Origin of the sequence: Sorangium sp. So ce367, from assembly GCF_051520455.1 — a bacterium.
In the GTDB taxonomy this organism is placed as follows: Bacteria; Myxococcota_A; Polyangia; order Polyangiales; family Polyangiaceae; genus Sorangium; species Sorangium cellulosum_B.
Genome location: NZ_CP150334.1, coordinates 10,708,358 through 10,823,700 on the forward strand (window position 1 = coordinate 10,708,358; position 115,343 = coordinate 10,823,700).

The 115,343-nt window shown below is 71.0% G+C and carries 93 protein-coding genes and 1 other RNA gene (2 of these 94 running past the window's edge); 44 read left to right on the forward strand and 50 right to left on the reverse strand.

The genetic code is table 11. The features are described from left to right. The 3 genes from WME97_RS40555 to ppdK form a co-directional block, all read right to left on the reverse strand. On the reverse strand, positions 1-315 hold the 5' portion of the coding sequence (locus WME97_RS40555) for a PspA/IM30 family protein (protein ID WP_437545761.1). Its footprint begins 417 nt before the window's first position; 315 of the gene's 732 nt are visible here — the first part of the coding sequence; it begins with the start codon at positions 313-315; the stop codon falls past the left edge of the window. An 88-nt stretch (positions 316-403) separates the two neighbouring features. Continuing rightward, positions 404-1,945, reverse strand: a complete 1,542-nt coding sequence (locus WME97_RS40560; RefSeq protein ID WP_437545763.1) for a hypothetical protein — start codon at positions 1,943-1,945, stop codon at positions 404-406. A 202-nt stretch (positions 1,946-2,147) separates the two neighbouring features. After that, positions 2,148-4,934, reverse strand: coding sequence for a pyruvate, phosphate dikinase (gene ppdK / locus WME97_RS40565; protein ID WP_437545764.1), 2,787 nt, complete (start codon positions 4,932-4,934; stop codon positions 2,148-2,150). A gap of 190 nt (positions 4,935-5,124) precedes the next feature. Here ppdK and WME97_RS40570 point away from each other — a divergent pair, with 190 nt between their 5' ends. From WME97_RS40570 to WME97_RS40580, 3 genes are all read left to right on the forward strand, one after another. Further along, complete coding sequence (locus tag WME97_RS40570) at positions 5,125-6,063, forward strand: FKBP-type peptidyl-prolyl cis-trans isomerase (protein ID WP_437545766.1); 939 nt, start codon at positions 5,125-5,127, stop codon at positions 6,061-6,063. Positions 6,064-6,128: 65 nt separating this feature from the next. Then, complete coding sequence (locus WME97_RS40575) at positions 6,129-7,358, forward strand: AAA family ATPase (RefSeq protein ID WP_437545768.1); 1,230 nt, start codon at positions 6,129-6,131, stop codon at positions 7,356-7,358. A 181-nt stretch (positions 7,359-7,539) separates the two neighbouring features. Beyond that, entirely contained in the window at positions 7,540-8,208 is a 669-nt protein-coding gene (locus WME97_RS40580) for a c-type cytochrome domain-containing protein (protein ID WP_437545770.1), read from the forward strand. A gap of 43 nt (positions 8,209-8,251) precedes the next feature. Here the strand turns inward: WME97_RS40580 and WME97_RS40585 are convergent, their stop codons facing one another. The 5 genes from WME97_RS40585 to WME97_RS40605 form a co-directional block, all read right to left on the reverse strand. Next, on the reverse strand, positions 8,252-8,899 hold the full coding sequence (locus tag WME97_RS40585) for a hypothetical protein (protein ID WP_437545772.1): 648 nt from the start codon (positions 8,897-8,899) through the stop codon (positions 8,252-8,254). A 144-nt stretch (positions 8,900-9,043) separates the two neighbouring features. Then, on the reverse strand, positions 9,044-10,780 hold the full coding sequence (locus WME97_RS40590) for an ABC transporter substrate-binding protein (protein WP_437545774.1): 1,737 nt from the start codon (positions 10,778-10,780) through the stop codon (positions 9,044-9,046). Between the two features lie 324 nt (positions 10,781-11,104). Continuing rightward, a complete protein-coding gene (locus WME97_RS40595) occupies positions 11,105-12,895 on the reverse strand; it encodes an acyl-CoA mutase large subunit family protein (protein ID WP_437545775.1) in 1,791 nt (596 codons plus the stop codon). 81 nt (positions 12,896-12,976) lie between these two features. Then, positions 12,977-13,483, reverse strand: a complete 507-nt coding sequence (locus tag WME97_RS40600; protein ID WP_437545777.1) for a hypothetical protein — start codon at positions 13,481-13,483, stop codon at positions 12,977-12,979. Positions 13,484-13,565: 82 nt separating this feature from the next. Further along, the gene (locus WME97_RS40605) at positions 13,566-15,632 is read right to left on the reverse strand and encodes an OmpA family protein (protein ID WP_437545779.1); all 2,067 of its coding nucleotides are present in this window, start codon (positions 15,630-15,632) and stop codon (positions 13,566-13,568) included. A 444-nt stretch (positions 15,633-16,076) separates the two neighbouring features. On the opposite strand from WME97_RS40605, the gene WME97_RS40610 reads away from it, so the two are divergent. Then, positions 16,077-16,850: a DUF4215 domain-containing protein gene (locus WME97_RS40610; protein ID WP_437545781.1), complete on the forward strand. Its 774-nt coding sequence runs from the start codon at positions 16,077-16,079 to the stop codon at positions 16,848-16,850. Positions 16,851-16,878: 28 nt separating this feature from the next. Here WME97_RS40610 and WME97_RS40615 read toward each other — a convergent pair whose 3' ends face one another. The 10 genes from WME97_RS40615 to WME97_RS40660 form a co-directional block, all read right to left on the reverse strand. Next, on the reverse strand, positions 16,879-17,136 hold the full coding sequence (locus tag WME97_RS40615) for a BolA/IbaG family iron-sulfur metabolism protein (RefSeq protein ID WP_012240161.1): 258 nt from the start codon (positions 17,134-17,136) through the stop codon (positions 16,879-16,881). 119 nt (positions 17,137-17,255) lie between these two features. Continuing rightward, positions 17,256-18,437, reverse strand: coding sequence for a thiolase family protein (locus WME97_RS40620; RefSeq protein ID WP_437545782.1), 1,182 nt, complete (start codon positions 18,435-18,437; stop codon positions 17,256-17,258). A gap of 9 nt (positions 18,438-18,446) precedes the next feature. Then, positions 18,447-20,828, reverse strand: coding sequence for a 3-hydroxyacyl-CoA dehydrogenase/enoyl-CoA hydratase family protein (locus WME97_RS40625; RefSeq protein WP_437545784.1), 2,382 nt, complete (start codon positions 20,826-20,828; stop codon positions 18,447-18,449). Between the two features lie 555 nt (positions 20,829-21,383). Then, a complete protein-coding gene (locus tag WME97_RS40630) occupies positions 21,384-21,659 on the reverse strand; it encodes a hypothetical protein (RefSeq protein WP_012240164.1) in 276 nt (91 codons plus the stop codon). Positions 21,660-22,132: 473 nt separating this feature from the next. Then, positions 22,133-22,288, reverse strand: coding sequence for a hypothetical protein (locus WME97_RS40635; RefSeq protein ID WP_437545786.1), 156 nt, complete (start codon positions 22,286-22,288; stop codon positions 22,133-22,135). 481 nt (positions 22,289-22,769) lie between these two features. Further along, complete coding sequence (locus WME97_RS40640) at positions 22,770-23,021, reverse strand: hypothetical protein (RefSeq protein WP_437545788.1); 252 nt, start codon at positions 23,019-23,021, stop codon at positions 22,770-22,772. Positions 23,022-23,389: 368 nt separating this feature from the next. Further along, a complete protein-coding gene (locus tag WME97_RS40645) occupies positions 23,390-24,559 on the reverse strand; it encodes a trypsin-like peptidase domain-containing protein (RefSeq protein WP_437545790.1) in 1,170 nt (389 codons plus the stop codon). Further along, positions 24,556-26,364, reverse strand: coding sequence for a hypothetical protein (locus tag WME97_RS40650; RefSeq protein WP_437545792.1), 1,809 nt, complete (start codon positions 26,362-26,364; stop codon positions 24,556-24,558). Before WME97_RS40650 ends, WME97_RS40645 begins: the two co-directional genes overlap by 4 nt. Positions 26,365-26,413: 49 nt before the next feature. Further along, positions 26,414-28,351 carry an NADH-quinone oxidoreductase subunit NuoH gene (gene nuoH / locus WME97_RS40655; RefSeq protein WP_437545794.1) on the reverse strand — a complete coding sequence of 646 codons (1,938 nt, stop codon included), beginning with the start codon at positions 28,349-28,351 and terminating at the stop codon, positions 26,414-26,416. A 121-nt stretch (positions 28,352-28,472) separates the two neighbouring features. Further along, a complete protein-coding gene (locus WME97_RS40660) occupies positions 28,473-29,264 on the reverse strand; it encodes an ABC transporter ATP-binding protein (RefSeq protein ID WP_437545795.1) in 792 nt (263 codons plus the stop codon). A 96-nt stretch (positions 29,265-29,360) separates the two neighbouring features. Between WME97_RS40660 and WME97_RS40665 the strand changes: the two genes are divergently transcribed. From WME97_RS40665 to folK, 6 genes are all read left to right on the forward strand, one after another. After that, the gene (locus tag WME97_RS40665; RefSeq protein ID WP_012240173.1) at positions 29,361-30,113 is read left to right on the forward strand and encodes a polyhydroxyalkanoate synthesis regulator DNA-binding domain-containing protein; all 753 of its coding nucleotides are present in this window, start codon (positions 29,361-29,363) and stop codon (positions 30,111-30,113) included. Between the two features lie 85 nt (positions 30,114-30,198). Further along, positions 30,199-30,834, forward strand: coding sequence for a sigma-70 family RNA polymerase sigma factor (locus WME97_RS40670; RefSeq protein ID WP_437545797.1), 636 nt, complete (start codon positions 30,199-30,201; stop codon positions 30,832-30,834). Continuing rightward, positions 30,831-31,697, forward strand: a complete 867-nt coding sequence (locus WME97_RS40675) for an anti-sigma factor family protein (protein ID WP_437545799.1) — start codon at positions 30,831-30,833, stop codon at positions 31,695-31,697. The genes WME97_RS40670 and WME97_RS40675 overlap by 4 nt, the downstream gene beginning before the upstream one ends. 88 nt (positions 31,698-31,785) lie before the next feature. Beyond that, a complete protein-coding gene (gene gshB / locus WME97_RS40680; protein ID WP_437545801.1) occupies positions 31,786-32,742 on the forward strand; it encodes a glutathione synthase in 957 nt (318 codons plus the stop codon). Between the two features lie 55 nt (positions 32,743-32,797). Beyond that, positions 32,798-33,163, forward strand: a complete 366-nt coding sequence (locus tag WME97_RS40685) for a hypothetical protein (RefSeq protein ID WP_437545803.1) — start codon at positions 32,798-32,800, stop codon at positions 33,161-33,163. 133 nt (positions 33,164-33,296) lie between these two features. Further along, positions 33,297-33,794, forward strand: a complete 498-nt coding sequence (gene folK, locus WME97_RS40690) for a 2-amino-4-hydroxy-6-hydroxymethyldihydropteridine diphosphokinase (RefSeq protein WP_437545805.1) — start codon at positions 33,297-33,299, stop codon at positions 33,792-33,794. Positions 33,795-33,825: 31 nt separating this feature from the next. On the opposite strand, the gene WME97_RS40695 is transcribed toward folK, so the two are convergent. From WME97_RS40695 to WME97_RS40705, 3 genes are read right to left on the reverse strand one after another with little or no spacing between them, the layout of a single operon-like run. After that, entirely contained in the window at positions 33,826-34,395 is a 570-nt protein-coding gene (locus tag WME97_RS40695) for a hypothetical protein (RefSeq protein ID WP_437545807.1), read from the reverse strand. A gap of 4 nt (positions 34,396-34,399) precedes the next feature. Further along, on the reverse strand, positions 34,400-35,176 hold the full coding sequence (locus WME97_RS40700) for a 3'-5' exonuclease (RefSeq protein WP_437545809.1): 777 nt from the start codon (positions 35,174-35,176) through the stop codon (positions 34,400-34,402). Next, positions 35,173-36,258, reverse strand: coding sequence for a DsbA family protein (locus tag WME97_RS40705; protein ID WP_437545811.1), 1,086 nt, complete (start codon positions 36,256-36,258; stop codon positions 35,173-35,175). Before WME97_RS40705 ends, WME97_RS40700 begins: the two co-directional genes overlap by 4 nt. A 59-nt stretch (positions 36,259-36,317) precedes the next feature. Here WME97_RS40705 and WME97_RS40710 point away from each other — a divergent pair, with 59 nt between their 5' ends. Continuing rightward, positions 36,318-37,115, forward strand: a complete 798-nt coding sequence (locus WME97_RS40710; RefSeq protein ID WP_437545813.1) for a response regulator transcription factor — start codon at positions 36,318-36,320, stop codon at positions 37,113-37,115. A 73-nt stretch (positions 37,116-37,188) separates the two neighbouring features. Here WME97_RS40710 and WME97_RS40715 read toward each other — a convergent pair whose 3' ends face one another. After that, positions 37,189-38,559, reverse strand: a complete 1,371-nt coding sequence (locus WME97_RS40715) for an OmpP1/FadL family transporter (protein WP_437545814.1) — start codon at positions 38,557-38,559, stop codon at positions 37,189-37,191. A gap of 135 nt (positions 38,560-38,694) precedes the next feature. On the opposite strand from WME97_RS40715, the gene WME97_RS40720 reads away from it, so the two are divergent. Then, complete coding sequence (locus tag WME97_RS40720; protein ID WP_437545816.1) at positions 38,695-39,384, forward strand: hypothetical protein; 690 nt, start codon at positions 38,695-38,697, stop codon at positions 39,382-39,384. 13 nt (positions 39,385-39,397) lie between these two features. Here WME97_RS40720 and WME97_RS40725 read toward each other — a convergent pair whose 3' ends face one another. From WME97_RS40725 to WME97_RS40740, 4 genes are all read right to left on the reverse strand, one after another. Beyond that, positions 39,398-40,594 (reverse strand): metallophosphoesterase, encoded by a 1,197-nt coding sequence (locus WME97_RS40725; RefSeq protein ID WP_437545818.1) that lies wholly within the window; start codon positions 40,592-40,594, stop codon positions 39,398-39,400. Between the two features lie 99 nt (positions 40,595-40,693). Beyond that, positions 40,694-41,614: a hypothetical protein gene (locus WME97_RS40730; protein ID WP_437545820.1), complete on the reverse strand. Its 921-nt coding sequence runs from the start codon at positions 41,612-41,614 to the stop codon at positions 40,694-40,696. Between the two features lie 232 nt (positions 41,615-41,846). Further along, complete coding sequence (locus tag WME97_RS40735; RefSeq protein ID WP_437545822.1) at positions 41,847-43,952, reverse strand: hypothetical protein; 2,106 nt, start codon at positions 43,950-43,952, stop codon at positions 41,847-41,849. Between the two features lie 70 nt (positions 43,953-44,022). Beyond that, positions 44,023-46,026, reverse strand: a complete 2,004-nt coding sequence (locus WME97_RS40740; RefSeq protein ID WP_437545824.1) for a SpoIVB peptidase S55 domain-containing protein — start codon at positions 46,024-46,026, stop codon at positions 44,023-44,025. A gap of 144 nt (positions 46,027-46,170) precedes the next feature. Between WME97_RS40740 and WME97_RS40745 the strand changes: the two genes are divergently transcribed. From WME97_RS40745 to WME97_RS40825, 17 genes are all read left to right on the forward strand, one after another. Continuing rightward, entirely contained in the window at positions 46,171-46,413 is a 243-nt protein-coding gene (locus WME97_RS40745; RefSeq protein ID WP_012240189.1) for a hypothetical protein, read from the forward strand. Between the two features lie 10 nt (positions 46,414-46,423). After that, on the forward strand, positions 46,424-47,419 hold the full coding sequence (locus WME97_RS40750) for an aldo/keto reductase (protein ID WP_437545826.1): 996 nt from the start codon (positions 46,424-46,426) through the stop codon (positions 47,417-47,419). Continuing rightward, a complete protein-coding gene (locus WME97_RS40755; RefSeq protein WP_437545828.1) occupies positions 47,416-48,201 on the forward strand; it encodes a phytanoyl-CoA dioxygenase family protein in 786 nt (261 codons plus the stop codon). The genes WME97_RS40750 and WME97_RS40755 overlap by 4 nt, the downstream gene beginning before the upstream one ends. Before the next feature lie 335 nt (positions 48,202-48,536). After that, entirely contained in the window at positions 48,537-49,232 is a 696-nt protein-coding gene (locus WME97_RS40760; protein ID WP_437545829.1) for a cytochrome c3 family protein, read from the forward strand. After that, complete coding sequence (locus tag WME97_RS40765; RefSeq protein WP_437545831.1) at positions 49,229-52,228, forward strand: TAT-variant-translocated molybdopterin oxidoreductase; 3,000 nt, start codon at positions 49,229-49,231, stop codon at positions 52,226-52,228. The genes WME97_RS40760 and WME97_RS40765 overlap by 4 nt, the downstream gene beginning before the upstream one ends. Beyond that, entirely contained in the window at positions 52,225-53,658 is a 1,434-nt protein-coding gene (nrfD, locus tag WME97_RS40770; RefSeq protein WP_437545833.1) for an NrfD/PsrC family molybdoenzyme membrane anchor subunit, read from the forward strand. Before WME97_RS40765 ends, nrfD begins: the two co-directional genes overlap by 4 nt. Next, positions 53,648-54,415 carry a DUF3341 domain-containing protein gene (locus WME97_RS40775; RefSeq protein WP_437545835.1) on the forward strand — a complete coding sequence of 256 codons (768 nt, stop codon included), beginning with the start codon at positions 53,648-53,650 and terminating at the stop codon, positions 54,413-54,415. Before nrfD ends, WME97_RS40775 begins: the two co-directional genes overlap by 11 nt. Continuing rightward, positions 54,412-55,017, forward strand: coding sequence for a c-type cytochrome (locus WME97_RS40780; protein WP_437545837.1), 606 nt, complete (start codon positions 54,412-54,414; stop codon positions 55,015-55,017). Before WME97_RS40775 ends, WME97_RS40780 begins: the two co-directional genes overlap by 4 nt. Then, positions 55,014-56,219, forward strand: a complete 1,206-nt coding sequence (locus tag WME97_RS40785; RefSeq protein ID WP_437545839.1) for a hypothetical protein — start codon at positions 55,014-55,016, stop codon at positions 56,217-56,219. The genes WME97_RS40780 and WME97_RS40785 overlap by 4 nt, the downstream gene beginning before the upstream one ends. 10 nt (positions 56,220-56,229) lie before the next feature. After that, the gene (locus tag WME97_RS40790) at positions 56,230-56,847 is read left to right on the forward strand and encodes a hypothetical protein (RefSeq protein WP_437545841.1); all 618 of its coding nucleotides are present in this window, start codon (positions 56,230-56,232) and stop codon (positions 56,845-56,847) included. Continuing rightward, positions 56,847-57,689: an SCO family protein gene (locus WME97_RS40795; RefSeq protein WP_437545843.1), complete on the forward strand. Its 843-nt coding sequence runs from the start codon at positions 56,847-56,849 to the stop codon at positions 57,687-57,689. Before WME97_RS40790 ends, WME97_RS40795 begins: the two co-directional genes overlap by 1 nt. A 30-nt stretch (positions 57,690-57,719) precedes the next feature. Next, positions 57,720-58,664: a cytochrome c oxidase subunit II gene (gene coxB / locus WME97_RS40800; protein WP_437545845.1), complete on the forward strand. Its 945-nt coding sequence runs from the start codon at positions 57,720-57,722 to the stop codon at positions 58,662-58,664. 19 nt (positions 58,665-58,683) lie between these two features. Continuing rightward, on the forward strand, positions 58,684-60,321 hold the full coding sequence (ctaD, locus tag WME97_RS40805; RefSeq protein ID WP_437545847.1) for a cytochrome c oxidase subunit I: 1,638 nt from the start codon (positions 58,684-58,686) through the stop codon (positions 60,319-60,321). Then, positions 60,318-61,004, forward strand: coding sequence for a cytochrome c oxidase subunit 3 family protein (locus WME97_RS40810; protein ID WP_437545848.1), 687 nt, complete (start codon positions 60,318-60,320; stop codon positions 61,002-61,004). The genes ctaD and WME97_RS40810 overlap by 4 nt, the downstream gene beginning before the upstream one ends. Positions 61,005-61,019: 15 nt before the next feature. After that, positions 61,020-61,511: a cytochrome C oxidase subunit IV family protein gene (locus tag WME97_RS40815; protein ID WP_437545850.1), complete on the forward strand. Its 492-nt coding sequence runs from the start codon at positions 61,020-61,022 to the stop codon at positions 61,509-61,511. 247 nt (positions 61,512-61,758) lie between these two features. Then, a complete protein-coding gene (locus WME97_RS40820; protein WP_437545852.1) occupies positions 61,759-63,177 on the forward strand; it encodes a sensor histidine kinase in 1,419 nt (472 codons plus the stop codon). A gap of 7 nt (positions 63,178-63,184) precedes the next feature. After that, on the forward strand, positions 63,185-63,739 hold the full coding sequence (locus WME97_RS40825) for a response regulator transcription factor (protein WP_437545854.1): 555 nt from the start codon (positions 63,185-63,187) through the stop codon (positions 63,737-63,739). A gap of 31 nt (positions 63,740-63,770) precedes the next feature. Here WME97_RS40825 and WME97_RS40830 read toward each other — a convergent pair whose 3' ends face one another. After that, positions 63,771-64,967, reverse strand: coding sequence for a trans-sulfuration enzyme family protein (locus tag WME97_RS40830; protein ID WP_437545856.1), 1,197 nt, complete (start codon positions 64,965-64,967; stop codon positions 63,771-63,773). Positions 64,968-65,052: 85 nt separating this feature from the next. On the opposite strand from WME97_RS40830, the gene WME97_RS40835 reads away from it, so the two are divergent. Next, positions 65,053-66,717 (forward strand): nitrite/sulfite reductase, encoded by a 1,665-nt coding sequence (locus WME97_RS40835; RefSeq protein WP_437545858.1) that lies wholly within the window; start codon positions 65,053-65,055, stop codon positions 66,715-66,717. A 27-nt stretch (positions 66,718-66,744) separates the two neighbouring features. Here WME97_RS40835 and WME97_RS40840 read toward each other — a convergent pair whose 3' ends face one another. The 5 genes from WME97_RS40840 to WME97_RS40860 form a co-directional block, all read right to left on the reverse strand. After that, entirely contained in the window at positions 66,745-68,862 is a 2,118-nt protein-coding gene (locus tag WME97_RS40840) for an ATP-dependent helicase (RefSeq protein ID WP_437545860.1), read from the reverse strand. Between the two features lie 88 nt (positions 68,863-68,950). Beyond that, positions 68,951-69,943, reverse strand: coding sequence for a hypothetical protein (locus tag WME97_RS40845; protein WP_437545862.1), 993 nt, complete (start codon positions 69,941-69,943; stop codon positions 68,951-68,953). Between the two features lie 52 nt (positions 69,944-69,995). Next, positions 69,996-71,363: a serine/threonine-protein kinase gene (locus WME97_RS40850; protein ID WP_437545864.1), complete on the reverse strand. Its 1,368-nt coding sequence runs from the start codon at positions 71,361-71,363 to the stop codon at positions 69,996-69,998. Next, positions 71,360-72,352: a serine/threonine-protein kinase gene (locus WME97_RS40855; protein ID WP_437545866.1), complete on the reverse strand. Its 993-nt coding sequence runs from the start codon at positions 72,350-72,352 to the stop codon at positions 71,360-71,362. The genes WME97_RS40850 and WME97_RS40855 overlap by 4 nt, the downstream gene beginning before the upstream one ends. A gap of 191 nt (positions 72,353-72,543) precedes the next feature. Further along, a complete protein-coding gene (locus tag WME97_RS40860) occupies positions 72,544-73,890 on the reverse strand; it encodes an extensin family protein (RefSeq protein WP_437545867.1) in 1,347 nt (448 codons plus the stop codon). A 240-nt stretch (positions 73,891-74,130) separates the two neighbouring features. On the opposite strand from WME97_RS40860, the gene mrtC reads away from it, so the two are divergent. After that, on the forward strand, positions 74,131-74,955 hold the full coding sequence (mrtC, locus tag WME97_RS40865; RefSeq protein ID WP_437545869.1) for a myxosortase MrtC: 825 nt from the start codon (positions 74,131-74,133) through the stop codon (positions 74,953-74,955). A gap of 57 nt (positions 74,956-75,012) precedes the next feature. Here the strand turns inward: mrtC and WME97_RS40870 are convergent, their stop codons facing one another. Next, entirely contained in the window at positions 75,013-76,143 is a 1,131-nt protein-coding gene (locus WME97_RS40870) for an AI-2E family transporter (protein ID WP_437545871.1), read from the reverse strand. 193 nt (positions 76,144-76,336) lie between these two features. Here WME97_RS40870 and WME97_RS40875 point away from each other — a divergent pair, with 193 nt between their 5' ends. Continuing rightward, positions 76,337-77,080, forward strand: a complete 744-nt coding sequence (locus tag WME97_RS40875; protein ID WP_437545872.1) for a TM2 domain-containing protein — start codon at positions 76,337-76,339, stop codon at positions 77,078-77,080. Positions 77,081-77,169: 89 nt separating this feature from the next. Here the strand turns inward: WME97_RS40875 and WME97_RS40880 are convergent, their stop codons facing one another. The 10 genes from WME97_RS40880 to WME97_RS40925 all read right to left on the reverse strand — a co-directional run bounded on the left by WME97_RS40880 (position 77,170) and on the right by WME97_RS40925 (position 91,769). Beyond that, positions 77,170-79,323, reverse strand: a complete 2,154-nt coding sequence (locus WME97_RS40880) for a beta-galactosidase (RefSeq protein WP_437545873.1) — start codon at positions 79,321-79,323, stop codon at positions 77,170-77,172. Positions 79,324-79,427: 104 nt separating this feature from the next. Further along, positions 79,428-80,948, reverse strand: coding sequence for an NADH-quinone oxidoreductase subunit N (locus WME97_RS40885; RefSeq protein ID WP_437545875.1), 1,521 nt, complete (start codon positions 80,946-80,948; stop codon positions 79,428-79,430). Positions 80,949-80,951: 3 nt separating this feature from the next. After that, the gene (locus WME97_RS40890; protein ID WP_437545877.1) at positions 80,952-83,216 is read right to left on the reverse strand and encodes a complex I subunit 4 family protein; all 2,265 of its coding nucleotides are present in this window, start codon (positions 83,214-83,216) and stop codon (positions 80,952-80,954) included. Positions 83,217-83,223: 7 nt separating this feature from the next. Further along, the gene (locus WME97_RS40895; RefSeq protein WP_437545879.1) at positions 83,224-85,815 is read right to left on the reverse strand and encodes an NADH-quinone oxidoreductase subunit L; all 2,592 of its coding nucleotides are present in this window, start codon (positions 85,813-85,815) and stop codon (positions 83,224-83,226) included. Between the two features lie 208 nt (positions 85,816-86,023). Then, positions 86,024-86,791, reverse strand: coding sequence for a ribosome biogenesis GTP-binding protein YihA/YsxC (gene yihA / locus WME97_RS40900; protein ID WP_437545881.1), 768 nt, complete (start codon positions 86,789-86,791; stop codon positions 86,024-86,026). Further along, entirely contained in the window at positions 86,788-87,126 is a 339-nt protein-coding gene (locus WME97_RS40905; protein ID WP_437545883.1) for a gamma-butyrobetaine hydroxylase-like domain-containing protein, read from the reverse strand. The genes yihA and WME97_RS40905 overlap by 4 nt, the downstream gene beginning before the upstream one ends. Before the next feature lie 210 nt (positions 87,127-87,336). After that, entirely contained in the window at positions 87,337-88,356 is a 1,020-nt protein-coding gene (locus WME97_RS40910; protein ID WP_437545885.1) for a Gfo/Idh/MocA family protein, read from the reverse strand. Continuing rightward, entirely contained in the window at positions 88,353-88,754 is a 402-nt protein-coding gene (locus WME97_RS40915; RefSeq protein ID WP_437545886.1) for a hypothetical protein, read from the reverse strand. The genes WME97_RS40910 and WME97_RS40915 overlap by 4 nt, the downstream gene beginning before the upstream one ends. Before the next feature lie 55 nt (positions 88,755-88,809). Beyond that, on the reverse strand, positions 88,810-89,763 hold the full coding sequence (locus tag WME97_RS40920) for an acetyl-CoA carboxylase carboxyltransferase subunit alpha (RefSeq protein ID WP_437545888.1): 954 nt from the start codon (positions 89,761-89,763) through the stop codon (positions 88,810-88,812). Positions 89,764-89,885: 122 nt separating this feature from the next. Further along, positions 89,886-91,769, reverse strand: a complete 1,884-nt coding sequence (locus WME97_RS40925) for an adenylate/guanylate cyclase domain-containing protein (RefSeq protein ID WP_437545890.1) — start codon at positions 91,767-91,769, stop codon at positions 89,886-89,888. A gap of 236 nt (positions 91,770-92,005) precedes the next feature. Between WME97_RS40925 and glpK the strand changes: the two genes are divergently transcribed. After that, positions 92,006-93,550: a glycerol kinase GlpK gene (glpK, locus tag WME97_RS40930; protein WP_437545891.1), complete on the forward strand. Its 1,545-nt coding sequence runs from the start codon at positions 92,006-92,008 to the stop codon at positions 93,548-93,550. A gap of 276 nt (positions 93,551-93,826) precedes the next feature. After that, positions 93,827-94,612 (forward strand): UPF0158 family protein, encoded by a 786-nt coding sequence (locus tag WME97_RS40935; protein ID WP_437545893.1) that lies wholly within the window; start codon positions 93,827-93,829, stop codon positions 94,610-94,612. A 96-nt stretch (positions 94,613-94,708) separates the two neighbouring features. On the opposite strand, the gene WME97_RS40940 is transcribed toward WME97_RS40935, so the two are convergent. Beyond that, positions 94,709-95,980 carry a carbohydrate porin gene (locus WME97_RS40940; RefSeq protein ID WP_437545895.1) on the reverse strand — a complete coding sequence of 424 codons (1,272 nt, stop codon included), beginning with the start codon at positions 95,978-95,980 and terminating at the stop codon, positions 94,709-94,711. Positions 95,981-97,284: 1,304 nt separating this feature from the next. Continuing rightward, positions 97,285-97,986 (reverse strand): hypothetical protein, encoded by a 702-nt coding sequence (locus WME97_RS40945; RefSeq protein ID WP_437545897.1) that lies wholly within the window; start codon positions 97,984-97,986, stop codon positions 97,285-97,287. A gap of 100 nt (positions 97,987-98,086) precedes the next feature. Here WME97_RS40945 and WME97_RS40950 point away from each other — a divergent pair, with 100 nt between their 5' ends. Continuing rightward, positions 98,087-98,572 carry a nitrate reductase associated protein gene (locus WME97_RS40950; RefSeq protein ID WP_437545899.1) on the forward strand — a complete coding sequence of 162 codons (486 nt, stop codon included), beginning with the start codon at positions 98,087-98,089 and terminating at the stop codon, positions 98,570-98,572. Positions 98,573-98,682: 110 nt separating this feature from the next. Here WME97_RS40950 and WME97_RS40955 read toward each other — a convergent pair whose 3' ends face one another. The 3 genes from WME97_RS40955 to folP are packed head-to-tail and all read right to left on the reverse strand — an operon-like array spanning position 98,683 to position 101,856. Then, positions 98,683-99,621 carry a CdaR family protein gene (locus WME97_RS40955; RefSeq protein WP_437545901.1) on the reverse strand — a complete coding sequence of 313 codons (939 nt, stop codon included), beginning with the start codon at positions 99,619-99,621 and terminating at the stop codon, positions 98,683-98,685. Next, the gene (cdaA, locus tag WME97_RS40960) at positions 99,618-100,925 is read right to left on the reverse strand and encodes a diadenylate cyclase CdaA (RefSeq protein ID WP_437545903.1); all 1,308 of its coding nucleotides are present in this window, start codon (positions 100,923-100,925) and stop codon (positions 99,618-99,620) included. Before cdaA ends, WME97_RS40955 begins: the two co-directional genes overlap by 4 nt. Next, positions 100,918-101,856, reverse strand: a complete 939-nt coding sequence (folP, locus tag WME97_RS40965) for a dihydropteroate synthase (RefSeq protein WP_437545905.1) — start codon at positions 101,854-101,856, stop codon at positions 100,918-100,920. Before folP ends, cdaA begins: the two co-directional genes overlap by 8 nt. 553 nt (positions 101,857-102,409) lie before the next feature. On the opposite strand from folP, the gene WME97_RS40970 reads away from it, so the two are divergent. From WME97_RS40970 to WME97_RS40980, 3 genes are all read left to right on the forward strand, one after another. Beyond that, positions 102,410-104,359 (forward strand): HDIG domain-containing metalloprotein, encoded by a 1,950-nt coding sequence (locus WME97_RS40970; protein ID WP_437545907.1) that lies wholly within the window; start codon positions 102,410-102,412, stop codon positions 104,357-104,359. Between the two features lie 65 nt (positions 104,360-104,424). After that, positions 104,425-106,152 carry an acyl-CoA dehydrogenase family protein gene (locus WME97_RS40975; protein WP_437545909.1) on the forward strand — a complete coding sequence of 576 codons (1,728 nt, stop codon included), beginning with the start codon at positions 104,425-104,427 and terminating at the stop codon, positions 106,150-106,152. A gap of 290 nt (positions 106,153-106,442) precedes the next feature. Then, positions 106,443-107,654: a serine/threonine-protein kinase gene (locus tag WME97_RS40980; RefSeq protein WP_437545911.1), complete on the forward strand. Its 1,212-nt coding sequence runs from the start codon at positions 106,443-106,445 to the stop codon at positions 107,652-107,654. A 69-nt stretch (positions 107,655-107,723) separates the two neighbouring features. Here the strand turns inward: WME97_RS40980 and WME97_RS40985 are convergent, their stop codons facing one another. Together WME97_RS40985 and WME97_RS40990 are read right to left on the reverse strand one after the other, a co-directional pair. Next, a complete protein-coding gene (locus WME97_RS40985; RefSeq protein WP_437545913.1) occupies positions 107,724-108,422 on the reverse strand; it encodes a hypothetical protein in 699 nt (232 codons plus the stop codon). 120 nt (positions 108,423-108,542) lie between these two features. Next, a complete protein-coding gene (locus tag WME97_RS40990; protein ID WP_437545915.1) occupies positions 108,543-109,643 on the reverse strand; it encodes a DUF362 domain-containing protein in 1,101 nt (366 codons plus the stop codon). 343 nt (positions 109,644-109,986) lie between these two features. On the opposite strand from WME97_RS40990, the gene WME97_RS40995 reads away from it, so the two are divergent. The 6 genes from WME97_RS40995 to WME97_RS41020 all read left to right on the forward strand — a co-directional run. Further along, positions 109,987-110,625, forward strand: coding sequence for a ComEA family DNA-binding protein (locus WME97_RS40995; RefSeq protein WP_437545917.1), 639 nt, complete (start codon positions 109,987-109,989; stop codon positions 110,623-110,625). Positions 110,626-110,889: 264 nt separating this feature from the next. Beyond that, a complete protein-coding gene (locus tag WME97_RS41000) occupies positions 110,890-112,377 on the forward strand; it encodes a UDP-N-acetylmuramate--L-alanine ligase (RefSeq protein WP_437545918.1) in 1,488 nt (495 codons plus the stop codon). After that, a complete protein-coding gene (locus tag WME97_RS41005) occupies positions 112,374-113,246 on the forward strand; it encodes an inositol monophosphatase family protein (protein ID WP_437545920.1) in 873 nt (290 codons plus the stop codon). Before WME97_RS41000 ends, WME97_RS41005 begins: the two co-directional genes overlap by 4 nt. Before the next feature lie 217 nt (positions 113,247-113,463). Then, positions 113,464-113,656, forward strand: a non-coding RNA gene (gene ssrS / locus WME97_RS41010) — 6S RNA. A 271-nt stretch (positions 113,657-113,927) separates the two neighbouring features. Further along, positions 113,928-114,770, forward strand: coding sequence for a hypothetical protein (locus WME97_RS41015; RefSeq protein WP_437545922.1), 843 nt, complete (start codon positions 113,928-113,930; stop codon positions 114,768-114,770). Positions 114,771-114,773: 3 nt separating this feature from the next. Next, positions 114,774-115,343, forward strand: partial view of an MXAN_5187 family protein gene (locus tag WME97_RS41020; protein WP_437545924.1) — the beginning only. 1,206 nt of this gene lie beyond the right edge of the window; the window shows 570 of its 1,776 coding nt (coding positions 1-570); its start codon is at positions 114,774-114,776; its stop codon lies off the right edge, out of view.

Below are 115,343 nucleotides of genomic sequence, written 5' to 3' on the forward strand. Positions count from 1 at the left end.
CTCGGCGCGGTCGCGCTCGCCCACCACCCGCTTCTTCTGCACGAGCGCCTCGCGCGCGAGCTTCTCGTCGTTCGCCTTCAGCGCGAGCTCGGCGCGCTTCTCCCACTTCTCCGCCTCGGCGTCGAGCTCGTCGACCTTCTTGCGCAGCACCTTCTCGGCCGCCACCGCGTCGACCAGCTCCTTCCGCGCCGCGCGGACCTGGTCCTTCATCTCCTCGACGATGAGATCCAGCGACTTTTTCGGATCTTCCGCCTTGTCGAGGAGCGCGTTGACGTTGCTCGAGATGACCTTTCCCATCCGGTCGAAGATGCCCATGCCGCTAGCGTGCACCGCCCCGCCGCCCCTGTAAAGCGCCCGCGCGCGGGGCCGCGGGCGCCCCCCGCGGCCCCGGGGAGACCGGCGATCAGGGCGCCGGCGGGTACGCCGGACCGAAGCTCGACTCCACCGCCGACCGCGTCGTCAGCAGCGGCGTCTTCAGCGTCTCGTCCTCGTACAGCGGCCTCACCACGCAGGTGTCCTCCCCGCACTCCCCCCCCTCGACGAACGCGACGTCGGCGACCAGCCAGTACCGGGTGTTCCCGTCGGCCGGCGCGAACGTGACGGGCGCCTCCGGGTCGTAGAACCCGGTCGGGCCGAGATCCGCCCCGAGGGAGCCATTGCAGAAGATCTTGATCCGCGGGTGGACCGCGTAGTTCCGGCCATGCGCCGAGTAGTAATGGACGCCGATCCGCGTCCACTGCCCGAACGGCGGAAAATCCACGTTGATGTTCTCGGGCGCGCAAAAATCATCGCTGTCCGGGTCCGTGACGTCGGGGTCGCACGTGATGTTGTCGATATCGAGCCGCGGGTTGTAGCAACCCTGGCCGAGATCGCGCCACGCCCGCCCGGCGCCGCGAGGGGCGTAATAACACGTATTCTTGGCCTCATCCGGGTCCAGATACCAGCTCACCGGCTCCGGCGGCGACGCGCCGTCGCTGAACCACCGCAGCTCCGGATCCGACCCCAGCGTGTCCACGGTGCAGTTGTTGTAACCGCAGTCGTCCGGCGAGCCGGCGACCGCCCACGGCCGCGTGTCGCCCGGCTTGTGCAGGTGCAGATCGAGATCCACCCCCTCGCCGCCGAGGTCGTGCTCCCACTCGAGCTCGACCCGGAGGCCGGGCGCGCCGACGTAAAGGGCATACTCGCACGAGTCGGTCGCGCCGTCGGCGAGGCGCTTCGTGTAGATGACCTTGTACTCCCCCGACTGGAGCGGCTTGTAATCATCCGCCGGGCTCGCCCCGGAGACCGCCGGACACGGGTCGATGCCCGCGGGGCAAACGACGCTCCATGTCTCCGAGCCAGGCTCGGCGTCCACGCTGAACGTGCCTGTCCCCTCCTTCAGATCCACGTTCGCGAACGGAGGCACCCTCAGCGCGTGGCACCCCGCGGGGTTCTCGCGGAAGCACGCCTCGGTCGCGTGGCTGCCGCCGACGCAGGGCCCCCAGACGCCCACCTCGTTGCAAAGCTCGGTGCCCGGAAAACACCCCTCCGCCCCGCGGTACGACGGATCGCCCATGAAGCACGCGTGCGCCTGCCCCGCGACGCAGGAGCACGTCTCGTCGACCTGACCGTCGCAGTCGTCGTCGAGGCCGAGGTGGTTGAGATCGCAGAGCTCCTCGGGGCCGCACTGGGTCCCGCACGGGTTCACGGCGGCGTCGCCGCCGCCGCCGGCGTCGCCGGGGGCAGCCCCGCCAAGGCCGTTATCCGGAACGAAATCACCGCTGCCGCTGCTGCCCTCGGGCGCGCCGCCGCCGCCCGCGCCGCCTCCGCCGTCGCCGGGCGCACCGCCGCTCGCGCCGACATCGACGTGCGGGCCCGAGGCGTGGCAGCCGACCGCGACGAACACACCCGATGTCGCGGCCCCGAGAAATGCGAGGAGCGCAGAGGAGACGCCGAGATGACGCATGAAACCTCCATGTCTCGCCAGCGCGCGGTGCAGCAGCTCGGGCAGGCAGGCGCGCCCGGCGAGACACCGGCGATGAACAGCGAGGTTCCTGGTTTAGCAGACTTGGCGCGATACCAAAGCTCGCACGAGCGTAATCAAAGCACGCTCGTGAGAACGGATGTCCCGGCGCCCTGTCCGGGCATATGTCGCCGGAGGGTGGGTGTCAGTCCGTCGCGCGCGGACCCCTCGCGGCCTCGGCCGCGAGCGCCGCCTGCGCCGCGGCGAGGCGGGCGATGGGGACGCGGAACGGGGAGCACGACACGTAATCGAGCCCCGCCCGCTCGAAGAACGCGATCGAGCTCGGATCGCCGCCGTGCTCGCCGCAGACACCGAGCTTCAGCCCGGGCCGCGCCGCGCGCCCTCGATCCCGCCCGATCTCCACGAGCTCTCCGACGCCGGGCACGTCCAGCGACTGGAACGGATCCTTCGCGAAGATGCCGGCCTCGACGTACGCGCCGAGGAACCGGCCCGCGTCGTCGCGCGAGATGCCCAGGCTCGTCTGCGTGAGATCGTTCGTGCCGAAGCTGAAGAACTCGGCCTCCTCGGCCAGCTCGCCGGCCCTGAGCGCGGCGCGCGGGAGCTCGATCATCGTCCCGAACCGGACGTCGACCCGCCGCCCCTTCTCGGCGAAGACCTTCTCGGCGACCCCCTCGACGAGCGCGCGCGTGAGCGCGAGCTCGCGCCGGGTCATGCTGAGCGGGATCATGATCTCCGGCTCCACCTCGATGCCCGCCGCCGCGACCTCGCACGCCGCCTCGAGGATGGCGCGCGCCTGCATCTCGTAGATCTCCGGCGACGTGATCGCCAGCCGGCAGCCGCGGTGGCCGAGCATGGGGTTGTACTCGGCGAGCTCCTCGCTCTTGCGCTGGAGATCCTTTGCGGAGACGCCCGTCGCCCTCGAGAGCTGCTGGAGCTGCGCCTCGTCCTGCGGCAAGAACTCGTGCAGCGGCGGATCGAGCAGCCGGATCGTCACCGGCAGGCCGGCCATCTCCCGGAAGACGCCCACGAAGTCGCTGCGCTGGAACGGGAGCAGCTTCTCGAGCGCGCGCCGCCGCCCGAGCTCGCCGTCCGCGAGGATCATCTCGCGCACCGCCTGGATGCGCTCCTCGTCGAAGAACATGTGCTCGGTGCGGCAGAGCCCGATGCCCTCGGCGCCGAAGTTGCGCGCCGTCCTCGCGTCGTGCGGCGTGTCGGCGTTCGACCGCACCCGGAGGCGCCGGACCGCGTCGGCCCAGGCCATGAGCTCCTCGAACTCGCCGCTCAGCGCCGCCGGGATGGTCGGCACCGCCCCGAGGTAGACCGTGCCGGTGCCGCCGTCGAGCGTGATGAGATCGCCGTCCTTCACCGTGATCGTGCCGGTCGAGCGCCCGTGATCGTCGTAGATCGTCACCGCCATCCGGCCCTGGCTCACGCTGATGGCCGAGCAGCCGGCGACGCAGCTCTTGCCCATCCCCCGCGCCACGACGGCCGCGTGGCTCGTCATGCCGCCGCGGGCCGTCAGGATGCCGCGCGCCGCCTTCATGCCGTGGATGTCCTCCGGCGACGTCTCGGAGCGCACGAGGATCACCGCCCTGCCCTGGCCCGCGCGCCGCTCCGCCTCGTCCGCGCTGAACACCACCTGCCCCGTCGCCGCCCCCGGGCTCGCCGGCAGGCCGCGCGCGAGCAGCGACTTCGGTGCGCTCGGGTCGATGCTCGGGTGCAGCAGCTGATCGATCGAGCCCGGATCCACCCGCAGGATGGCCTCCCGCTGGCTGATCAGGCCCTCCTTGGCCATCTCGACCGCGATGCGCACGGCCGCGCGGCCCGTGCGCTTGGCGGTGCGGCACTGGAGCAGGAAGAGCTCCTTCTGCTGGATCGTGAACTCCAGATCCTGCACGTCGCGGAAGTGCTGCTCGAGCTTGCCCTGCACCTCGACGAGCGCCGCGTACGCCGCGGGCATCCGCGCCTCGAGCGAGCTCTCGTCGTCCACGCCGGCGCCGGTTCCGGTGCCAGTTCCGGTGCCAGTTCCGGAGACCGACAGCGGGTGCGGCGTGCGCACCCCCGCGACGACGTCCTCGCCCTGCGCGTTGGGGAGCCACTCGCCGTAGAAGCGCCGCTCTCCGGTCGACGGATCGCGCGTGAACGCGACCCCCGTGCCGGAGTCGTCGCCCAGGTTGCCGAACACCATCACCTGGACGGTGCAAGCTGTCCCCCAGGCCTCCGGGATGTCGTGCATCTTCCGGTACACCTGCGCCCGGTGGTTCTTCCAGCTATCGAATACGGCGCCGATCGCCCCCCAGAGCTGCGCGTACGGCTCGTCGGGGAACGGGCGGCCCGTCGCCCCGAGGACGATATCCTTCTGGCGCTGGATCAAGGCCGCGAGCGACTCCGGATCGAGCTGGGAGTCGGGCACCTTGCGCTCGAGCTCGGCGGAGTTCAGGCGCGTCGCGTCGACGCCGAGCTTCGCGGCGGCCTGCCTGCGCGCGCGGCCGAGCGCCTCCTCGAAGCGGTCGCGGGGCACGCCGAGCACGATATCGGCATACGCCAGGATGAACCGCCGATAGGCGTCGAGCGCGAATCGCTCGCTGCCCGTGCGCCGCGCGAGCCCCCGCGCGATCTCGTCGTTCAGGCCGAGGTTCAGGATGGTATCCATCATTCCCGGCATGGACGCGCGCGCGCCCGAGCGGACCGACACGAGCAGCGGCGCCTCGGGGCTGCCGAACCCGGCGCCGCGCAGCGCCTCCAGCCGGCCGATCGCCGCCTTGATCTCGTCCTCGACGCCGGCGGGGAGCGCCTTGCCCGAGGCGTAATAGGCGTTGCAGACCTCGGTGGTGACCGTGAAGCCCGGCGGCACCGGGATGCCGAGGCGGGTCATCTCGGCGAGCCCCGCGCCCTTTCCGCCGAGCAGATCCTTCTGCTGTGCGTCCCCGTCCGCCTGCCCTGCGCCGAAGAAATATATCGATCTCCCCATGGCGGGCGCACGCTAGACCGTCCTCGCAGTCAGGTCGAGATCCCTCGAACGGCGGAATGGAGGTACGACGGACGGCCGACCGCCGACGGCCCCAATCGGATCCAGAGCCGTCGGAACCGCGGCGTGCACCTCACGCGTGCACCTCACAAAAATACCGGCTCTCGACGGCGGACGAGCTATGAAGCCGCGCATGAAGCGCTTCTCTCTCGTCCTCGTTGCGATGTTCGCCGTCCCCCTCACCGCGTGCGACCAGAAGCCCGCCTCACAGGCGATCGCCGACGCGCCGGTGAGCGCCTCGGTCAAGCCGGCCCCGCCGCCGGCGCCCACCCCCGAGCCCGCCGCCTCGCCGCAGCCGCCGCCCGAGCCCGCCGGCCTGCCCGCGCCGCCGGACGTCGCGGCGCCGCCCGCCGACGCGCAGAAGACGGCATCGGGCCTCGCGTCCAAGGTGCTGGCGCCGGGCAAGGACACGGCGCATCCCGGCCCGGACGACAAGGTGACGGTCCACTACACGGGGTGGACCACGGACGGGAAGATGTTCGACAGCTCCATCGTCCGCAACGAGCCGGCCACCTTCCCGGTGGGCGGCGTGATCAAGGGGTGGACGGAGGCGCTCCAGCTCATGAGCAAGGGCGAGAAGCGCCGCCTCTGGATCCCCGGGGCCCTCGCCTATGGCGACACGCCGGCCCAGCCGGGCGCCCCGGCCGGAATGCTTGTGTTCGACGTCGAGCTGCTCGACTTCGCCCCCGCGCCGAAGCCTCCGCCCGCGCCGAAGGACGTGAAGGCGGCGCCGAAGACCGCGAAGAAGACCGCCTCCGGGCTCGCCTACCAGGTCCTGCAGAAGGGCACCGGCACCGAGCACCCGAAGCCCACGAGCCGCGTCGTCGTCCACTACACGGGGTGGACCACGGACGGGAAGATGTTCGACAGCTCCATCGTCCGCGACGAGCCGGCCACCTTCCCGGTGGGCGGCGTGATCAAGGGGTGGACGGAGGGCTTACAGCTGATGGTGAAAGGCGAGAAGGCGCGATTCTGGATACCGACCGACCTCGCTTACGGCGACAAGCCCACACGGCCCGGCGCGCCCGCCGGCATGCTGGTGTTCGACGTCGAGCTCATCGACTTTCGCTGAGCCGTCGGCCGGCGCTTTACATCCGGCCGGCTGCCTGGTCACATGATGGCTGCGGGCGGCCAGGCATGCTGACATCCATCCGACTCAGGAACTTCAAGAGCTTCGCCGATCAAACGGTGGAGCTGTCCCCCTTCACGCTGCTGCTCGGGGCCAACGGCGCCGGGAAGAGCAACTTCCTCGACGCCCTGCGCTTCCTGCAGGGCGTCGGGCTGGATCTACCCCTGTGCGACATCTTCCGCGGCCGCGTCGACGGCAGGCGCGAGGTGTGGCCGGGCCTGCGCGGCGGCACGCAAGGGGCCACGCACAGGGGCGCCAAATCGTTCACCATCGAGAGCCGATGGGCGATCGGGAAGGAGGAGCTCACACACAAGATCACGTGTCAGGTCGAGCCTGACGTGATCGTGGAGCACGAGTCGCTCGAGGCGAGGTCGGCCGGGGGCCCGCTCTTCGACACGCCGGCGTCGGCGCTGAAGGGGCTGGAGGGGTTCGCCTCGGGCGGAGCGATGAAGGCGGCGTCGAAGAAGGGCCGCTCGATGCGGATCGCATCCATGGATCGCAACCCCGCCCGGCGCAGCCTGCTCGGCCAGATAGAGCACCACCGCGGTCGCGGCGAGGACGTGAGCCTCGCGGACGTCATCGCGCTCTGCAACGCGCTCCAGGTCGCGATGCGGAGCACGCTGTCGCTCGACATCGATCCTTCGCGGATGAGGGGTTATGTGCCGCACGAGATAGAGAACCTCGGCGCCGGCGGGCAGAACCTCTCCGCCGTGCTCCGCTGGCTCTGCCAGGAGGCCGAGCACAAGGCCGATGTGCTCGGCTGGGTGCGCTCGATCTTCGCGCCCGAGATCGAAGATATCGAGTTCGCGGAGACGGGCCTCGGCGACGTCATGATGGTGCTCGTCGAGAAGGGCGGCGCCCGCGTCCCGGCGCCGAGCCTCCCGGACGGCGCGCTGCGCGCGCTCGGCAAGATCGCCGGCGTGCTCACCGCGCCGGAGGGGTCGCTCCTCCTCGTGGAGGACCCGGACGCCGGCATGCACCCCGAGCGCGCCGCCGTGCTCGCGCAGCTCCTCGAGGGGGCGGCGCGGCCCTCCGTCTGCCAGATCGTGGCGACGACGCACTCGCCCGCGCTGCTCAGGGGGGTGTCGAAGCAGGCCCTCAGCCGCGCGATCGCGTTCCAGCGCGACCCCGAGACCTGCGCCACGACGACGCGCCGCCTCGCCGACCTCCCGCGCTTCGAGGACCTGGCCGAGCGCGATCCCGGAGAGCTGCTCTCGTCGAAGGCGCTCTCCGCGTAGACGCGACGAACCGATCCCGGTACAGCACCATCATTTCATTGCAGTGTCGCGAGCTCGCGATAACGATAACCATTTTCACTTCGTGAAATGCGTTGTGGATGCTCACAAGGCCATCTAGGGTCCTCCGCGAATCGACAGCGCGGCGCTCGCCGCGCAAACACAGCGTCAAAGAGGTCCTCACATGCTTTCCCAGAAAACTGCACTTCAACTGGTCCTCTGTCTGACCATCGGGTTCTCGGCGGCTGCCTGCTCTGACGATGGTGGCGAGACCGACACCAGCACCAGCTCCAGCTCCAGCTCCAGCAGCTCGACCAGCAGCAGCGCCAGCAGCAGCAGCAGCGCGGGCCAGGGCGGCGGCGAAGGCGGCTCCGGCGGCCAGGGCGGCGCCACCGGCGGCGGCGAAGGCGGCTCCGGCGGCCAGGGCGGCGCCGGCGAAGGCGGCTCCGGCGGCGCCGGCGAAGGCGGCTCCGGCGGCGCCGGCGAAGGCGGCTCCGCTCCCGGCGACCCCCTCTGCGGCGCGGGCACCGCGACCTTCGCTGATGTGCGGATGATCCTGAACACGACCTGCGCGGGGTGCCACGGCAACGCCGGCCCCGCGGCGGCCGGCCTCGATCTCCGCGCGAACGCGGCCCATGGCGAGCTCGTCAACGGCGCGAGCGCGGAGTGCACCGGCCGGATGCTCGTCGTGCCGGGCAAGCCGAGCGAGAGCTACATCATCAACAAGGTGCGCGGCACCGGCCTCTGCGGCGACGACACGCGCATGCCCCCCCCGGACAAGGGCGCTGCCCTGCCCGAGGCCAGCATCAAGAAGATCAACGACTGGATCTGCGCCGGCGCTCCCGCCCAGTGAGCCCGTCTGCCCGGCTCAGCGCCTGTCCCTGCAGCGCAGGCGCTCAGTAGACCTTGCAGCGCGCGCCGCCCGCGGCGCGCGCATACGGGATCTTCGCGCTGCGCCCCTTCACGTAGATCGCCCCGCCCGGAGCGGGCCTCGGGATCACGGCGCCCGTCGCGAGCGGCCGTCCTGCGGGCAGCTCCTCGACCTCGATGACGATATCGTTCCCCTCCTGATCGACCGCCGAGATCGAGGGTCGCCGGCTCTCCTCGTCGGGAGCGCCGCCCGGGCAGGGCACCCCGCGCGCGCTCAGCGCGATGGCCAGCGTATTGGCCGAGGTCTCCGGCGCGCCGGCCGCCCACTGGAACCTGGGATCGCGCGCTTCCCCCACCTCGACGGCCAGGCAGCTGCAGCGCTCCTTGCGCGAGTCGGCGCGCGCGAGCGAGAGATCGTGCCGCACCCCCACCCACGACGAGGGCGCCCGCTCCTCGGGCGTCTGCGGGGCGCCGCCGAAATCGTCGGGCGCGCCGAAAGCCCTGCGCGGCGCCTTCTTCTTCGCGCCCGCCTGATCCGCCGGCGCGGCGGGATCGACGGTGTCGCCCTCCCAGAACGCCGCGGCGCCCGCGTGCTGGTTGCCGCCGCAGGCGGCGAGGAAGACTCCGGAGAGGAGCGCAGCGAAGCGCGCAATCTGGACGCCCGAGGGAAGCATGCAGTGCGATCTTCGCACCGGCGCCGCCGGCGGCCAAGGTTTGTGCTGAGTCGGGGGTGAAAGAGAGAAGAGAGAGAGAGAAACGCCGCTAGGCGGGGACACACACGCTGCGCGCCGGACGCCCGGCGCGCAGCGCAGGAGCCGTCACTTCGGCTTGATCTCGGTCAGGACGAGCAGGTAGTCCGGCGAGTTGTTCGGCGACAGCTTCGCGTACGGGTTCTCCTTGCTGGGCCACCCGACGAAGCGCTTCGTGCTGTACTCGCCCCAGGACGGGTTCTTGAACAGCGGGATGACCGGCACCTGCGTGGCGTAGATCATCTGCAGGTCCTCGACGATGCTCTTCTGCTCCGCCGGATCCGTCGCGGCCGCGAACTTCTTGAACAGCGGCTCGGCCTCCTTGGCGGCGAAGCGGTGCCAGTTGCGGTTCGAGACCTCGCCGACGGCCTTCACGAACTCGGGGGCCATGAGATCGCGGTAGTAGTTGAACGGCGTGGGCTCGGTGTTCGTCCAGCCCATCGACATGTCGAACGTGCCCTTCTGGAGCGCCTCGAAGAACGCGCTGAAGTCGTACGTCTTCAGCGTGGCCTCGATGCCGACGGCCTTCAGGCTCTGCGCGGTGATCTGGACCGCGCGCACCCAGTCGGACCAGCCGGTCACGACGTTGATGTCGAACTTCAGCGGCTTGCCGTCCTTCGCGCGGATCCCGTCGGCGCCCTTGGCGTAGCCGGCCTCGTCGAGGAGGGCGTTCGCCTTGGCGACGTCGAAGGTCGTCCAGTCGCCGGCCGCGGCGGCCTTGTCGCTGCGCCAGCGACCGTAGGCGTCGTCGAGCCCGGTCCCGTCCGCGCCGACCGTGTAGCCGTTGACCGCGACCTTCGCGATCTGGGCGCGGTCGATGGCCATGCTGATGGCCTTGCGCAGCTTGATGTCGTTGAACGGCTTCTTCGTGGCGTTCGGGTAGAGCGTCACGGTGCCGCCGACGAGCGGGAACCAGTAGTGGTTGTTCTCCGGGTCCTTGGCGACGTAGGTCTTGTCGATGTCGGGCACGAAGTTGCCGGCCCAGTCGACCTCGCCGTTGATGAGCGCCAGGTTCGCCTGGTCGTTGCCCGGGTACGCCGGGAAGCGGAGCCCCTCGACCGCCGGCTTGCCCTTCTGCCAGTAGTTCGGGTTCTTGCCGAGCTCGTAGATCTGGTTCTGGAAGGTCTTCACCTCGGTGAAGGGCCCCGTCGCGACCGGGTTCTCGTTCGTGAACGTGACCGGGTCGGCGACGTCCTTCCACTTGTGCTCCGGCACGATCGGCTGATGGCCGATGTAGGTGAGGCCGGGGACGAACGCCTCCTTGAAGACGAACTCGACCGTGGTGTCGTTCTTGGCCTCGACCGACTCGACGAGCTTCCAAACGCCCGTGAGATCGAGCGCCGGGAACTTCTTGAGGAGCCCGAACGTGAACGCGACGTCCTTCGCCGAGAAGGGTTGTCCGTCAGACCACTTGACCTCGGGGCGCGTCGTGAAGGTGAGCTTCTTGTTCGCGTCGCTCCACTCGTACTTCGTGGCGAGCCACGGGACGTACTCGCCCTTCATCGTGTTGTACACGATCATGGGCTCGTAGATGCCCGCGACGGTGGGGAAGCGCGTGGCCCCCTCGCCGAGAAGGGGGTTGAAGTTACGAACCCAGGACGCCTGCTGCTCCCTGGAGATGGTGACGAACTTCGCGCCGCCCTTCGCATCGCCCTTCGCCGCGCCCGTGGCCGCGGGCCCGGCCGAGCCCGCGGGCCCCGTGCTGCCACCGGCCTCGGGCTTGTTGTCGCAGGCCGCCGTGGCGCCGACGGATAGGACGAGCGCCGAAAGGGCAAAAATGCGGCGCGACATGGATCGACTCTTCATAAGCTTGCTCCCTACGCGGCGACCTCGGTCGCCCACGACGATCCTCTCACTCGACCGACAGCTCGCAGCGCCGCAGCGCAGCGACAACAGCAGACCGTACGGCGGCGCCACGGATGAGCCGCGACTGCGGCAACCTGACGCCGGCGCACTCTACCGGCCGAGGTAGAGAAGTGTCAACCTGACGAATCGAGGGGTTCCCCGGCCACCGCGCCGCCCGCGACCTGAGCGGATGCGCACGCCGGGGCCGCGGCGCACCGCAGCAAGCCGCGCGCGCTCGCTCTTGCCCGCGCGATTACCCCCGCGTTCCCGCGCGTTCCCGCGTGCTCAGAACTCGGCCGGATCGCTGTAAGTCCCCAGGACGTCGCGCAGCACGTCGCAGATCTCCTGCTCGGTCGCGTAGGCGCTGGCCGCCGCGATGAGGGGCGGCATCAGGTTGTCACGGCCGCGCGCGGCGCTCCGCACGTCGGCCAGGGCGCGCCGCACCCGATCCTGGTCGCGCTGGGCCTTGACCCGGGCCAGGTTCTCGCACTGAACGCGCTGCACCTCCTCGTCGATCCGGAGGAGGGGGATCGTCTTCTCGCCCACCGCGGCGTAGCGGTTGACGCCCACCATGATCCGCTCGTTCGATTCCAGCTCTCGTTGAAACCTGTAGGCCGAGGCGGCGATCTCGCGCTGCGGATACCCCTTCTCGATGGCGGCCACCATCCCGCCCATCTCGTCGATCCGCTGGATGTACTCGAGGGCCTCCTTCTCCAGGCGGTCCGTGAGCCACTCCACATAGTAGCTCCCGCCGAGCGGATCGATGGTGTTCGCGACCCCGCTCTCGTGGGCGATGATCTGCTGGGTCCGGAGGGCGATGGTCACGCTCTCCTCGGTCGGGAGCGCGTACGTCTCGTCGAGCGAGTTCGTGTGGAGCGATTGGGTGCCGCCGAGCACGGCGGCGAGCGCCTGGAGCGAGACGCGGACCACGTTGTTGTACGGCTGCTGCGCCGTCAGCGACACGCCGGCCGTCTGCGCGTGCGTCCGGAGCTTCATGCTCTCGGCCTTCTTCGCCCCGTACCGCACCTTGAGGAACCGCGCCCACATGCGGCGCGCGGCACGGAATTTCGCGATCTCCTCGAAGAAGTCGCTGTGGACGTCGAAGAAGAACGACAGGCGCGGCGCGAAGGAGTCGACGTCGAGGCCGCGCGCGACGCAGCTCTCGACGTAGGCGAGCCCGTCCGCGAGCGTGAACGCGAGCTCCTGCGCGGCGGTCGAGCCCGCCTCCCGGATGTGGTAGCCGCTGATCGACACCGAGTTCCAGCGCGGCACCTCGCGCGCGCAGAACTCGATCATGTCGGTCACGATGCGCATCGCCGGGCGCGGCGGGACGAGCCAGGCGTGCTGGGCGATGAACTCCTTGAGGCAGTCGTTCTGCACGGTGCCGCCGACGCGGCTCCGCGGGATCCCGCGCTTGTCGGCGAGCGCGATATAGAACGCGAGCAGCACGGCCGCGGGGCCGTTGATGGTCATCGACGTCGTCACCTGGTCGAGCGGGATGCCGTCGAAGAGCGCCTCCATGTCGCGGAGCGTGTCGACCGCGACACCGCACATCCCCACCTCGCCGAGCGACCGCGGAGAGTCGGAGTCGTAGCCCATGAGGGTCGGGAAATCGAAGGCGGTCGACAGGCCCGTCTGGCCCTCTGCGAGCAGGTATTTGAACCGCGCGTTCGTCTGCTCCGGCGTGCCGAAGCCCGCGAACATCCGCATGGTCCAGAGCCTGCCGCGGTACATCGTCGGCTGGACGCCCCGGGTGAACGGGTACTCCCCGGGCAGCCCGAGATCCGCCGCGTGGTCGACCGGCGCGTCGGCCGGGGTCGCGAGGTCGGGGACGTCGATGCCGCTCCACGTGGTGAAGCGCTCGCTCCGCGGCGGGAAGCGCGCCGACGCCTCGGCGACCGGGCCCGCGCGCCACGCGGCCACCGCGCGCCGGAGCGCCGCGAGCCCTGCCTCGTCGAGCGCGAGCCCCTCTCCGCCCCCGCCGTTCGTGGAACGGAGCGCGTCGGCGTTTCCCGGGGACCCGACCGCTCGGTCCGCCGCGGTCTCCGGAGGGGGGGTGATCTCTCGAGGCGCCATGGCGGGCATTTTAGCGCGGCGCGCGCGCGATGACGCCGGGCAATGCCGGCGAACGCGCCGGGGCGGCGGGCGTGCGCCGCATCACGGGCAGTCCGCGTGGAACACCGCGGAGGCGACCGGCGTCGCCCCGTCCTCCAGCGAGTCCTCGATCGCGCCCGTGATGCGGATCCCTTCCGCGGCGCAGAGCGCCGCCGCGGCGTCAGCCTTGAGCGTCCCGCCCTGAGCGCCGGTATCGACGGTGAACGCCACGGTGACGTCGCTGTCCGGAGCGACCTCGACCGGCAGCGCCGCCGTGGTCTCGACGGGGAGCGGCTCGACGATCGAGGTCTTCTGATCGGCGCTCGTGATCGCGAAGGTGCGCACCGCGACGCGGCTGGGTCCGCTTGCCCGCGCGCTCAGGTGCAGCTCCAGCGCGAAGCTCGCGGTAAGGCCGGTCCCGAGCGCGTTCGAGGAGACGGTCGCCTCGGGCGCCGCGATGGACGGCTCGACGAACACGGCCGCGTCGGTGTTGATGCAGCCGCTCGCCATGATGGCGAGCGCAGTGGCGGCGAGCGTGGTGGCGGCGGAGCGCCTGGCGCGGGCCTTCATGGGCTCACTCTCTCCCGGCCCGACCGGTCCTGTCCAGATCGGCGGCGCCGCGGTTCTGCTCCGGGCGGCGCCGCGCTTTCGCTCAGGGAGGCGGCGGGTTGACGCCCTTGGATCGGGCCAGGGCGCAGCCGAGCTCCACGTTGGTCGGCCCCTTGTCGGTCCGCACGACCTTGAACTCGACGCGCCGGTTCTTCTCCCAGGCGGCCGCGTTGTGGGCCGGATCGATCGGGCAGTACTCGCCGTAGCCCATCGAGCGAACGCTGTTCTTGTTGACGCCGCGCTGCGCCAGCGCCGCGGCGACCGCGTCCGCGCGGGCCTGGGTCAGCTTGAGGTTGTACGCGTCGGCCGAGCGCTCGTCGGCGTGCCCCTGCACCTCGATCATCGTGAACTCCGGGTGGTGCTTGAGCGTCTCGGCCACCGCCTGCACGATGCCGAACGACTCCGGGAGGATCTCGGCGCTGCCGGTCGCGAACTGGATCTTCTCGAGGATGACGATGTTGTTCTCCTCGATCACGACGCTGCCCTTGTCCGGGCACCCGTCCTCGTCCTCGAGGCCGTTGAACGTCTCCGGATCGTTCGGACACTTGTCGGCAACGTCCGGGATGCCGTCCCTGTCGTTGTCGGGCTCCGGGCACCCGTCCTCGTCCTCGAAGTCGTCCCTGTCCTCGGGGTCGTTCGGGCACTGGTCCGACTTGTCGGGGATGCCGTCCTTGTCGTTGTCCGGATCCGGGCAGCCGTCCTTGTCCTGGAAGCCGTCGCGGTCCTCCGGGTCGTCCGGGCACTTGTCGCGCGAGTCGAGGATGCCGTCGCCGTCGCGATCGCCGTCGCTCCCCTCCGGGCAGCCGTCGTCGTCCTCGTCGCCGTCGCGGTCCTCCGGGTTGTTCGGGCAGCGGTCGTCGACGTCGAGGATGCCGTCCTCGTCGTTGTCCGGATCCGGGCAGCCGTACTTCCCGGGGGGCGAGTCCGCCTTCGTGTCCTGGAAGCCGTCGTAGTCCTCGGGCTCGTCGGGGCAGTCGTCCTGGTCGTCCTTGATGCCGTCGCCGTCCCGATCGCCGATCGACGGCTCGAAGACGAACCCGATGGTCGCGCGCTGCGCCGCGGACTGGAACCCGGGCGTGTACCCGACGCCGGCGCCGAGCATGAGGAAGCTGTTCCGCTCGATGAAGAGCTTGATGCCCCCGATCGCCTCGGCCGACAGCTTCTGCTTGGCGCTGTCGCCGCCGCCGACCTGCTGGGTCAGGTAGGTCTCGACCACGAGGTCGAGCGGCGTGAGGACGCGGTAGCTCAGGCCGGCCCCGGCGGTGATCAGGTCGGAGTACTCGAGGTCCCCGTGCTCGAGCTGGAAGGTCGCGCCGTCCTGGCGCAGGCCGAACACCGGGTTCTTCCCGGCGTGGCCGCGGTAGCCGACGTTCGCCGCGATCCGGAACGGGTTGGTCGTGCCGAGCCGCTTCTCCAGCACGAGCTGCGGCCAGAAGAAGAACCCCGGATCCGACGCGAAGTCCTGGGTCCCGCCGACCCCGATCCCGGCCTGGGCGATCACCGCGAGGCCGATCACGTCCTGATCGGGGCGGAGGATGCGCGCCTTCGCGTGGATCGCCAGGTTGCCGAGCGCCTGCGCGTCGAGCGAGTCGTCGTCGTAGTTGGCGCTGCCGCCCGGGCCGATGTCGTCGACCGGCTTGCCCCCGTTGAGCACCACCGGGACGGAGAGCCCGACGACCAGGAAGTTGGCGATGCCGTAATCGAACTGGAACGTCCCCTGGAACGCGTGATTGAGCATCATCTCCGTTCCCCGGTCGTTCTCGGTGAGCGGCAGGATGTTGTGCCCGTAATCGAGCACGAGCCCCAGGCTGATGTCGTTCGCGCCGAGGATGTCCGCCCCGTTGACGGAGAAGAGCCCCTTGGAGTCGACCGCCGGCCGGAACAGGTGCAGGTCCATGCCGTCGCCGTTGGCGCCGTCTCCCGTGCGCGTCTGGGCCGCGGCGTCGCCCGCGCTGGCGGCGGTCATCGCGGCGCCGAGGACGAAGGAGAGCAGCCCGGCGCCCAGGCGGGAGGCTCGGCCGGGGCGCGCCTGGGCCGGGAGCCGGGCGTCGTTCGCCCCAGGAGCGCCTGGGAGCGGTTCGGCGGGGAGCAACGGGGAACGAGGCGTCATGGGAGGGTCCTCGGGGTCGTGTGAGGTCGCTATCGGGCGAGCGCGTGGGGCGCCCGGCGCCACGTACCACCGCGCGAATTCCGGTGTCAAACAGACGACGCGGCCAGCTCGCGGCGCGAGCGATCGCGGCGCCTGGTTGGACCTGCCGCGCGACCTGCCACGCGACCCGCCGCGCGCCCGGCGCCGGGCGCTCCGCCTGGGAGCGGCGCGCGCCCGCCGCTCCCTCGCGAGGGCCCGCGTTCCGCCGGAATCATGAGTCGATGCGCGTGGATGCGCGCCGGCGGGCCGCGCGGCCGAACGCCGGGACGTCCGGGTAGGGCGAAGTTGTCCGGACGATCGGAGCGGAGTATTCCGTGGAAGGTTGGGGCAACAGGTGCTCGGCGCGCGCTCGGGGGTCGAGGGGAGGCCCCCGTCGCTCGCGGACCTCGCTCCTGGAGGATACAGATGCTGTTAACGAGATGGACTGGGGCGGCCGCGGTGATCGCGGCCACGGCGCTGCTCGCGTGCGAACGGGAAGGCGCGAGCGCCGGCGACGGCGGGGGCGGCGGTTCCGGATCGAGCACGAGCGGGTCGAGCGCCGTGTCGAGCACGACGACGGCGGGCTCCGGCGGGGCCACGGGCGAGGGCGGCGCAGGCGACGGCGGCCAGGGCGGCCAGGGCGGCGCCGGCGACGGCGGCGCCGGGGGCGGCGTGTGCGGCGACGGCGCGGTGGGCGGCGCCGAGGCCTGCGACGACGGCGGCACCGCGGCAGGAGACGGCTGCGACGCGGGCTGCGCCGTCGAGCCCGGCTACACCTGCGCCGGCGCGCCGAGCATCTGCTCGACGATGTGCGGCGACCGCCTGGTGCGGGGCGCCGAGGCCTGCGACGACGGCAACGTCGGGAACGAGGACGGCTGCAACGCCGTCTGCGTGATCGAGGCGGGCTACGAGTGCAACGGCGAGCCCAGCGCCTGCGGCCCGCTCTGCGGCGACGGCCTGCTCATCGGCAACGAGGGCTGCGACGACGGCAACACCGTCGATGGCGACGGCTGCAGCCCCGATTGCGACGTCGATCACGGCTACCAGTGCACCGGCGAGCCCAGCGCCTGCGCCCCCGTCTGCGGCGACAGCATCGAGGTGGGCCCCGAGGAGTGCGACGACGGCAACACCGCCGACGGCGACGGCTGCAGCAGCGCCTGCCACGCCGAGGGTGACCGACGTCACGCCCCCCACCGCTGATCCACGCCCTGAGCGGGGGCGCCCCCGCTCAGGGTGTGCGGGTTTTCAGGCTGTCGATCGCGTGGACGGGCGCCTGGTCGCCGGCCATCAGGTGGGCGATCGCCCCGTAGACCAGCCGCTGGCTCTCCAGCATGCTCTTGCCGGCGAACACCGGCGAGGTCACGACCAGGTTGAAGTGGCCCCCGCCGCCGGTCACCTCGGCGGTGGAGCCCTCGATTTTCGCTTCGATGGCCTGCTTCAGGGCCTCGGGGATCGACCCCTGAAAGGTCGTCAGGTGGCTCGGCATGGGCGTTCTATAGGCCATCGCCCCGCCGCGGGAAAGCCGGAGCGCGGGGCTCGGGCCGCGGCGGGGCGCGCGGTCGACGGGATCGACGCGACGGGACGGGCGGGATCGGCGCGGCGGGATCAGGCGCGCGCGGTCGCGCCGGCCAGCTCGATGAGGCCGGCCGCGCCCATGCCGCCGCCGATGCACATCGTCACGACGGCGTACCGGCCGCCGCGCCGGCGCAGCTCGTAGAGGGCGGTCGCGGTGAGCTTCGCGCCGGTGCACCCGAGCGGGTGGCCGAGCGCGATCGCGCCGCCGTTCACGTTGAGCTTCTCCTCGGGGATCTCGAGCGTCCGCTGCACGTAGACGGCCTGCGAGGCGAACGCCTCGTTGACCTCGAAGAGGTCGATGTCGGCCATCTTCAGCCCCGTCCTCGCGAGCAGCTTGCGCACCGCGGGCACCGGGCCGATGCCCATGATGGCGGGGTCGACGCCGACGGTCACGAACGCCCGGAAGTACCCGAGCGGCTTCACCCCGAGCGCGTCCGCCTTCGCCTTGCTCATCACGAGCGCCGCGGCGGCGCCGTCCGACAGCGGCGAGCTGTTGCCCGGCGTGACGCTCCCCTTCGCCGAGAACGCCGGCTTCAGCCCCGCGAGCGCCTCCGCCGTCGTCTCCTTGCGGATGAGCTCATCGGCGCGGAAGTCGAAGGTCGCGCGCTTGCCGTTCTCGAAGCGCACCCCCTTCACGGTGACGATCTCGTCCTCGAAGCGCCCGGCCGCGCGCGCCGCCGCCGCCTTCTGGTGGCTCTTCAGCGCGAACGCGTCCTGGTCGGCGCGGCTCACCTGGAAGCGGTTCGCCACGTTCTCCGCGGTGATGCCCATCGGCGTGTACACCGTCGGACACCGCTCCATCGCCTCCGGCGACGCGCTCAGCTTGTTGCCGGTCATCGGCACCATCGTCATCGACTCGACGCCGCCGGCGATGGCGATGTCGAGCGATCCCATCGCGATGCTGCCCGCCGCGCTCGCGATCGCCTGGAGTCCGCTCGAGCAGAAGCGGTTGATGGTGATCGCGGACCCTTCCTGCGCCATCCCGCCGAGGAGCGAGACGACGCGCGCGATGTTGAGCCCCTGCTCGCCTTCCGGCATGGCGCAGCCGAGGACGAGGTCCTCGACGTCCTCCGGCTTCACCTGGGGGACGCGCTGGAGCAGCGCGGCGACGACCTCGCCGGCGAGCTCATCGGGGCGCTTCAGCGCGAGCGACCCTTTGTGGGCCCGGCCAACGGCCGAGCGGACGGCCTCTGCAATTACGACGTCGACCATGGCGTTCACCTAGTTCCGGAGGGGCTTGTTGTTCATCAGCATGTACTGCATTCGCTCGGCGCTCTTGGGCTCGCCGCACAGGCTGACGAACGCCTCGCGCTCGAGCTCGAGGATCTCGTCCTCGGTCACCTCGCGCGCCCCGCCGCCAGCGCCGCCGCAGAGCACCTCGGCGAGCTTGCGCGCGATCTTCGCGTCGTGCTCGCTGGCGTGGCCGCCGGCGACGAGCGTGTCGATCATCATCTGCAGCGTCGCGATCCCGCTCTCGCCCGGCAGCTTGTACGCGCGCGGCACGGGCGCGTGGTACCCGGCCTCGGCCAGCCCGATCGCGCGCGCCTTCACCTCGTACAGCTGGCGGGCCCGGTCGAACGAGACGCCGTCCGTCTTGCGGAAGAAGCCGAGCGCCTTCGCCTCGTCCGCGCTGGTCGCGACCTTGGCGAGGGCGATGTTCTTGAAGACCTGCGTCACGATGTCGTACGTCGGCACCGTCACGCCCTCGGGGATCCCCTCGAGCGCGCGCCAGAGCATGTTGAGCGTCCCCGCGCCGCCCGGGATCAGGCCGACGCCGACCTCGACGAGCCCCGCGTACGTCTCGGCCGCGGCCTGCACCGCGTCGCAGGCGAAGCAGAGCTCGAGGCCGCCGCCGAGGGTCATCCCGTAGGGCGCGGCCACGACCGGCACGCTCGCGTACTTCAGCCGCTGGGTCGCGTCCTGGTACGCCTTCACCATCTTGCGGATCGCGTCCCAGTCCTTGTTGCCCGCGGCCATGGCCACGAGGAACAGGTTGGCGCCGACGCAGAAGTGCTCGCCCTGGTTGAAGACCACGAGCGCGCGGAAGTCCTGCTCGGCCTTCTCGGCGGCGAGCGAGAGCATCCCGATCGAGTCCGGATCGAGGCTGTTCGCCTTGGTCTTGAAGGTGACGCCGAGCACGCCGTCGCCGAGATCCCAGGCCTCTGCGCCGTCGTTGGCGAGCACGGCCTTCGCGCCCCGCGCGGCCGCGCGCGCGCCGGCCAGCGTCACGTTGCGCGGATCGACCTTCTGGGCGACGTACTCCCCCTTGAGCAGGTCGAACACCGCTCCATCGGCGCGGTAGAACGACGTCGCGCCGCTCTGCTTCATGCGGAGGATCGACTCGGGCAGCTTGATGCCGTCCTTCTGCATGCGCTCGACGGTCTCGGCGAACCCGAGCGCGTCCCAGGTCTGAAACGGCCCGAGCTCCCAGTTGTACCCCCAGCGCATGGCGTCATCGATCGCCACGATGCTGTCGGCGATCTCGCCGACGCGCCGCGCCGTGTACGCCAGCGAGCGGGAGAGCACCTTCCACGCGAACTGCCCGGCCTTGCCGGGGTCGTTGGCGAGCTTCTTCACGCGCGCGGCGGGGTCCTCGATCTTCTCGCACGACCTCGTGGCCTTCTTGATGGCCTCGTCGCCGCCGTGGGGGCGGTACTCGAGCTTGGCCGGGTCGAGCGTCTCCAGGCCTTCCTTGGCCTTGCGGTAGAAGCCGCCCTTGGTCTTGTCGCCGAGGAGCTTCGCCTCGATCATCTTCCGGATGTAGGCGGGCACCTTGAAGACGTCGCGGTCCTCGTCGCGCTCGAGCGCCGAGTAACAGTTGTCGGCGACGTGGGCGAAGGTGTCGAGCCCGACGATATCGCCTGTCCTGAAGCTCGCGCTCTTCGGGTGGGCCATGGCGACGCCGGTGATGGCGTCGACGTCTTCCGGCGCGAGGCCGTCCTCGATCATGAGGTGGATGGCGGTCAGCATCGCGTGGGTGCCGATGCGATTGCCGACGAAGTTCGGGGTGTCCTTGCCGAAGACGAGGCCCTTTCCGAGCACGTCCTCGCCGAGCTTCCGCACGCGGGCGACGACGGCCGGATCGGTGTCGGGCCCGACCACGAGCTCGAGGAGCTTCATGTACCGGACCGGGTTGAAGAAGTGCATGACGAGGAATCGCTTGCGGAAGTCCGCGGAGCGCCCTTGCATCATCTCCTCGATGCGCAGCCCGGACGTATTCGACGCCACGACCGCGTCAGGCCGCAAGACCTCTTCGAGCCGCGCGAAGAGGGCGCGCTTCGGCTCCATCTTCTCGATGATCGCCTCGATAACGAGGTCGCATTGGGCGAGCTCGGCGAAGTGGTCTTCGGTGTTGCCGGTGCGCACGAGGCGGGCGTTCGACGGGTGGAAGAACGCGGCGGGCCTGGCCTTGAGGGCCTTCTCGAGCCCGCCTGCGGCGAACCTGCTGCGGGCGGCCGGGTCCTTCTTTTCGGCGTCGGTGAGGTTCGGGGGCACGATATCGAGGAGCAGGACCTCGATGCCGGCGTTCGCGAAGTGGGCGGCGATGCCGCTGCCCATGACGCCCGCGCCGATGACGCCCGCGCGGCGGATTGGTTTCGTCATGCAGATCCTCCGAGAGAGATGAATGGGGCGCAAACCATTGACGGAAAGGGCCCCGAGCGCAAGCGTATCCGGGGTGGACGGCCGCGCGGGAGAGCGAGCAAGGTTACGCGTCGCCGTCGAGGGCGCGCGCTGATCGGCGAGGCGCGGCGGGGCGCCGCGGGACGCCGGGCGGACCAGCGCGGGTGTGCGACACCGAGCGACAGCTACAATGAGAGGCGGCGCACGTGGGATACCGCACGGGCCAGCGCGGGAGTGGAGGGCGAGCGGCAGCTGTGATGAGGGGCGGCGCACCGGAATGAGGGGTGGTGCATCCGGATGAGGGGCGGCGCATCTGGAGCGGACGCGGCAGCGTCCTCTGGACTACCGACGACCCGTGCGTTCCAGCGATTGGCCGTCCTCGGTGCGTTTCCGTTTCCGGGGGAGCGGGGGAGATGGGGAGTTGGCTTCTTGGACGACCTGTCCAGGGCGCCCGCCTGTGATGCGGGCGTGCTCAGGCGAGGCCGTCCGGGCGTGCTCAGGTGAGGCCGCGCAGGCGCGTCGGCTGGTGTCGGTCGCTCAGTGCCATGCCTGAGCGGACTGAACTGGCTGTCCGGTCCGGTCGTGCTCGGCGAGGAGGCGCTTCGAGATCTCGACGCACTCGGTGCAGGTGGCGAAGCGCGACTTGTGCAGGCACTGGATCCAGGTCGCCGACCCTTGCGCCAGGAACTCCTCCGGATCGAGGTGCTTGCCGCAGGCGACGCAGTGGATGTGCTTGTGCTCGTGGGGCTGCGCCGGGCGCGCGGGCGCGAGCGCCTTCCGCTCGCGCTTGGTCAGTCGCTTCTCTCGCTTCATGGTCTCCTCGATGACGGGTGGCCGCACGGCCTCGTGCGGGCGCGGGTGAAGCTACCACGCGCCGCTCGGCGAGGGTTCCGGACGGCAGCGCGGAGGGCGGCGGCGCGGCGGTGCGGGACGGACCTGCGCGACGCCGCCTGCGGACGGCGGCGACGTGGGGGCGTGTGGGTTGACTTCCTTCAGGTGGTGTGCGTAGCGAGCGGCGAGTGAGCTCCAATGAGGTTCGCCAGCGCGACAGAGGGGCCGTTCTACGTGCATCCGCCGGGCTCAGGCGTCGATCATGCGTTGAGGCGGACGCGGTGGGCCCGCGCGCATTACCCCTCGCCGTCCTCGCAGCCACGGAGCGCCTCCTCTTCGTCCATCTCGGCGACCTCGGTCGCGTAGTACCGAAGGGAGTGATAGGTTCGCCGCAAGGCCTTCAGGAAATCGAGCCCATCCTCGACGTTGTAGACACGCTCGTAGCTAGGCAGCCCTTACTCGAGGATGTCGCCCACCGCGTTCATGCAATTCGGGTGGAGCTTCACGATCTGCACGGGGGGGCCCTCCGACCTGAGGACAAAGCGAGCCAGCGGGACGACCTCCTGGTGCGCCCTGACGAGGTGGATCTCCACGAATTTGACCTTGGCCATCTTGCTCTCACTCTATCTTGATTTTTCAGCTCTTCGTCGAAGTTTGGGCCGGCGTATTTACGCGGCAGCACGCAGGGGAGCCTGCATCGCTGAAGATGGCCGAGGGCGAGGCGGAGACTCCGGGGAAGTAGATCGCTGCGATCGCCGGGACGTGCGCATAGAGGACCGGAGGGATACCTGCGCTCCCACTCTTCGCCGCTGCATTCGACAGCGATCTCGATTGCGCTTCCGGAGCTCAGCGTCGCGCCGAAGGATGCGAAGACGTGCGTCCCTGCAGTGAATCCTGCGCGCACCGCCGCGACCGTCTCGCTGAGGGTGAAGGTATCGCGCCATCGCCATGTGCTGTCTGGATGGTCGATGGACTCGATGTGGAAGCCGCACGTTCCCCCCGGGATCACGAGAGCAGACAGAGCCGCCGCGAGCGCGTCGCCCCGGTCCTTCTCGTCACACCATGCATGGAGCCAGGGACCTGATACGCTCATCACTGGATCACCATGACCAGGTTCCTAAAGCCTTCAAGCTTGATGCGCTTACCCGTGAGCGCGTCGACTAGATAGCCCTCCTCGACGATCTCGTTCTCATTCTTGAGCGGCGCACCCTTGGGGATGATGAACTCGATCCGCTCGACGTCGCTGGCGAGTCCGTTTTCGCTCAGCTTCTTCATCGCATTCTCCAGCTGCGTGAGTGCGTGGTCGATGTCGACCTTCCCGGTGGCACTGTCAATAACCTTCACATCGGTCAGGGCCAGCCGAGGAGCGCCTGCCGCCTCAGGGCGACGCCGCCCAGAAGCGCGGTCGCCGTCCTGTCGCTCCGGGCAACCCGCTGCTGCGCGTACCCCAGCATCGCATTGAGCGAGCGCAGCGCCTCCGAGCCGGCGCCGTCCGACGCGCGCTGGGGACGAGTTTTCCGGCCAATTCCGCGTCGCGCCTCCGCGCCGGAAGCTTTCGTTTCGGCCCATCGCGGAGGGCAGCGGAACGCCGGAGCGGGACGTTCACGTTCACGACCGAGCCGTTGACGACCACGACCACGACCACGACCACGACGGCTGGGGGTGGGCGTGGGGCGCTGAACGCGCTTGGTTGACGCCGACGGGCCTCCCCCTCAGCGCCCGGCCGCCGAGTCGAACCTCGGCGCCGCGTCGAACGTCTCCGCCAGCGTCCTCCGGTACTCGTCGGCCATCTGCACGAGCCCATCGATGAGCAGCGCCACGTCGTGGTCCGCGCAGCCCTCCAGCGACGCCACGCACGACGCCGACACCTCGTCGCCCGTGAGCGACACGCGGAACTCCCCCGTCGTCTGGTCGTTCATCGTGAGCAGGAACCGGTAGAACGGCTCGTGGTTCGCCGCAGGGAGCCCCACGACCGGCGCGCGCAGCGTCAGCAGGCGCCCCGTTTCGTCGATCTCGATGTCCACCTGCGTCGCCGTCTCCGCCGTGGGGTACGGCCGCTGCGCGATGCGCCACGCCCTCGGACCGACACGCACCCGGTTGGCGATGAGCCCGAGCGCCGACAGGCCCTGCCGGATCACCCGCTCGACGCCCGCGCGCGCCGGGCACGGCGGGTACGCGTGCGGCAGCAGGCGGCCGCAGCCCAGGCACCGGTCGCACTCGACGTCGAACGACTCCTCGCACGCCGGGCAGCGGTACACCGGCGCCCGGTCCCTGAGCTCCGCGAGCGGCCGATCCCCCAGGGCGAGCAGCGGCTGGAACGCGCCCGCCGGGACCACCACGCAGTGACCCGCGAGCTCCCCGGCCGCGCCGGACAGCGCCGCGACAACGCCGATCACCCGCCCCTCGGGATCGAGCACCGGCGCGCCGAGGGGCGCCGCCACGTCGAGCTCGAACGCCGGGAGCTGCCCGTCGACCTTGCGCGCCACGTGGCAGACCCGCGCGACCGCGAGGCGCAGGCTCTGCCCCGGGAGGCAGCTCAGCACCGCGGCGCGCTCGCCGAGCCGCGGCTCGGCCGCCGCGCGGACGGCGAGCGCCGCGACGCCGGGCGGATCGGCCGGCGCGACGAGCGCCACGTCGCGGCCCACGTCCGCGGCGATCACCCGCCCCGCCACGCCCCGCCCGTCCTCGAACGTCAGCGCGACCTCCGTCGGGTAGCCGAGCCCGCGCCGGCTCGCCACAACGACGCCGTTGCCGAGCGCCACCCAGCCGGTCGTCACGAGCGCGCCGGCGCGGATCGCCACCACCGAGCGGCGGGCGCGGGCGACGCGCTCGTGGAGCAGCGCGAGATCGCCGTCGCCGTGCGCCGCCAGCTGCGACGTCATTGCGCGACGATCCTCGAGAGCGCCGTCATCAGGAGCTCGATCGTGCCGGGTTTGGCGCCGTCCCGCTGCGCGTAGGCGACGATGTCGCGCAGCCGCTGCTCGGTCTTGGCGGGCAGCTTCGTGCGCACGAGCAGCTCGGACAGGGCCCCGATCGCGAGGAAGTGGCGGAGCATCGGGTCGGCCGGCGCGCGCTCGATCTCGCGCAGGTAGCGGCCGAGGTGCTCGCGCGCGAGCGCCGCCGTGGTGAGCGGATCGATGTGGAGCGGCTTCTCCTCGGGCACCTGGCCGCGCACCGCCACGAGCCGCTCCATCGCGAGGAGCGCCGGCTCCGCGACGCCCGCGGTGTTCCCGCGGCGCGCGCCGCCCTCGGCCTGGATGAGCTCGCGGGTCGCGGCCGCGGTGCAGCGGTAGAGGTGCGCCACCGCGTCGGGCATCGCCTCGCCGTGCTCGTAGATCGCGCGGAAGACCGTGCACCGGATCAGGAGCACCATGACGCCCGGCCGCTCCTGGAAGCTGAGCGCCGCGCCGAGCACCTGCGCGTCCCGGAGCAGCTGGCAGAACCGATCGGCCGCCGCGTTCGCCGACTCCGGGCGGGACGGGATGCTCCGGCGCGACGGAGGCTCGATCTCCACCTCCGGCAGCGCGGGCGGGCGCACCGACAGCGGCGTCGCCGCCATGATGGAGGACGAGCGACGAAAGGGCACGGTGCGCGCGCTGCGGCGATCGCTGACCTGCGCCGGCGTCTCCGCGGCCGCCGCCTGCTCACCCGACAGCGGCGCCGCGGCCGCCGCGCTCCCCGGAGCCGGCTTCGCTGCGCCGCCCTCGGACCCCGGGCTCGCGACGCCGCCGATCGCCTTCGACGCCGCGCCGGCGTCGTGCGCCGGCGGGAGGATGCCGGCCTTGGGCGCGGGCGCGCCGCCGTTCTTCGACGACGCGGCGCCCGCCGCCGGCATCGGCGCCGACGCCAGCGACGGGGACAGGATGTCGGGGATCGCGTCCGCGTCGCGGATGGGGCGCGCGACCGACTCGGGCAGGCGCGGCAGGGGGGGCGCCGCCCACGCGGCCAGCTCCTCGAGCGGCGTCCGCGCCCCCGAGACCGGCGTCGCCGGCGCGCCGGCCCGCACCGACGGAGCGCTCTGCTGGCGGGCAGGCGCGGGCGGGACCGTGAAGCTCTTGAGCGGCCGTGCGCGGCCGGCCGAGGCCCACGTGAGGCTCGCCCGCTGCTCCTCGGAGAACGGCGGCCGCGCGTCGAACCACGCGCCCATCGTCTCCCCGAGCCGCTGCGCCGCCTCGCCGCTCTCGCGCAGCGCCTGGCGCAGCGCCTCCGGCGTGAAGGCAGCGACGCGGCCGACGCGGCGGAGGAGCAACAGATCCTCCCGCATGCACAGCCGGAACGGCTCGGGGCCGCTCGACAGCTCCAGCGCCGTCCTGAGCAGCGGCACCCGGTGCCGCTCCGCGACGCGCACGACAGGGACGTCGATCGACACCCGCTCGTTCGCCGCGTCGAGCGAGACGAAGAGCGTCATCGCCCCGAGCGGAACGATCCACCCCACGCCCTCCTGCAGCGTCGTCGCCTGGAGGCTCGCCCCGGCCTCCGCGGAGGCGCAGTGCGCGACGAAGCGCACCGGGTCGCGCGTGCGCCAGGCGTCGATCGAGCTCCCGTCCCAGTCCGCGTCCGCGGGCGGCTTGCGCGAGGCGGAGAGCACAGGCGACCGGTCCACCCCGCACGCCTCGCACCGCGGCCCACGCAGCGGGAACCCGCACGCGGAGCAGAAGTCGGAGGCCGGGCTCGAGGGGACCGCCACGCCGACAGCATACCTCAGCGCAAGGCCGAGGTGGCACCGCGGTTTGCGCTCAGAGGAACGGATTCAGGTGGAGCGCAACCTTGGCCTCCCGCAGGTTGTGCTGGACCCTGCGGATGAAGTGGATGAACAGGTACGCCCAGGCGGCGAAGGTGACGACGCTGATGACGAGCTGGACCGTCTTGCTGACGCCGATCACCATCCAGAGCGCCGTCAGGAGGAAGGCCGCGAACGACAGCGGGACGAACCACTTCCAGCACAGGTTCATCATCTGGTCGATGCGGACGCGCGGCAGCGTCCAGCGGATCCAGATGACCACGAAGACGAGAGCCCAGCTCTTCAGCAGGAAGAGGAAGACGCCGACGAGCTGGAGCCCGAAGCTCGCCTCCTGCTGGGCCGGCGAGACGCCGGGGATCTGCCAGCCCCCGAGGAAGAGCGCGCTCGCGATGCCGCACATCACGAAGACGTTCGCCCACTCGGCGAAGAAGAAGAAGAGGTACCGCATGCCGGAGTACTCGGTCGAGTAGCCGGCCACGAGCTCGCTCTCCGCCTCGGGCAGGTCGAACGGCGCGCGGTTGCCCTCCGCGAGCGCCGTCGTGAAATACAGGAAGAACAGCGCGAACGTGATCGGGTTGCGGAAGACGAACCAGTGCCAGGGCCAGCCGCCCACGTCGAGGAGCGAGGGCCCGGCGCCGCCCTGGGCGCCGATGATGTCCTGGAGCCGCAGCGAGCCCGTCATCATGACGATGCACACGATCGCGACCGCGCCGGGGATCTCGTAGCTGATGATCTGCGCCGCCGAGCGGATCCCGCCGAGGAGCGACCACTTGTTGTTCGACGCCCAGCCGCCGGTCATGAGGCCGATGGTGACCAGCGACGTCACGGCGATGACGAAGAGGATCCCGATGTCGAGGTCGGCCGCGATGAGGTACTGGCCGAACGGCATGACGACGAACGTGGCCGACACGCCGACGAACACGAGGTAGGGAGCGAGCCGGAAGAGCGCCTTGTCGCTCTCGGCCGGGATGACGTCCTCCTTCATGATCGACTTGATCCCGTCGGCGACCCACACGAGGAGGCCCTGCGGCCCGGCGCGGTTCGGCCCGATGCGGGACTGCATGCGCGCCGAGACGCGGCGCTCGACCCAGGTGATGATCCCCGCGGTCGGCGCCATGAAGAGCAGGATGATCGCGGCGGCCACGCCGAGGAGGATCCCGGCGCCGAGCAGATCGGTCGGGGCGCTCGCGTGGAACCCCTCGGTCGAGAGCTCGATCTCGGACGGGGTCGCGCCGCCCCGCCGGATCCCGACCGCGGACCGCCGATCGTGGCCGCTCGGGATCACGTCGGCCTTCGAGAGGACCTTCACGCCCTCGAAGCGCGTGATGACGTCGCCGGGCTGGAGCCCTGCCTGGCTCGCCGGGCTCCCGTCGCGCACGCCCGTCACGACGAGCCCGCCGGCGGGCGGCGACTCGGCCGCGACCTCGACGCCGAAGAACGCGAGCGCGCGCGCCCCCTCCTTCACGCGCGCCTCGATGACGGCGCGGCGCGGGGTCGGCGGGAGGAAGTCCATCGTGACGCCCCTCACCGTGCCGTTCACGGGGAGCGCCCCCTGCGCGGTCGCGGGGATCTCGACGACAACGTCGCCGTGGAAGGTCGTGTGCACCGCATCGTCGCCGCGGCCGGCGAAGCGGGATTGCAGGCCCTCCGAGAAGACGAGCGAGATCTTCGTGCTGCTGACCTGCGCGCCCTCGATCTCGATGCTCTGGCCGGTGAGCGGCGCCTGGCCGGGGCGGCGGAGGGTGCCGCGGAACGTGACGAGCGCCTCCTTCGCCTCGGCGGTCGGCAGGTTGGTCCCGAGGATCTCGATGCGGTCGCCGAGGTCGACCTCGCGCGGCACGACGTCGACGACGCTCAGGAGCTCGGGCGCCGTCCTGCTCTCGGCGCAGCCGGCCGCGCCGAGCAGCGCGAGGAGGGCCAGGAGGCACGGCAAGAAGCCTCGAGAGAGAGCTCTCCAGGGAGGAGATCCGCGCATGGTGCCGCTTATAAACCGCGCCGCTCGCGCGGTCGAGAATGCGGAGAAAAGCGCTCGGCGCTGTCTACCGACGGCTTGCCTACCGGCCTCGGACGGGGAGGAAGTACCGGCTGCCGTCGAGCTCGTTCACGCCCACGTAGAGCTCTGCCTCGAACACGTCCTTGAGCCGGCGGTAGGTCATCACCTCCTCGACGGTGCCGTGGGCGACCAGCCGCCCGGCGTTGAGGAGCGCCACGCGGTCGGCGTACTGGGCGGCCGCGTTGAGGTCGTGCAGCACCGCGACGCACGCGAGGCGCCGCTCGGCCACCTCCCTGCGCACGACCTCGTGGACCTCGATCGAGTGGCGGATGTCGAGGTGCGCCCCGGGCTCGTCGAGGATCAGCACCTGCGCCTCCTGCGCGAGCGCGCGGGCGATGGCCACCCGCTTCTGCTCGCCGCCGGAGAGCTCGGCCACCGGCCTCCCCGCGAGCCCCACGAGATCGCAGGCGTCGAGGGCGCGGGCGACCGCCTCCTCGTCCCGGCCGGCGGCGAGCATCCACGCGCCCTGGTGGGGCGCGCGGCCCATCATGACGACCTCGCGCACCGTGAAGCCGGGCGCCGAGGCGATCCCCTGCGGCACGACCGCCACGCACCGCGCGATCGCCCGCCGGTCCATGCCGGCGAGCGGCCTCCCCAGCAGGGTCGCCTCGCCCCGCGTCGGCCGCAGGGCCCCCGAGAGGACCCGGACCAGCGTCGATTTCCCCGCGCCGTTCGGCCCCAGGACGGCGCAGAGCTCGCCCGCGCGCACATCCAGGCTGATCCCCTCCAGCGCCAGCCTCCCGGTGGGATAGCTCGCGGCCACGTCACGCAGATCGATCGCCGGCCCCTGCACGCGGTCTCTTTTGTCGAATGATTTGAGTGATATCGAGTGATCTTCCCTTGCGCGAGGTTTCTTGCGGTGGTCCAATCGACTCGAGGCGTAGAGGAGATGGAAACGGCGAAGGAGACTCTGGGAGGCGGCGAGGTACCGCGTCGCGTTATTAAGCGCTACTCCAATCGGAAGCTCTACGACACGAAGGACAGTCGTTACGTCACCCTGCAGCAGATAGGGGAGATGGTCCGGGCTGGCGAAGAGGTCCAGATCATCGACAACGCGACCAAGGAGGACAAGACCGAGGTCACGCTGGCGCTGATCATCTCGGAAGATCTCAAATCGCAGCCGCGCTCGGTCCCGCTCGGCACGCTGAGGGATCTGATCCAGGAGCGCGGCGAGCGGCTGCTCTCGCAGCTGCGCGAGGGCCCGATCGGCCGGCTCATCCCCGGCGCGGTCCCGGGCGAGGGCGGCGTGGCGGCGCCAGGAACGGCGCCCGCCCCGGGGACGGAGCAGGCGACGCCCGCGTCGCCCTCGTCCCATCCGCCCCCGCCGCTCGACGCAGACAGGTCGAGCCACGCGAAGGGGCGCCTGAGCGGGATCGTCGAGAGCTCGAAGCAGACGCTCGATCAGTGGCAGCAGGCCGTCGACGAGCGTATCCGCGCCATCCTCCCGGGCCTCGGGCTCGTTCGCGATCTCCAGTCCGATGTCAAGCGCCTGTCGCAGCGCATTGACGAGCTGGAGGCGAAGCTCCAGGGACGCGCGGGTGAACCCATCGAGGGCGCGGCTCCGCACCAGGCGGGCTCCGGCGCGGACGAACCCGCGGGCGAGGGTCGCGAGGGTCAAGGGAGCGAGAGCAGGCTGGAATAGCCCTGGGCGCTCCTCTGTTCCCCCGGGCGAGCCCATGCCGTTCTTCTTCAGCAAGAAACCTGCGTCCGTAGCGCAGGACCTGTCGTTGGCCAGCACCGATGGTGGCCGAGCCGACGCCTTCGAGATCGAGCTGCTGGGTCATCTGGACACGCTTTACGGCGTGAGCTGCCGGATGACGAAGAGCTCGACGGAGGCGGAGGATCTGGTCCAGGACACCATCGTCAAGGCGATGCGCGCCCGGGATCAGTTCGAGCCGGGCACCAACCTCAAGGCCTGGCTGCTTCGGATCCTGACGAACACGTTCATCAACCGGTACCGTCGCGGAGGCCTCGAGCGAGGCATCTTCGACGGCCCCGACGCCGAGCCGCTCACCGATGCGTGGGTCGGCGCGACGACGATGCGCGCGATGCGCGATCCGGAGACCCAGGCGCTCACGCCGCTCGTGGAGGCGGAGGTGCAGCGCGCCCTCGACGCCCTGCCCGAGGAGTTCCGGCTGGCCGTGGTGCTGTCGGACATCGAGGAGCTCTCCTACAAGGAGATCGCCGAGGCAATGGGCTGCCCCATCGGCACGGTGATGTCGCGCCTGCACAGGGGCCGCAAGCTCCTCCAGAAGACGCTGCGCGAGCACGCGGTCCTGATGGGCATCGTCAGCGAAGACGCGGCGAAGGACGCGCCCGCCGACCTGGACGCGTACCGCAAGCGGAAGCGGGGTGCCGCATGAGCGCTGCGAAATCGATCGAGAGCTGTTCGCGGTTCGACCACGCGCTGTCCGCCTACGTCGACTGCGAGCTGGATCCGGACCACGCCGTCGATCTCGAGTCCCACCTCGTCCAGTGCCCTCCGTGCTTCGAGCAGGTGAGGCTCCTGCGCTCGCTGCGGACGAGCCTGAAGCGGGCGCGGCCGTCGGGGTGCCCGGACGCGCTGCGGGCGCGCGTCGCCGCGGCGGTGGCGCACGAGCAGGCGCGCGACGCGGCGCAGTCGGCCGAGGCGAGGCCGCGCCTCATGCACAGGGGGTACGCGATCGCGCTCGCCGCGGCGGCGGGCGTCGTCTTCGTCGTGGGCGTGGCGCGGAGGCCGGACGCGCCGGCGGAGGCCGCGAAGGCGGACGCCGCGAGGGCGGCGGTCGATCGCGCGGCGTCCACCGAGAGCGTCGAGGTCCTGCTCGACGATCTCGTCACCCAGCACGCGCAGCCGCTGCCGCCGGAGACGACCAACCCGGAGGACCTCCCGCGCTTCGATCCGTTCGTCGGCGTCCCGGTCCGCAGGCCGCAGTTCCAGTCGATACCGGCGAACTTCATGGGCGCCCGCGTGCACACGATGCGCGATCGGCGCGCCGCGCTGCTCCAGTTCGTGGTGCGGGGCAACCACCGCGTGACGGTCTACATGTTCAACTCGCGCGCGGTCCCGGTGCAGAAGGCGCAGCCGATCCTGCAGCCGCGCGTCGTGCGCGAGCGCCCCGTCTACGTGGGCAACATCAACGGCTACTCGGTCGCCGCCGCCGAGCGCAGCGGCGTCGGCTACGCGCTCGCCTCGGATCTCGGCGACGACGTCAGCACGCAGCTCGTCCTCGCTGCGATGCAGTGAGCGCGCCGGCGCCCGCTCTCTGGCGGGCGCCGTTCTCTCCCCTCCCTCGATCATCCCACCCCGACCAACCCCTACCGCGAGAGACCGCATGCGCTTCGTCTTCGTCATGGATCCGCTGAGCCGCGTGACGCACGACAAGGACACGTCGTTCGCCTTCATCCGAGCGGCGCAGGCGCGCGGCCACGAGAGCTACCACTGCTTGCCGCGCGACCTCTCGATCGAGGGCGGCGAGGCGCACGCCTCGGCCTCGCCGGTGCTCATCGGCGACGCGCCCCCGTTCATCTCGCTCGCGGGGGGCGCGCAGCGGCTCCGGCTCGCGGACGTGGACGCCATCTTCATCCGCAAGGACCCGCCGTTCGATCGCAGCTACCTGTACGCGACGCTGATCCTGGAGCGCGCGCGGCGCTGCCCGCTCATCGTGAACGACCCCCGCGGGCTGCGCGACGCCAACGAGAAGCTCTACGCGCTGAACTTCCCCGAGTGGACGCCGAAGACGCTGGTCACCGCGGACCGCGAGCAGATCCACGCGTTCGTGCGCGCCCTCGGCGGCACGGCGGTGATCAAGCCGCTCGACGGCGCGGGCGGCCTCGGCGTGCTGCAGATCAACGAGCGCGACAAGAACGCGCGCGCCATCGCGGACATGATGACGAACGAGGGGCACCGCCTCGCCATGGTCCAGGAGTACCTGCCCGCCGTCGTCCACGGCGACAAGCGCGTCCTCTTGCTCGACGGCGAGCTGCTCGGCGCCATCCTCCGGGTGCCCCGCGACGACGATCACCGCTCGAACATCCACGTCGGCGGGCGCGTGGTCTCGACGGAGCTCTCGCCGCGCGAGCTCGATCTCGTCCGCGCGGTCGCGCCTCGCCTCCGCGCCGACGGCCTCTTCTTCGTGGGCCTCGACGTCATCGGCGAGCGCCTGACCGAGGTGAACGTCACGAGCCCGACGGGCATCCAGGAGCTCGGGCGCTTCACCGGCGCGGATCCGGCGGCGAGGGTGATCGCCTGGGCCGAGGAGCGGGCGCGCGGCCAGGCCGCGCGCGCGTGACCCACCTCGCTCCGGAAAGTTGGCCCGGAGCGCCCGCCTCTGCGAAGGCTCCCCCATGGGCGAGTCATTCGAGCGGTGTGCCGTGTGCAGCGACGGCGAGCAGGGTGATCGGGACGGCGGTGCGCCCGGGGGTCCTCGCGCGAGGACGCGGATGGCGCGCGTGGTCATCCAGGGGCGCTCGCTGAGCCTGTGCCGGACGCACGCGGCGACCGTGGCCGTCGCCATGCCGGAGACGTTCGAGGAGATGCGCGCGCTGTTCGTGGGGCTCCAGCGCGGCGCGCAGCCGGCGCCGCGCGATCCGTCCGTCGAGCGCCGCTCCCCCATCCCGCGCCGCAACCCCGAGGATCGCCGCGTCTTCCCCCCGCGGCCGGAAGGCCGGCGGCTCGGTGCAGGACGCCGCGCCAGCGATCCGGGGGAGTGATCGCGACCGTCGCGCCGGCGCCCTCCTCGCGCGCGCCGGCGCCCTGATCGCGCCGATCTCCGGAGCGGCGCCCGCTCTCCGCGCGGAGCGCCGCGGGCCGCCGCATGCGCGCGGCGCGTGGTAGGTTCTCGCCATGAGATCCCGCCGGCATGTCGTCATCGGGCTCGGGTCGAGCCTGGGCGATCGCCTGGCGACCCTCCGCGCCGCCATCGCGTCGCTCGGCGCTGATCCCGATCTCGACGTCCTCCTCGAGTCGTCGCGCTACGAGTCCCCGCCCGCAGGCGGCCCTCCGCAGGGCGACTACGTGAACGCCGCGGTGCTCGTCGCCACGTCGCTGCCCGCCCGCCAGATCCTCGAGCGCACCCTCGCCGTGGAGCGCTCGCTCGGGCGGACGCGCCCCGATCCGGTGCGATGGGGGCCGCGCACGATCGATCTGGACCTGCTCTGGATCGAGGGCGAGGTCGTCGCGGAGCCGGATCTCGAGGTGCCTCACCCGCGGCTCTGCGACCGTGTGTTCGCGCTCAGGCCGCTGCTCGACGTCGCCCCCGACGCGCGCGACCCTCGCACGGCCGTCGCGTACGCCGCGCTCCCCGAGGCGAGCGCGCCCATTCGCAAGCTCGATCCCATCTGATCGGCGCGGCAGCGGCGCGCGGGCGCGGCGCTCAGCGCGAGCGCGGCGTGCCGGATGCGGCGCGGGATCGGAGGCCGGCGCGGCCGCCGGCGTACGACGCCGCGCTGCCGATCGTGACCACCACGACCAGCAGCAGCGCCCACCCCAGCGCGCCCGCCGGCGCGCCCTCGGCGAAGGCGAGCGCCCACGCGAGCGCCGCGACGACGGCGCCGCTCGCGGCGGCCTCGCGCCGCCCGGCGCGCCCGCCGAACCGCCCCACGAGGTAGCCGCCGGCGACCCCGGCGAGCGCGAACGCGATCACGTTGAGCCCCACCATCGCGAGCCGCACCGAGCCCTGTGCCCCGGCGTCCCCCGCCCGCTCGATCATCCGGCGCAGCAGCGTGTTGACGAGGCCCGCGAGCGGCAGCCACGCGATGAAGATCGCCACCGTCCCGAGCGCGATCCAGTGCCACGGCGGCCGGTCCTCGCCGTCGTCGTCGCCGCTGCTCTGCAGCACGGGGAGCTTGCGCTTCTCCGGCGCTGCCGCGCCGCCCCGAGGAGGCGCCGCGCCTGCCGCGCCGCTGCCGACGACCGGGAGGCGTCGCTTCGGCGCGTCCCCCATGGCGTCAGCTGGGCTTCGAGGTCGGGGGCGGCGCCGCGGCAGGAGCCTTCCGCCAGAACTTCCGCGCTTCGTCCTGCTGGCGGACCAGCCGCCGCTGCTCCTGGATCAGGCCGCCGTAGGCGCGAGGCACTCGCGGATCCTTCGCGAGCGCGTACAGGACCTGGAGCGCCGCCTCGGCGTCGTCCGTCGCGCGGTGCGCCTTCTCGAGCGAGATCCCGAGCCGAGCGGCCATGTCGCCGAGGGCGCGGCTCTCCTCGTTCTTGTAGAGCTCGCGGGCGAACGTGAGCGGATCGACCCAGTCGACCTCGCGCCGCATGGCGGGCGGCGGCTCGTGCGGGCGCATGCCCACGCGCTCGAGCTCGGCGAGCAGGAACGAGCGGTCGAAGGTGGCGTTGTACGCCGCGGGGATCGCCCCCTTGAAGCAGCCGAGGATCTCCTCCGCGACCTCGGCGAACGACGGCTTGCCTTCGACGTCCGCGTCCTTGATCCCGTGGATGGCGGTGCTCTCCGCGGGGATGGGCCGCCCGGGGTGGATGAGCCAGTTGTAGCGCGTCAGGATCTCCCCGGAGCGGCCGATGACGATGCCGAGCTCGATGATCCGATCGCCCGCCGGATCGCGCCCCGTGGTCTCGACGTCGACGAAGGCGATGGGCTGATCGATCCAGGCGCTGCCCGCGTCGATCTCCGACGCGACGCCGACGGCGCGCACCTTGAGGAGGTGCGCGATCCCAGGGTAGTGTCGGCCCGTCGGGAAGCAGCCGCACGGGTCGGCGACCTTCACGGCGTCCTCGGCTTGGCGGGCTGGACGGGTGCAGCCGAGGTCGCGGGGCGCGCCGCGCCGCCCGCCGGCGCGCTGGTCCCGGCGGCGGGGGTCGCGCTGGCCGCGGGGGTCGCGCTGGCCGCGGGGATCGCGCTGCCGGAGGGCGACGCGTCGCCTGGCTTCGGGGGCGCAGGCCGCGGCGTCTTGCCGAGGAGCTCCAGCTCGAGCTTGACCCACGCCTCGAGATCCTCGCCGGGGTTCGAGAGGAGCTGGAGGTTGACCTCGCGACCGTTGATGAAGACGAGGGGCGTCCCCTCGAGCCCGACCCCGTCGGCCTGCAGCTTGTCCTTGTCGATGCGCGCCTTGGTGTCGGTCGAGACGAGGTCGGCGCGGAACTTCACCATATCGAGCTTGAGCCGCTGCGCGTAGCGCTCGAGGTCGGCCTGCTCCAGTTTGTCCTGGTTCTCGAAGAGGAGGTGGTGCATCTCCCAGAACTTGCCCTGGTTGAGCGCGGCGGTCGCCGCGCGCGCGGCGGGCTCGCCGTGGACGTGCGCCGAGAGCGGGTAGAACTTGAAGACGAGGCGCACCTGCCCGTCGAAGCGCTTCACGAGCCCCTCGAGCAGCGGCGACATCAGCCTGCAGAACGGGCACTCGAAGTCGGCCCACTCGACGATCGTGATCGGCGCGTCGGGCGGCCCCATCTCCGGCGAGCCGTCGGTGGCGAGCGTCTTCACCTTGTTCGCGTCGAAGCGCATGTGGAACGCTTCGTCGCGCTCCTTCTTCGACCGGCCGTCCTTGACCAGATCGAGCAGGAGCTGCGCGGCGGGGAGGCACGCCTTGCACGGGCGCTGCTCCTTCACGCACTGCGCGATGCTCACGGGCGTGTCCGGGCAAGGGGAGAGGAGCTCGGAGACCTGTGCCCCCCACTCCCGGCGTTCGCGGGGAGTCAGCGAGGAGGTGTCCACGCCCGGCAGCGAGACCGACACCTCCGGGCTCGCGGCCGGTTTGGGCTCGTTCGAGCTCGGGTTCCCAGGACAGCCCGTGGCGCCGATCGCGAGCAACGGCAACGCGAGGAGCGGCGGCATCCAGCGCAGGAATGACATCGCGGCGCGAGCTTAGTCGGACCCCTTGCGAGATGCTAGCGCGGGTGTAGCGTCAAGAGGTGCGGAGCGTCCTCTACCGCTTCCCGGATCTGCAGCAGTTCGAGCAAATCGTGTGCGATCCGGAGGAGCGTGACCTCGAGCTCGGACTGCCCGCGGGGGAGGTCGTGGCCGATGGCGAGTGGGTGCTCGCCATCTTCGAGCTGGGCGAAAACCGCCGCGCGACGTCGGCCGCGGCGTGCGCGTCGGTCTCACCGGAGGGGGCGCGGCTCACGTTCGAGCCGCGCGACTGGCATCGCCTCGCCCACTTCGCGCGGACGGAGGCGCCCCGCCCCGGATCCGTGCCCGACACCGACGCCGCGGCGCTCCTCCGTACCGCGGACGGGGCCGGGCCCGCCGCGTCATCCGGCGTCCAGGGCGCCGGCCCGGCGGGCCGGGCGCCGCCGCCCCCTGCGCCGCCTCGGCTGAAGGGCAAAGGCTCACGGGTCCTCGTTGTCGACGACGACCCCCACATCCGCGAGCTCCTGTCGGCGATGCTCGAGGCGGTCGAGCTCGCCGTCGTCGCCGTCGCCAGCGCGGAAGAGGCGCTGGCGCGGGTCCGCGGCTCACCGTTTCACCTCGTGGTCCTCGACTGGAACCTCCCGAAGATGACCGGCATCGACCTGTGCCGGACGCTGCGGCAGGAGCCCGGGCTCCGCGATCTCCCGGTCCTCTTCCTGACGGCGCACGCCTCCTCGCAGGACATGGTCGAGGCCTTCGCCAGCGGCGCCGACGACTACATGGTGAAGCCCTTCCGCGCCCCCGAGCTGGGGGCTCGCATCTTCAGCCTGCTCCGCCGGACCCGGCGAGGCACCTCCTGAGGCGCCTCGCCGCGGCGCAGCGGCTCCGCCGCGACGCGAGTTCGCGCTCGGTCACCGCACGCAGATTCCGCGCTCAGAAGGCGACATCGACGTTGAGGTTGATCACGCCGATGCTCTGCGCGTAGTGCCCGCCGGAGTCGGGAGCCCTCGAGTTGGGGTGCAGGCCCGCGGTGATGCTGTCCCCCGTGGTGTCGCGGCTGACGTAGAACAGGTGGGTATACGACGCGGCGAGGTGCAGCTGCTTCGCGACATGGAAGCGCCCGCCGAGGGCGAACGAGACATCGTGGAAATCGACGCCCGATGGATCCAGGGTCTCGTCCGGAACTGCGTTGGAGTCGTACCCGACGCCGCCGAAGACCTCGATCGCAGGCCGCGGCCAGTGGCTCCAGCCCACGCGAACGCCGAACGTGTCGTTCCAGCGGCGGGGGATGTTCTGCACCACGCGGGCGCCCTCTCCGGCGAAGCCGTCGCTGTCGATCTCGCACGCCGCGCCGATCTGGGTGAGGCACTGGTTTTCCATCGAGCTCCACCGCGTCCAGTCGCCGAAGAGCCGGACCTCGAAGCGCTCCGCCGGGACGAAGCGGGCGCCGAGCCGCACGATATCCGGCAGGCCTTGGTGCAGCTCCACGTCGCTCGGGGCGTTCGACACGCCGCTGAAGCGGTTGGTGAGCGTGCCCTCGAGCGACTCTCCCCCCGTGACGTTCGGCCTCGACTGGTACGACGCGCCGATCCAGAGCTGCTCCGGCACCGCCTCGACCAGCGCGCCGACGCCGAAGCTCGCGTGGAAGCCGCTCACCTCGAGCAGCGAGCGCCCCTCGGTCGCAAGGAGGTTGTCGCCCGAGGCGTTGCGGGCGCGCACGGTGTTGACCTGGGTCCGAATCAGGTTGCCGGAGAGGCCGAGGCTGAGGCGGAGCGCCGGGATCTTGTAGGCGGCGGCGAGGGTGAAGAACATCGCCTGGAGCGAAGACTCGATGGAGTGCCAGCGTTGCACGCCGTCCACCGGCCCGGCGAGCTCGCGATTGCCCTCGAACGCCGCGTTCGTGTCCCAGGACGCGGCGCCGCCGAACGGCACATAGACGCCGGCGCCCAGCGCCAGATCGCCGAGCCTGGCCGACGCGCCGAGCATCGGCGCGGCAGCCACGTTGAACAGGCTCGCCTCCCCCGTGTTCGCCCGCGGCACCGTCACGTCATCGGTCGCCGCCGCCGAGTGCGTGTAGGACGCGGCGCGCAGCGCGATATTTCCGTCCAGGAACAGATGAATCCCCTCGCTCTCGGCGAGGCCTGCGGGGTTGTAGTAGACCGCGGTCGGATTGCTCGTGATCGGGTTGCCGTGCTCGCCGCCAAACCGCGCGGTCGCGAACCCACCGGCGAGCGCGGATCCGGTCCAGGCGAGACCGCCGAGGAGGCCGACGGAGATCGCGAAACAGGGGCGGTTGATGGACATATCCGGTGTTCTCGATTCTGAGGGCGGAGGAATGCGGCGCCTGCGGCGGACCCTGCATGGTAGGGTTGCAACACCTGCCACGTCGGGGAAGGTTCTACCCGCTCAAGTCAAATGTCACCTTTCGCACGGTGTCAAATGCTTTTCTCCCGCACCATCCGGACAACGCTCGCCTCAGCTGCCCTCACTACCGCCGCGCTCCTCATCGGCTGCGCCGACCCGGAAGGCAGATACGATGACTTCGAAGCTCGCGATACCACGATCCGCGAAGACCAGAGCAGCGGCGGTGGTGGTGGTGGCAGCGACGGAAATGGCGGCGCTGGAGGCGGCGGGGACAACTGCCTGCCGGAAGCGGGCGCCATCGACGGCGATTTCCTCTTCAGCCTCTCGGCTTATCTCAACCCGCGGGCCCCTTTCCTCTTCGTGGCCAGCCTGACCACCGAGGCCAGCGAAGGCGGCCTGAGCTTCTCGCTGACCTTCCAGCCGCTCGTGGCCGCCGATCGCAGGACGCCCACGGGCGAGCCGTTCGATGTGGGTCCCTTCGCGCTGTCCGCCGATGGGAAGTTCACCGCGCAGCTGCCCACGCTCATCGTGCCGGGCGACGCCAACCCCATCTCCGGCAACGAGCTCGAGGCCACCATCACGCTCACCGGCTCCCTCTGCGCGCCCGCCGACTTCATCTGTGGCGTCGTCACCGGCAGCGCGGCGAGGCCGATCCCCCTGAACCTCAAGGGCTCCAACTTCGCCATGGAGCGAATCGCCGATCCGAGCAGCTACCCGGCGCCGGTCATCAACTGCAAGAGGGACCCGGCGAACCCGCTCCCGTGAGCGCCCGGTCGGGTCACGCCACGGCCTCCGCCGCGGCGGCGCCTTCGAGCTCGATCAGCGAGATCTCGGACGGCGCGCCGACGCGCATCGGCGGCCCCCAGTAGCCCGTGCCGCGGCTCACGTAGATCTGGCTGTCGCCGTGCGAGGACAGCCCGGCCACGTAGGGCTGGTCGAGCCGCACGAAGAAGTTCCACGGGAAGATCTGACCACCGTGGGTGTGGCCGCTGAGCTGCAGGCCCACGCCCCGCTCCGCGGCCTCCAGGATCTGCTTGGGCTGGTGCGCGAGGAGCACGAGCTCCCGAGAAGGGTCCCGCCCCGCGAGCGCGCGCGCGAGGTCGGGGCCATGGCCGCGGCCCATGCCGCGGGAGCTCCAGTCGTCCACGCCGGCCAGGTCGAAGCCGTGCTCGCCGTCGCCGATCGAGACACGCTCGTTGCGCAGCACCGTCACGCCGAGCCGGCGGAGCTCCGCGATCCACGCCTCGGCGCCGGAGTAGTACTCATGGTTGCCCGTCACGAAGAAGACCCCGTGCCTGGCGCGCAGATCGGCGAGCGGCGCGGTGTGCTCGCGGAGCTCTTCCACGGAGCCGTCGACGAGATCGCCGGTGATCGCGATGAGATCCGGCTCGAGCGCGTTCACGCGCGCGACGACGCGCTCGAGCCAGGCCCGGCCGATCGTCGGGCCGATGTGGAGGTCGGTCAGCTGAACCACGCGAAAGCCCGACATGGCCGCGGGGAGGCGGCGCAGGCGGACGCGCACCGGGCGGACGGCGACCTCGCCGAGGGCGCTCGCGGCGCCGGCGACGCCGAAGCCCATGGCGAGCGCTCCGGCCGCGCCCGCGAGGGCGCGCGAGAGGAAGGTACGGCGCTCGCCGTCGAGCGGCTGGTTCAGCAGCGCGGTGACGCCGTGGGCGCCGAGGCGGACGAACTCGGAGGTGAGCAGGAGGAAGAAGAGCAGGACGGCGAGCCCGACCCACGTGTAGACGACGCCGGCGACGACGCCGGCGATGTGCCGGGGCAGCGCGCGGGTGAGCAAGAGGCCGAGGGGCACCAGCGACGCGAGCACCACCAGGGCCACGCTGCCGACGCGGTGCCAGAGCGGGCCGAGCTCGGGCGCGCGGATCAGGCGCTGCCAGAGGTAGTAGTGGACGCCTGCCACGATGGCGCTGAAGACAGCGATGAAGACGACGAAGGAGAGGAGAGGCCGCTGCACGCGTCCAGCATGACCACGGCGGCGCGCGCCTGCCGCTCCCATCCGCGCCGGAGCCAGGCTCGACAACATTTCTTAACGGAGCGACGCGGCGGACGGCGGCTACGACGTGCTCACGCACACGCCGAACCCGGCGGGGTAGATCGCGCTGCCGCCCTGGCACTTGGCGCCTGCGCCGCATTCCGGCGCCCTGCTGTCGATCCGGCAGAGCTGCTTGCACTGGTTCGTCAGCATCGAGCACACGAAGCCGGGCGCGCACGGGCAATGCTCGTCGGCCCGCCCCTCGCCGGGCACCACGCAGCTCGTCGTCCCATCCTCGCGGACGATCGTGCAGGTGAGGCCCGTCGGGCACACGCTGTCGTTCAAGAGCTCGCAGTTCATCGCGGGAACACAGACGGGTATCGGGACCGGAGCCCTCGAGCTCGCCCCGGCGACCGACTCGGCCATCGGTCGCTCGTCGCAGTACGTCCCCGCCGCGCAGCTCTCGACGTGACCACAGCAGTACTGCCGGCACACGCCGCCCTCCCCGTCGGCTGCCACGCACCCCAGGCCAGCCGCGCAATCGGCGGCGCTGTGACAAGGGCCGCCTGCCTCGAAGCGGCCCGCCGGCTGGCAGCTCGGGATCGCATCGCCGTCGTCGAGCACGAGCTGGCAGTGCAGCGTCTGCGCGGCAGGGAGCCCCGTCCCTGTGCCCGCGCCGCCGTCCGAAGAGCACTCGGTCGGCTCGCCGCCTGGGGTGCAGCCATCGCCGCACAGGTAAGCGAAGCGGGTGTAGGGATCCTGCGCCTCCGGAGCGGCCGGGATGTTGACATCCTCGCTCACGCCGCCGCCGCCGGCGCTCGCGGGCGGAGGGCTGCCACCCGATTGGGCCGACTCGCTCTCGCTCCCCCCACTCCCGAACATCCCGCCGCCGCCGTCGTCGTCGTACCCACCCGCCGAGGCGTCGCCCATCGAGCACGCCGAGAGCGCGACAACCCAGGCCGCCACGAGACTGGAAAGCAGACCGGCGTGGTGTGAGCTCATTCCAGGACCACCAGAAAAGCACAAGCGGAATGAGCGTATCATGTCGCCTCCTGCATTCACAGAATGTGCCGATTCTGTGTGTCGTCCCCAGGGCGCCGAGCGCAACCTGGGTGGGGACGCCGTCCTGTGCGCCGCGAACACGGGGGCGCCTCGCCTGCGGGCATCCCTGGCGCAAGCATGACGCCCGTGTCGCACCGAGCGCCGGGCCTCGCGCGATGGTGTGTGATGGCGCCTACCGCGCCTCGATGTCGCGGGTGACCACGTTGCCCGCGCTGTCATAGGCGCGCACCGCGAGCAGGTGCGCGCCCGGCGGCACGATCGCGCCGAGATCCGCCTCAAACGGCTCGACAGCCTCGTCGAAGACGCCGTCGCTCGGGAAGATGGGCCGCCACTCCTCCAGGCCCGCGATCGAGACCTCGATGCGCGCGACCGGACCGAGGCCGTCCCCGACCTCGCCCGTGAGCCGGCGCCCCTGCAGCGCGAGCGCCCGGAACACCGGCGGCGTGCTGTCGACAAGGACGGTGCCCGACTCGAGGCTGTGGCGCAGCGTGCGCTCGGGCGGGTTCGCCAGCTCGTCGCTCGCCTCGACGAGGATGCGGTACTCGCCTTCGGGAAGCGCGGTCGTGTCCCATACGTGCTCGGCGCGCGTCACCTTCTCGCCCGGCTTCAGCAGGCTGCGCCAGGTCGACTGCCCCTCCATCCGGTAGGAGAGGCGGTAGCGGAGGTCGTCCTGATCTGGATTGTCGACCTTCCATGTCAGCTGGAGCGCGCTCACGGGCTTCGGTGCCTCCCCGCCCGACGGCGGGAGGCTCGAGCGAGAGGGCTTCGTCTGCCCCTTCGGCGCGGCCTCGATCGACGTGACCACGGCGCGCGCGTTGTCGGTGACGAACGAGAGCTTCACCTCGCGGAGCACCGCGCCCGGATCGCGGCGCCAGCGCGCGCGGATCTGCGCGAAGCGCGCCGGAGGGCTCTTCACGTCGCCCGGCGCGGCGAGCGCTGTGGACCACGGGCTCCAGGTGCCGTCCGGCGCGTCGGTGTTTCCGCTCCGGGTCTCGAGCTCCAGCGCGCCGTCGGAGCGCCACGAAAGGCGCCCGAACGTGGCCCGCAGCCCGGCGTCGAGCACCTTGCTCGTCCACACCGCGTCGGCGCCGCCGACGCCCTTCACCTCGTGGAAGACCGCCGGGTCGGTGGTCGCGACGAACCTGCGCCGCCCGGCCATCAGGAAGGCGCCGACCTGGCGCTCGTCGGTGTCGGCGACGAGCCGCGCGACGTGGTTGTCGCTCACGGCGTAGAGCTGGCCTTCCGCGCCGGTCCCGACGTACGGCGTCAGGTCGTCGCCGAGGCCGAGCGAGACGTAGTGGGTGTCGTCGTCGCTCATCATCTTCTCGGCGACGCCGCTCCGATCGAAGCGCATGAGCAGGCCCTTGCCGGGCTTCGGCGCGCGCGCCGGCTGCGGCGACGGCGGCCCGCTCCGGTTGCGCTTCGGGGGGGCAAACGCCTCGGCGTACTTGTTGGCGATCGCGTAGATCGCGCCGCCCTTCGCGCCCGGCGCGATCGCGATGGCCTTCACGTCGTCGGCGTCGAAGTCGTAGAGCACGGTCGCGCGCCCGGGCGCCGTGAGCTTGTAGAGGAGCGCCTTGCCGTTCGAGCCGGCGTAGACGGCGCCGTCGTCCCCGACGGCGACGCACATGAGGTGCGGCTCGTCGCTGTCGAAGTACACCTGGGCCTTGCCCGCGGCGTCGACGCGGAACAGCTTCCCCCCCGAGCCGGTCGCCGCGTAGAGCGCCTTCGCCCTGGGATCGTACGCGAGGCCCCACACGTCCTCGGTGTCGGGGAGCTCGGCGAAGACCTTCGCCGGACCGCCGTTGCCCGCGCCGCGCGGCAGGCGGAAGAGCTTGCCCTCGGGGAAGGTCCCCGCGATGACGTCGCCACCTTCCGCGAGCGCGAGCGCGCTGACCGCCATCTGCCCGGTCGTGGCCACGAGCGCGACCCGGCCGCCCGAGACGCTGTAGATCTTCCCCTCGTTGCCCGTGCCGAGCAGCACCGTCCCGTCCGGCAGCACCACGGAGCTCCAGATGGACGTCGCGTCCGGCAGCGGCGTCGCGCCGAGCGTCAGCCCGGCGCGCACGGCGCCGTTCGAGTCCACGCTGACGCCGGTGAGATCCCCGCCCTTCAGGTCCTCGAGCGATCGGAGCTCGAAGCTGCGCGTGCCCACCGCGTGGGCCGGCAGCGCGACGAGCCCCACGGCGGCGACGGCGGCGGCGAGGAGCCTGCGCGGAGAGGGGACGGCGCGAAGGTGAGGCGTTCGGGAATGGGCAGAAGAGCGCTCTGTGCTCATGGGTCGCAAGATGGAGGGGGGTCAGGGAGAGGGGGGTCAGCGAAGAGAGGGAGGCGGGAGACCGGCGGGCTCAGCGGAGGATAGGCCGGACCGTGACGCTCACGGAGTCTTTCCCGACCAGGAAGCGCTTGAGGGACACCGGCACCTGCACCTGCGCGCCGAAGGTCTCGGGCGCGTCGGACGCGGAGCTCGGGCGCAGCGTGTCCATCGCGCCCGGGGGGAGCCGCGAGGCGACCTTGCCGCGGTACGCCGCGCCGTTCTCCCGGAGCCGGAACGTCGCGACGACGCTCTCCGCGTCGTGGGTCTGGCTCGGCAGCATCGCCACGAGCTCGGCGACGTTGTTCGGGGTCGCCATCGGGCGCTCCACCTCGTAGCCGGGCGCGAGATCGATGTCCACCTGGCCGCCGGCGAGCTCGCGCGGCACCGGCACCTCGATGACGCGCGACTCGATGGGGCCCTGATGGGGCTGGAGATCCAGGCGGATCCGCGCGGGCGCGCCCGCCTCGATCTCCGGCTCGAGCACCTTCGCGCCGCGCAGCAGCACGACCTCGCGGTCGAACGTGACCTTCACGCGGGTGTCGACGCGCTCGATCGAGACGTCCTCCCAGGGGTTGTTGAGCAGGGCCCCCATCGCCCGGACGAGCCGGCTGCGGACGAAATCGTCGCTGCTGAGCGGGGTGCCGTTGCCGGCGCCGAAGTCGACGAGCGAGATGGTGCCGTAGCGCCCGATCTTCACCTGGCTCACCGCCCGCCAGGTCATGTCCCGCCGCTCGGCCGTCGTCGCCTCGACGGCGTTGCCGACGGCCATCGAGACGAAGGCGGGCGCGAGGAACTGATCGTGCGCGACCTCGACGTTCCACGTCGGGTGCGGCGCGCCCGCCACGCCGTCGATCTGGACGCGCATCGGGAAGACCGGCGCCTTCGCCGAGCTGTCGACGACGATCGCGGCCTGGCGATCGTTCACCAGCGTGCCCAGAGGCCGCACCGCCTCGCCGATCTTGAAGCTCCGGTTCTGGCTCGCGAGGATCCAGTGGACCCGCGCGATCGCGGCGGGGAGGTTCGTGACGCCGCCGTTCATCATGGGGTGGCCGAACGCGACAAGCTTGTCGCCCGACACGCGCGTGACCGTGCCGATGCCCATCGCGGAGATGTCGCCGCGCACGAGCTCGACGCCGATCGCCCCCCCGTCGACGTACTTGGTCGGCGCGCCCGGCTCCGGGCTCGCGGACGAGCCGCCGCCGGCCTGCATCGGATCGAGCCCCATGGGGCCGAGCAGATCGCTCGCGATGCGCAGCGACGTCCCGCCGAGCCCGCCGAGCATCACCGGCGTCGAGGCGCGCGCGAGGCTCGTCGATTCGGGCGGGGCGAGCGACGGCGCGACGCGCGCGGCGATCTGGCTGGCGTGGCCGGCGAGGTCGTAGGCGTCGACGGCCCCCAGGAAGCCGCGGCTCCCGTGCAGGCGAGCGGGCGCGGCGGCGCGCGGCGGCGGCGCGCCGCCGGCGCGGCTCACCGGGGCCGGCAGCGGGCCGCCGACCTTCGGGGCGATCCCGCGCGGGAGCGGACGCGCGAGCTCGTCGAGCATCGACTTGATCGGGGTGACGCCGGCGATCGCCTCCGCGCCGAAGAGCCAGCCGTACGCGTAGGCGCCGATCATCTTGCCGTTCAGGTAGATCGGGCTGCCGCTCATCCCCGCCACGGTGCGCGCGACCTCGAGGCGCGGGTGCTGCGTCTTGACGAGGACGAGGTCCTGGTTCGGCCGGAAATTGCGGAGCGTCGAGATGACCTCGACGTCGAACTTCTCGGGCGTGGTGCCGGAGAAGACGGTGAGGCCGTACCCCTTCATGCCCGGCTTCACCTCGGAGAGCGGCAACGTATCGGGCGGAGCGGAGATCGCCTGGGCCGCGCCGACGCCGACGGCGACGCTGCACGCCGCGCCGGCGAGCAGGCTCAGGGGGATGAGGCGGCCGTCGCGGTCGACGAGGGCGCGGATGGCGCCCGCGATCGCCCTCGCGCTGCGGGTCGCGAGCGGGGCGGCGCGCGCGATGAGGAAGGAATCCGGACGAAAACACGGCATGTTGCGCAGAGGCACGGGCCAAGCTTAGCCCGGATTTGGTAGCGCGACAGAGCGGGGGCTCCGGGCGCGCCGGGAGGTCGCCGCGCTGCCCGGGATCGCCGTTTTCCAGAGGCGGGGCGCGCCGGCGACGCTAGGCTTCGCCCCGTGAAGGATATCGCGGCGACCGCGACGCTCGTCCTTTCGTTCGCCGCCTGGGTGACCACCCACGTCGCGCTGGCCGCGCGGCTCGCGCTCCGGAGCCAGCCGCGCTGGCGCGGGCTCGTCGCGCTGGTGGTGCCGCCGCTCGCGCCGATGTACGGCTTCCGGCTGGGGTGGCGGCGGACGAGCACCCTGTGGCTCGTATGGTTGATCGTGTACGTGCTCGCGCTCCTCGTCGCGCGGGCGTGAGGAGCAGGGCGTGGCGCCTGACGTGAAGGCCGACGACGTGAGGGCGGGAATGACGGCGAAGCGGCGCCCGGGCGCGCCGCCCGCGATCCTCGTCGGCACGATGAATTTCGGCGGTCGCACGCCGCCCGATGAGGCCGAGCGCATCACCCTGCGCGCGCTCGAGCGAGGGATCACCGCGTTCGACACGGCGAACCTCTACCAGGACGGCGCGTCCGAGCGGATCCTCGGCCGGGCGCTCCGGGGCCGCCGGGCCGAGGCGCAGATCGCCACCAAGGTCGGCCTGCGCCGCGTCCGGGGCAGGCCCGAGGGCCTCGGGCGCGAGCGCGTGATCCGCGCCGTCGAAGAGAGCCTCGCGCGCCTCGGCACCGACCACGTCGACGTCTGCTATCTCCACGCGCCGGACACGGAGACGCCCATCGAGGAGACGCTATCGGCGATCGACGCCCTGCTCGAGCAGGGGAAGATCCTGCAGTACGGGGTCAGCAACTTCGCGTCGTGGCAGATCCTCGAGATCATTGCGCGCCGCGACGCCGTCGGGAAGCCGCGCCCCGCCGTCTCTCAGGTGCTCTACAACGCGCTGATCCGCCAGCTCGACGTCGAGTACGCCGCCTTCGCGCGGCGGTACGCGCTGGCCACCGCGGTGTACAACCCGCTCGCCGGCGGGCTCTTGACGGGGCGGCACGCGGGGCCGGAGGCGACGCAGGCGGGCTCGCGCTTCGAGGGCAACCGCCTCTACCAGCGCCGGTACTGGAGCAGGCGCATGTTCGAGCTCGCGGCCGGCTACGCCGCGGTGGCGGCGGACGAAGGGATGAGCCTGCTCTCGCTGTCGTACGCCTGGCTCGCGGGGCGGGACGTCGTCGATTCCATCCTGGTCGGCCCGGTCCGGGCAGAGCACCTCGACGCGGCGGCCGACGCCGTCGGGCGCCCGCTCTCGGAGGAGGCGGCGCGGCGCATGGACGCGCTCTACCGCGATCACCTGGGCACCGACGCGAGCTACGCGCGATGATCGATCTCCTCCTGCCCGAGGCCAGGGACCTCGATCTCGCGGGCCCCCTGGCCGACTACGCCGCCCGCGGCCACGCCCGCCTCGGGCGCGTGATGACCGACGCGGGGCTCGCGGCGCTGCGCGCGCGCTCGGATGACCTGATGCTCGGGCGCGTCACGTACCCCGGTCTCTTCTTCCAGCACGACGCCGCGTCGGGCCGCTACGAGGATCTGCCGTACGGCAAGGGCTACCAGGGGCCGAGCACGTCGTACCGGAAGCTCGAGAAGCTCGAGAAGGACCCGCTGTTCCTCGCCTGGATCGAGAACCCGCTCTTCGAGAGGATCGCGCGCGCGCTCATCGACGGAGAGGTCTCCATCTACCGGGCCGTGCTCTTCAACAAGGCCGCGTCCGGAGGGACGCCGCTGCCGTGGCACCAGGACGGCGGCAGCTACTGGGGGCTGGATCGCGACCCCGAGCTGCAGATCTGGACAGCGCTCGACGACGCGCCCGCCGGCGGCGGCTGCGTGGAGGTGCTGGAAGGCAGCCACATCGACGGGCTCGCGACGCCGCTCGGCGGCGTCATTCCGATCGACCGCGTGCGCGCGGCCGACGCGGACGCCCGCAAGATCGCGCTGCCGGCGCGCGCGGGCGAGGCCCTGCTGATCCACAACTACCTCTGGCACTGCTCCGCCATGAACCGGAGCGGCCAGCCGAGGCGAGCGTTCACCGTCTGCTACATGAGCAGGGCGACCCGCTGCCTCCGGAAGAAGAAGGCCCCACGCACGTTCACGCCGGTGTTCTGAGCTCCCCCGGGCAGGCGGCCTCGGCGCGGCGGCCCCCCGCTCTCCAGCCCTCTCCTTCCCTATTCCCCTGGCTTCCCCGGAACGTTCCCCGGCCGGCGTGACGTTTCGACAATTTTTCGAGCCGGTGTCGCATCCAGTTCGCCCCCGTGTCGTAAGGACGGACGCCTGCACCCGCGGCAAAGTGCCGCGCCCCCGCGGCGACCTGCCGCGGCGTGGAGCCTCAATTACCCACAGCGGCAATCTGCCGCAGTCACGCGGCACTTTGCCGTCTTGTCGCACCCCGCCAGCAAGCCATAACTGCGCCCGCGCGTCCCTCCGACGCCCACCACAACCCTATGGCTCGGTTCCTGTTCCCACGATGGGCCAACAAAGTGGTTCCGCTGGGGCTGCTCTTCGGAGTTCTGCCCCTCGGCGCCGCTGTGATCGGCGGATTCTGGTACTACGGTACCAACAAACATCTCGAGGTCGGGTATCAGCCGGATCAACCGGTTGACTATTCCCACAAGCTGCACGCCGGCGACCTCGGCATCGACTGCCGCTACTGTCACAGCACAGTAGAGGTATCCAGCTTCGCCGCGGTTCCCCCCACCGAGACGTGCATGAACTGTCATGCCAAGGTGCGGCGGGACAGCGAAAAGCTCCTCCTCGTGCAGGAGAGCTGGGCGACGGATCAACCCATCCCCTGGGTGCGCGTCCACAACCTTCCTGACTACGCCTATTTCGACCACTCGGCCCACCTGGCCGCAGGGGTCGGCTGCGTGAGCTGTCACGGACGCGTGGACCAGATGCACAAGGTCCGGCAGGTCCAGCCGCTCACCATGGGATGGTGTCTGGACTGCCACCGCGATCCGGGTCCCAACCTCCGCAATCCCGCCGACGTCACCAAGATGGATATGGCACCCGCGACGGCCGCCATGGCGGGCGCCGGCATCCCCGCGAGCCACGAGCCTTACAACGATCGCGTGCCAGCGGTCACTTCCTCCGGGCGGCAGGTGCAAGCGCCGCTTCACTGCTCGGGGTGCCACCGATGAGTAAACGAACTCCTCTCCCCCTCGCCCAGGATCTCTCTGGAAAGACCTACTGGCGCAGCTTGGACGAGCTCTCCGGCTCGCCCGACTTCGTCGACGCGCTCGGGCGCGAGTTCCCGCCGGCCGCGTTCGAGCCGCCGGAGGGCGTCGGACGGCGCACGTTCCTGAGCCTCATGGGCGCGTCGCTCGCGCTCGGCGGCCTCGTGGGCTGCCGCCGGCCTGTCGAGCAGATCCTGCCGTACTCGCGGACCCCGGAAGAGGTCATCCCGGGCAAGCCGCTGTTCTTCGCGACGGCGCTGCCGATGATGGGCACGGCCTTCGGCGTCATCGTCGAGAGCCACGAGGGGCGGCCCACCAAGATCGAGGGCAACCCGAAGCACCCCGAGAGCCTCGGCGGGACCACCCTCCACATCCAGGCCTCGATCCTCGACCTTTACGATCCCGATCGCAGCAAGTCGGCGCGCGAGGGCGCGACCGAAAAGTCCTGGGACGACGCGGCGGCGTTCCTCCGCACCGAGGGCGACAAGCTCCGCGGCCGCGGCGGCAAGGGGCTCACGATCCTGACCGAGGCGCACCGGTCGCCGACGCTGGCCGCGCGCCTCGCCGATCTCCGCAAGACGCTGCCCGAGGCGCGCGTCGTCCGGTACGAGCCCTTCTCGCGCGACGCCGCGCGTGAGGGCGCGCGGCTCGCGTTCGGCAAGCCGCTCGAGACCACGCTCGACCTGACGAAGGCGCGCGTGATCGTCGCGCTCGACGCCGACCTGTTCGCCTCCGACGGCAGCCCGCTCAAGCAGGGGCGCGCGTTCACGGCGGGCCGCGCTGTCGACAAGGACCCGAAGGCGATGAACCGCCTCTACTCCGTCGAGAGCACCTTCACGATCACCGGCGCGGCCGCGGATCACCGGCTCCGCATCCAGAGCCGCAAGATCCCCGCCTTCGCCTTCGCCCTCGCGACCGAGCTCGGCAAGCGCGGGGTCGCGCTCGACCCGCAGCTGCTCAGCGCGCTCGCGGGCAAATCAGAAGGGCTCGACGCCAAGGCGACCCGGCACGTCGCCGCCATCGCCGCCGACCTCGTCGCCAACCGGGGCGAGGGCGCTGTCGTGGCCGGGCGCTCGCTGCCGAAGGAGGTCCACGGGCTCGTGCACCTCATCAACCTCGCGCTCGACAACACGGGCAAGGCGGTCCGGCACGTCGCGCCCTTCGACGACTCGCGCGAGGGCCCCGAGGCGCTCGTCGAGCTCGCGCGCTCCATCGAGAAGGGCGACGTCGAGACGCTGATCATCCTGGGCGGCAACCCGGCCTTCGACGCGCCCGCGGACGCGCGCTTCGCCGACGCGCTCGCCAAGGTGCCCGTGAGCGTGCACGTCTCGACGCACGTCGACGAGACGAGCGAGCGCACCCGCTGGCACCTGAACCGCGCCCACCCGCTGGAGTCGTGGAGCGACGTGCGGGCGGAGGACGGGACGGCCAGCATCGCGCAGCCGCTCATCGCCCCGCTCTTCGGCGGCAGGACCGACGCCGAGGTCATCGAGCTCCTGCTCGGCGGCTCGCGGACGGCCTACGATCTGGTGCGGGCGACCTGGCTGACCGCCGAGGGCGCGAAGCGCACCGAGGACGACTTCCGCCGCGCGCTGCACGACGGCCTCGTCGCGGGGACCCAGCTCGCGGACGAGCAGGTGGCCGCCGCGGCGCAGGGCGCGATCGAGGCGCTCCGCGCGTTCGCGCCCGCCGTGGGCGAGGGCCTGGAGGTGACCTTCCGGCCCGACGTGCACACGTGGGACGGCCGGTTCGCGAACAACGGGTGGCTCCAAGAGCTGCCCCACCCGATGACGAAGCTCACCTGGGGCAGCGCCGCGAACCTCTCGCCCTCGACGGCGGCGCGGCTCGGCCTGAAGGACGGCGACGTCGTGACGCTGACGGGCAGCGGCGCGTCGGTGCGGATCCCCGTCCTCGTCGCGCCGGGGCAGGCGGACGACTCGGTGGGCATCACCGTCGGCCAGGGGCGGCGCGCGAAGCTCCGGGTCGGCCATGGCGTCGGCGTCGACACGACCCCGCTGCGCAAGAGCGACGCCTTCGAGCTCGCCGGCGGCTTCTCGCTGGAGAAGACCGGCGAGGTCGTCGAGCTCGCGCGCACCCAGGAGCACTTCGTGATGGAGGGCCGCCCGCTCGCGCGGGAGGGCACGCTCGCCGAGTTCCAGAAGGACCCGGAGTTCGCCCAGAAGCAGGTCCACGTGCCGCCGCTCCTCAGCCTGTTCAAGGAGCCGAACCGGCGGCAGGGGCACGCCTGGGGCATGACCATCGACCTCAACGCCTGCCTCGGCTGCAACGCGTGCGTCGTCGCCTGCCAGGCCGAGAACAACATCCCGGTCGTCGGCGCCGACGGCGTGCGGCAGACCCGCGAGATGCACTGGCTCCGGATCGACCGCTACTTCCAGGGCACGGACCCGAACGAGCCGGAGAGCATCTCGCAGCCGCTCCCCTGCCAGCACTGCGAGAACGCGCCGTGCGAGCAGGTCTGCCCGGTCGCCGCCACGACGCACAGCCCCGAGGGGCTGAACGACATGGCGTACAACCGGTGCGTCGGCACGAAGTACTGCGCCAACAACTGCCCTTACAAGGTCCGTCGCTTCAACTTCCTCGAGTACAACCAGCCGGACTCGGAGGAGCAGAAGATGCAGTTCAACCCCAACGTCACCGTTCGATCGCGGGGCGTCATGGAGAAGTGCACCTTCTGCGTGCAGCGGATCAACCACGCCAAGATCGACGCCAAGCGAGAGGGGCGGGAGCACATCAAGGACGGCGAGGTCGTGACCGCGTGCCAGGGCGCTTGCCCGACGCAGGCCATCGTCTTCGGCGACCTCGACGACCCCAAGAGCCAGGTGGCCGCGGCGGCCGCTAGCCCGCGCGGTTACCGATTGCTGGACGAGATCAACACCAAGCCGCGGGTCACGTACCTCGCCAAGATCCGCAACAAGAACCCGGAGCTCGCCGACGCATGAGCGCCACAGCACCCCTCCAGGTCGATCACCCCCGGCTCTCGGACCGCGCCGCCCTCTTGGACGAGGCGCCGCTCGTGCAGGGGAAGGACGACTTCCGCTCTCTCACCGACAAGATCTCGGGCATCGTCCTCAGCAAGCGCCCCCCCGGGTGGCTCGTCCTGCTGTGCCTTGCCATCAGCATCCTCTTCATCCTCGCCGGCTCGCTCGTTCACCTCGTCGGGACCGGTATCGGTATCTGGGGGCTGAACACCACGGTCAACTGGGCGTGGGACATCACCGGCTTCGTGTTCTGGGTCGGTATCGGCCACGCCGGCACGCTGATCAGCGCCATCCTCTTCCTCTTCCGCCAGAAGTGGAGGACGAGCATCAACCGCGCCGCGGAGGCGATGACGATCTTCGCGGTCGCGTGCGCCGCCATCTACCCGGTGGCCCACCTGGGCCGGATCTGGTTCGCCCACTGGCTGTTCCCGATCCCGAACCAGATGAGCATCTGGCCGAACTTCAAGAGCCCGCTGCTCTGGGACGTGTTCGCCGTCTCGACGTACGCGACGGTCTCGACCCTCTTCTGGTTCGTCGGGCTCATCCCTGATCTCGCCACGATCCGCGACCGGGCCACGACCCGGACGAAGCAGATCGTCTTCGGGATCCTCAGCCTCGGCTGGCGCGGCTCGCACCGCCACTGGCTCCACTACGAGAAGGCCTACCTGATCTTCGCCGGGCTCTCGACGCCGCTCGTGCTCAGCGTGCACACGATCGTGTCGTTCGACTTCGCCGTCTCGATCGTCCCCGGCTGGCACACGACGATCTTCCCGCCGTACTTCGTCGCCGGCGCCATCTTCAGCGGGTTCGCGATGGTCGTCACGCTGATGGTGTTCGCGCGCAAGGCGTTCGGTCTCGAGGGGCTCATCACGATGCGGCACCTAGAGAACATGAACAAGGTCATCGTCGCGACCGGCACCATGGTCGGTTACGCGTACGGGATGGAGCTCTTCATCGCCTGGTACAGCGGCAACGGCTACGAGCAGTTCGCCTTCCGGAACCGCATCCTCGGCCCGTACGCCTGGGCCTACTGGACCATGGTGAGCTGCAACGTGATCTTCCCGCAGCTCTTCTGGTTCAAGAAGGTGCGCACCAGCATCCCCGCGATGTTCATCATCTCGATCCTGGTCAACATCGGGATGTGGTTCGAGCGCTTCGTCATCATCGTGACGAGCCTCCACCGCGACTTCCTCCCCTCGAGCTGGACCTACTTCCGCCCGACCATCTGGGACATCTCGACGTTCTTCGGTTCGTTCGGCCTCTTCTTCACGCTCTTCCTGCTGTTCGTCCGCTACCTGCCGATGGTCGCGATCAGCGAGGTGAAGGGGGTCACGGCGGCGGCCGATCCTCACGGCTCGCACAGCAACGACGAGGCTCATCATGCAGCGTAACAGCGACGCCCGACGCCAGAAGCGCTCCGGGAAGCCCGCCTCGGCCGAGGAGGCACGAGCGCACAAGGACTCCGCGCGCGACAGCCAGCCCGACGTCAAGCCGCAGGGCCACGTGCCCGAGGACGACGCGGAGTACGACGAGCCCCGCGAGAGCGGGCCGCACGGTCAGGCCGCGCTCGCGATCGAGCGCAAGCTGGAGCGCAAGGCCGAGCACGAGGCGGACGGCGAGTCGACCCTGTTCGGGGTGATGGGCTACTTCACGACCCCGAAGGACATCTTCCACGCGTGCGAGGCGCTCCGGGACGCCGGGTACAGCCGCTTCGACGCGCACACGCCGTTCCCCGTGCACGGGCTGGAGAAGGCGATGGGGCTCAAGCCGTCTCCGCTGCCGTGGCTCGTGCTCGGCGGCGGGGCGGCGGGGCTCGCCAGCGCCATCGCGCTCGCCTGGTACACGCAGTACCACGACTATCCGCTCATCATCAGCGGCAAGCCGTCGTTCTCGTACCAGGCCTTCATCCCCATCTTCTTCGAGCTCACGGTCCTCTTCGCGGCGCTCACGTGCTTCTTCGGGCTCTTCGCGCTCGGGCGCCTGCCCACCTTGTTCCACCCCACCATGACGCACCCCTCGTTCCCGCGGGCGACCGACGACGCCTTCTTCATCAGCGTCGAGGCGAGCGACCCGAAGTTCGACTCCACGGAGACGCGCAACCTCCTCCAGCGCCTCGGCGCCCAGGGCATCCGGGAGGTCTCCTCGTGAAGCGCTGGTGCATTCCCCTCCTCGTCGTCCTGGCAGGCTGCCGCGGACAGGCGAGCAGCGATCCGCCGATCCACCTCTTCGGAGACATGGACTGGCAGCCCAAGTTCCAGCCCGAGGAGGGCACCAGCCTGTTCCCCGACGGGCGGGCGATGCGGCCGATCGTCGAAGGCACGGTGGCCCAGGGATCGCTCGACGAGAGCGAGGCCTACCGCACCGGCAAGGACGGCGAGACGTTCCTGGCGTTCGCGCCCATCACCGTCGATGAGACGGTGATCCGGCGCGGCCAGGATCGCTTCAACATCTACTGTGCGCCGTGCCACGACCAGAGCGGGAGCGGCCAGGGCATGGTGGTGAAGCGCGGGTACCCGCCCCCCATCGACCTCGCGTCCGAGCGGGCCATCGGCCTGCCCGACGGCGAGATCTTCAACGTCATCACGAACGGCGTGCGCAACATGCCGTCCTATCGGAAGCAGATCCCGGTCAAGGACCGGTGGGCGATCGTCACGTGGGTGCGCGTGCTGCAGCACAGCCAGCACGCGCGCGTCGACGACGTGCCCGAGGCCCAGCGGGGCAACATCGCGAAGGAGAGCGGAACTCCATGAAGTCCCACGGAAGTGCTCTGGCCGAGGACGCGAAGGTCCTCGATCCGGCGGTCGCGAAGCGGCTCGTCTCGGGGAGCATGGTGCTGGCGATCGTCGGCGTGGTGCTCTCGGCGGCGGCGGCGGTCTCCGACGCGAAGCGCTTTGCGTTCTCGTACCTCACCGGCTTCACGTGGCTCGTGACGATCGGGCTCGGCGCGCTGTTCTTCGTGATCATCCAGCACCTGACCCGCGCGCGCTGGTCGGCGGCCGCGCGCCGCCACATGGAGTGGATGAGCGGCATCCTGCCCGCCTGCATCGTGCTCTTCCTCCCGGTCGCGGTGCTCGCCCATGACATCTACCATCACTGGATGGGGCCCGACGCGGCGAACGATCATGTGCTGCACCAGAAGGCGCCCTACCTGAACCCGACGTTCTTCTACATCCGCGCCGTGGTGTTCCTCGTGGCGTGGGCGGGCCTCGCGCTCTGGTTCATCAAGACCTCCCGCGCGCAGGACAAGAGCGCCGATTTCCGGCCCACCGCGAGGATGCGCGCCGGGGCCGCCCCGGCCGTCATCGTCTTCGCCCTGACCATCTCGTTCGCGGCGTTCGACTGGCTGATGAGCATCGACCCGCACTGGTACTCGACGATCTTCGGCGTCTACGTGTTCGCCGGCTCGGCCACGAGCTCCCTCTCGGCGCTCGCGCTGATCACGATCGCGCTGCACAAGGCGGGGCTCCTGCGCAAGGTGAGCAACGTCGAGCGCCAGCACGACATCGGCAAGCTGCTCTTCGGATTCACGATCTTCTGGGCCTACATCGCGTTCTCGCAGTTCATCCTGATCTGGTACGCGAACATCCCGGAGGAGACGATCTTCTACCAGCACCGCTGGGAGGGCTCGTGGAAGGTCGTGAGCCTGGCCTTGCTGTTCGGGCACTTCGTCGTTCCGTTCCTCGTCCTCCTGTCGCGGCACGCGAAGCGGAGCCCGCTCGTGCTCGGCGCGGCGTCGGTGCTCCTCCTCGTGATGCACTACGTCGACCTCTACTGGCTCGTCATGCCGAACGTGGATCACCACGGCGCGCACCTGAGCTGGATCGACCTCGCCGGCTTGCTCGGCCCGCTGGGCGTCGGAGCCTGGATGCTCGCGCTCCAGGCGTCCAAGAGCCCGCTGTATCCCCTGAACGACCCTCACCTTGCCGAAGCGGCTCGGATCGACAACCCGTAAGGAGCCGGCCATGAGCGAAGCGACCGACAACACAGCGACCGATCACGCCGAGGCCCAGGCCGAGGTGGATCGACCGAACAACTCGCTCATCTTCGTGATCGTGATCGCCACGCTGCTCTCGATCGTGGTGGTCGTGCTCTTCGTCAACGAGATCTTCAAGTCGACGATGGAGCGCGAGATCTCGACCAAGGTGCTGGAGCCGCCGAGCAGCGGGGTCCGCAGCCTGCGGGCCTGGGAGAAGGAGCGGCTCAGCCGCTACCAGTGGGCCGACGAGAAGAAGGGCGTCGTCCGCATCCCGGTCGATCAGGCCGTCGCGCTCACCCTGAAGGACTACCAGGAGAAGCGCGTGAGGACCGTGGCCGCTCCCGCCGCGACGACCGAGGGCGCGCAGCCCGCGGACGGCGCGGCGAAGCCCGCCGAGGGCGCCGCCGCCGGCGAGCCGTCGAAGGGCGAGGACGCAGCGAAGCCGGGCGACAAGGACGCGGCGAAGCCCTCGGACGCGGCCAAGCCTGCCGAGACGGCCAAGCCCGCCGACGCCGTGAAGCCCGCCGAGGCGGCCAAGCCCGCCGCGCCTGCAGGCGCGGCGCCCAAGCCCGCAGCCCCGGCGACCCCCGCTCCGGAGCAGTGATGTCCCGCCCGCTGTCTGCCCTGCTCGCCGTTCTCGCGCTCGTGGTGGCCACGGTCACCCCGGCGCGGAGCGCGCGAGCTGCGGACACGACCATCCCGACGGAGCTCGCCGGCATCGACATCGAGGAGCGGCCGGGAGCCCTGCTCCCGCAGAAGCTCCGGCTCCGCGACCAGTCGGGGCAAGAGGTCGAGCTCGCCAAATATGCGGCGGGCGACAAGCCCCTCGTCCTGGTGCTCGGTTATTTCGAGTGCCCGATGCTGTGCTCGCTGGTCCTGAACGGCGTGCTCCAGGCCATGAAGGAGAGCGCCTGGACCGCGGGCCAGGAGTACCGCGCGCTCGTCGTCAGCTTCGACCCCCGCGACACGCCCGAAGCCGCGCGCAAGAAGCGGGCGAACTACATCGAGGCGTACGGCAAGCCGGTCACCGGCGACGGCTTCGACTTCCTCGTCGGAGACGAGGCGTCGGTGCGCGCGCTCGCCGACGCGGTGGGCTTCCACTACCGGTGGGACGACACGACCAAGCAGTACGCACACGCGGCGGGCGCGTTCGTCTTCACGCCCGACGGGCGCCTGTCGCGCACGCTGTACGGCATCTCCTTCCCACAGAAGAACTTCGGCCTCGCGCTGCGCGAAGCGGGCAGCGGGCAGGTCGGGAGCGCCTGGGATCGGGTGCTCTTGTTCTGTTTCCATTACGATCCCAACGCCCGAGGGTACGTCCTGGCGACGAGGCGGCTGATGATGGCGTCAGGCGTCGTCACCGTCGTGCTCATCGGGCTCTGGCTCATTCGCTTCTGGCGGACTGAACGCGCCCGCACGAGGGCGCGTGTAAACGAGGCTTCCTAGATACAAGGTGGCGGAGCCACAACTATGGTGATGAAAAACCCGATCGAACTCGGCTCCTTCTGGCTGCCCCGCCAGGGCTCGACGCTCGCTGAGCACATCGACGCCGGCTGGGACGCGGCCTACTGGGTCTCCGTCCTCTTCTTCATCCTGGTGGCGGGGGCGACGGTGCTCTTCGCCATCAAGTACAAGCGGCGGAGCGAGCGCGACAAGACGAGCCCCATCGACCACAGCACGACGGTCGAGGTCGTGTGGACGCTGATCCCGCTCGCCATCGTGATCGCGCTCTTCTTCGTGGGCATGCGCGGCTACGTGCACGCGTCCGTCGCGCCGGCCGAGTCCTACGAGATCAACGTCACCGGCGAGATGTACCTGTGGACGTTCACCTACCCCGACGGGACGACGACCGTGAACGAGCTCGGCGTACCGCGGGGCCGCCCGGTGCGGCTCATCATGAGCTCGAAGGACATCCTCCACAGCTTCTACATCCCGGAGTTCCGCGTGAAGCAGGACGTGGTCCCGGGGTCGTACACGTCGCTGTGGTTCGAGGCGACGGAGGCGCGGGAGACCGTGCTCCTGTGCACCGAGTACTGCGGCTCCGGTCACTCGGACATGCTCGCCACGGTCAAGGTGCTGGAGCCGTCGGACTTCGAGAAGTGGCTCGAGGGCAACAACAACAGCGACCTGCCGCCCGAGGAGCTCGGCAAGCTGCTCTTCGCCAAGCGGAGCTGCGCGACCTGCCACTCGCTCGACGGGACGCGCATCCAGGGCCCGTCGCTCAAGGGGCTCTTCGGCCGCGAGGAGGAGTTCGCGGACGGATCCAAGCTCATCGCGGACGAGAACTACTTCCGCGAGAGCGTGTTCAACCCCGGCGGCCAGGTCGTACGCGGCTACCCGCCGGTGATGCCGTCGTTCAAGGGGCTCCTCAAGGACAAAGAAGTGGACGCGCTCATCGCTTATCTGAAGTCGGTGAAGTGAGCGCCGGGGAGAAGCAGTCATGTCGCAGACCGTAACAACCCTCGACGTCAATACGGCACCCGCCGGCGGCCACGGAACGGACTACATCCGGGCCCAGAGCGGGATCATGTCGTGGCTCACCACGGTCGATCACAAGCGGATCGGCCTGATGTACCTCATCAGCACGTTCATCGCGTTCGCGATGGGCGGGGTGTTCGCGCTCGTCCTCCGGCTCGAGCTGCTGACGCCGAAGGAGACGCTGATGAGCGCGAACACCTACAACCAGATGTTCACGCTCCACGGCGCGGTGATGACCTTCTTGTTCATCATCCCGAGCATCCCCGGCGCGCTCGGCAACTTCCTGCTGCCGATCATGATCGGCGCGAAGGACGTCGCCTTCCCCAAGCTGAACCTCCTCAGCCTGTACCTCTACTGGATCGGCGCGCTCTTCACGCTGTCGTCGCTCGTCACGGGCGGCATCGACACCGGCTGGACGTTCTACGTGCCGTACTCGAGCACGGTGACCACGACGTCGGTCCTGAGCGTCACGTTCGGCGTGTTCATCCTGGGCTTCTCCAGCGTGCTCACGGGGCTGAACTTCATCGTCACGATGCACAAGCTCCGGGCGCCCGGGATGGGCTGGTACAAGATGCCGCTCATGCTCTGGGCGATCTACGCGACCAGCATCGTCCAGATCCTCGCCACGCCGGTCCTCGGCATCACGCTCCTCCTGCTCATCGCGGAGCGCGCCTTCCACATCGGCATCTTCGACCCGGCGCTCGGCGGCGACCCGGTGCTCTACCAGCACTTCTTCTGGTTCTACAGCCACCCGGCCGTCTACATCATGATCCTGCCGGGAATGGGCATCATCAGCGAGCTCATCTCGGTCCACTCGCGGCGCAGGGTCTTCGGCTACAAGGCGATCGCGTTCTCCAGCGTCGCCATCGCCCTGGTCGGCTTCCTCGTGTGGGGCCACCACATGTTCACCTCCGGCCAGAGCGAGTTCGCGGCGATCATGTTCTCGTTCCTGACCTTCCTCGTCGCCATCCCCAGCGGCGTGAAGGTCTTCAACTGGATCGCGACGCTGTGGCGCGGCTCCATCAGCTACAGCGCGCCGATGCTGTACGCGCTGTCGTTCCTCATCCTCTTCTCGATCGGCGGGCTCACCGGCGTCTTCCTCGGGATGCTCAGCGTCGATCTGCACCTGCACGACACGTACTTCGTGGTCGCGCACTTCCACTACGTGATGGTCGGCGGCACCGTCATCGCCTACATCGGCGGGCTCCACCACTGGTGGCCCAAGATCACGGGCAAGATGTACTCGGAGCGGCTCGCGTCGATCTCCTGCGTGCTGGTCTTCATCGGCTTCAACGTCACGTTCTTCTCGCAGTTCGTCCTCGGTAGCCGCGGGATGCCGCGCCGCTATTACAACTACCTGGACCAGTTCCAGCCGCTGCACGCCTTCTCGACCGTGGGCTCGTGGATCCTGGGCCTCGGCTTCCTCGTGATGATCATCTGCTTCATCAAGTCGCTGCGCTCCGGCGCTCCGGCGCCGGCGAACCCCTGGGGTGGGCTCAGCCTCGAGTGGACCACCGCCTCCCCGCCCATCACCGAGAACTTCGTCCGCACCCCGGTCGTGACCAAGGGCGCCTACGACTTCAACACGGAGAACGCATGAGCGCGCACGCCGAGGCCGCCGACCGGCCGAACAAGGCAGGCACGGCCCTGTCCCCCGACTTCCACGTCGCCCATCATTTCGATTCCGCCGACACGCAGTTCGACGCCGGCAGGATGGGCATCTGGCTCTTCCTGGTCACGGAGATCCTGCTCTTCGGCGGGCTGTTCTGCGCGTTCGCCATCTTCCGGGGCTGGTTCTTCGACTCGTTCGTGGAAGCCCACCATCACCTCGACAAGGTGATGGGCGGCGTCAACACGATCGTGCTCATCTGTTCCAGCCTGACGATGGCGCTCGCCGTCCGGTCTGCGCAGAGGAGCGACCAGAAGACCACCACCCGGCTGCTCGTGGTGACCCTGCTCTGCGCGGCCGTGTTCCTTGTGATCAAGTACTTCGAGTACCAGCACAAGTTCCACGACGGCCTCCTGCCCGGGAAGTACTTCACCGCCCAGGGCTTCACCACGGCCCACGCGGGGACGTTCTTCGCCATCTACTTCATGATGACGGGCATCCACGGGCTGCACGTCGTCATCGGGATGGGGCTCATCACGTGGATCCTCATCCGCAACCTGCGCGGTGAGTTCTCGAGCCGTTACTACTCGCCGGTCGAAGGGGTGGGGCTGTACTGGCACCTCGTCGACCTCATCTGGATCTATCTCTTCCCCCTGCTCTACTTGGTGGGCTGAGGCCTAGAGGACAGCATGTCGACACACGCAGAAGCAGCTGGCGCGCACGGGCACGGGCACGGCCATGGCCACGGCGCAGACCACGTGCCTCACGTCCTGCCGCTCAAGGTCTACATCGCCACGTGGCTCGCGCTGCTCGTGCTCACGGTCGTCACCGTGGGCGCGAGCTACGTCGACCTCGGCGCGGCCAACCTGGCGATCGCGGTCCTCATCGCGACGACGAAGGCGGGCGTCGTGGCGCTCATCTTCATGCACCTCAAGTGGGACCATAAGTTCCACACCCTGATCTTCGCGTCGTCGCTCATCTTCCTGGCGATCTTCATCGGCTTCACCATGTTCGACACGGCCAACCGCGGCCGGGCCGAGGGGATCGAGGCCGAGCGGCCGGCGGACATCAAGGCGCCGTTCGACGGCAAGCGCGCCGCCGACGACTGGAGGATGAAGCGGGCGCACAAGGCGCCGCCGCCGCCCGCGCAGCACGGCAACGGAGCCGCAGAGGCCAAGTGACCGGCCCGGGGCCGAGCGCCCCGCCGGCGCGAGGCCGAACGTAACCCAGCCAACAATTTCAAGTCACGGTATTCGCTGGGGTTTTTCCTGACACCCCCCGGATGTGGGCCGGGGCGCACCTCGCGCGTGCTCGCGGCTTTCGTGCGCGGTACAAGGGAGCGGATGCAAGGCAACGTCGGAAGGTTGCTCCGGGATGGACGCCGGACGCCTCGACCGCGCCCTGGAAAGCCCCCCTGTCCGCGCGCGGATGCAATCCTCCTTTCAGCCATGGTCGCTTGACGCAGGGCACGACCCTGCCAAGAGCAGCGCGCCCCCTGCGGCGCGCCGACGGCTCGCGGTCCTGCTCTCCGGGCCGAAGCCCCCCTCCTGGGACACCGCCGACAGGTGGCTGATCCAGCTGCGGTGGGGGGCGATCGCGGGGATGATCGCGACCACGGTCGCGGGCAGGAAGCTCGTCCCCGACCTCGGGCTCGCTCCGCTGATCGTCGGCATCGCCGCGATCGCGGCGGCCAACGTCGCCTGGACCATCCGGGTCGGGCGCGCGCGCCGGCCGGACGGGGGCGAGCCGTCGGCGCGCGAGCCCGCGCAGGATCACGCGCGCGCCCAGCTCGTGGGCGACGTGATCGCGAACGCCTGGATGCTCTGGTTCTCGGGCGGGCTGGCGAACCCCTTCGCCGTCTTCCTCGCTTTCCATATCGCCCTCTCCGGCCTCCTGTGCCCGCGGCGCACGACCGTGCTCGTCGGCCTGTTGACGCTGGCCGCGATCGCCGTGCTCACGTACGCGACGCCGCTGCCGCTCGACGCGGCGCCGCTCGGCGGCGAGCGCATCCGGCGGCTGGGCGACCTCGTGTCGCTCACGTCGCTGACGCTGTTCCTCGGCTTCTTCGTCGTCGTCTACGCGCACAGGCTCGAGGAGCTCCGGCAGCAGAGCCAGCGGAACGAGCGGCTGGCGATGCTCGGGCGCATGGTCGGCGGGATGTCGCACGAGCTCAGCACGCCGCTCGCGACGATCCTCCTCGCGAGCAAGGACCTCGTCGACGTGGCGCGCGAGACGGGCTCCGAGGACGCCGCGCGCATGGCCGAGACCGTGGCCGGCGAGGCGCGGCGCGCGAGCGACATCATCGGGCTGATGCGCGGCCAGATCCGGCTCGATCAGCGGCTGGAGCCGCTCGAGCTCACCCGCTTCGTGCGCGACCTGGCGAAGGTCGAGCTCGCGCGGCTCGGCTACCGCGGCGAGCTCGCGTTCGACACGCCGCGGCCGGTGCAGGCGGACGTGCTGCGGCCGGCGCTCTGCCAGGTGCTCGTCAACCTGCTCGCCAACGCCGCCGAGGCGACGGCCGACTCGGCCGAGCAGCGGATCGAGCTGAGCGTCGTCGAGCGCGGCGACGTCTGCGAGATCGCGGTCTCCGACAACGGGCCGGGGCTCAACCCCGACATCGCCGGGCGGCTCGGGGAGCCGTTCCAGACGACGAAGATGGAGCAGGGAGGCATGGGGCTCGGGCTCTACATCAGCTCGATGATGGCCTCCCGCATGAACGCGGTGCTGCGCATGGAGAGCGTCGAGACCGGCGGCGCGAAGGCGACCTTGCGCCTCCGCCTCGACGGGAGCACGGGCCCCATGGACGCGGATCTGCCCGGCGCGCTGAAGCGCTCCGGGGCCGCCTGAGGTGAAGATGACGCGACGGATCGAGACGGCGCTCCTCGTGGACGACGACGATGCGTTCCGCACCACCCTGCAGGGCGCGCTGCGCCGCCGCGGGGTCGTGGCGAGGACCGCGGCGACGATCGACGAGGGGCTCGTGGCGCTCGAGTACGAGCCGGTGGACCTCGTGGTCATCGACTACCGCATGCCGCGCGGCGACGGGCTCAGCGCGCTCGCCCAGTACCGCAAGCTGCAGCCGGACGCGGCGATCGTGATGCTGACCGGGTTCGGGGACATCCCGCTGGCGGTGGCGGCGATGCGCGAGGGCGCCGACACGCTGCTCAGCAAGCCCATCGACGCGGACAAGCTGCTGCGTGAGGCCGCGAGCCTCCGGGAGCGCCAGCGGCCCCCGCCCTCGGCCTCGGCGGCGCCGACGCCGCCGCCGGGGAGCCTGAAGCTCGACGATCTCGAGCGCGAGGCGATCCGCGCCGCGCTGCGGGAGTCGGGCGGCGTGGTGGCCACCGCGGCGAAGCTGCTCGGGATCGACCGGCGGACGCTGCAGCGGAAGCTGAAGAAGCTCGGCTAGCCGCGCGCCGGCCTTCCCGGGCGAGCCGAGGCTAGGCCTTGCCGAGCGCGTCGAGCGCGCCAAGGACGTCCCTCACGACGTCCTCGGTCTCCTCGATGCCGACCGACAGGCGAATCAGCGCGGGGGAGATGCCGATCGCCGCGAGCTGCTCGTCGCTGAGCTCGTGGAAGCTCATGATGCAGGGCTGCTCGATGAGCGTCTCCACGCCGCCGAAGCTCGGGGCGATCGCGGCGATGCGCGTGCCGTCCACCACGCGCGAGGCCGCCTCTCGCCCGCCGCGCACGGTGAAGCTCACCACGCCGCCGAAGCCGCGCATCTGCTCGGCCGCGACCTTGTGATCCGGGTGCGACGGGAGCCCCGGGTAGAACACCCGCTCCACCGCGGGGTGCGCCTCGAGCGCGCGCGCCACGGCGAGCCCGGTCGCGTTCTGCCGCTCGATGCGGAGCGCGAGCGTCTTCATCCCGCGCCCGATCAGCGCCGCGGCGTGGGGATCCATGATGCCCCCAAGGACGCTCCGCATGTCGCGGATCAGCGAGATCAGCGCGCTCGATCCGGAGACCGCGCCGCCCAGGACGTCGTTGTGGCCGGACAGGTACTTGCTGGCGCTGTGGACCACGAGGTCGATGCCGCGGCCGATCGGGTCCGAGTTGCAGGGGGTCGCGAACGTCGCGTCGACGACCGTCTTCACCCGCGCCTTCTTGCAGATCTCGGCGAAGCGGGACAGGTCGATACAGTGGAGGTAGGGGTTCGTCGGCGACTCGCTGAGCGCGAAGCGGGTCCGCGGCCGGATCGCCGCCTCGAGCTGATCGAACGCGCCCGGGTCGATCAGCGTGTGCTCGACGCCGAGCCGAGAGAGCACGTTGATCACGAACTGCCGCGTGCGGCGGTACACGTCGCGGAACAGGATGACGTGGTCGCCCGCCTTGAGGAGCGCGAACGCCGTGGTCGTCACCGCCGCCATCCCGCTCGCGAAGAGCAGGGCGTCCTCGGCGCGGTCGAGCGCCGCGATGCGCTGCTCGACCTCGCGCACGGTGGGATTGCCGTAACGGCCGTACTCCTGCCGCTCGGGATCCGCGTCCCCTCCGGCGAAATAGCGCTCGAGGTCCGCCGTGTTCGCAAAGGTGTAGGTCGCCGTCTGCGCGATCGCAGGCGCGAGGGTGTGGGAGGGGCGCTGGCGGAGTACACCCGCATGCACGGCTTCGGTCGAGTTCGGCAGAGCGGTCTTCATGGTGCTGGGGGCTGGATACCTCGTGGAACCGGCGGTGATAATTGTCGCACTTGACGCGTCGGAAATATAGGGAATACCATCGGATATGTCGCAACGAGTCGAGCGCCTTGCGGCGGCCATCGACGTACACGCCGAGAACGTCGCCAAATTCAAACGTGGTGAGCTGACCCCCGACCAGTTCCGTCCTCTACGGCTGGCCATGGGTGTCTACGCGCAGCTCGCGCACGTGAAGCACATGCAGCGGATCAAGATCCCGGGCGGACAGCTGACCGCAGCGCAGCTGGAAGCGCTCGCGGAAGTGACCGAGCGGTGGGGTCGCGGGCTAGCGCACGTCACAACACGCCAGGACATCCAGCTGCACTACCTGGAGATCGAGGAGACGATCGACCTGCAGCGCGCGCTGGCGCAAGCTGGCGTGACGACGGTCGGCGCGTGCGCCGATACGCTCCGCAACGTGACCGCGTCGCACCTCGCGGGCGTGGTCGAGGACGAGGTGTTCGACGTGACGCCCTACGCGCACGCGGTCACCGAGCATTTCCTCTTCCACGAGCACAACCGGCGGCTACCGCGGAAGTTCAAGGTGGGCCTGTCGGGCAGCGCGCGCGATCACGCGCAGATCATGATCAACGACGTCGGCCTCCTGGCCAAGGTCGGCGATCTCGGCCAGGGCTTCGCCGTCTACGTGGCGGGCGGGCTCGGCTCGACGCCCGAAATCGCCCACCTCTGGCGGGAGTTCATCCCGATCGCCGATCTGCTGCCGGCGTGCGAGGCGGTGGTCAGCGTGTTCTTCCGGGACGGCGAGCGAAAGAACCGGAAGAAGGCGCGGCTCAAGTTCCTGATCCGCAAGGTCGGCGAGGCCGAGTTCCTGCGCAGGCTGGACGAGGAGTTCGATCGCATCAAGGCGGCGCGGGGCGACGCGCTCGCGGCCGACGTGGCGCGGTACGTGTCCGAGTACCGGGAGAGCGACCCGCCCCCGCTCGAGCCGTCGCGGGAGACGCTCGGCGACGGCGCCTTCGCGCGCTGGAAGCGGACCAACACGATCCCGCAGAAGCAGCCCGGCTACCGGGTGGCCACCGTCAAGCTGCCGCTCGGCGACATCACGGGCGAGCAGCTGAAGCGCCTGGCCGACATCTCCCGTCGCTTCGGCAACGGCGAGGTGCGGGCGACGAACACGCAGAACTTCGTGCTGCGCTGGGTGCCGGAGGCGAAGATCCTCGGCCTGCACCGCGAGCTCTCGCAGATCGGCCTCGCCGAGGCGGACGCGGGGCACATCACCGACGTGGTGACCTGCCCCGGCGGCGACTACTGCACGCTCGCGATCACGAAGAGCATGGAGGTCGGCACGCGCATCCGGGATCACCTGGTGCCGAACGGCAGCCGCCAGGAGACCGAGGACTTCGTCAGCGCGCTCGGCGAGTTCGACATCAAGATCTCGGGGTGCCCGAACTCGTGCGGTCAGCACCACGTCGCGGACATCGGGATGACGGGCCTGATGGTGAAGGGCAAGGACGGCGTCGAGCGCCCGCACTACTCGCTCCGCGTGGGCGGCTGCTGCGGCCCGAGCGCGCGCATCGGCGAGCGCCTCGACGGCCGCATCCCCGAGGAGGAGACGCCCAAGGTCATCGCCGCGATCGCGCGCTTCTACATGGCCGGCCGCGCCGAGGGCGAGAGCTTCCGCGACTTCGTCACGCGCAAGGGCGTGCAGGAGATCACCCGCGCCGGCTTCGCCGCCGCCGAGGGCGCCGTCTGACCGAGCCCCCGCCGTCCCGCGCCCCGCTCAGCTGCGGCGGCGCGGGATGAGGGGGGGATCCCCGGCGAACGGGTTCATCGACAGCGCGGCCAGCACGCCGGCCGCCCCCGCCTTCACCTTCTCCATCCCCGGAGCGACCGGCGCGAGCTCCTCGCGCTCCTCGATGAGCTCGGGGGGGATCTCGAGCATGAACCGGCTCGGCGTCCTCGGCACCATCTTGCCGCGCGAGCCGCGGTGCTTCGCCCGCGTGAGGTAGAGCCGATCGCGGGCCCGCGTGACCGCGACGTAGAAGAGCCGCCGCTCCTCCTCGATGCTGTGGCCGCCCGTGTCGCCGCCCTCCGCGCCGCTCGGCGCGGCGTCCGTGGCGCGCTCGTCGAGGCTGCGCTGGTGAGGCATCAGCCCCTCCTCCAGGCCGATCACGAACACGTACGGGAACTCGAGGCCCTTGGCGCCGTGCATCGTGGTGAGCGTCACCCGATCGGTGGCCTCCTCTTCCTCCGAGTCCTGCCGCAGGGCGAGCAGCCGCAGGAACTCGGCGAAGCTCGCGCGGTCCCCCTTCCCCTTCTCGTCGCGGCGCGCGAAGACGTTGAGCAGGCCCTCGATGTTGCCCCAGCGGCGCGCCGCGGCGTTGGCCGTGGACGAGCCGGCCATGATGTCTTCCTTGAAGCCGGCGTCGGCGAGGAGCGCGCGGGCGACCTCCGCGGAGGGCTCGCCGCGCTCGAACCGCGCGCGCGTGGCCTCGATGATCCGGAGCAGCTGGCGGCAGCCCTCGATCGCAGCGGCGGTCAGCTCGTGGACGGCGTGCGGCCGCGACACCGCCGTCCAGAGCGACGCGTCGTGCGCCGTCGCGTAGGCGCCGAGCTTGGCCACCGCGACGTCGCCGATGCCCCGCGCCGGGTAGTTCAGGATGCGCCGCAGGCACATCTCGTCGCCTGGGTTGAGCGCGACGCGGAGGTAGGCAATGAGATCCTTGACCTCCTTGCGCTCGAAAAACTGCTGGCCGCCGATCATCCGGATCGGGATCTGCCGCTCCTTGAGGGCCGACTCGATCGCGGCCGCCTGGAGGTTCGAGCGGTACAGCACGGCGATGTCCTTCGGCCGCGCGGCCTCCCGCTCCAGGAGGCGCTGCGCCTCCGTGGCCACGAAGCTCGCCTCGACGTCGGGGTCCACGCAGATGATGGACCGCACCTTGTCGCCCTCCAGCCGGGTGGCGATGAGCGACTTCTTGTGCCGCCGGGCGCCGGACTTGGCGAGCACCGCGTTCGCGACGTCGAGGATCGGCTTGCGGGAGCGGTAGTTGTGCTCGAGCTTGACGACCTTCGCGCCGGAGAAGTGCTCCTCGAAATCGAGGATGTTGCGCACGTCGGCGCCGCGCCAGGCGTAGATCGACTGGTCGTCGTCGCCGACGACCACCACGTTGCGGTGCTCGCCGCAGAGCAGGCGCAGGAGCTCCAGCTGGGCGCGGTTCGTGTCCTGGTACTCGTCGACGATCACGAAGCGGTAGCGCATCCGCCAGCGCTCGAGGACGTCGGCGCGCGCCTGCCAGAGGCGGACGACCTCGCAGATGAGATCGTCGAAGTCGAACGCCTGGAACGAGCGCAGCGCCGCCATGTAGCGCGGGTACACGAGCATCGAGATCTCGTCGTACTCGTCGATGCCCTTGCCCTGCCGCTGCGCCTCGGCCCAGGTCTCGGCGTCGAGGAACGCGTTCTTGGCGTTCGAGATGCGCGAGAGGATCGCGCTGACGTCGTAGCTCTTGCCGGCGCGGAGCTCGCGGAGGATCTCGCGGATGACCCCCAGGGCGTCGGACTGGTCGAAGATGGCGAAGGAGCCGCCGCGCAGGCCGAGGGCGCGGGTCTCCGCGCCGAGGACGTCGAGCCCGAAGCGGTGGAAGGTGCACACCTTGAGCTCGCGCGCGACCTTGGAGCCGACGAGCTTGCCGACGCGCTCGTGCATCTCGGCGGCGGCCTTGTTGGTGAAGGTCATCGCCAGCATGGAGCGCGCCGGGATGCCGCGATCGAGAAGGCGGGCAATCCGCGTGGTCACCACACGCGTCTTGCCGGAACCTGCGCCGGCGAGCACCAGCATTGGCCCGAGCTCGTGCTCGACGGCCGCACGTTGAGACGGGTTCAATAAGTCCGACACCGTGCCGTGGCCTAGCCCGGCGCGCGGCGGAGCGGGAGCTTGATTTTGTCGGAGCGCGGAGGAGGCGCGAGATGCCCGCTGGAAAGGCTCAGATGCCGGGCGGCGTGGCGAACTGCCCAGGGAACGGGTTCGCCTCCCGGCGGCGCTGGACCTCGTCGAACGTCCAGGGCGTCGTCCCGCGCTCGTTGAAGAGGGCCACGCCGATCACGCCGACGTTCCTCGTATCGCCGTGCTTCTGGTTCGCATAGGAGCCGCGGACCGAGCCGAAGCGGAACGCGGCGACCGTGTCGACGGACTGGCGGAAGCCGTCGATCTCGAGCTCGCCGTGGGGATCGATCAGGTAACCGCGCTTGCTGAACGCCGCGGCCTGGCCGTCCATGACGTCGAGGCCGTCGACGGAGACGACGCACTCGATCCGGGTCGGCGTGAGGTTGCGCAGCACGATGCTGTAGCGCTGGCCGGCCTCGCCGACGACGTGGCTCTTCTCGCCGGCGACGAAGCCGCTCAGGAAGCCGCCGCCCTCGCCGCGGAGCCCGACCGCGACGGCGCCGCCGGCCAGCGTGAACGCCTGCGGCGACGTGCGGCGGAAGCCGGACGCGCTCGCCATGGCGCGGGCGCCCTCGGCGTCGTTGTAGAACAGGCTCGCGACGACGAAGGGGCGGTTGACGTCGGCCCGGACGAACGGCGCGGTCGAGATGCGCGACACGCGCGTCTCACCCCACTGGGTGCCGAGGCCCGGGCGATCGATGGGCTCCGGCGCGACCTGGCTGCTCGGCGCCTTGCGCGCGGCCCCCTCGGCGCGCGAGGCGCCGCCCGTGGCGGAGGGCCGCTCGATCTCGGCCGAAGGCGCCGCGGGCGAGGCGTCGGGCGACGGCGGCGCGGCGGGCGCGCCCGGCTCGTCGAACGCGGCGCCGTCCTGGAACCCCTGTGCGCCGGAGGGCTCGGGAGCGCCCGTGATCGTGCGTCCCCCCTTTGCCGTGGAATCCGCCGGCCGGGCCGCTGTGCTGCCGCCGCAGCCGGCGGTGCCCGCGAGGAGCGATATCGCCAAACAAGCCAGCCCGATTCGTCGCATCCGGTTCATGGTCCCTCCACTCCGCATTTGCGGTGTCGACCAGAGAACGGGCGCGACGAGGCTACCTTACAGCCGAGCGCGCCTGCGCCCCGGCGTGCGCGGACGGCGGCGCGGGCGCGGGGGGTTCACTCGCCGCGATCCAGCGCTGCGCGAGCGCGAGCCCGAGCGCGGCCGACGCGACGGCGAGCGCGCAGACGGCGAGCGCGGTGGCGCGCGACGCCGCACGGGCGACGCGCGCCGGGGGTGCGCGCCGCGTCGAGCGCGCCCTCGGGCGGCGCGAGAGGCGCGCGGCGCCGGCCGACGCGGCGAGCAGCGGTCGGCGAAGCAGCTCGGCGGGCACCTCGCCGCGCACAGGCGTGCAGGCCGCGACGGCGTCGGCCGCGGTCGGGGTGAGCGCGCTCGCGCTGACCACCGGCCCGGCGCTCGAGGGCGATCCCTCGTGCAACCGGACGTGCACTCGGCGCACGGCGGCTTCCATGTCGGCGGCCGTCTGGAAGCGATGCTCGGGCGCCTTCGCGATCGCGCGCAGGATCAGCTGCTCGAGCGCCGCCGGGATCGGCTGCGGCGCGAAGCGCGACGGAGGAGGAGGCTCCTGCTCGCAGTGAGCGAAGCGGAGCGCGTCGCCCCGGCCGCGCAGCTCGTCGAAGGGGCCTCGCCCGGCGACGAGCTCGTAGAGGACGAGGCCCATCGCATAGATATCCGCGCGCGGATCGATCGGCTGGGCGGCGCACTGCTCGGGCGCCATCGTCCTGGGTGTGCCGATGACGGCGTCCGGGGCGGTCAGCGAGGCGCTGGCGTGGAGGAGCTTCGCGACGCCGAAGTCGAGGACCTTGAGCGTGCCGTCGTCGCAGAGGAACAGGTTCTCGAGCTTGAGATCGCGGTGGACGATGCCCGCCGCGTGCGCGAGCGACAGCGCGGACAGCGCCTGCAGGACCAGGTCGAGCGCGGTCGGAACCGCGACCACGCCGAGGCGCGCGAGCTCGGTCCGGAGATCGCGCCCCTCGAGGAGCTCCATGGCGAAGTAGGGGCGGCCACCGTCGGTCACGCCGAGATCGAACACGTCGGGGAGACCCGGGTGGCGCAGGCGAGCGATCGAGCGCGCCTCGGCGCGCAGGCGCGCCGAGAGATCGCTGCGGCCGGCGTGGCTGCGGTGCAGCACCTTCACCGCGAACCGGCGACCGAGCGCCCGGTGCTCGACCTCGTACACCTCGCCCATGCCGCCCTGACCGAGCAGGCGCAGCACGACATAGGGTGTGCCGGGGAGCGGCTCCCCCTCACCCGGCGCGCGGAGCGGCCACGCGCCTTCGGACGGCTCGCCCTCGCCTTTCGCGCGGAGCGACCGCGCGAAAGGCGCCCTCGGCGCGAGCGACACCCCGCGCGCGTAGAGCAGCGTGCGCGCCCCGGAGCACTCGGCGGACGCGCCGCTCATCGCGCCTCTCCGACCGCGAGGTGCGCCCGCGCGCTGCGCTCGCCGTCCGGCGGCGCGGCGCGCCCCGCTCCGCCGTGAGCCGGCGTCTCCTTGCCCCCGCCTTCGCCCAGCGCCTCCGCGAGCGCCGCGGCCATCGCGTCCGCCGTCTGCCAGCGGAGCCCCGGATCCTTCTCGAGCGCGCGCGCGACGGCGTGATCGAGCGCCGGAGGCACCCAGAGGAGCGAGCGAAGCCGCGGCGCCGGCGTGTTGAGGTGCGCCCGCATCACCGCCATCGAGTCGACAACCGGAAACGGACCGCGCCCGGTGATCGCCTCGAAGAGCAGGAGGCCCACCGCGTACACGTCGGTGCGAGCGTCGACCTCCTCGCCGCGGATCTGCTCGGGCGACAGGTAGCGCGGCGTGCCGAGGACGTTCGAGCCCGTCGACGGCTCCAGCCCCTCGCGGCTCACCTTCGCGATGCCGAAGTCGATGAGCACGGCGTGCTCGGCCTCCGGCACACCGGGCGCGCTCTCCAGATCGGCGACGCCCTGCTCGGCGCAGCTCGCTTGCGCGAGGAAGACGTTCGCCGGCTTGATGTCGCGGTGGACGATGCCAGCGCGGTGCGTCGCCGCGAGCCCGCCGAGCACCTGGATGGCGATGTGCACGGCGGTCGGTGTCGCGAGCGGTCCGCGCGCGTCGAGCCGCTCGCGCATCGTCTCGCCGAAGAGGCGCGGCATGACGAGGAAGGGCCGGCCGTCGCTCGTCACGCCGACCTCCTCGACCTTCACGATGTGAGGATGGCTCAGCGTCGAGAGAGCGCGCCCCTCCTGGACAAGGCGCGCTCCGATCTCGCTCGACCCCTCGTGCATGGCGCGGAGCAGCTTGAGCGCGCGCAGCTGGCCGCGGCGCCCGGTCACCTCGAAGACCTCCGAGCACGAGCCTGCCCCGATCCGACGGAGCACACGGTACGAAGTCCCCGGCAGCGGCTGTCCGTCTTTCTTTTGCACCATGTCCGTCGACCTCCCTCGCGGGGGCGCGCGGCGGAGCGCCGGCGCCTTCGTTCGGGAAGGGAATCGTCGCTCTCGTGGCAGAAGTTGCGCGAACAAACCGCTCAGATCATCAAAAAACGCGCAATCAACGGATGTGCAGTGGGGGGCGCTGCGAGCCGTTCAGGGCTGCACAAGGGGCGCGAGGCCTTCGCTCAGTGATAGAGGAACCACCGGACGCCCGGCTTGATCTCCATATGGTAATGGTCGACGTGCGCCGCATTGAAATTGGGCGTCAGCACGTATGTAAAAATCCCGAGGTCCGCCGCTTCGCACACGATGGACCGGAGCTCGCGCGCCTCGGGGAGCTCGGGCTGGGGCGCGCCCTCACCGCAGGTCTTGTCCCCGATGCGGCCGTGGAAGTGGCGCGCGACGCTGATCCAGGTGCCGTCGCGCTTCTTGAGCGCGCCGACGTCGATGGCCAGGCCGGCGGGGTGCCGCGTGCCCGGCGGAGCCCACGTGCCGCGGGGCTTCTGCGCTGCATCGCTGCGCAGCGCGACGTCGCCACGGTGCTTGACCGGAGACGTCGTCGCCCGGGTCGGCCCCGCGGCTTTGCGCCGAGCAGCGCGGCGCGCTCCGACCTTGCCGGCGTCCTTCTTGGCCGGCCCGCTGCGCGCAGCGACCGTCCGCGTCCGCTGGCCAGGAGCCTTGGAAGCGGCGCCAGGATCGGCTTCCAGGGCGCCCTTCTCCTGCGGCGCGGCCCCCGCTGCGGCCTTCTCCTTCGGCGCGGCCCTCTCCTTCGGCCCGGCCTCTGCCACCCCCTTCTGCTTCGGCCCGGCCTCCGCTGCGGCCCCCTTCTCCTTCGGCGCCGCCTCCGCGGCCCCCTTCTCCTTCGGCGCCGCCTCCGCCGACCCCTTCTCCTTCAGGCGTCGCGGCCGCTCCTCAGGTGCCTTGGACGTCGCATCGAGCGCGCCCTTCTTGCCGAGCTCCACCGGCGGCGCAGGCTCGACCGGCGAGGCCTGCCTCGTCGATTCCTCGCGGGCAGCGCCGTCCGCGGCCTCTGCCTGTTGCACCGCGCTGTCAGCGGCCTTGGCATGAGCGATCGGGTGCCCGTGCTCTCCGTCGCCGTCCACGCCCTCGCGGCCGCGCATCGGCACGTTGGGTCGATACATCGTGTAATGGACGACCTCGTCGATATCGTGCCTCGAGAGCACGGCCGCGAAATCGTCGAGGGCGAGCGCGAGGCGCGCGTCCAGGATCTCGAACATGCTCGTCACGCGCTGCTCGGGCGGGAGCACCGAATGAAAGTTCACGCCGTTCAGACGACCCGTGAGCCGGATCGGAGCGCGCACCCCGGGCGCGTGGTCGACCTTGAGGTACAGTATCTTCCGGCGATCCAGCTCCGCCAGCGCCTCTTCGTTCGTCATGTTGGCGTAGCGGTACGCCGGAGACGCCTCGGCGACGCTCGCCGCCGGCGTCATGAGGAACGGCGACGCGGCCGACGCGGGCGCCGGACCGAGCGTCGCGACGGACGCAAGCAGCGCGCAGGCCAACGGCTTCATCAGACAGCGAAGTCGGGAAAACGCCACAGCGGCCGCACTCTAACGTGGCCGGGCTGGAAGGCTAGAAAATGGGCGGTGGCTGGACCCGTGTGCAGCACCTGAATCGCGCCGCCCCGAGCGCTGACCATCGCGGAGGGACATCGTGGCGGCTAGGCTGAGCGCGCGCGGCCGCGACCCCGGGTCGCCGCGATCCCCGCGTAAGCCCCCGCACCGCGCGCTCCCCTCCGCGACGAACACGCCTTGCAGCCGCCCACACCCATCGAACCGAGCCGAGACGCCCGCGCACTTGCCGGCGACGAGACACCTGGCGCGCCGGCAGACGCGAACGCCGCGCATGCGAGCGCCGGTGAGCGCGAGCGCCCGCGGCCGCCCGAGCCGACCGCGGCGCGCGCGCTCCTCGCCGCTGGCATCACGACCGCCGCCGTGACGGCGGTGTCCTACGCCGCGCCGAAGAGCTACGCCGGCACGCTCGTCGGCCTCACGTTCTTCGCGGCGACGTCCTGGCTCGTGCTGAGGTACGACGAGTCGACGATCCGCGCCCACGGCCTGTCCCTCGGAGGGCTCCTGGAGCCCGTGCCGCTGTCGGCGAGGCGCCTCGCCCGCGCCGCGCTCCACGCCGTCGCCTGGGCGACGCTGGTCGCCGCGATCGTCTTCCCGCTCTTCTGGCTGGGCTACCGGCTGTACTGGGGCGCGACCTCGCCGTTCGTGCTGCGCCCGCCGCCCTCGCTCGCCGACGAGATCGCCGCGCAGCTGCTCGTGGTCGCGCTGCCCGAGGAGGCGTTCTTCCGGGGCTACCTCCAGAGCGCCCTCGACCGCGTCTTCCCGCCGCGATTCCGCGTCGCCGGCGCGACGCTCGGCCCGGCGTGGCTCCTCTCGTCGGCGATCTTCGCGATCGGCCACGTGCTCACGATCCAGCACCCGGCCCGGCTCGCCGTCTTCTTCCCCGCGCTCCTCTTCGGATGGCTGCGGGCGCGCACAGGCGGCATCGGGGCGCCGCTCGTGTTCCACGCAGCGTGCAACCTCCTCTCCCTCACCCTCGCCCGCGGCTACGGCCTGTCGCCGTGAGCGCCGCCGTCTAGGGCGCGGGCCGCGCGTCTCGCGGCGCTCCGCCGCGCCGCCGCGTCACGCCGGCGGTCGCGACGTCGGAGGCGGTCGCGAGGCCGGCGGCGGTCGCGACGTCAGCGAGGGTGGCGGCTGCGACGTGTGCGGGCCCAGCGGGAGGCCCGAGCTGGAGATGCCCGCGCGCGTGTCGACCGCCCAGAGGACGATCGCGGCGACGACCGGGCCGATGAAGATCCCCGCCGCGCCGAACAGCTCGAGCCCGCCGAAGATGGCGAGGAGCGCGATGAGCGGGTGCATCCCGCCGTGCGAGCTCTGAACCCATGGCCGGATCACGTTGTCCGAGAGCCCGATGAGGACCGCCGCGGCGCACATGCCGATGCCCGCCCCGATGCGCCCGGTGACGAACAGGTAGATGGCCGCCCCCAGCGTGACCGGCGTGGTGCCGATCATGGGGACGAGCGAGAGCAGCGTGGCCAGGAGGCCGAACAGGAACGCGCCCGGCACCTTGCAGGCGAACAGCGCGATCGTCGTCAGCGTCCCCTGGACGGCCGCCGTCGCGAGCAGGCCGAGGACGGCGCCGTGCACCGTGTCCTGGATCGACGTGAAGAGGACGTCCGTCTCCTCGTTCCTGAACGGCGACTGCGTGAGGAGCCAGCGCAGCAGCAGGCCCCCGTCGCGGAGCAGGTAGTAGAGCCCGACGACGAACAGGAACGCGTCGACGATCGTCTGCGGCACCGCGGCGACCATGCCGCCCGCGAAGCCGGCGATCGAGCTGCCCACCCGCTCGAACAGGTTGCTCACGTACGTGCGGACATCGTCCCCGGACAGGCCAGCCCTGTTGAGGAGCGCCGTTATCCTCCCGTCGTTCAGGAGGCCTTCGACCCGCTCGATCGTGTTCGACCAATCCCGCGCGAAGAAGCGGCTTATCGAGGCGGAGGCCTCGATGATGATCACCGCGAGCGGGATGCACACGAGGATGATCACGCCCGCCGTCGAGATCGCGGGCGCGAACTGGCGGAAGCGGCCGAGTCGAGGCGCGAGGCGGCGCTGGAGCGGGGAGACGAGGAGCGCGACCAGACCGCCGAGCAGGACGGGGACGAGCAGCCCCTTCACCATCCAGAAGAACAGAGCGATGAGCCCCGCCCGGAGGGCGAACGACAGCCATCGATCGGACTGAAAATCTTGCTGCATCGCCGGGTGCGCTCGCTCCTGCGCCGCGCTCAGCGGCCCCTCGTGGGCCAAGGTAGGGTGGGCCTCCGGCAACCACCAGCGATTTCCGCGTTGCGCAAGCGCGGCGCCTCGGTTCCAGGATACAGTCAGGCTCGGCTGACGACCGCGGGGCGCACGGCCGCCTCCACAGCCGCATCAGCTGGAGGGAACGAGGATGAGCAACAGCGGAGGCGGAGTTCCGCCCGGCGGCGGAGGCTGGGGCAACGCAGGCGGCGGCTGGGGAAATGGCGGCTGGGGGCCGAGCCCGCCCGGCGGCCAGGGCGTGGCGCCGGGCGGCGGTGGCGGCGCGTCCTCGGCGGGCGGATACCCGCCGCCGGGCGGATACCCACCGCCGGGCGGAGGGTACCCGCCGCCTGGCGCAGGATGGGGCGCGCCCCCCGGCGGCTATGGCGCGCCCCCCGGAGGCGGCTGGGGCCCGCCGCCGGCTCACGGCGGTGGACCGCCTCACGGCGCCCCGGCGCAGGCCTATTCCGACAAGGACCAGGCGACAGCCTTCATGCTCGCCGTGTTTCTCGGGACGTTCGGCGTCGATCGCTTCTACCTGGGCCAGACGGGGCTCGGGCTCCTCAAGCTGTTCACGTGTGGTGGACTCGGCTTCTGGAGCCTCATCGACACGATCCTGATCGGCACCGGCTCGATGCGAGACGCCCAGGGGCTCGTGCTCAGGCGCGACGCGCCCGTCGGTCACCCGACCAAGAGCCAGTCCACGCTGTTCTTGCTCTCCTATTTCCTCGGCTACTTTGGCGTAGATCGCTTTTATCTGGGACAGACCGGGCTCGGCATAGCGAAGCTCTTGACGTGCGGCGGGCTCGGCATCTGGTCGCTGATCGACATCCTCATGATCGGCATGGGCCGCTTCCGCGACGCAGAGGGCAACTCGCTGCGGTTCGAGCGCTGATCGAGGGGCACGCAACGTCAGGAGGAGAGCGGGCGGGCCAGCGCTGCCTGGCCTCGCTGGCCGTCACGGCGTAGCGCCCGGCGGCGGGGCTATTCCAGCGCGAGCATCCGCACGGAGCGAGGCACGAGCCGCACCTCGAGCGCCCCGCGCCGCGCCTCGAAGTGCGCGTCGTCCAGCACATCGCGCGCGCGCTGGGCGCTCACGGTGACGCGCGCCACCACGTCCGCGTCTCCGGGGTTCAGCAAGAAGAGCACCCGCGGCGTGCCCGACGCATCCTCGTGCAGCGTCGCGAAGACACTGTCGGGATCACACGCGAAGGCCGGCAGGCCGAGCGCGTCGATGGCGCGAGACACCGCGGCGTCGGCCGCGGCGGGGTCGTCCTGGAGGAGCGCCGGCAGGTTCTGTCCGGGGGCGAGGAGCCGCTTCAGATCGTAGGGCCGCGGCAGCTGGCGGAAGGCGCCGTCGAAGGTGGGCTCGCGGGGGCCGAGCGTGATCAGCGTCCCCTGCCGGGACGTCGCCTCGAGCCACGCGAACAGCTCCGGGCTCAGGCCGCCCGAGGTGGCGCAGATGACCCAGCGCGCCCCGACGAGCGAGATGTCGCGATCCTCGCCGCCGACGTGGGCGTAGGGGACGCCGCGCGCGTCGAGCGCCTCCTCGAACGCACGCACGAACGTGTCGGACTCCACCGCGAGCGGGTAACCGAGCCCGAGGTCGTCCTCGAGGCAGCGATCGCGGGCGCCGAAGTTCATGATCGAGAAGAACGCCCCGGTGAGCGGGCCGAAGGCGTGCATCACGCGGGAGAGCCGGCGCTCCGTGCGCGGCGTGACGATGCGCACCGGCGCCGGGCGGCGGAGCTCGTGGAACCTCGTGGCCTCGAGGGCCGCGGAGAGCTTCCGCCAGAAGGCGGCGAAGGGGCGAGGGCGGCCGCGCGGATCGATCGGCGCGCCGATCCAGCGGTCGCGCTCGACCGCCATGTAGATGTTGTACCCGCGCAGCCCGTACGCGAGCGCGGCCATCATCACGAACACGCTGTCGCGCTCCTCGAGCGGCGGGAAGAACGGCGGGAAGCCGGCGCCCATCTCGCACGCGAAGGGCGGCAGCGAGAGCGCCTCGCAGCGCACGGCGAGCTCGCTCGTCCGGCGGGCGAGGATCTGCCGGCTGCTCGGGCTCGCGACGCTGTAGTAGTCGAGGCCGACGAGGTCCACGACGCGCGAGATGCGCGCCGGGTTGAGCGGCGTCGCGTCCTGTCCCATCGGGAAATTGTGCATCGTTGGCAGGCCGTCGACGCCCGCCGCGGAGAGCGCCCTCGCGAAGCGCCCCATGGCGGTCTCGAGGAGGTGCTCGTGGAACTCGCTCCAGTCGAGGTGGCGCGCGAGATCGGCCGGCGTCTCGGCGTCGAACGCGACAGGCGGCGTGATCGTGGCGAACCGCAGGTCGCCCTCCTCGGCCTGCGCGCGCTCGCGGACGATCGCGCGCACGAGCGCCGCGCCGGCGTCCTCGGTCGCGTCGCCCTCCGGCGCGGGCTCCACCCTCTTCGTCGCGTAAGCGCGCTGGAGCGCCTCGATCGTCCGGTACTTCTCGCGCAAGAAGTCGCGGTACAGGGAGATCGCGTCCGGGTGGTAATCCTGGTCGTACGCCCCGTCGCGGAAGTAGAGCGCGCCCTCGTTGTCGATCTGCAAGAGCACGATGGGCCCGTCCGGGTAGAGGTGCGGCTTCAGGACCGGGGCGAGCGCGTTGAAATAGCGGGCGACCTCGTCGTGGAATGCGTTGCTCGCGTAGCTCGGGACCGGGAACCCGTACGGCAACATCGGGAGCACGACCGGGTTGTTCCGCGCCGAGCGGGCCTGGCAGCTCGGGTCCCAGATGACGCGCTCGGGGATGCCGAAGCAGGTGAGCTCCGCGTTGATGTGCGGGCCCGGGCGGGCGATGACGTAAAAGCCGAGCTCGTGCGCGAGGCGGAGAAAGGCGCCGACGTCGCGGCGCGGATCGAGCCGGCCGAAATCGAACTGCCCCGGGCCGGTCTCGTGAACGGCCCACGGCACATAGATGTCGATCAGGTGAACGCCGAGCGAGCGCGTGGCCTCGAGGCAGGCGCGCCAGTGCTGCGGGTCGAGCCGCCAGTAGTGCACGCTGCCGGCGTACAGCGGGACCAGCTTGCCGCCGATGTCCAGGCCGCCCGGGACAAGGCGTACCCCCCGCGCGAAACGTTCCTCTGGAGAGATCGCGTCCTGGGTCGTGGCCACGCGCGCGCACACTAGCAAGGATCGCGGGGAGATCGATACCGCCGCGTTCGGCCCGGCGCGCGCTGGATGGGACGGCGTCGGCGCCGTGGCACAGCGCTCAGCGCTCAGCGCAGGATCGTCACCGAGCGCGCCACGAAGTCGTAAACTGGCCCCCAGTAGACCCCGAGCAGCACGGTCGGAACCGCGAGCGCGCACGTCGTCGCGCCGAGCAGCGGCCGCACCGGTGTGGGCTCGGTGCGATCGCTCCTGTCGAGATACATCGTGCGGAGCAGGCGCGCGTAATAGAAGAGCGAGATCACGCTGTTCAGCACGCCGACGACCGCGATACCCCAGCTCCACGCGCCCCCGGCGGCGAGCAGCGCCGAGAAGAGGTAGAATTTGCCGATGAAGCCCGCCGTCGGGGGCAGGCCGGTGAGCGAGACGAGGAACACGGCCATCGCCGCGGCGACGAGCGGGGCGCGGCGCCCGAGCCCACGGAAGGCGGCGAACGTCTCGTCTCCGCCGCTCTCCTCGGCCACGGCCATCACCACCATGAACGCGCCGAGGTTCATGAAGCAGTAGGTGACGATGTAGAAGGCGATCGCGGCGACGCCGGCGCCGCTGAACACCGAGAAGCCGAGCAGCATGTACCCCGCGTGCGCGATGCTCGAGTAGGCGAGCATGCGCTTCACGTTCTCCTGCTCGAGCGCCGACAGGTTGCCGACGGTCATGGTCGCCATCGCGAGGCACCCGAAGAGCACCGGCCACGGCGTCGCGACGCCGGGCGGCGCGCTCCCGGCGCCGAGCGCGTCCGAGAAGAAGCGGATCAGCACCGCGAAGCCGGCCGCCTTCGGCCCCACCGAGAGGAACGCGGTCACCGGGGTCGGCGCGCCCTCGTACACGTCGGGCGTCCACATGTGGAACGGGGCGGCGCTTATCTTGTAGCCGAAGCCGGCGAGCATGAAGGCCGTGCCGACGAACACGACCTCCGGCACCTTGCCCTGCTGCGCCGTGAGCGCGGCGATCCGCGCCGCGCACTCGTCGAGCCGCATCGACGCGGTGATGCCGAAGATCCAGCTCATCCCGTAGAGCATGATCCCCGACGCGACGCCGCCGAAGATGACGTACTTCAGCGCCGCCTCGCTCGATTTCGCGTCGTCGATCTTGAAGCCTGCCAGCACGAAGCTGATGACGCTGACGAGCTCGAGCGACAGGTAGATGAGCAGCAGGTGGCGGCTCGCCGCCATCAGGTTCATGCCCAGCGAGAGCACGAGGATCAGCGTGAAGAGCTCGCCCGATTCGCGGCGGAGCTCGGGCTCGATCCCGGGGGCCCGCGGGGGCACCGAGAAGAGGACGATCGCCCCGGTGACGAGCGCGAAGATCACGCGGAAGAGGTTCGAGAAGCGATCGAACGCGAGCAGTCCGTGGAAGAGCGCGCGAGGGGCGGCGTCCGTCGCCAGGAAGTACGCGCCCAGCCCGCCCGAGCAGGCGAGCGCCGCGAGGCTGAGGCTCACGAGGCCGGCGAGCTTGAGGCGCGCCGGGGACGCGAGATCCCACACGACGAGCAGCAGGGCCGCCGCGATGAGGACGAGCTCCGGCGCGAAGTAGGCGAGGCTCGCCACGTTGTCGAGGGTGCGGGGTTCCACGGCTTACCTGGCGCTGGCGAGGGCGCCCTGGCCCGGCGAGGCGCCCTCCTCCGGGGCGCCCGCGCGGGCGTACGCGGCGCCGCCCGCGCTGTCTGCGCTCGGCGCGCCGGCGATCTGGGACTGCCCCGGCCTGTCGACGAGGCGGTGCACGTCGAGGGCCCCGCGATCGATGAGGCTGAGCAGCGGGCGCGGCCAGAAGCCGAGGACGAGGACCAGCGCCGCGAGCGGCGCGATCGACGCGAGCTCTCGCCCGCTGATCTCCGGGAACTTCCCGCCGAACGGCTCGAGGTACTTGCTCTGCCGCCACGACGCGCGGAACGTGCCGAGGAACATCCGCTGGAGGGCCCAGAGGTGGTAGGCCGCGGTGAGGATGACGCCGACGGCGGCGAGGATCGTGAGGGCGCGGTAGCGCGGGAAGGCGCCGATGAACGTCATCGCCTCCCCCCAGAAGCCGGACAGGCCGGGCAGGCCGAGCGACGCCATGAACGCAAAGCCGACGAGCGCGGTGTAGAGCGGCATCTCCGAGGCGAGGCCGCCGAACCTGTCGATGTCGCGCGTGTGCACGCGGTCGTAGACCACGCCGACCAGGGTGAAGAGCATCCCGGTGATCAGGCCGTGGTTGAACATCTGGACGAGGCAGGCCTGGATGCCCTGCGGCGTCATCGCGCCGAGCGCCAGCAGCGTGAAGCCCATGTGGCTGACGGAGGAGTACGCCACGAGCTTCTTCAGGTCGCTCTGCGCCATCGCGCAGAAGGCGCCATAGAGGATGTTGACCACCCCGAACACCGCCATGGCCGGCGCGGCCCACTGCGTCGCCTCGGGCAGCAGGGTGAAGTTGATGCGGAGGATGCCGTAGGTGCCCATCTTGAGCAGCACCCCCGCGAGGATCACGCTGATCGCGGTCGGCGCCTCCACGTGGGCGTCCGGCAGCCAGGTGTGGAACGGGAACATCGGGATCTTGATGGCGAACCCGACGAAGAGCCAGATCCAGACCACCTTCACCGCGGCGACGCCGAGGATCGTGAGCCCCTGCGCCGCCCAGGCGACCCGCGAGAGCTCCGGGATCGAGAAGATGCGCTCGGTGGCCTGGCCGTCGACCAGGTAGGTGTGGCCGGCGTTCAGGTAGAACCAGATGAACGCGAGCAGCATGAAGACGCTGCCGGCCAGCGTGTAGAGGAAGAACTTGATCGCCGCGTACTCGCGCCGCGGTCCGCCCCAGATGCCGATGAGGAAGTACATCGGCAGGAGCATCACCTCCCAGAAGACGAAGAAGAGGAACAGGTCGAGCGCGATGAAGACGCCGAACATCCCCGTGACGAGGAGGTTGTACATCGCGAAGTAGCCCTTGAGCTGGTCGTGGACGCTGTAGCTCGCGAGGGCGCCCACGAACGAGATCAGCGCCGTGAGCAGGACCATCGAGATCGACACGCCGTCGACGCCGACGAAGTACTCGACGTTCAGCGAGCGGATCCACACGCCGTGCTCGATGAACTGGTAGCCGTCGTTCCCGTCGGCCCTGGTGAAGCCCCGATCGAACTGCGCGTAGAGCCACGCCGCGAGCACGAGGTTCACGCCCATCAGCACGACGGTCATCAGCCGGAGCTTCCTGTCGTCCCGGTAACGCAGGAGGTGCGCGAGGAAGACCGCGACCACGCCGAGCAGCGGCAGGAACGTCAGGATCGAGAGGATGTGGTCGCCGACGAAGCCAAGGCTGCTCCCGCGCTCCGCGTGGATGCCCATCGCGACGGTCCGCGCTACCTCCAGCACGCCGGCCGCGCCGGCCGCCACCGCGTCCGACTCGACGACGACGTGCCCGTAGAGCTCCCGCGCGCGCACGCCCGCGGTCTTCCACCGGACCACGACCTTCCGGCTCGCGCCCGGCGGGAGGGTCGCCGCGGTGCCGCCGCCCTCGAGCTCCACGCTGACGCCCGGCGGGACGCGCGGGTCCTCGGGGGACGTCCGCACGATCACCCGCGTCACCTTCAAGGGGCCGTCGCCCTGGTTCTCGATCGTGAACGAGCCGACGTGATCCGGCCCGCTCGCGGCGAGCTCGACAGGCGCGCCGGGCGGCTCCGCGCGCAGCGCGATCCGGCCGCGCGGCCCGGGCGCCCTCGGCGCTTCGAGCGCCTGCGCCAGCGCCAGCGGCGCCGCCCCGAGCACGACGGAGAGCGCGACAAGGAGGGGGATCAGGAGCTTCATCGAGGTGGACCTGGCCGATCTCGCGAGGGCGAATCCACGGCGCATGCTGACGGGAGAGAGGTTCGACATCGGCCGTTCACCGCAGGAAGTAATGAACGATGCTGAACAAGGCGACGCCGCCCAGGAGGAAATAGACGTAGCTCTGGATGCGCCCGGTCTGCAGGGTGCGGAGCTTCGCCCCGGCGCTCAGCGTGCCCTCGGCGACGAGGTTCACGACGCCGTCGACGAGGTACCGATCGATGGCGCCCGTGACCCAGGCGGCGGCCCGGGCCAGGACCGCGACCCCGTTGACGATGCCGTCGACGATCCAGCGGTCCATCTCGGCGAAGAAGAGGCGCAGCGATAGGGCGGCGCGCACCACCGTCGCGTCGTAGATCTCGTCGACGTAGTACTTGTTCGAGAGGAGCTGGAAGCCCGGGAGCCGCCGCTCTTCCTCGGCCCAGCGCGGGGAGCGACGCGCGCCGTAGCGGGCGCGCGCGCGCGAGAAGGCGACGACCGCGCCGCCGACGGAGAGCGCCATGAGCGCGAGCTCGAGCCCCAGCCCGTGGCGCCGAAACGAGACGTCGGCGTGGGCGAACACCGGATGGAGCCACGCCTCCAGCAGGGGCTCGCCGTGGCCGCCGACGAAGTGGCTGGAGAAGCCGAACACGACGCCCGCGAACGCCGACAGGACCGCCAGCACCGCGAGCACCCAGGTGATCGCCGGCGGCGACTCATGGACTTTGGTCTCGATCTCCTTGCGGGCGTGGGGCCCCTCGAACGTCAGGAAGTAGCTCCGCCACATGTAGAACGAGGTGCCGAGCGCCGCCGCGAGGCCCATCGCATAGATGAGCAGCCCCGGGATCGGGCCGGTGTTCTCGGTGCCGAACGCCTTCCAGAGGATCTCGTCCTTGGACCAGAAGCCTGCGAAGAACGGGATGGGCGCGGCGGTGATGGCGAGGCACGCCGCCTGGTACGTCCGCGCCGTGAGCGGCATGACGCGGCGGAGGCCGCCCATGTTGCGCATGTCCTGGGCCGCGGCCTCGTCGTGCTCCACCGCGTGCATCCCGTGGATCACCGAGCCCGAGCCGAGGAACAGGCACGCCTTGAAGAAGGCGTGTGTCATCAGGTGGAACACGGCGGCCCAGTACGCCCCGACGCCGACCCCGATGAACATGAAGCCGAGCTGGCTCACCGTGCTGTAGGCGAGCACCTTCTTGATGTCGTACTGGAAGAAGCCGATCGTCGCCGCGAGGAGCGCCGTCGAGGCCCCGATCAGCGCGATGACGCCGCCCGCGACCGGGCTCAGCGAGAACAGGAAGCTGAGGCGCGCGACCATGTAAACGCCGGCCGTGACCATGGTAGCGGCGTGGATCAGCGCGGAGACGGGGGTCGGGCCGGCCATCGCGTCGGGCAGCCACACGTGGAGCGGGATCTGGGCGCTCTTGCCGGCGGCGCCGACGAAGAGGAAGAGACAAGCCAGCGTGATCAGCGCGACGCCGCCCCACACCGTCTTCGACTCGAGGGCATCCTTGAGGAACGCCTTGCCGCTCGCGTCCTTGATGACGAGCTGATCGTGGATCTCGCGGAACGTGACCGTCGAGCCCACGGTCGCCACCACGATCTCCTTGCCCGGCTCGACGCGCATCCGCTCGATCGCTGCGATCTCGAGGCCATCGCCCCCGATCACGGCGCCGTCGCCCGGCACGATCACCACGGAGTGCGCCCCGGCGTCGATCTCCTTGCGGATGAAGGGGGACACGCCGAACGGCCGCGGGCTCGAGGCGAGCTGAGCGGCGTCGGCGATACCGAGGTACACGCGCGCGCCGGGATGACCGGTGAAGGTGAGGTATCCCTTCGCCCCGGCGAGCGGCTGCGCCCTGCGCTCGCCCGCCTTGCCGCCCGCGCCGTCCTGCACCCCGGCGGAGGCGCCGTGATCGCCGCGCGCCTCCGCGGCCACCGCGATGAAGCGCGCGCGGTAATCGGAGAGGAACCGGCCGTCGTCGAGCCACCTGGCGCCGAGACCCCAGAAGAGGAGCGCGAGGCCGCACACGAAGCCCCAGTCGCCGATCCGGTTCACGACGAAGGCCTTCATGCCGGCAGAGGCCTTCTTGTAGTCGCTGTACCAGAACCCGATGAGCAGATAGCTGCAGAGGCCGACGCCCTCCCAGCCGAAGAACATCACGATGAAGTTGTCCCCGAGGACGAGGAGCAACATCGAGAAGACGAAGAGGTTCAGGTAGGTAAAGAATCGCCAGTACGCCGGCTCGGCCTCCATGTACGAGGCGGCGTAAACATGGATGAGCGTGCCGACGCCGGTGATGATCAGCGTCATGAGGCAGCTCAGCGGATCCATCACGAACGCGAAGTTCGCGTCGAGCGATCCGATGCGGACCATCTGCCAGGCGAAGCTGTAGAGCGCGCGCTCCCCCGGAGCGAGCCCGATGAGCTGGACGAAGCTAGCGAGCCCGAGAGCGAAGGCGCCCAGCATGGCGCCCACGGCGACGAGCGTGACGCCGAAGCTCCCGATGTGGAGCCGCCTCGACACGTCGCGGCCGAACGCGCTCCGCTGCAACGCACGGCCAAACAGCGCGTTGATCACCGCGCCGAGCATCGGCAGGAGCGGAATCCACCAGAGTGGCGCCAGCGCCGTGTGGACGTGCGTGACCTGGCCGGAGTAGTCGGGCATCGTTGGGGCAGCCGGTGAGAACATGGGCCGGCACGCGCGTCTTGCTCTGCAACCACCCCGCGACGTGTCAGTCGGCTCTGGTGACTTCCCCCGCGGAACCGGAGGAGCCGCACGTTAATGGAGGGCCACAGGGCGGGTCAATACTTCCATCGGCCCTGTTCCGCCGCGAGACGCGCTGTTTCTGCGCGGATCTCGCACCTCGGCGAGGTCAGCCGTCGGTCGTCCGCTGGTCATCGTCCTCGCGCGCGGCGCCGCCGCTCGATGACGGCGCCGCGCCGCCGAGCTGCGTCACGCGCCGGATCGCGAGCCACAGATCCCGCCTGCCCTCGCCGGTGATCGACGAGAAGCCGATCGCGCGGCGGAGACCACCGCCCGCCATGCGCGGGGCCGCCGCGGACAGCTGGTCCAGCGCGCGCCGGACCGACGAGCGCTGCACCTTGTCGACCTTCGTCGCGACGAGCAGCAGCTCCACCGGCCGTCGCGCGACGTCGCGGGACGCCTCGATGAAGCGGATGAGCTCGAGATCGTCCTCCTCGAGGCCCCGCCGCCCATCGACCAGGAGCAGCACCGCGGCGAGCGTGACGCGCCCGCGCAGGTACCCCTCGATCAGCGACGCCCACGCCGCTTGCTCGGACTTCGAGCGCCGGGTGAAGCCGTACCCCGGCAGATCCACGAGCTGGAACACCGCGCCGTCGCGGGCCCGCGCCTCGTAGAGGTTGATCTGCCGCGTCGAGCCTGGGTTCGAGCTCGTCCGGACGAGCCCTTTGCGCTCGACGAGCGTGTTGATGAGGCTCGACTTGCCGACGTTCGAGCGCCCGGCAAACGCCACCTCCGCGCTGACGGGCGGAGGGAGCGACGCGAGCGATCCCGCGCCGGCGACGAAGGACGAGTCGACGATCTGGAACGGATCGAGCTGCCGCTCGGCGCGCGCCGTCGGAGCAGCTTGAGGCTTGGGGGCGCGGCGGGAGGTGGTCACTTAGAGCGGGGCGGCTGGAACTGCGGCTTGCACTCGTCGCACTGGCAGAGCGAGCGCAGGTACCGGAAGGTGTAGATGCCCGAGTCGTGCCGGTCGCCCCACGTGAACTGGAGCGCGTAGTTGCCGACCTGCTCGATCTCGCGGACGTTCAGGTCGCCGCCGGGCACGAAGTTGATCGTGCCGCCGTGCCCCTGGCAGTTCGCGCACGGGCAGTACCCGCGCAGGAGCTCGTGCGGAAGGACGCTGCGGTGGCCGTCGGCCCAGTGGATCTCCATCACCGTCGCGCCGTGCGGCGCCTTGACCTGAGTGGGAGTCAGCTTCGGATCCTGCGGCATCGTGCCCTTCCAGCGACGGCAGTACCACGCCGATCCGGCGCTGCAAAGCGCCGCGGCGCGTCGGCCGCGCGCCGCTCCGCTTTTCTCGGATTCAGCGGTGTCTCCGAGGTTTCCAGGGCTCCCGCGGGCTCGACCGCGCCGGCGCCCTCCGCGCCCTGCCGGGCGCCTCGGGCTAGCCGGAACGGACCGCGGTTACCCACGTCACGCATGTCACCCTGCGGCGACCACGCGCGCATCGACGGGGGCGAGCGTCGCCTCGACGCGCTCGAGGATCCGCACGACCGCGGCGCCCTCGTCGAGCGGCGTCAGCGGCGGCGCGCGGTCCTCGACGCAGCGGAGGAAGTGCTCGATCTCCACGGCGAGCGGCTCGCGCCACGGCACCTCGAGCTCGCGCCCGGCCGGCGCGAGCTCGAGGTGCGCGGCGCGCTCGCCGGCCGGCGCGCCCGCCGCGGCGCCGCGCGCGTCCAGGAACACGATGCGGTCGGGCGCGCGCACGTCGTCGAAGACCGCGACGCCCGCGCTGCCGGCGAGCCGCAGCCGCCGCTCCTTCGTCGGGCTCGACGAGCAGAGCTCGATCCGCGCCGCGAGGCCGCTCTCGAGGCGCGCCTCGAGCGTGACGAGCTCGCCGCACGGCGAGAGGTGGGCCCGCGCCTCGGCGAGCGGGCTCGAGTCGAGCGCCGAGAGCAACGAGAGATCGTGCGGCCCGAGCGTCCAGAGCGCCGACCGGGCCCCGCCGCCGGCGCCGGCTGCGCCGGCGCTCATCGACAGGCGCGCCGCGCTGAAGCTCACGAGATCGCCGAGGCGCCGCTCGCGCGCGAGCGCGACGAGGCGCACCACGGAGGGGTGGTAGCGGAGCAGGTGGCCGACCATGCCGATCCGGCCGAGCGCCGCGGCGCGGGAAGCGCAGCGATCGGCCTGCGCGGCGGAGAGGGCCAGCGGCTTCTCCACGAAGACGTCGGCGCCGGCCTCGAGGGCCCGCAGCGCGAGCTCGGCGTGGCTCGCCGCGGGGGTCGCGATGATCACCGCGTCCACGCGCGCGGCCAGCGCCTCGTCGATCGTGCGCACGAGCCGCGCCCGCGGGGCAATCGCGCGCGCCCGCGAGAGGCGGCCGCGGTCGACGTCCGCCACCGCGACAACGCGCGCCCGCGCGCTCTCCGACAGCGCGCGGAGGAGCTTCTCCCCCCACCGCCCGCAGCCCACCAGCGCGACCCGGACGTTCGCGGCGCTCACGGCGCCCCCGGCGCCGCGGCGGACTCGGCCGGCCGGAGCGTGAGCTCGCCGAGGATCGCCTCGCCCTCGGCGTTGCCCGGGTGGATCGAGGGCCCGTTGATGTCGACGAGGAAGTCGTACCGCGCGCGCGCCTCGCCCTCGATCGTCGCGCGCACGCGGACGTGCTGGAAGCAGGCCGACTCGGTGGTGGCGCTCCAGGCGGGCGCCTTTCCCGGGTGCCGCGCGCCGATCGCCTCCGGCACGCTCCGGCCGCCCTCGGGGCGGTACTGCTGCACGACGCCGAGCGCCGCCCTGCGGTCCGAGGCGTTGAACCTCGATTGCGTCCAGAGGACCGCGCCGCCGGCGGCGGCGCTGGTGCCCACGAGCAGCAGCATCCGCACCGCCTTGCCGTAGTCCATCCGCGAGCCGTATAGCCCCGGCGCTCGAGGAGAGCCAGCCGGGGCGGCGCGCCGCCTAACCCACGAACGACCCGAGCCCGCGGAACCTGCGGTACCGATCGTCGACGAGCTCCTCCGGCCCGAGCCCGTCCATTGACGAGAGCGTCGCCCAGAGCGCCTTGTCGAGCCGCACCGCGGCGTCGTCGTGATCCTGGTGCGCGCCGCCGGTCGGCTCCTCGACGATCGTGTCCACGACGCCGAGCTGCAGCAGATCCGGCGCGGTGATCTTGAGCCGGGCCGCGGCCTCGTCGGCGCGGGAGCCGTCCTTCCAGAGGATGGCCGCGCAGCCTTCCGGCGAGATGACCGAGTAGCAGCTGAACTCGAGCACCAGCACCCGGTTGGCGACGCCGAGCGCCAGCGCGCCGCCCGAGCCCCCCTCGCCGATGACGGTCGCCACGATCGGCACCCCGACCCGCGCCATCGAGGCCAGCGCGGCGCCGATCGCCTCGCTCTGGCCGCGCTCCTCGGCGCCGATGCCCGGGTAGGCGCCCATCGTGTCGATGAACGTCAGGATCGGCAGCCCGAACCTGTCGGCCATCTCGTAGAGCCGGATGGCCTTCCGGTAGCCCTCCGGGTGCGGCATCCCGAAGTTGCGCTTCACGTTCTCCTTCGCGCCGCGCCCCTTCTGGTGGCCCACCACCACCACGCTCCGCCCGTGGTACGTCGCGAGCCCGCCCACGATGGAGCAGTCGTCGGCGAAGCGCCGATCGCCCTTCAGCTCGACCCAGTCGGTGAAGAGCCGCTTGATGTAGTCGAGCGTGTACGGCCGGTTCGCGTGGCGCGAGAGCAGCACCTTCTGCATCGGCGTGAGGCCCGCGAAGATCTCGCGCGCCAGCCGGCCCGTGTTGTCCTCGAGCTGGGCGAGCTCCGGCTCGAACCGCGGGTCCGCCGCGGCGAGCGCGCGCAGCTCCCGCACCTTCTCGATGAGCTCTGCGACAGGTTTCTCAAAGGGTAGGATCGAAGCAGCCACGGCCCGGACCCTAACGCTGCAGCAGGCGGACGGCTACGGCGCTGTGCTGCCGCGCTGCATCGTCCACGGGATGACGCGCGCGCACGCCCCGGCCGATCGGCCGAGGCGCCGCGTCACCTCGGTCATTCGGGCAGGGCGTTCGTCGGCTCGGCGTGGATGAAGGCGTTCGCCGGGACCTGCGACATCGGCCGGCTCCGGATGACGTTGTAGATCGTGACCGGCTTGTCCTTGCCCTTCACCTTGGCGGGCTGGAGCTCCTCGGTCTCGAACCTTCCCCCGAGCTGCGCGTACGTGCTCTCGCTGATGACGATCTGTCCGGCCAGTGCGATGGAGCAGAGCCGCGCCGACGTGTTCGCCACGTCGCCGATCACCGTGTAGCTGAGCGCCTTCGAGCTCCCGATGTACCCGGCGACGAGCGGGCCGGTGTGGATCCCGATGCCGACAGCGAGCGGCAGCTCGCCCTTCTCGAGCCGCTCGCGGTTGAACTCGCCGAGCACCTCGCCCATCTTCAGCGCGCACTCCACGCTGCGGACCGCATCGTCCCGGTGGGCGACCGGCGCGCCCCAGAGCGCCATGATCCCGTCGCCCATGAACTTGTCGAGCGTGCCTTCGAACTGGAAGATCGTGTCGACCATCCGCTCGAAGTAGAGGTTCAGCATCTCGACGAGCTCCTCGGGCCGCTTGCTCTCGGCCATGCGCGTGAAGCCGCGGATGTCGCTGTTGAAGACGGTGCACTCCTCGACGTGCTGGCCGCCCTGCTTCACGGCGAGCTGGCCGCTCAGCACGCGCTCGGCGATGTTCGGCGAGAGCAGCCGGCGCAGCTGCTCGCGCGTGACGATCTCGTTCTCGATCTTCTTCCCGAGGATGTTGATCTCGATGAACATCGCCGCCTGGTAGGCGATGGCCGTCACCAGCTCGAGGTCCTTGGGCTGGAACTGCGCGAGCGTCTCCGAGTCGAGCCAGAGCACGCCGAGCACCTCGCTGTTGTGCTGCAGCGGGGCGACGATCGCCGAGCTGATCCGGTTCAAGATCATGCTCTTGCCCTTCGACGCCGCGAAGTCCATCGCCGCGTCGTGGGTCAGCACCGCGGCCCGCTCGTGGACGACGTGGTTCAGGATCGTCGACGACACGCTGATCGGGGCCGTCGTCCCGTCGCGCCGCTGCATTGCCTGCGGGGTGAGCTCGCCGTTCTCGTTGCGCAGGAAGATCACCCCGCGGTCGGCGCGGATGAACTTGAACACGCTCGTGAGGATCTTCTCGAGCAGCTTCGTCGTGTCGCGCTCGGCGGCGATCTCGCGGGACAGCTCGTGCGACAGGCGCAGCCGCTCGTAGTCGGCGCGCAGCTGGTTCATGTCGTTGGCGATCCGATCGAACGCCAAGAACCCCTTGTCGACCGCGGCGATCTGCGTCCCGATCTGCCGGGCCTGATCGTTCACGTCGATGCGGGTGCCCTGCGCGACGAACGAGCCTCCGTGCGCCCCCGAGCGCCCCGGCAGCGGCGCGGTCCCGCCCGGCCCGGCGCCCAGCGGCGGCGGCGGCACGTACGGCTGCCGCGTCACCGGCGGCGCCACCGGCGTGCCCGGGAGCGGCGGCTGCGGCGGCTGGCGCTGGTACTGCGGCTGCTGCGGCGGATACCCGTGGCCCTGCGGCTGCGCCGGCGCCGCGCCCTGGTGGTTGACCACGGGCGGCCAGCCCGGGACGAGGGGCGGCGCGACCGGGGCGGCCGGATCGTCGAAGCGCCCACGCGTCGACCCCAGGGCGATCTCGTCCCCGTGCTTCAGCGGCGCTTCGCCCCGGACACGCTCGCTGTTGATGAACGTGCCGTTCAGGCTCCCCAGATCGCGCAGGACGAAGTGATCGCCCCGCTGCTCGATGATGCAGTGCTCCTTGGAGACGATCTTGTCGAGCAACTGGATGGAGTTGTTCGGGTGGCGCCCCAGCGAGTTCACGGGTCGCAGATCGATCGCCTGCTGGCCCTCGGCGGTCTGCAGGATGAGGCGGGCCATCGGTTCTGGCAGATTACCCAGCCGGGCACGGACCGACAATCTTTCCGGCCGAAGTCCAGCGCCGGCCGCGGGGAGCGACCGTGCCGGGCCGCGCAAAATGCGCCTTCGCCCCGCTGGAAACACCTGCGCCGAGCTCGACCGCCCGGGGCGGCTGTCGTCGGCTGTCGCATGGATACCTGACCGGATGATTAGCTGACCGGGCCCTGCATCTCATGGAGGCGCCGCCTGGAACGGCTATGCGCCCACATGCCGCCGCGTTAGTCGGCCGCATGGATTCCGCGTACCTCCTCGCGATCGATCAGGGCACCACCGGAACGACGTCTCTCCTCATGGATACGTCGGGCGCGACGCTGGGCCGCGCGACGCGCGAATTTCGCCAGCACTTCCCGGAGCCGGGCCTCGTCGAGCACGACCCGGAGGAGATCTGGCAGAGCGTTCAGGATGCCGTGGGCGAGACGCTCAGGGCCGCGGGCGTGGCCGGCAGCGCGATCAAGGCCATCGGCATCACGAACCAGCGCGAGACGACGCTCGTCTGGGAGCGAGCGACCGGGCGCCCGATCCACCGCGCGATCGTGTGGCAGGACCGCCGCACGGCGGCGCGCTGCGCCGAGCTCCGCGCCGCGGGCCACGAGCAGGCGGTCGAGGAGACCACCGGCCTCGTGCTCGATCCGTACTTCAGCGGCACGAAGCTCGCGTGGCTCCTGGACAACGTGCCCGGCGCGCGCGCGCGCGCCGAGCGCGGCGAGCTCTGCTTCGGCACCATCGACAGCTTCCTCGTCTGGCGGCTCTCGGGCGACGCGGCCGGCGGCTCGCCGGTGCACGCGACCGACGTCACCAACGCGTCGCGCACCCTGCTCATGAGCCTCGCCTCGCTGAGCTGGGACGACGCGATGCTCGCGATGCTCCAGATCCCGCGCTCGCTCTTGCCGCAGATCGTCGGCTCGGCGGGCCGCATCGCGGCGACTCGCGGCTTCCCGCACCTGCCCGACGGGATCCCGATCGCCGGCATCGCGGGCGACCAGCAGGCGGCCCTCTTCGGCCAGGCCTGCTTCGCGACGGGCGACGCGAAGTGCACCTATGGCACCGGCGCGTTCGTGCTGACCAACATCGGCGATCGCCCGCTCAGGAGCCGCTTCGGCCTGCTCACCTCCGTCGGGTGGAAGATCGGCTCCGAGGTGGTCTTTGCGCTCGAGGGAAGCGCCTTTATCGCCGGCGCGGCGGTGCAGTGGCTCCGCGACGGCCTGGGCCTCATCAAGAGCGCGGCGGAGATCGAGGCGCTCGCCCGCAGCGTGCCATCGAGCGAGGGCGTCACGTTCGTCCCGGCGCTCTCGGGCCTCGGCGCGCCCTACTGGGATCCGGACGCTCGCGGGATCATCTCCGGGGTGACGCGCGGCACGACCGCGGCGCACCTCGCCCGCGCGACGCTCGAGGGAATCGCGCTCTCCGTGACGGATCTCGTGCGGGCCATGGCCGACGACCTGGGCCACCCGCTGCGCCGGATGCGCGTGGACGGCGGCGCCGCCGCGAACGACCTGCTCATGCAGTTCCAGGCGGACGTGGCGAACGTCGCTATCGAGCGCCCCACCGACCTGGAGACGACGGCGCGAGGCGCGGCAATGCTCGCCGGGGTCGGCGCCGGCCTCTTCCTCACGAAGGAGGACGCGGCCCGCATGTCCCGTGTGGGGCAGAGCTTCCAGGTCGAGATGAGCGAAGCGGCTCGATCCGCCCACCTCCACCGCTGGGCCGACGCCGTCGCCCGCACGCGCGCGAAGCGCAGCTGAGCACTCGCCGATTCCCCTGAATTTCCACGCTGTTTTCCGCTTGAACCAGGTCTTCCGAAGCTCTCTCCCGAGCCGTCATCGCGCCGCGGCTCGGCGGCCGAACGGGCTTCCGGATCAAGGAATCAACCCTAGGTTGCGAGAGTTAGGCCCAGAAGCCCCCAACCAGCGTAGAGTGCTATGACGACGGCGCATTTCCGTTCAAACTTGGTGCACTTGAACCGAGGCGCGCGGCCAGCCCACCGCCGCCTCGCTGCTTTCGATGGAGACGAGGAGGACATGCCGACTACCGAGAATGCTTCAGCCGGCGGGACGGCCGTTCGCGACATCCCGATCGACTGGGAGGCGCTGGAGGACGCCTTCGAGAACAACGCCCCAGAGGTGCACTCGTACCTGCACCTCGGCACGGGCGACGTGCTGCGGGTGGTCGACGGCGTGGCGGATCCGCAGATGCACGCGCGCATCGCGGCAGACGCGAACTACCTCCGGATCGATCCCGTGAGCTCGCGCGAGCAGTACCGGTGGATGGAGCGCTACATCCCGATGGTGGAAGACATGGATCTCCAGGCGAAGCTCAGCCAGGCGATCGATGGCAAGGGCGCGTTCCGTCGCTTCAAGGATGTGTTGATGTCCTACGGTCCGGAGCGGGAGCGCTGGTTCGCGTTCCGCAGCGAGCGGCTGCGGATCTTCATGGAGGCGTGGCTCAGCGCCCACGCGCTGAACCCGGTCCCTCGCCCGCTCTGGGTGCCGGAGGTGCCGTCTCGTCCGGAGCCGATCGTCCCGGCGGTCCCTGCGGTGGAGCCGCCGGCGCGCGAGCGCGAGGAGACGCGAGAGCCCCGCCGCGGCAAGAGCGTGGAGAGCCTGCGCAAGAACCTCCGCGACATCGCCGAGGCGCTCGGTCCGCGGGATCTCGACACGCTGACGGCGTTCGCGGAGTTCCTGAAGGCGCGCCGCGCGGCGCGCTCGTTCGCGCACCACTACCACGAGGCCCAGGGGCCGGTAGACGACGACGCCGGGCCTGCTTCGCAGGAGATCGCGAGCGAGTCGCGCAGCGACACGGCGTGAGGGCGCGCCGCCGGCGCCGCGATCGCGGCGCCGGGGCGCTGGCCTGAGGGTGGGTGGGGGAACGGAGGGGAGCGGCGGCTTCGATCGCCGAGCGGTCTAGAAGTACCAGTCGGTGCGGGCACCGATGTACTGGCCGACCTTCGACCCGACGCCCGGACCGGCGCCAACGCGCTGCAGGTAGCCGGACATCGCCGCGTCCCTCGCCGCATCGTTGTAGATGGCGAGCGAGTAGATGAGCTTGAAGTGCGGCCGCGCGCCGGCGCTGAGCTCGCCGGTCGGCACGAGGGTCGGGACGACCGAGACCTTGACCGCGGTGCCCAGGTCGCCGTCGCCGTCCTTGCGGCCCTGGAACGAGGCCTCGACGACGGGGTGGAAGTTCTTGTGCGCGAAGATCGTGGCGTTCGCCTGGACCGAGAAGTCCATCTGCTTCTCGAGGGCCGTGGGGGGCGCGGCGCCATCGGCCTCGTACGCCGCCTTCGTGTAGTGGAAGGTGGCGAGGCCTTCCAGGGCGGCGGCGTCGCCGAGCCGGAAGCCGAGGTGCTCGACCGCCTCGATGGCGAAGGAGCCCGCGAAGGTGCCCTCGTCGTTCGCGGCGCCCCAGGTCTGGTACGTCTTCGCGCCGCCGGCGGCGCCGTTGGCGATGCCGGTGCCGAAGCGCACCGCCGTGTCGCTGAAGTTGCCCTGGCCGAGGCCGAGGTGCAGCTTCGCGCCGATGACGCCGCCGAAGTCCGCCGGCGCGTTGTCGGGCACCGCCCACCCCTCACCCCGCTTCGCGGCCGGCAGGACGTGGAACTCGCCGTGGACCTTGACGTGGTGCTTGGCCTCGCCGCCGAACTCCGCCTTGTAGTTACCGGCGAAGATGGTGCGGAAGCGCTCGACGTCCACGCCGCCGTCGCCGTTCACGTCGACGTTGTAGGGGGGGGTGGTGTTTCCAAAGCCGCGATACCCGAGGATCGCGAGCTGCAGGCCGCCGTACTTGATACCGCCGCCCTGGCCGCTGAGGTCGTCGAGGTAGAAGTAGTCGCCGATGGGCGCGTACTGCTCGCGGAAGAACTTCGCGCCGCCCCAGACGCTGAGGCCCGGGACGAGGAAGTTGCCGGCCTCGATGTACGCCTGGTTGAACTGCACCGTGATCGACTGGCCACCGTTCGAGGACGGCTGCATGAACGGCCCGCCGTACTGGTTCCAGATGGCGAACGTCATCTCGGACTTGACGTAGAAGTCATCCGGCGTCGCGCCCTTCACCACGTGCGCGACGAACGACGGCTCGGAGTAATCGCCCTCTTCGTAGCGGCCGCCGATGCCGAACCCGAGCAGGTTCAGGGACGCGCCCTGGACGTTCTGCCCGTAGACCGGGGACCACGCCATGCCGAGGCGTGAGTACCAGTGCCACTCAAAATTCTCGCTCCCCACCGCGTGAGCCGACCGCGGCGCCGCCGTGAGGCAAAGGGCGGAGACGGAAAGCAGCCCGAGGGCTCGGACAGCGGCGCGCCGACCCGCGATTCGCTTGCTGGGGACCGACGACCTGTCTCTCATAAGTGATGTCATCGAACGACGCTCCTATCCATTCTCTGGGAGTGTGCTTTGGGGTGATGGGAGGTGATTCGGCCAGATGGCCAAGCGCGGCAGAGGTAGTGGCCTGTCAAGAGAATCCAAGTTGACTCTGTAGGAAAGAGCCACCCGCTGCCACACATGCGGGGCCCGCGGGGGGCACAGTTAACAGGAACGTTCTGTTCATGTCAAAGGTCTCCGAACACCCTTCGGCAGTTTGTCATCTTCTGCGGCGCGTTATTATTAAGTAATCGAAATCACTTGGTTAAGCAGGACCGGCTCTCTTCCGCGGCCAGGAAGGGGGGCCTGAAATGACGCATCGTACCAAAACAGGCTCGCGCTGGCTGAAGTGTTGCCAGAAGAATTCACGGGTGCCCCCTGGTGCGTTACTCGGTGCGCGCCACGCGCGTGACACGGACAGGAAGGCTGCATTGGCGAGCCCCGACCAGCTGCGTTTTCGCAGGGCGATGGCGCCGCCGCGCGCGACGCTGTGGCGCGTGTTTCGGGACCTCGAACCTGGCATTTCATGTCGACACCCGGCCGGGGCGTCGCCGAGGTGCTCGTCTCTCTCCTGGGTTGAACCCAGGCGAGCCTCCGGCCCCGCTGAGCGTCATTGACGCTCGCCGGCGCAACGAATGCGCCGCGCCAGCGAGCGGATCCTGCGCGCGCGCGCAGGACCGTGCCGCAGAGCGCAGGCAGATCGCTCATGGTCGACACGATAACGCATCGCGTTGCAACGGCGCAACGACCGCCGCTGATCCAGAGCGGGTCAGTCTCGATTGCAGTGCAGCGCGGGTGGACATGTTCTTGTCCAGGAAGGGCGTTGCGCTGTCGCCCCGAGACATCCCATCTGCTTCGGCGAGGCCGGGTGGTGCCTGGCAGGCCTCCGGGCGCGGTTGCGGCGAGCGCCGCCAGGCCACCGGCTCGCCGCGCCGAGCGCCTGAGTCGTTGAAAGAGAGGCCTCCATCCTCCGCATGAACGACGGCTCGTGAGCCCTCTTCACGATGTCTGGTGCTGTCCTTCGTATCGAGAGGTGGAATCGACCCGCGGGATGGACTTCTGCTCTCCTGCCGCCCGGTCGTGCGGCTCGACGTGGCGCGCAGCCGGTCGCTCGGCGCGGCTCAGCGAGCGGGCATGATGCTCAAGGAGACCCGGGCCCGCGCGTTCTGGTAGTACGCGTCGAGCGCCTGGGCGAGCCGCTGCCCGACATACCAGCGCTTCAGCGCCGGGGCGACCTCCTCGTAGCGTTGATCCTTGAATGGCGTGGCGCCGGAGCGCAGGACGATCTTGAGCTCGAAATCGGTGGGCTCGAGCATCGGCGCGACCATGCGATCCAGGTACAAGCTCGCGCGCGCCTGGCGGCGCAGCAGCGCGTCGAGCTCGTCGGAGCTCATCCCCTCGGCGGCCGCCGCGGCGAGGAGGCGCGCGCGGCCGCGAGCGCGCTGCTCCAGCGCGATCCGGGCGGCCTCGGCCCGCTGCGCCACCTCGGCCGAGGTCGGCGCCGGCGAGATGGGCAGGCTGGCGAGCAGCGTCTCCGCGATGTGCCTGTCGAGCGCGGCGCGGACATGCCTGTCCCGGTACAGCCCGGGCTCCGCGTCGGGATCGGCGAGCGCCTCGAGGCGGGCCTCGAAGGCGAGCTCCCGCTCGAAGATGAACTGAGGCCGGCGCACGCCGCCCGTCTCGGGCGCGTGCCAGCGCACGACGACGCGGTCGAGCGGCACCGGCGCCGCCGCCGACGGCGCGACCTGGCCGTGGGCGCTCGGGGTCAGCGACGCGAGCGCGAGCGACGCGAGCAGCGTCGTGAGGAGCCCGGAGCGGCGCACATCGGCAGGCTAGCGCAATCGCGCCGCGCATCCCATTCCTGGCAGCGCCGCGCTCGCGGAGCGTCCGGGGCGCGGGCAGCGGGTATAGAATGGCGCCACCATGTACAGGCAATTCGCGCTCGAGGGCGAGGTCCACGCCTTGCTCGACTGTGTGCCGCTCTCGGTGCGGCGGAAGCTGGACCTCGCCGAGATCAAGATCTCGCTCGCGGGGTGGCAGGCGCTGTCGCGCGCGGAGCGGCTCGCCCTGTGTCACCTGCCGGCCGACACGGACGAGGACGTCGCCGTCTACGCCGAGGTGCTCCGCGGCTTCGCGGAGCGCGCCGGGGTCGCCCTCGCCCCCCTCGCGGGCGCGCCGGTGCGCCGCGCCGCCTGGGATCGGGACAGCGTCAGCGCGCGGCTGCGCGAGCGGCTCGGCCCGGACGGCGCGCTCGACGAGAGCGCGCTCGGCCGCCTGGCGGAGCTGACCGAGGAGGAGCGCTACGCCATCGTCAAGCTCGCCGATCCGAAGCGCGGGCCCGAGAAGCTGCGCGCGCTGCTCGGCGAGCTCGGGCTGTCCCGGGACGCCGGCGCAACGCGCTCGCCGTGAGCCAGGTCGCGGCGAGGATCCCGGGCGCGACGAAGGCGCGGCTCGCGCGGGGCGAGCTCGTGGTCCCCTCGCGCTGACGTCCGCGGCGGCGGAGCGTCAGCGCGCCGCGCTCACCACTTCACCATGACCTTCGACGGGTTGACCTCCGCGGTGACGCGCGGAACGTCGACGAGCACGTCGAGGAAGTCGCTGCCCGGCTGGCTCAGATCGAGGTTCGCCGCCTTGGGCTCCACGCGCGCCACGATCGCGTCGGCGTTGACGGCGCCCACGTCCTCCGGCGTCCCCGTGATCCTCACCTGCACCACGGCCGGCGCGACCGTCGCGCGCGGGATGCCGATCACCTCGACCTTGCGCTCGAACGTCCGCGTGGCGAGCTCGCGCCCGATCTCGAGCGTCGCCATCACGCTCTCGAAGCTGTACGTCACGAGCTTGGGCGGCCGATCGAGCGCCAGCTGCCGCTGGTAGGCGCCCTCTGTGAGCCCGCTGATGTCGAACGGCGCGGTGCGCGCGAGCTGCATCACGTCGACGACCGAGCGCGGGCCGCGGGCGCTGACCATCGGCGGCTCGACCGAGACCATCCCCTTCACGAGGAACCCCTGCGCGGCGTCCCCGGTGCGGGGGACGTGCACCGGGACGGCCCGGGTGACGACGTCGTCCCAGCCGAGCTCGATCGTCGACGGGTACAGCTGCTCGACCATCAGCCCGGCCGGCACGTGGAACATCGAGGCGTCGAGATCGATGTGCGTCACCGTGCCGTTGCGGAGATCGAGCCGCAGCGTCCCGAGGCTCTCGGCGCGCAAGTCGTCGAGCTGCGTTCGGGAGCCGCGCACCGTGACCGCGACCTCGTCCGGGATCTGGGTCATGAGCTGCCGGTTGCTCGACTCGGGCGGGAGGATCGAGACGACGCTGAGCATCAGCGTGCGCTGCGCGTTCTCCGCGCCGTGGATGAAGGCGTAGAGGCACAGCGCGAAGGTGATCGAGAGCAGCTTGAGGCCGAGGTTGTCGAGCAGCGCCGAGCGGAGCGCCTCGCGGATGCCGGCAAGCGTCATGGCTCATCTCGCGGGGGCATCCCCTCCGCGCTCCCCTTGGATGCGGCGGTCGCCGCGACCTGCCCGGTCGGGACGAAGGTGCGCTGCGACGGGACGGGGGAGTCGGTCGCGGCCGCCGCGGGGACGTCGACCATCGCCGGCCGGCCGCGCTCGGACGGGCGATCCGCGTCCTGCGGCGCGGCCGGCCCCCCGGCGCCGGCCCCGGCCGCGGCGCGCAGGTCGGCGCTGGATCCCGTCGCGGCGCGCGCCTCGGCGCCCGAGCGCATCGGCGTGGACGTCGACATCCGCGCCATCGGCCGCGCGTCGGGGTCCACGGCCGCCTTGATCATCGAGGTCGTCTTCGAGACCGGCGCTGCAGGCTTGGCCTCGATCGGCGCGGGCTTCGCGGCGGCGGGCTTGCCGGGCTCGTGGGCCTGCCCGGCGCCTTGCGTCGCGCCCACGGCGGGGCCGCGCGCCGCCGGCGTGGGGAGGCTCGCGCGGCCGACCTGGGCGACCTTCTTGGCGAAGCGCCGCCTGCGCGACGAGCGGCCGAAGAGCCCGAGCAGCGCGTGCCGCAGCGACTGGCCGTCGAGGTTCGAGACGATGTTGCCGCTGAAGCAGAAGCTGATCGTGCCGCGCTCCTCGCTGACGACGACGACGACCGCGTCGGTCTCCTCGGTGATCCCGAGCGCGGCGCGGTGGCGGGAGCCGAGGCTGGCGTCGAGGATCTTGGTCTCCGGCATCGGGAAGAAGACGCCGGCGCGCGCGATCTTGAGGTCTCGGATCAGCACCGCGCCGTCGTGCAGTTTGTTCACCGACTCGGGGACGAACAGCGAGACGAGCAGCTCCCGGGTGACGACCGAGTCGATGTGGATCCCCTCGCTCTTGACGAACTCCAGCACGTTGGCGTCCTGCTCGAAGGCGATGATCGCGCCCATGCGGTGGCGGGCGAGCTCGGTCGCGGCGGCCACGACCTCGTCGATGACGCGCGACTGCTGCTCGCGTCCGCTCGTGAACCAGTTGCTGCCGCCCACGCGGATGAGGGCGCGGCGGATGTCGTTCTGGAAGACGACGACCACGATGAGGATGATCGAGGAGAGGAGCCAGGAGAGGAGGTTGAGGAGCGTGGTCAGGCCGAAGATCTTCGCCCCGAGATAGATGAGGAAGACGATGCCGAGCCCGAGGCCCATCTGCATCGCGCGGGTGCCGCGCAGCACGAGGAGCGCGCGATAGACGACGTAGGCGACGATGAAGATGTCGAAGAAGTCCCGGATGACCTGCGTCGCCGGCCTCACCGAGAAGAGGCGGAGGAACCCTTCAACCATCGCCGCGCGCCCCCTGGGCGACGGGGCCATCCGGGCGCCGACGGTCGCCGGCGCCCGCGCGCTCGATCGCGCGCATCACGTCGAGGGCCTGGCGCACGGGGCGGACGTCGTGGACACGGACGGCCGCGGCGCCGCGCGCGGCGCACGCGATCGCGGCGGCGACGGTGCCGCCGAGGCGGTCCGGGGGCGGCGCGAGCGGCGCTTCCCCGCCGTCGCCTCGCCCCGCGGCCTCCGAGGCCGCGGCGCGCGCCAGGAACGACTTGCGGCTCGGCCCGACGAGCACGGGGAAGCCGAGGGCGCAGAGCTCGTGCAGCCTGGCGCACAGCTCGAGCGACTGCCGCGCGTTCTTCGCGAAGCCGAGGCCCGGATCGAGGACGAGCTCGCCCTCCGGCAAGCCTGCCTCGAGCGCCCGCGCGGCGGCGCTCGACCACTCGCGGGCCACGTCGGCCACGACGTCGCCGTAGGCGTCGTCGGGGTACGCGGAGAAGCCGGCCATCGCCGACATCGGGCCGCGGCTGTGCATGAGCACGAGCGACGCCCCGCGCCGAGCGCAGAGCGCGCCGAGCTCCGCCGCGCTGTCGAGCGAGATCGAGTTGACCACGGCCGCGCCATCGTCGAGCGCGCGCGCCGCGACGGCGGGAGAGGTCGTGTCGATGGAGACCACCGCTCCCCTCTTCACCGCGTCGCGCACGCTCCCGCCGATGCGCGCGATCTGCTCGTCATCCGGCACGGGCCGCGCGCCCGGCCGCGTCGACTCCGCGCCGATGTCGATCATGTCTGCCCCCTCGGAGAGCATCGCATCGATCTGCGCGAGAGCCGTATCTTCATCCGCAAAGCGACCGCCATCGGAGAACGAGTCCGGCGTGCGGTTCAGGACCCCCATGATCACCACGCTCCTGCGGCGTTCGAGCAGCATGCGCAGCGGGGACATTTCCTGTGGGTAGCAACTTTTGCGCCGAACGGCAATTGTCTGCTCGAATCGATGTTTTCCAGGAGCAATTGGAACATCGCGAGGGAGGTCCGGCGCGTCGCGCTCCGCCAACGCCGGCTGGGCCGACGGGCGCGCGCCGGCGTTGGACGGCGCACCGGCGTCCACATTCGCTTCAGGCGCCGGCTTCCCGGCGGCCGCCCCCACGCTCGGGCGGGGATTCAGCGCGAACCATGGGGAAGACACGGGACGGAGGGAACGGAGGGCGCGCAGAGAACGGAGGCAATCAGGCAAGGGGAAGCAAGGGGAGCAAGGGGAAGCAAGGGGAAGCAAGGGGAAGCAAGGGGAAGAAGGGGGAAGCAGGGGCGCGCGGCGCCGGGGCGCCCCCCACGCTCCGCGTGCCGCTGACTCGGCCTTGCTTCTTTGCTAGGGTCCCGCCTACACATCGACATCGGCGGCCCCTCGCGGTCGTCCGGTGGAGGAGGCGGGGACACGCGCGAGCGTGCCCTGTCAACCGTTTCTCAGGCTGCACCAGCGGACGAGACCGAGCGGTTCCATGCTGCGCACGCGTATCCGGGCAGGTCCCCTCGCCGGCTTCGTCTTGAGCGCCCTCTTCGCGGCGTGCTTCGCCGTGCTCGGCGTGGGCGAGCTCTTCATCCCTGCGCTCAGCCCCGAGATGGGCATGCCTGCGCCCGTGACGCTGCGCGTCCCGTACGGTCCGCGGATCGTGCGCGACACGCACGACGGGAGCTTCACGCTCTCGTACGAGCACAGGCGCGTGATCGTGCCGCGCGGCACGGTCCTCTCGGAGCACAACGAGGATCACAACGCCGCGATGGCGTACGAGACGGTGCGGCGGATGCGGCGGCCCGGGCTCGGCGCGCGCCTCGCGAGCCTGTACGCCATCTACCTCATCGTCTGCCTGATGCTGACGGTCTACCTGCGTCGCTTCGGGCAGAACCGGGTGCGGCTGCTCCGCACGCAGGTGGGCATGTTCGTCCTGATGACGAGCTCGCTCATCGTCGCGAAGCTCCTCCTGCTCTTCACCGCGCTGCCCGAGTTCTGGATGCCGGTCGCGGCGCTCCCGCTCTGGGTGGCGATCGCGTTCGATCGGCGGACCGCGTTCCTCGTCGAGGTCGGGGTCGCGTTCATCGCGTCGTCGCTGCTCCGGTTCGACGTCGTGCTCCTGTCGGTGCTGCTCGTGCGCGGCATCGCCGCGACGATGTTCTTCTTCAAGCGCAAGGGCTCGCGGCAGCTGTTCGTCGCGGGCAGCCTGGCGGGCATCGCCGGCGCGATCGGGTTCATCGCGCTGACCGTGCTGTTCGAGGGGAGCTTCGATCTCGGCGCCGATCTGAAGCGCTGGCTCGGCTCCAACGTGCTCGCCTGCGTCGGCGGGGGGCTGCTCGTCGGCGTGCTCGGTCGGAGCCTGAGGGAGCCGGCCGAGCGGGCGATGGGGCACGTGCCCCGCGACAAGCTGCTCGACCTCACCGACCTGGAGCAGCCGCTCCTCAAGAAGATGGCGGCAGAGGCGCCGGGCAGCTGGGAGCACGCGCGCGCGATGGCGAACCTCGCCGAGGCCTCGGCCGCGGCGATCGGCGCCGACGCGCTGCTGACGCGCGTGGGCGCCTACTACCACGACCTCGGCAAGACGGTGCAGCCCAAGTACTTCATCGAGAACCTCCCGCCCGGCGAGCGATCGCCGCACGAGGAGCTCGATCCGGAGGTGAGCGCCGACGCGATCATGGCGCACGTCGTGATGGGCACGAAGATCCTGCGTGAGGGCAACATCCCCGAGCCGGTGGTCGAGTTCGCGTACACCCACCACGGCACGCAGGTCGTCGAGTATTTCTGGCACAAGTGCGTCGAGCACGGGAACCCGAAGGACCTGACGCAGGAGCACTTCCGCTATCCCGGCATGAAGCCGCAGACGAAGGAGACGGCCATCCTGATGCTCGTCGACTCCATCGAGGCGGCGTCGCGGACCATCTGGCCGCCCGAGCACAAGAAGTTCGAGGAGATGATCCAGCGGGTGATGTTCTCGAAGCTCGCGTCTGGCCAGCTCGATCAATCCGGGCTGACGATCGAGGACCTGCGCATCATGACGAGCCGGATGGCGTCGACGCTGGTCAACATGTACCACGGGCGCATCAAGTACCCGTGGCAGCGCGAGAGCGATCGCGCCGGGCACACGCCTGCGCCGCCGACGGTCACGCCGCACCCCACGCGCCCCGGCACGCCCACGCCCGTCCCCGCGTCCAGCGCGCCGGGTCGAGACGGGAGCGCCGCCCCGCCGCCCTCCTCGAGCGCGCGGGGCGCTGTCCCGCCGTCCCCCGCGAGCGTGCGAGGCGCTGCCCCGCCGCCCCCCGCGAGCGTGCGAGGCGCTGCCCCGCCGCCCTCCTCGAGCGCGCGGGGCGCGGTCGCGCCCGTCGTCGTGGACGAAGCCGGAGGGCCCGTGAAGGACGAGAGCCCGGCGGAGTCCGTGCGGACGCCGAGGAAGACGCACTGAGCAGGCCGGGCGCGCCGCGCGCTCCCGCGGAGGCCGAGCGGCCTGCTCCAGGAAAGGAAGGTCCGATGCCTCCCACGATCGAGCAGAGCTTCATGAAGGCCCTCTTCCACGGCATCATCGCCGAGGACATCATCTTCCCGTATCCCGAGATGCCCGCCGAGGACCGGGAGACGACGTCGATGATGCTCGACAGCGTGCGGAGGTTCTTCGCGTCGAGCGTCGACAGCAGCCGGATCGACCGGGAGCACGCCATCGATCCGGGCGTCCTGGCCGAGATGAAGCGGCTCGGCCTGATGGGCCTGCAGATCCCTTCCGAGCACGGCGGCGTCAACCTCAGCAACATGGCGTATGCGCGCGTGATGCAGGAGATCGGCGGGCTCGACGCGTCGATCGCCGTCACGCTCGGCGCGCACCAGTCGATCGGCTTCAAGGCGATCCAGCTCTTCGGGACGGAGGAGCAGAAGCAGCGCTATCTCCCGAAGCTCGCGACCGGCGAGTGGATGGCGGCCTTCGCCCTGACGGAGCCGGGCGCCGGCTCCGACGCCGCGGCGATCAGGACGCGCGCAGAGATGTCGGCCGACGGCTCGCACTACACCCTGAACGGGTCGAAGATCTGGATCACGAACGGCGGCTTCGCCGACGTCTTCACGGTGTTCGCCCGGACCTCGGCGCTCGAGGAGGGCAAGAAGCCGAAGCTCACCGCCTTCATCGTGGAGCGGAGCATGGGCGTGAAGAGCGGGCCGAACGAGCAGAAGCTCGGGATCCGAGGCTCGTCGACGACGGAGCTCTTCTTCGACGACGTGAAGGTCCCGCGCGAGAACGTGCTGGGCGAGGTCGGCAAGGGCTTCAAGGTCGCCGTCGAGGTGCTCAACAACGGGCGCCTCGGGCTGTCGGCGGGGTGCGTGGGCTCCTGCAACACGCTGATCCGGATGGCGCTCGATCGGGTCCAGGAGCGGCGCGCGTTCGGCCGGAGCATCGGCGACTTCGGGCTCATCAAGGACAAGATCGCGACGATGCTGGCGCACACGTACGCGCTCGAGTCCATCACGTACCTGACGGCGAGCCTCGCCGACGCCAAGGTCCCCGACTTCTCGATCGAGAGCGCGATCTGCAAGGTCATGGGGAGCGAGACCCTGTGGTTCGTGGTCAACGAGACGCTCCAGATCGCGGCCGGCATCGGCTACATGGAGGACTACCCCTACGAGCGGCACCTGCGCGACGCGCGGATCAACATGATCTTCGAGGGGACGAACGAGATCCTGCGCTGTTTCATGGCGCTCTCCGGGATGAGCGGCCCGGGCAAGGCGCTCTCGGACGTCGCGAAGGCAATGCGAGAGCCCATCAAGGGCTTCGGGCTGCTCAGCGATTTCGCGCTCCGCAAGGCGCGGTCGGTGCTCGGGCGCGAGCGGATGTCGAAGGCGCACCCGCTGCTCAGCCGGGAGGCGGTGATCTTCGAGGACTGCACCGCCGAGCTCGCCACCCACAGCGAGGACATGCTCCGGAAGCACGGGCGGGAGATCGCGGAGATGCAGTACGCGCAGCGCCGCATTGCGGAGATGGCCATCGACCTCTACGGCATGGCCGCGTGCATCTCGCGCACGACCCGGGCCATCGAGCGGCGCGGGGAGGACGGGGCGCGGCGGGAGATCGATCTCACGACCGTGTTCACCGGCATCGCGCAGAAGCGGCTGAGGCAGCACGTCGCCGATTTCCAGAAGAACGACGACGAGCTGCGCAAGGCCATCGCGGTGCGAGCTTATGCGGATCGCGCCTACCCTTTCGATATCCTGTAATCGCAGGCTGCCGCACCTCGACGGACATCGATTCACCTCGAGTCACATCGAGTGACATAGCGTCACACACGCGCCACGCGCGCTTCGGCGCAGACCGCTCATTCATTGTGAGCTGCGCTCTGTTTCGGGACGTTTTCAGCTCACCGCCCGGACGGATTGCTCTATAGTTTGATCAGGCGTAGTATCGGGGGTGGGCCCTTCGACAGGAATCGGGTGATCACTTGTCCCAGGCTAGAGCATTGGGTGGCAGGTGCGGAGCCATGAAGGAGACTGCTGAAGGTCGTGCCGTCATGGACAAGTACCGTCTCGAGCGCAGGCTCGGGGGCGGTGGGATGGGTGATCTGTGGCTGGGCTTCGATAACAAGCTCAGGCGGCGGGTCGTCATCAAGTTCATCCGGAGCTTCGCGGCGACGGAGCCGGAGCTCATCGCCCGCTTCGAGCGCGAGGCCCGCGCGTCCGCGCGCGTCCGGAGCCCCTATGTCATCGAGACCTATGATTACGGCGTCGATCGCGGCTGCGCGTTCATCGTCATGGAGTACCTCGAGGGAGAGGACCTGAATCGCCGCCTCGAGCGCGAGGAGCGGATCCCGCTCGCGCAGGCGACGGCCTTGTTCACGCAGCTCGGCAAGGCCCTCGACGCGATCCACGCCGCGGGGGTGATCCACCGGGATCTGAAGCCGGGGAACATCTTCATCACCTCTTCGGCGGGCGACGATCTGGTCAAGGTGGTCGATTTCGGCGTCGCGAAGTCGTCCTGCTCGCGCGATCGGATCACGAAGACGGGCATGGTCCTCGGGACGCCCAGGTACATGAGCCCCGAGCAGACCATGGCGCCCAGGCAGGTCGATTACAGGAGCGATCTCTGGTCGATGGCGGTGATCCTTTACCGCGCGATCACCGGCCAGTGTCCCTTCGCGGGCGCCAACATCAATGAGCTGGTCAGGCACATCTGTCAGACGTCGTTCCCGAAGGCGTCCAAGCTCGCGCCGGAGCTCCCGCCCGGGATCGACGCGTTCTTCGCCCGGACGTTCGAGTTCGATCCGGAGGCGCGGTTCCAGTCGGGCAAGGAGATGATGGAAGCGTTCTCCGCGATCGTGCAGGTGCCGGCCTCCCTGTCGTCGTCGGAGTCGCTGCGCGCGATCCCCGTCCCGCCGCCGTCCGAGCGGAGCGCCATCGTGAAGCGGAGCGCGGTAGGCGCGGTCGCGGCCCCGCTTCGCTGCGCGATGGATGATCAGACGACCATGGCCGCCATGCTGGCGGCGCCGGCGAACGACCTCGGCGGCCCCACGGCGACCGACGCGGCCGTCGAGCCCGCCTCCGCCTCGTGCGACCGGCACAGCGAGGTCGTGCTGGACAGCCGCGTCCTGCCGCCGCTCCGGGTCCCCTGGATGGTCGCCGTCGGCCTGCTCATCGCGGCCGCTTTCGTCGTTTGCCACAGCGTGGCTCAGGGCGCGCCGTGGTCGCTCGAGGCCGCGGAGAGCCCGGCGGCCGGAGGACCGTGATCTCGCGGGGCGTCGCGACGCCGCCCTGGCGCTCGCATCGCCGGCCATCGCCAGGGCGCGGCGGCGCCTTTACCGCGCGCTGGTCGTGGGCGCCTCGGTGATGCCGGACGTCCACTTGAGCCTCGGGGCGCCCTCGTCGATCCAGCGGTCGCGCACGCGGCGCGCGAGCTCGGGGTGCTGGGTCGACTTCACGGCCATCGCGGCCACGAGGCATGTCCCCGGCCACGACTCGTAGACGGCGATCGCGCCGACGTACTCGTCGCTCGCGAGCACCGAGTCGACGCTGCCCTGGAGGACCTTGAACACGAGCGGCCGCACCTCACCGTCGATCTCCTGCGTCGTGCGGATGATCTGCGCCTCCCCGAGCCGCACGCCATAACCGTCGGCGAGCGGCGCGTTCTTCGCCCAGAACTCGTCGAGGCAGCTGTCGGGGTCGCTCGGCCCCGTGGTGGTCGTGTAGACGACCGACAGGGCGGCATAGTGCTCGTCGCCGTACCGGAAGGTCGCGCGCGTCGGATAGGTCAAGATGCGCACCCTGCGCCAGCTCTTCCAGTCGACCAGGGGCACGTCGAGCGTGTTGAACCGGTCCTGCCGCCTCCCCCACGGCTCGGCCAGCAGCCGCTCCAGCGCGGCCCGCTCGGGGTCTGCCGCGTCGCCCCCCGGGTTCTCGCGGGTGACCGACGTCGGCGTCGGAGGCAACCCCGGAGGCCTCGTCGGGGGAGTGCTGCTGCAGGCGACGACCGCGAGGGACGCGAGGACCGGGACCACCTGCGCGGCCCTCCGGCGTGTGGACGAGCGCGCAGTCGACCTGGAGCAGGACATGAGCAACACGAGCCTCGGCGAGCGGCCTCATCGACGGCGGTCACGCGGGCGGATCCCGCGGCGCCGCTACAATCCGACCTCGCGCATCGCGATTTTATTCTTGTCGAAGACGCCCAGACCGAGCTCGCCCGCGATGCGAATGTACGAAGGTTCACGGCTCGCCTCTTTCAGCGTGGGCAACCCGTTCTCCTTGCGCCACGTCTCGACCACGCCCCAGCCGATCACGTCCATCGCGACCGGATCGGTCGTGGCGTAGACCGACTCGTGGAGCACGCGCCGCTTCGGGTTCTTGTCGAGCGGGCCCTGGTCGTAGATGAGCTTGAAGCCGTCCGTGATGTGCAGGCGGACACGGCTCTTCACGATGTCCTGCCCGTAGAGCTCCGCGATCTGCGGGCTCGCGGTGTGCTCGTGGAAGGAGTGCGGGTTGATGGTCGCGCCGTGGGTGATGTTCTTGAGGCAGCCGGTATAGCCGCAGATCGAGTGGTCCTTGATCAGCGAGACGTTGATCACCGCCGTCGCCTGGGTGAACGGGCGCACGAACTTGGTGGGGATGCCGCAGACCGAGATGCTCGACATCACCGCGTCCTTGTTCTCGTGAACCGCGGCGCGGATCCCGGCCGGGAACTCGGCCGCCGGCTTGGCGCTGCGGTCGGCGCAGCGGGTGCCGGCGAGGAAGGACGGGTACTGCTCGAAGATCTCCACGTTCTCCGCGGGGACGCCCGCCGCGATCACCCCGCGCACGATCTCGAGCACGAGCTCCTTGTTGGTGGCCATGGTCGCCCCCTTCTGGCCGGCGATCCCGTTGGTCTTGATCGCCACGCGGTCGTCCTTGTGGACGAACCGCGCGAAGGCGGCCCCGAGATCGGCCTTCCCGGTGAGCTCGGCCATCGCCCGCTCGAGCATCACCTTCGCCGCGGACGCGTCGGGCCAGAGGCCGTTCGGCTGCATCGAGTTCGACTTCGTGACCTTCACGATCTTCCCCGGAATGGAGAGCGGCGTGAAGCCGGGGGGCGGCGAGGCCGCGAGGCTCAGCGGCGCCTCCGCGAACGCCGCGCGCGGGCCGAGGAGCGCGGCGCCCGCGGCGCCGGCGACGAGCCCGCCGAGGAAGCCTCGGCGCGAGCGCCCCGCGGGGCCGGGATCAACGAAGCGACGGGGATCGTGGGGCATAAGACCTCGTGGTGAGCGCCTCGCGGCGGTGGTGGATGCCGCCGGTCGCGGGGCGCCCGGGGCGCTGATGGTAGCCGAGCTTCTCGCTCGAGACACGGCGCTCGGCCGCCCGGCGGCGAGGTCGACAGCGCCGCGCCGGCCGCGCCGCGCGCCTCCGCCATGGCGGCGCCAGGCCCCGGAGCGCCTCCCACCCGGGATTTGCTCGGGTTTCCAGGCAAACGCGCGCCGGCACGCCGCTCGCTTGGCGGTGGTGGCGACGCCGAGGAGACGAACGCCGATCGCGGGTGCGCGGAGGGCGACGTCCCTGGCACGAGACGGGATGACCGGAAGGAGACGCGGCACGATGCAAGCGACATCGAAGGGGACAGGCTCGCCCGCCGGGCCGGCCGATGCAGCGCAGGACAACGAGGTGATTCGCCCGTGGCGAGAGCGGGCGCTGGCAGCGCTGAGGGACTCGGCCTGGACCGCGCTGGGCGGCAAGGTCGCGGCCTACATTGCGGGGTTCTTCGCGCTGGCGCTCGTGGGCTCCGGGCACGCGCTGAGCCTGCTCCCGACCCGCCCGGCAAACCCGGCCCGCCCGACCGATCCGACCGCGGAGCTGGCGATGGTCGCCGGCGATCCAGCGCCGCTCGGCTCCGCCGGAAGCCCGCCGCCCCAGGCCGGAAGCCCGCCGCCCCAGGCCACCTCCGAGCCCGGCGCCGACGCGGGGGCTGCAGCGGTAGAGCCGCCGCCGCCCGGCGATGGCGGGGCCGGCGCTCCCGCGGGCGGCGTGACCGCAGACGGAAAGGTCGTGCTGAACCTAGCGACCGAGGCAGACCTCCGGCGCCTCCCCGGCGTCGGCCCGGCGAAGGCAGCCGCGATCCTGGCGCTGCGAGCCAAGCTCAAGCGCTTCCGGAAGGTCGATGACCTGCTCCGGGTCAAGGGGCTGGGCCGGCGGTCGCTGAAGCGGCTGAGGCCGCTCGTGCTCGTCGATCCGCCCTGACGCTGGACGCGAGCCGCAGCGCCAGCTCGCCTCCTCGGTCGAGCCGTCCAGACAGGGAGTCTGCCAGGACCGGTAAACGTGCGGAGCGTGAGATATCGAGTCAAGGCGCGCTCGTTCTCTTCGGTATCCCCGCAACGAGATCGCGCGCGACTTCAGACATCGCGGACGCGGCGCGCGCCGACTCCCGGGGACCGGCGCGGTCTGGCGAGCTCTCGCGCGGATGCCCCCTTGCCCCCCCGGGGCGCTCGGGCACACTGCGCCGCGATGCACGTCCACTTCGTCGCCGTCGCGGGCACCGGCATGGGTGCGCTGGCGGGGCTCTTCAAGGCCGCAGGGCACGACGTCTCGGGCTCCGACGTCTCGTTCTACCCGCCCATGGGGCCGGCCCTCGAGCGGTGGGGCGTCCGCCTCCTGACCGGCTTCGATCCCGCGCACCTCGACCCCCGGCCCGATCTCGTCGTGATCGGCAACGTCTGCCGCCCGACGAACCCCGAGGCCCGCGCCGCGATCGACGGAGGCATGCGGGTGACCACGATGGCGCACGCGCTCGCGGATCACATGCTCGCCGGCCGCTCCCCGCTCGTCGTGGCCGGCACGCACGGCAAGACGACGACGAGCTCGATGTGCGCGTGGATCCTTCACGAGGCAGGCAGAGACCCTGGCTTCCTCATCGGCGGCCTGCCGAAGAACTTCGAGGCGAGCTTCCGCCTGCCCCGGAGCGCCTCCTCGGCGAGCGACCGCCGCGGCCTGCCGCTCCTCGGCGAGGCGGGCGCCGGGCGCCGCAGGACGCCGTTCGTCGTCGAAGGCGACGAGTACGACACCGCCTTCTTCGAGAAGACGCCGAAGTTCTGGCACTACCAGCCCGAGGTGGGCGTCGTCACGTCGATGGAGCACGATCACATCGACATCTACCCCGACGCCGCGTCCTACGAGGCGGCGTTCCGCGGGTTCGTCGAGCGGATCCCGGAGACCGGGCTCGTCGTGGCGGCCGCGCACGATCCGCGGGTCGTCGAGCTGGTGTCGCGATCGGCGCGCGCAGAGGTCGCGTGGTTCGCGCTCGAGGGCGACGACACGCACGGGCGGCCGCCGCACTGGCTCGCCGCGCCCGCGGAGGCCGGCGAGAGCGGCCAGTCGTTCGATCTGTACGCCGGCGGCGTCCTGGCCGGGCGCTTTGCCCTGCAGATGCCTGGGCACCACAACGTGCGCAACGCCATCGCCGCGATCGCGGCCGCGGCGCAGGGCTTCGGCGTGCCGCTCTCGACCGCGACCACGGCGCTCGCCGGCTTCGCGGGCGTCCGGCGCCGGCAGGACCTCCTGTTCGAGGCGCGCGGGGTCCGCGTCTACGACGATTTCGCGCACCACCCGACCGCGGTGGACGAGACGCTGCGCGCGCTCCGGTCCAGGCACCCGGGAGGCGCGCTGTGGGCGGTGTTCGAGCCGCGCAGCGCGACCGCGTGCCGCGCCCTGCACCAGGAGCCTTACGCGCGCGCGTTCGACGCGGCCGACCGCGTCGTGCTGGCGCCGCTCGGGCGCCCGGACATCGCCGCCGGCGAACGGCTCGATCTCGACAGGCTGGTGCGCGACATCGAGCACGGCGGCAAGCGCGCGGAGGCGGCGGCCTCGGTGGACGCGATCGTCGCCGCGATCGCGCGCGACGCGCGGAAGGGCGACACGATCGCGCTCCTGTCCAACGGGGCTTTCGGCGGCATCTACGAGAAGCTCCGCGGCGCGCTGTCGGCGGAGGCGCGATGAGCGGGCGCGGATCAGCCGAGCTGCTCGAGCTCTCCGAGATCGCCCTGCGCGTCGCCGAGGAGGCGGCGGCGCTCGTCCAGGCCGGGTTCCGGGCAGGGCCGCGCGGCCTGCGCGTGGAGGAGAAGGGGCCGCACGATCTCGTGACCGAGTTCGACCGGGCGAGCGAGGACCTGCTCGTCGCGCGGCTCGACGCGCTCTCGCCCGGCGTCGCCGTCGTCGGCGAGGAGCAGAGCGCCGCGCGCCGCGCGGAGCCGCGCGGCGGGCTCGTCTGGTACGTCGATCCGCTCGACGGCACGACGAACTTCGTCCACGGCCATCCGTTCTGGTGCGTGTCCGTCGGCCTGATGGATGACGACGTGCCCGTCGCCGGCGCCGTCGTCGCGCCCGCGCTCGGGCTCCGCTGGACGGGCTTCCAGCCGCGCGGCGCCGCTCGCGCGCCGGTGGGCACGGCGGCGATCGACGGAGCGGCACGCCGCAACGGCGAGCGATGCGCGGTCAGCGCCACGGCGTCGCTGGAGCGCGCGATGGTGGCGACCGGCTTCCCGCCGATCCGCGACCGGGCGCCGGACAACAATTTCGACGCCTTCATGACCGTCAAGCGCAACGCGCAGGCCGTGCGTCGTTGCGGCAGCGCGGCCATCGATCTCTGCATGGTCGCGGACGGAACCTACGATGCGTACTGGGAGCGCCGGCTGCACGCATGGGACGTCGCCGCCGGAAGCGCGATCGTCCGCGGCGCGGGCGGCGTCATCACCGCGCTCGACGGCGGTCCGCCGAACTACCACACAGGCAACATCGTGGCGTCGAACGGCCTCGTCCATGCCCCCATCGTCGCGCTGTTCTCTCCCCCGGGCTCGCCGACCTGCTAGGCGCCGGCCAGCTCGGGGCCACCCGTACGCCATCAGGCGCTCATGCATGACGCGTGCAGGACTCACGGGTGAATCGGGCGAGATCCCTGCGCGATTCATGCATGACCCGTGCGAGCGATGTGAACCGCCACCAGCGACCAGCGACCGCGACCATCAAAACATGAGAACGTGCGGAAGAGCTGTTGACGGAGCCGCCCAGTGAACTATCCTATGGTTGTTCCCTCTGCCGACTTCGTGAGGCGCTGGACGATTGAATCCCGAGTAAGCAAGAACCAGGGAGCCAGCAACGATACCGTGGTGAGCTAGGCCCGGAACCATTCACCGGGAAGCCTGAAGCGGTACTTAGGCTCCCACCTAGCAGCTATGCTAGGGGTTCAAGTCCTTCGGCCCACGTCCTCGGCGGTACGGAACATCTCTCCCCTGCGGGCCGTCCAAGCGGCCCGCAGTTTTTTGATGCCCTCGACATGCGCACGGCGACCGGCGCACCGCGGCATCACCTGACGGCGGGGGTACCCCGCCTGGGCGCGGCGCTGCGGCGCTGCGGCGCTCGCGGCACCGGACAAGGCCAAGCACACCGCACAAGGAACGGGGAGCCCGCAGGGCGGCGCGGGCGGGGCACGCGGCGCACGGCCCGGCTTTTGTTTCCGTTCTCATCCCCCTTCCGGTAGCTTCGGGCCTGCGATGGATACGAGATCCCCTCGATCTGCAGGTGCGCAGCACGACGAGCAGCGCCCGCTCGTCGGCGCAGCGCGGTTTGGGTCGTCAGGCCTCCTCGCGCGCCGCCTCCCCGGCAGCTCGCGCTTCGTCCGGCGCCTGGCCTTGACGCTCGCGATCCTCACCGTGCCCGGGGCTGCCCTGGCGGCGGTGACGATCAAGGGCCGGGCCACGGGCATGCCCAAGCTCCTGAACCCGGTCTGGAACGAGGCCAAGGACCCGAAGGCGAACCGGTACACCTTCCGCGAGCCGTCCCCGACCGTCCGCGCCGATGTCCGCGCGCTCTTCGGCTACGCGCCGAAGGAGCTGTGCATCGCCGCGCTCGGCGAGAAGGGCGCGCCGCTCAAGACGCCGCGCTCGATCGTCATCGCGGGCGGCCGCACCTCCCCGGTGACGATCGTCGTCGCCGAGGGCCAGCAGATCCAGTTCGAGAACCAGGACCCGTTCCCGCACAAGATCTACGACGTCGGCAACAAGGGGCTCCAGCCGGTCGAGATCGCCGCGGCCAAGACCCGCGCCTGGACACCGCCAGGCCCCGGCAAGTACGAGCTCCGCGACCAGCTCGCCCCGAGCGTCCGGTCGTGGATCGTCGTCGAGCCGAGGGCGGTGGCCGTCGCCTACCCGGATCGTCAGGGCAACTTCGCCATGGAGATCGAGGCCGGCACGTACACGCTGCAGGGCTACTTCAACGGCGAGCCGGTCGGGAAGGCCATCGAGGCGATCGTGAAGCCCGGGCCGGACGAGCAGTTCATCAAGGAGCCGGTCGTCGTGGGTGAGGCCGGCGGACCGAGCGCGGAGGCTGGAAAGTAGGCCATGCTGCTGTCGCGTTTCTGGTACGGGGTGCTCGCGCTCGCGCTCGGCGCCGCGGTCTTCGTCCTCTTCGTCGCCGCGCAGCTCTACAACCGCTCGAGCCACCGCGCGATGAGCGAGGCGCTCAGCGCCGACTCCAGCGCGGTCGAGTGGTTCCTCAACGACGACGCCCGGAAGCGCTCGAGCGCGCTCATCCGGGTCGCGCTGAACCCGGCCCTGCGGACCGCGCTCGCCAAGTCGTCGGCCGAAGCCAAGCCCGGCGCCGATCTGCGCGAGAAGGCCCGCACCGCGCTGCGCACCGCGACCGCGGAGGTGCCCCCGGAGCTCAAGTTCGATCACGTGTGGGCCGTCGACGCGGCGGGCCGGGTGATGGCGTCGGTGGACTTCGAGCACCGCGAGGACTGGGAGCTCGGCGGCTACCCGCTGGTCGCCGACGCCCTCCACGGCTGGATCCGCGATGACGCGTGGGTCTGGAAGGGCCGCATCCTCCGCGTCGTGGCGCGCCCCGTCGAGCAGGACGTCAACGGCGAGCCGGTCGGCGCCGTGATCGGCGCCAAGATCATCGACGACACC

What these genes read in the sequence shown, in the direction of transcription:
- ppdK (WP_437545764.1), bottom strand. Translation starts at nt 4,934, where the DNA reads ATGGGGAGATCGATATATTTCTTCGGCGCAGGGCAGGCGGACGGGGAC.
- WME97_RS40905 (WP_437545883.1), bottom strand. Translation starts at nt 87,126, where the DNA reads ATGCCGCAGGATCCGAAGCTGACTCCCACTCAGGTCAAGGCGCCGCAC.
- WME97_RS40590 (WP_437545774.1), bottom strand. Translation starts at nt 10,780, where the DNA reads ATGAAGAGTCGATCCATGTCGCGCCGCATTTTTGCCCTTTCGGCGCTC.
- WME97_RS40835 (WP_437545858.1), top strand. Translation starts at nt 65,053, where the DNA reads ATGTCGCAACGAGTCGAGCGCCTTGCGGCGGCCATCGACGTACACGCC.
- WME97_RS40820 (WP_437545852.1), top strand. Translation starts at nt 61,759, where the DNA reads ATGCAATCCTCCTTTCAGCCATGGTCGCTTGACGCAGGGCACGACCCT.
- WME97_RS40585 (WP_437545772.1), bottom strand. Translation starts at nt 8,899, where the DNA reads ATGCTTCCCTCGGGCGTCCAGATTGCGCGCTTCGCTGCGCTCCTCTCC.
- WME97_RS40990 (WP_437545915.1), bottom strand. Translation starts at nt 109,643, where the DNA reads ATGCCCCACGATCCCCGTCGCTTCGTTGATCCCGGCCCCGCGGGGCGC.
- WME97_RS40925 (WP_437545890.1), bottom strand. Translation starts at nt 91,769, where the DNA reads ATGGCCCGCCTCATCCTGCAGACCGCCGAGGGCCAGCAGGCGATCGAT.
- WME97_RS40695 (WP_437545807.1), bottom strand. Translation starts at nt 34,395, where the DNA reads ATGGGGGACGCGCCGAAGCGACGCCTCCCGGTCGTCGGCAGCGGCGCG.
- WME97_RS40625 (WP_437545784.1), bottom strand. Translation starts at nt 20,828, where the DNA reads ATGACGAAACCAATCCGCCGCGCGGGCGTCATCGGCGCGGGCGTCATG.
- WME97_RS40635 (WP_437545786.1), bottom strand. Translation starts at nt 22,288, where the DNA reads ATGGCCAAGGTCAAATTCGTGGAGATCCACCTCGTCAGGGCGCACCAG.
- WME97_RS40830 (WP_437545856.1), bottom strand. Translation starts at nt 64,967, where the DNA reads ATGAAGACCGCTCTGCCGAACTCGACCGAAGCCGTGCATGCGGGTGTA.
- WME97_RS40875 (WP_437545872.1), top strand. Translation starts at nt 76,337, where the DNA reads ATGAGCAACAGCGGAGGCGGAGTTCCGCCCGGCGGCGGAGGCTGGGGC.
- gshB (WP_437545801.1), top strand. Translation starts at nt 31,786, where the DNA reads ATGCGCTTCGTCTTCGTCATGGATCCGCTGAGCCGCGTGACGCACGAC.
- cdaA (WP_437545903.1), bottom strand. Translation starts at nt 100,925, where the DNA reads ATGGTTGAAGGGTTCCTCCGCCTCTTCTCGGTGAGGCCGGCGACGCAG.
- WME97_RS40870 (WP_437545871.1), bottom strand. Translation starts at nt 76,143, where the DNA reads ATGCAGCAAGATTTTCAGTCCGATCGATGGCTGTCGTTCGCCCTCCGG.
- WME97_RS40915 (WP_437545886.1), bottom strand. Translation starts at nt 88,754, where the DNA reads ATGGACTACGGCAAGGCGGTGCGGATGCTGCTGCTCGTGGGCACCAGC.
- WME97_RS40715 (WP_437545814.1), bottom strand. Translation starts at nt 38,559, where the DNA reads ATGTCCATCAACCGCCCCTGTTTCGCGATCTCCGTCGGCCTCCTCGGC.
- WME97_RS40825 (WP_437545854.1), top strand. Translation starts at nt 63,185, where the DNA reads ATGACGCGACGGATCGAGACGGCGCTCCTCGTGGACGACGACGATGCG.
- WME97_RS40980 (WP_437545911.1), top strand. Translation starts at nt 106,443, where the DNA reads ATGGACAAGTACCGTCTCGAGCGCAGGCTCGGGGGCGGTGGGATGGGT.
- WME97_RS40630 (WP_012240164.1), bottom strand. Translation starts at nt 21,659, where the DNA reads ATGAAGCGAGAGAAGCGACTGACCAAGCGCGAGCGGAAGGCGCTCGCG.
- WME97_RS40810 (WP_437545848.1), top strand. Translation starts at nt 60,318, where the DNA reads ATGAGCGCGCACGCCGAGGCCGCCGACCGGCCGAACAAGGCAGGCACG.
- WME97_RS40845 (WP_437545862.1), bottom strand. Translation starts at nt 69,943, where the DNA reads ATGAACCGGATGCGACGAATCGGGCTGGCTTGTTTGGCGATATCGCTC.
- WME97_RS40560 (WP_437545763.1), bottom strand. Translation starts at nt 1,945, where the DNA reads ATGCGTCATCTCGGCGTCTCCTCTGCGCTCCTCGCATTTCTCGGGGCC.
- WME97_RS40615 (WP_012240161.1), bottom strand. Translation starts at nt 17,136, where the DNA reads ATGCCGAGCCACCTGACGACCTTTCAGGGGTCGATCCCCGAGGCCCTG.
- WME97_RS40950 (WP_437545899.1), top strand. Translation starts at nt 98,087, where the DNA reads ATGTACAGGCAATTCGCGCTCGAGGGCGAGGTCCACGCCTTGCTCGAC.
- WME97_RS40735 (WP_437545822.1), bottom strand. Translation starts at nt 43,952, where the DNA reads ATGAGCACAGAGCGCTCTTCTGCCCATTCCCGAACGCCTCACCTTCGC.
- ctaD (WP_437545847.1), top strand. Translation starts at nt 58,684, where the DNA reads ATGTCGCAGACCGTAACAACCCTCGACGTCAATACGGCACCCGCCGGC.
- WME97_RS40850 (WP_437545864.1), bottom strand. Translation starts at nt 71,363, where the DNA reads ATGAGCGGCGCGTCCGCCGAGTGCTCCGGGGCGCGCACGCTGCTCTAC.
- WME97_RS40795 (WP_437545843.1), top strand. Translation starts at nt 56,847, where the DNA reads ATGTCCCGCCCGCTGTCTGCCCTGCTCGCCGTTCTCGCGCTCGTGGTG.
- WME97_RS40785 (WP_437545839.1), top strand. Translation starts at nt 55,014, where the DNA reads ATGAAGTCCCACGGAAGTGCTCTGGCCGAGGACGCGAAGGTCCTCGAT.
- WME97_RS40895 (WP_437545879.1), bottom strand. Translation starts at nt 85,815, where the DNA reads ATGCCCGACTACTCCGGCCAGGTCACGCACGTCCACACGGCGCTGGCG.
- WME97_RS40580 (WP_437545770.1), top strand. Translation starts at nt 7,540, where the DNA reads ATGCTTTCCCAGAAAACTGCACTTCAACTGGTCCTCTGTCTGACCATC.
- WME97_RS40775 (WP_437545835.1), top strand. Translation starts at nt 53,648, where the DNA reads ATGCAGCGTAACAGCGACGCCCGACGCCAGAAGCGCTCCGGGAAGCCC.
- WME97_RS40595 (WP_437545775.1), bottom strand. Translation starts at nt 12,895, where the DNA reads ATGGCGCCTCGAGAGATCACCCCCCCTCCGGAGACCGCGGCGGACCGA.
- nrfD (WP_437545833.1), top strand. Translation starts at nt 52,225, where the DNA reads ATGAGCGCCACAGCACCCCTCCAGGTCGATCACCCCCGGCTCTCGGAC.
- WME97_RS40940 (WP_437545895.1), bottom strand. Translation starts at nt 95,980, where the DNA reads ATGGCGTGGTCCCCGGTCTACGGGCAGAACGTCCAGGGCGCGTCCCTG.
- WME97_RS40890 (WP_437545877.1), bottom strand. Translation starts at nt 83,216, where the DNA reads ATGTCGAACCTCTCTCCCGTCAGCATGCGCCGTGGATTCGCCCTCGCG.
- WME97_RS40685 (WP_437545803.1), top strand. Translation starts at nt 32,798, where the DNA reads ATGGGCGAGTCATTCGAGCGGTGTGCCGTGTGCAGCGACGGCGAGCAG.
- coxB (WP_437545845.1), top strand. Translation starts at nt 57,720, where the DNA reads ATGAAAAACCCGATCGAACTCGGCTCCTTCTGGCTGCCCCGCCAGGGC.
- WME97_RS40790 (WP_437545841.1), top strand. Translation starts at nt 56,230, where the DNA reads ATGAGCGAAGCGACCGACAACACAGCGACCGATCACGCCGAGGCCCAG.
- WME97_RS40740 (WP_437545824.1), bottom strand. Translation starts at nt 46,026, where the DNA reads ATGCCGTGTTTTCGTCCGGATTCCTTCCTCATCGCGCGCGCCGCCCCG.
- WME97_RS40855 (WP_437545866.1), bottom strand. Translation starts at nt 72,352, where the DNA reads ATGGTGCAAAAGAAAGACGGACAGCCGCTGCCGGGGACTTCGTACCGT.
- glpK (WP_437545891.1), top strand. Translation starts at nt 92,006, where the DNA reads ATGCGCCCACATGCCGCCGCGTTAGTCGGCCGCATGGATTCCGCGTAC.
- WME97_RS40600 (WP_437545777.1), bottom strand. Translation starts at nt 13,483, where the DNA reads ATGAAGGCCCGCGCCAGGCGCTCCGCCGCCACCACGCTCGCCGCCACT.
- WME97_RS40730 (WP_437545820.1), bottom strand. Translation starts at nt 41,614, where the DNA reads ATGAGCTCACACCACGCCGGTCTGCTTTCCAGTCTCGTGGCGGCCTGG.
- WME97_RS40720 (WP_437545816.1), top strand. Translation starts at nt 38,695, where the DNA reads ATGCTTTTCTCCCGCACCATCCGGACAACGCTCGCCTCAGCTGCCCTC.
- WME97_RS41000 (WP_437545918.1), top strand. Translation starts at nt 110,890, where the DNA reads ATGCACGTCCACTTCGTCGCCGTCGCGGGCACCGGCATGGGTGCGCTG.
- WME97_RS40570 (WP_437545766.1), top strand. Translation starts at nt 5,125, where the DNA reads ATGAAGCGCTTCTCTCTCGTCCTCGTTGCGATGTTCGCCGTCCCCCTC.
- WME97_RS40975 (WP_437545909.1), top strand. Translation starts at nt 104,425, where the DNA reads ATGCCTCCCACGATCGAGCAGAGCTTCATGAAGGCCCTCTTCCACGGC.
- WME97_RS40970 (WP_437545907.1), top strand. Translation starts at nt 102,410, where the DNA reads ATGCTGCGCACGCGTATCCGGGCAGGTCCCCTCGCCGGCTTCGTCTTG.
- WME97_RS40665 (WP_012240173.1), top strand. Translation starts at nt 29,361, where the DNA reads ATGGAAACGGCGAAGGAGACTCTGGGAGGCGGCGAGGTACCGCGTCGC.
- WME97_RS40705 (WP_437545811.1), bottom strand. Translation starts at nt 36,258, where the DNA reads ATGTCATTCCTGCGCTGGATGCCGCCGCTCCTCGCGTTGCCGTTGCTC.
- WME97_RS40605 (WP_437545779.1), bottom strand. Translation starts at nt 15,632, where the DNA reads ATGACGCCTCGTTCCCCGTTGCTCCCCGCCGAACCGCTCCCAGGCGCT.
- WME97_RS41015 (WP_437545922.1), top strand. Translation starts at nt 113,928, where the DNA reads ATGGATACGAGATCCCCTCGATCTGCAGGTGCGCAGCACGACGAGCAG.
- WME97_RS40575 (WP_437545768.1), top strand. Translation starts at nt 6,129, where the DNA reads ATGCTGACATCCATCCGACTCAGGAACTTCAAGAGCTTCGCCGATCAA.
- folK (WP_437545805.1), top strand. Translation starts at nt 33,297, where the DNA reads ATGAGATCCCGCCGGCATGTCGTCATCGGGCTCGGGTCGAGCCTGGGC.
- WME97_RS40620 (WP_437545782.1), bottom strand. Translation starts at nt 18,437, where the DNA reads ATGGTCGACGTCGTAATTGCAGAGGCCGTCCGCTCGGCCGTTGGCCGG.
- WME97_RS40765 (WP_437545831.1), top strand. Translation starts at nt 49,229, where the DNA reads ATGAGTAAACGAACTCCTCTCCCCCTCGCCCAGGATCTCTCTGGAAAG.
- WME97_RS40675 (WP_437545799.1), top strand. Translation starts at nt 30,831, where the DNA reads ATGAGCGCTGCGAAATCGATCGAGAGCTGTTCGCGGTTCGACCACGCG.
- WME97_RS40815 (WP_437545850.1), top strand. Translation starts at nt 61,020, where the DNA reads ATGTCGACACACGCAGAAGCAGCTGGCGCGCACGGGCACGGGCACGGC.
- folP (WP_437545905.1), bottom strand. Translation starts at nt 101,856, where the DNA reads ATGTCCCCGCTGCGCATGCTGCTCGAACGCCGCAGGAGCGTGGTGATC.
- WME97_RS40995 (WP_437545917.1), top strand. Translation starts at nt 109,987, where the DNA reads ATGCAAGCGACATCGAAGGGGACAGGCTCGCCCGCCGGGCCGGCCGAT.
- WME97_RS40955 (WP_437545901.1), bottom strand. Translation starts at nt 99,621, where the DNA reads ATGACGCTTGCCGGCATCCGCGAGGCGCTCCGCTCGGCGCTGCTCGAC.
- WME97_RS40760 (WP_437545829.1), top strand. Translation starts at nt 48,537, where the DNA reads ATGGCTCGGTTCCTGTTCCCACGATGGGCCAACAAAGTGGTTCCGCTG.
- WME97_RS40935 (WP_437545893.1), top strand. Translation starts at nt 93,827, where the DNA reads ATGCCGACTACCGAGAATGCTTCAGCCGGCGGGACGGCCGTTCGCGAC.
- WME97_RS40645 (WP_437545790.1), bottom strand. Translation starts at nt 24,559, where the DNA reads ATGACGTCGCAGCTGGCGGCGCACGGCGACGGCGATCTCGCGCTGCTC.
- WME97_RS40860 (WP_437545867.1), bottom strand. Translation starts at nt 73,890, where the DNA reads ATGAAGCCGTTGGCCTGCGCGCTGCTTGCGTCCGTCGCGACGCTCGGT.
- WME97_RS40610 (WP_437545781.1), top strand. Translation starts at nt 16,077, where the DNA reads ATGCTGTTAACGAGATGGACTGGGGCGGCCGCGGTGATCGCGGCCACG.
- WME97_RS40755 (WP_437545828.1), top strand. Translation starts at nt 47,416, where the DNA reads ATGATCGATCTCCTCCTGCCCGAGGCCAGGGACCTCGATCTCGCGGGC.
- WME97_RS41005 (WP_437545920.1), top strand. Translation starts at nt 112,374, where the DNA reads ATGAGCGGGCGCGGATCAGCCGAGCTGCTCGAGCTCTCCGAGATCGCC.